The 112,821-nt window shown below is 74.2% G+C and carries 110 protein-coding genes and 2 tRNA genes (2 of these 112 cut by a window edge); 62 read left to right on the forward strand and 50 right to left on the reverse strand.

From position 1 onward, the window contains the following. Positions 1-701, reverse strand: the 5' portion of a protein-coding gene (locus H505_RS0134350; protein WP_026405559.1) for a LysR family transcriptional regulator. Its footprint begins 154 nt before the window's first position; only the first 701 of its 855 coding nucleotides appear in the window; its start codon is at positions 699-701; its stop codon lies beyond the left edge, outside the window. 69 nt (positions 702-770) lie between these two features. On the opposite strand from H505_RS0134350, the gene H505_RS46290 reads away from it, so the two are divergent. Next, positions 771-1,304, forward strand: a complete 534-nt coding sequence (locus H505_RS46290) for a hypothetical protein (RefSeq protein WP_034521266.1) — start codon at positions 771-773, stop codon at positions 1,302-1,304. On the opposite strand, the gene H505_RS0134360 is transcribed toward H505_RS46290, so the two are convergent. Further along, the gene (locus H505_RS0134360) at positions 1,249-1,803 is read right to left on the reverse strand and encodes an RNA 2'-phosphotransferase (protein WP_026405560.1); all 555 of its coding nucleotides are present in this window, start codon (positions 1,801-1,803) and stop codon (positions 1,249-1,251) included. The genes H505_RS46290 and H505_RS0134360 overlap by 56 nt on opposite strands. Positions 1,804-1,869: 66 nt before the next feature. After that, entirely contained in the window at positions 1,870-2,139 is a 270-nt protein-coding gene (rpsT, locus tag H505_RS0134365) for a 30S ribosomal protein S20 (protein ID WP_026405561.1), read from the reverse strand. Between the two features lie 249 nt (positions 2,140-2,388). Between rpsT and lepA the strand changes: the two genes are divergently transcribed. Further along, positions 2,389-4,236 (forward strand): translation elongation factor 4, encoded by a 1,848-nt coding sequence (lepA, locus tag H505_RS0134370; RefSeq protein ID WP_026405562.1) that lies wholly within the window; start codon positions 2,389-2,391, stop codon positions 4,234-4,236. 67 nt (positions 4,237-4,303) lie between these two features. On the opposite strand, the gene H505_RS46295 is transcribed toward lepA, so the two are convergent. The 3 genes from H505_RS46295 to H505_RS0134385 form a co-directional block, all read right to left on the reverse strand. Then, positions 4,304-4,825 (reverse strand): DUF4870 domain-containing protein, encoded by a 522-nt coding sequence (locus tag H505_RS46295; RefSeq protein ID WP_084551157.1) that lies wholly within the window; start codon positions 4,823-4,825, stop codon positions 4,304-4,306. Between the two features lie 110 nt (positions 4,826-4,935). Then, positions 4,936-6,339 (reverse strand): hypothetical protein, encoded by a 1,404-nt coding sequence (locus H505_RS0134380; RefSeq protein WP_026405563.1) that lies wholly within the window; start codon positions 6,337-6,339, stop codon positions 4,936-4,938. 120 nt (positions 6,340-6,459) lie between these two features. After that, positions 6,460-7,338 (reverse strand): hypothetical protein, encoded by an 879-nt coding sequence (locus tag H505_RS0134385; protein ID WP_026405564.1) that lies wholly within the window; start codon positions 7,336-7,338, stop codon positions 6,460-6,462. Positions 7,339-7,519: 181 nt separating this feature from the next. Here H505_RS0134385 and H505_RS0134390 point away from each other — a divergent pair, with 181 nt between their 5' ends. Both H505_RS0134390 and hemW read left to right on the forward strand, forming a co-directional pair. Beyond that, positions 7,520-7,960, forward strand: a complete 441-nt coding sequence (locus H505_RS0134390) for an antitoxin YezG family protein (RefSeq protein ID WP_026405565.1) — start codon at positions 7,520-7,522, stop codon at positions 7,958-7,960. A gap of 30 nt (positions 7,961-7,990) precedes the next feature. Next, positions 7,991-9,199, forward strand: coding sequence for a radical SAM family heme chaperone HemW (gene hemW / locus H505_RS0134395; RefSeq protein WP_026405566.1), 1,209 nt, complete (start codon positions 7,991-7,993; stop codon positions 9,197-9,199). A 15-nt stretch (positions 9,200-9,214) separates the two neighbouring features. Here hemW and H505_RS0134400 read toward each other — a convergent pair whose 3' ends face one another. Then, positions 9,215-10,030 carry a DUF3097 domain-containing protein gene (locus H505_RS0134400; protein ID WP_026405567.1) on the reverse strand — a complete coding sequence of 272 codons (816 nt, stop codon included), beginning with the start codon at positions 10,028-10,030 and terminating at the stop codon, positions 9,215-9,217. Positions 10,031-10,255: 225 nt separating this feature from the next. On the opposite strand from H505_RS0134400, the gene hrcA reads away from it, so the two are divergent. The 3 genes from hrcA to H505_RS0134415 all read left to right on the forward strand — a co-directional run bounded on the left by hrcA (position 10,256) and on the right by H505_RS0134415 (position 13,240). Beyond that, positions 10,256-11,269 (forward strand): heat-inducible transcriptional repressor HrcA, encoded by a 1,014-nt coding sequence (gene hrcA / locus H505_RS0134405; protein WP_026405568.1) that lies wholly within the window; start codon positions 10,256-10,258, stop codon positions 11,267-11,269. 1 nt (position 11,270) lies between these two features. Further along, the gene (gene dnaJ, locus H505_RS0134410) at positions 11,271-12,407 is read left to right on the forward strand and encodes a molecular chaperone DnaJ (RefSeq protein WP_026405569.1); all 1,137 of its coding nucleotides are present in this window, start codon (positions 11,271-11,273) and stop codon (positions 12,405-12,407) included. Positions 12,408-12,508: 101 nt separating this feature from the next. Continuing rightward, positions 12,509-13,240: a 16S rRNA (uracil(1498)-N(3))-methyltransferase gene (locus tag H505_RS0134415; RefSeq protein WP_026405570.1), complete on the forward strand. Its 732-nt coding sequence runs from the start codon at positions 12,509-12,511 to the stop codon at positions 13,238-13,240. A 24-nt stretch (positions 13,241-13,264) separates the two neighbouring features. Here H505_RS0134415 and H505_RS48350 read toward each other — a convergent pair whose 3' ends face one another. Together H505_RS48350 and H505_RS0134425 are read right to left on the reverse strand one after the other, a co-directional pair. Further along, positions 13,265-13,981: a hypothetical protein gene (locus H505_RS48350; protein WP_051301493.1), complete on the reverse strand. Its 717-nt coding sequence runs from the start codon at positions 13,979-13,981 to the stop codon at positions 13,265-13,267. Next, on the reverse strand, positions 13,978-14,520 hold the full coding sequence (locus tag H505_RS0134425) for a SigE family RNA polymerase sigma factor (protein WP_051301494.1): 543 nt from the start codon (positions 14,518-14,520) through the stop codon (positions 13,978-13,980). Before H505_RS0134425 ends, H505_RS48350 begins: the two co-directional genes overlap by 4 nt. A gap of 343 nt (positions 14,521-14,863) precedes the next feature. On the opposite strand from H505_RS0134425, the gene H505_RS0134430 reads away from it, so the two are divergent. The 4 genes from H505_RS0134430 to H505_RS46310 all read left to right on the forward strand — a co-directional run bounded on the left by H505_RS0134430 (position 14,864) and on the right by H505_RS46310 (position 18,291). Beyond that, the gene (locus tag H505_RS0134430) at positions 14,864-15,208 is read left to right on the forward strand and encodes a histidine triad nucleotide-binding protein (RefSeq protein ID WP_026405572.1); all 345 of its coding nucleotides are present in this window, start codon (positions 14,864-14,866) and stop codon (positions 15,206-15,208) included. A gap of 217 nt (positions 15,209-15,425) precedes the next feature. Continuing rightward, positions 15,426-16,481, forward strand: a complete 1,056-nt coding sequence (locus H505_RS46305; protein ID WP_034521270.1) for a PhoH family protein — start codon at positions 15,426-15,428, stop codon at positions 16,479-16,481. Then, positions 16,478-16,957: an rRNA maturation RNase YbeY gene (ybeY, locus tag H505_RS0134440; RefSeq protein ID WP_026405573.1), complete on the forward strand. Its 480-nt coding sequence runs from the start codon at positions 16,478-16,480 to the stop codon at positions 16,955-16,957. Before H505_RS46305 ends, ybeY begins: the two co-directional genes overlap by 4 nt. Further along, on the forward strand, positions 16,954-18,291 hold the full coding sequence (locus tag H505_RS46310; protein ID WP_084551158.1) for a hemolysin family protein: 1,338 nt from the start codon (positions 16,954-16,956) through the stop codon (positions 18,289-18,291). The genes ybeY and H505_RS46310 overlap by 4 nt, the downstream gene beginning before the upstream one ends. 63 nt (positions 18,292-18,354) lie before the next feature. Here the strand turns inward: H505_RS46310 and H505_RS0134450 are convergent, their stop codons facing one another. Continuing rightward, positions 18,355-18,687, reverse strand: coding sequence for a cytidine/deoxycytidylate deaminase family protein (locus H505_RS0134450; protein ID WP_026405574.1), 333 nt, complete (start codon positions 18,685-18,687; stop codon positions 18,355-18,357). A gap of 152 nt (positions 18,688-18,839) precedes the next feature. Here H505_RS0134450 and H505_RS0134455 point away from each other — a divergent pair, with 152 nt between their 5' ends. From H505_RS0134455 to era, 3 genes are all read left to right on the forward strand, one after another. Next, entirely contained in the window at positions 18,840-20,978 is a 2,139-nt protein-coding gene (locus H505_RS0134455) for an MMPL family transporter (RefSeq protein ID WP_026405575.1), read from the forward strand. A gap of 47 nt (positions 20,979-21,025) precedes the next feature. Further along, the gene (locus H505_RS0134460) at positions 21,026-24,415 is read left to right on the forward strand and encodes an ATP-binding protein (RefSeq protein WP_026405576.1); all 3,390 of its coding nucleotides are present in this window, start codon (positions 21,026-21,028) and stop codon (positions 24,413-24,415) included. Between the two features lie 68 nt (positions 24,416-24,483). Further along, a complete protein-coding gene (gene era, locus H505_RS0134465; RefSeq protein ID WP_084551159.1) occupies positions 24,484-25,419 on the forward strand; it encodes a GTPase Era in 936 nt (311 codons plus the stop codon). Positions 25,420-25,425: 6 nt separating this feature from the next. Here the strand turns inward: era and H505_RS0134470 are convergent, their stop codons facing one another. After that, complete coding sequence (locus tag H505_RS0134470) at positions 25,426-26,247, reverse strand: hypothetical protein (protein WP_026405578.1); 822 nt, start codon at positions 26,245-26,247, stop codon at positions 25,426-25,428. A gap of 275 nt (positions 26,248-26,522) precedes the next feature. Between H505_RS0134470 and leuA the strand changes: the two genes are divergently transcribed. Next, complete coding sequence (gene leuA / locus H505_RS0134475) at positions 26,523-28,226, forward strand: 2-isopropylmalate synthase (protein WP_026405579.1); 1,704 nt, start codon at positions 26,523-26,525, stop codon at positions 28,224-28,226. Positions 28,227-28,352: 126 nt separating this feature from the next. Here the strand turns inward: leuA and H505_RS0134480 are convergent, their stop codons facing one another. Further along, positions 28,353-28,607: a protealysin inhibitor emfourin gene (locus H505_RS0134480; RefSeq protein WP_026405580.1), complete on the reverse strand. Its 255-nt coding sequence runs from the start codon at positions 28,605-28,607 to the stop codon at positions 28,353-28,355. 3 nt (positions 28,608-28,610) lie between these two features. Continuing rightward, complete coding sequence (locus H505_RS46315; RefSeq protein ID WP_034521274.1) at positions 28,611-29,663, reverse strand: M4 family metallopeptidase; 1,053 nt, start codon at positions 29,661-29,663, stop codon at positions 28,611-28,613. Positions 29,664-29,845: 182 nt separating this feature from the next. On the opposite strand from H505_RS46315, the gene recO reads away from it, so the two are divergent. Next, the gene (recO, locus tag H505_RS46320) at positions 29,846-30,634 is read left to right on the forward strand and encodes a DNA repair protein RecO (protein WP_051301496.1); all 789 of its coding nucleotides are present in this window, start codon (positions 29,846-29,848) and stop codon (positions 30,632-30,634) included. Next, positions 30,631-31,428, forward strand: coding sequence for an isoprenyl transferase (locus H505_RS0134495; protein ID WP_026405581.1), 798 nt, complete (start codon positions 30,631-30,633; stop codon positions 31,426-31,428). Before recO ends, H505_RS0134495 begins: the two co-directional genes overlap by 4 nt. A 97-nt stretch (positions 31,429-31,525) precedes the next feature. Here H505_RS0134495 and H505_RS0134500 read toward each other — a convergent pair whose 3' ends face one another. Next, the gene (locus H505_RS0134500; protein WP_026405582.1) at positions 31,526-31,951 is read right to left on the reverse strand and encodes an OsmC family protein; all 426 of its coding nucleotides are present in this window, start codon (positions 31,949-31,951) and stop codon (positions 31,526-31,528) included. A 147-nt stretch (positions 31,952-32,098) separates the two neighbouring features. On the opposite strand from H505_RS0134500, the gene H505_RS46325 reads away from it, so the two are divergent. After that, positions 32,099-33,082 (forward strand): NHL repeat-containing protein, encoded by a 984-nt coding sequence (locus tag H505_RS46325; RefSeq protein WP_125611651.1) that lies wholly within the window; start codon positions 32,099-32,101, stop codon positions 33,080-33,082. An 80-nt stretch (positions 33,083-33,162) separates the two neighbouring features. Here H505_RS46325 and H505_RS0134510 read toward each other — a convergent pair whose 3' ends face one another. From H505_RS0134510 to H505_RS46335, 5 genes are read right to left on the reverse strand one after another with little or no spacing between them, the layout of a single operon-like run. Next, a complete protein-coding gene (locus tag H505_RS0134510) occupies positions 33,163-33,543 on the reverse strand; it encodes a Fur family transcriptional regulator (RefSeq protein ID WP_026405583.1) in 381 nt (126 codons plus the stop codon). Further along, positions 33,540-34,430, reverse strand: coding sequence for a metal ABC transporter permease (locus H505_RS0134515; protein WP_026405584.1), 891 nt, complete (start codon positions 34,428-34,430; stop codon positions 33,540-33,542). The genes H505_RS0134510 and H505_RS0134515 overlap by 4 nt, the downstream gene beginning before the upstream one ends. After that, positions 34,427-35,137: a metal ABC transporter ATP-binding protein gene (locus H505_RS46330; RefSeq protein WP_425248279.1), complete on the reverse strand. Its 711-nt coding sequence runs from the start codon at positions 35,135-35,137 to the stop codon at positions 34,427-34,429. The genes H505_RS0134515 and H505_RS46330 overlap by 4 nt, the downstream gene beginning before the upstream one ends. After that, entirely contained in the window at positions 35,134-36,114 is a 981-nt protein-coding gene (locus tag H505_RS0134525; protein WP_034521280.1) for a metal ABC transporter substrate-binding protein, read from the reverse strand. The genes H505_RS46330 and H505_RS0134525 overlap by 4 nt, the downstream gene beginning before the upstream one ends. A 32-nt stretch (positions 36,115-36,146) precedes the next feature. Next, positions 36,147-36,458 (reverse strand): DUF6703 family protein, encoded by a 312-nt coding sequence (locus H505_RS46335; RefSeq protein ID WP_051301498.1) that lies wholly within the window; start codon positions 36,456-36,458, stop codon positions 36,147-36,149. A 46-nt stretch (positions 36,459-36,504) separates the two neighbouring features. Between H505_RS46335 and H505_RS0134535 the strand changes: the two genes are divergently transcribed. From H505_RS0134535 to H505_RS0134545, 3 genes are all read left to right on the forward strand, one after another. Continuing rightward, positions 36,505-36,789, forward strand: a complete 285-nt coding sequence (locus H505_RS0134535) for an antibiotic biosynthesis monooxygenase family protein (RefSeq protein ID WP_026405586.1) — start codon at positions 36,505-36,507, stop codon at positions 36,787-36,789. Positions 36,790-37,005: 216 nt separating this feature from the next. Beyond that, a complete protein-coding gene (locus H505_RS46340; RefSeq protein ID WP_051301499.1) occupies positions 37,006-38,337 on the forward strand; it encodes a DUF1906 domain-containing protein in 1,332 nt (443 codons plus the stop codon). A gap of 237 nt (positions 38,338-38,574) precedes the next feature. Further along, entirely contained in the window at positions 38,575-39,942 is a 1,368-nt protein-coding gene (locus tag H505_RS0134545) for a glycine--tRNA ligase (RefSeq protein WP_026405587.1), read from the forward strand. Between the two features lie 135 nt (positions 39,943-40,077). On the opposite strand, the gene H505_RS0134550 is transcribed toward H505_RS0134545, so the two are convergent. Next, positions 40,078-40,752, reverse strand: coding sequence for a hypothetical protein (locus tag H505_RS0134550; RefSeq protein ID WP_157433245.1), 675 nt, complete (start codon positions 40,750-40,752; stop codon positions 40,078-40,080). A gap of 289 nt (positions 40,753-41,041) precedes the next feature. Here H505_RS0134550 and H505_RS0134555 point away from each other — a divergent pair, with 289 nt between their 5' ends. Both H505_RS0134555 and secD read left to right on the forward strand, forming a co-directional pair. After that, on the forward strand, positions 41,042-41,539 hold the full coding sequence (locus H505_RS0134555) for a hypothetical protein (RefSeq protein ID WP_026405589.1): 498 nt from the start codon (positions 41,042-41,044) through the stop codon (positions 41,537-41,539). A gap of 61 nt (positions 41,540-41,600) precedes the next feature. After that, positions 41,601-43,877 carry a protein translocase subunit SecD gene (gene secD / locus H505_RS0134560; RefSeq protein ID WP_026405590.1) on the forward strand — a complete coding sequence of 759 codons (2,277 nt, stop codon included), beginning with the start codon at positions 41,601-41,603 and terminating at the stop codon, positions 43,875-43,877. Between the two features lie 67 nt (positions 43,878-43,944). Here secD and H505_RS0134565 read toward each other — a convergent pair whose 3' ends face one another. From H505_RS0134565 to H505_RS0134585, 5 genes are all read right to left on the reverse strand, one after another. Further along, positions 43,945-45,030, reverse strand: a complete 1,086-nt coding sequence (locus tag H505_RS0134565; protein WP_026405591.1) for a DUF4190 domain-containing protein — start codon at positions 45,028-45,030, stop codon at positions 43,945-43,947. A gap of 81 nt (positions 45,031-45,111) precedes the next feature. After that, positions 45,112-46,353, reverse strand: a complete 1,242-nt coding sequence (locus tag H505_RS0134570; protein WP_157433246.1) for a DUF4190 domain-containing protein — start codon at positions 46,351-46,353, stop codon at positions 45,112-45,114. An 80-nt stretch (positions 46,354-46,433) separates the two neighbouring features. Then, on the reverse strand, positions 46,434-47,561 hold the full coding sequence (locus H505_RS0134575) for a hypothetical protein (protein ID WP_026405593.1): 1,128 nt from the start codon (positions 47,559-47,561) through the stop codon (positions 46,434-46,436). Between the two features lie 340 nt (positions 47,562-47,901). After that, positions 47,902-48,939 carry a septum formation family protein gene (locus H505_RS0134580; RefSeq protein WP_026405594.1) on the reverse strand — a complete coding sequence of 346 codons (1,038 nt, stop codon included), beginning with the start codon at positions 48,937-48,939 and terminating at the stop codon, positions 47,902-47,904. A 129-nt stretch (positions 48,940-49,068) separates the two neighbouring features. Further along, positions 49,069-50,955: a glycoside hydrolase family 15 protein gene (locus H505_RS0134585; protein ID WP_026405595.1), complete on the reverse strand. Its 1,887-nt coding sequence runs from the start codon at positions 50,953-50,955 to the stop codon at positions 49,069-49,071. A 330-nt stretch (positions 50,956-51,285) separates the two neighbouring features. Between H505_RS0134585 and ppdK the strand changes: the two genes are divergently transcribed. From ppdK to H505_RS0134625, 8 genes are all read left to right on the forward strand, one after another. Next, complete coding sequence (gene ppdK, locus H505_RS0134590; protein ID WP_026405596.1) at positions 51,286-53,976, forward strand: pyruvate, phosphate dikinase; 2,691 nt, start codon at positions 51,286-51,288, stop codon at positions 53,974-53,976. A 219-nt stretch (positions 53,977-54,195) separates the two neighbouring features. After that, positions 54,196-54,891 (forward strand): YdcF family protein, encoded by a 696-nt coding sequence (locus H505_RS46345; protein WP_064743771.1) that lies wholly within the window; start codon positions 54,196-54,198, stop codon positions 54,889-54,891. Between the two features lie 61 nt (positions 54,892-54,952). Next, positions 54,953-56,215, forward strand: a complete 1,263-nt coding sequence (locus tag H505_RS0134600; RefSeq protein WP_026405597.1) for a deoxyguanosinetriphosphate triphosphohydrolase — start codon at positions 54,953-54,955, stop codon at positions 56,213-56,215. A 100-nt stretch (positions 56,216-56,315) separates the two neighbouring features. Next, entirely contained in the window at positions 56,316-57,542 is a 1,227-nt protein-coding gene (locus H505_RS0134605) for an NAD(P)/FAD-dependent oxidoreductase (RefSeq protein ID WP_026405598.1), read from the forward strand. 60 nt (positions 57,543-57,602) lie between these two features. Continuing rightward, positions 57,603-58,793 carry an MFS transporter gene (locus H505_RS0134610; protein ID WP_026405599.1) on the forward strand — a complete coding sequence of 397 codons (1,191 nt, stop codon included), beginning with the start codon at positions 57,603-57,605 and terminating at the stop codon, positions 58,791-58,793. Between the two features lie 60 nt (positions 58,794-58,853). After that, a complete protein-coding gene (locus tag H505_RS0134615; RefSeq protein WP_026405600.1) occupies positions 58,854-59,315 on the forward strand; it encodes a GtrA family protein in 462 nt (153 codons plus the stop codon). Position 59,316: 1 nt separating this feature from the next. Next, positions 59,317-60,180, forward strand: a complete 864-nt coding sequence (sigJ, locus tag H505_RS46350; protein ID WP_034521284.1) for an RNA polymerase sigma factor SigJ — start codon at positions 59,317-59,319, stop codon at positions 60,178-60,180. Positions 60,181-60,249: 69 nt separating this feature from the next. Then, positions 60,250-60,690 carry a carboxymuconolactone decarboxylase family protein gene (locus tag H505_RS0134625; protein ID WP_034521287.1) on the forward strand — a complete coding sequence of 147 codons (441 nt, stop codon included), beginning with the start codon at positions 60,250-60,252 and terminating at the stop codon, positions 60,688-60,690. Positions 60,691-60,778: 88 nt separating this feature from the next. On the opposite strand, the gene H505_RS0134630 is transcribed toward H505_RS0134625, so the two are convergent. The 3 genes from H505_RS0134630 to H505_RS0134640 all read right to left on the reverse strand — a co-directional run bounded on the left by H505_RS0134630 (position 60,779) and on the right by H505_RS0134640 (position 62,844). Continuing rightward, the gene (locus H505_RS0134630) at positions 60,779-61,648 is read right to left on the reverse strand and encodes an LLM class F420-dependent oxidoreductase (protein WP_026405602.1); all 870 of its coding nucleotides are present in this window, start codon (positions 61,646-61,648) and stop codon (positions 60,779-60,781) included. 189 nt (positions 61,649-61,837) lie between these two features. Beyond that, positions 61,838-62,248, reverse strand: coding sequence for a hypothetical protein (locus tag H505_RS46355; RefSeq protein ID WP_051301501.1), 411 nt, complete (start codon positions 62,246-62,248; stop codon positions 61,838-61,840). Further along, positions 62,239-62,844, reverse strand: coding sequence for a TIGR03086 family metal-binding protein (locus H505_RS0134640; protein ID WP_026405603.1), 606 nt, complete (start codon positions 62,842-62,844; stop codon positions 62,239-62,241). The genes H505_RS46355 and H505_RS0134640 overlap by 10 nt, the downstream gene beginning before the upstream one ends. An 80-nt stretch (positions 62,845-62,924) precedes the next feature. On the opposite strand from H505_RS0134640, the gene pdxR reads away from it, so the two are divergent. After that, complete coding sequence (pdxR, locus tag H505_RS0134645) at positions 62,925-64,331, forward strand: MocR-like pyridoxine biosynthesis transcription factor PdxR (RefSeq protein ID WP_026405604.1); 1,407 nt, start codon at positions 62,925-62,927, stop codon at positions 64,329-64,331. Positions 64,332-64,571: 240 nt separating this feature from the next. Next, positions 64,572-66,086, forward strand: coding sequence for a flavin monoamine oxidase family protein (locus tag H505_RS0134650; protein WP_245592709.1), 1,515 nt, complete (start codon positions 64,572-64,574; stop codon positions 66,084-66,086). Between the two features lie 128 nt (positions 66,087-66,214). On the opposite strand, the gene H505_RS0134655 is transcribed toward H505_RS0134650, so the two are convergent. Further along, complete coding sequence (locus tag H505_RS0134655; RefSeq protein ID WP_026405606.1) at positions 66,215-67,492, reverse strand: ABC transporter ATP-binding protein; 1,278 nt, start codon at positions 67,490-67,492, stop codon at positions 66,215-66,217. Between the two features lie 203 nt (positions 67,493-67,695). On the opposite strand from H505_RS0134655, the gene dnaG reads away from it, so the two are divergent. From dnaG to H505_RS0134670, 3 genes are all read left to right on the forward strand, one after another. After that, positions 67,696-69,675: a DNA primase gene (gene dnaG / locus H505_RS0134660; protein ID WP_026405607.1), complete on the forward strand. Its 1,980-nt coding sequence runs from the start codon at positions 67,696-67,698 to the stop codon at positions 69,673-69,675. Positions 69,676-69,746: 71 nt separating this feature from the next. After that, positions 69,747-70,892 (forward strand): RNA polymerase sigma factor RpoD, encoded by a 1,146-nt coding sequence (rpoD, locus tag H505_RS0134665; RefSeq protein WP_026405608.1) that lies wholly within the window; start codon positions 69,747-69,749, stop codon positions 70,890-70,892. A gap of 150 nt (positions 70,893-71,042) precedes the next feature. Next, on the forward strand, positions 71,043-71,510 hold the full coding sequence (locus tag H505_RS0134670) for a YbjQ family protein (RefSeq protein ID WP_026405609.1): 468 nt from the start codon (positions 71,043-71,045) through the stop codon (positions 71,508-71,510). A 15-nt stretch (positions 71,511-71,525) separates the two neighbouring features. Here the strand turns inward: H505_RS0134670 and H505_RS0134675 are convergent, their stop codons facing one another. Next, the gene (locus H505_RS0134675; RefSeq protein ID WP_026405610.1) at positions 71,526-72,767 is read right to left on the reverse strand and encodes a hypothetical protein; all 1,242 of its coding nucleotides are present in this window, start codon (positions 72,765-72,767) and stop codon (positions 71,526-71,528) included. Positions 72,768-72,930: 163 nt separating this feature from the next. On the opposite strand from H505_RS0134675, the gene H505_RS0134680 reads away from it, so the two are divergent. The 11 genes from H505_RS0134680 to H505_RS0134725 all read left to right on the forward strand — a co-directional run bounded on the left by H505_RS0134680 (position 72,931) and on the right by H505_RS0134725 (position 82,513). Further along, on the forward strand, positions 72,931-73,506 hold the full coding sequence (locus tag H505_RS0134680) for a TerD family protein (protein ID WP_026405611.1): 576 nt from the start codon (positions 72,931-72,933) through the stop codon (positions 73,504-73,506). Between the two features lie 57 nt (positions 73,507-73,563). Continuing rightward, positions 73,564-74,142 carry a TerD family protein gene (locus H505_RS0134685; protein WP_026405612.1) on the forward strand — a complete coding sequence of 193 codons (579 nt, stop codon included), beginning with the start codon at positions 73,564-73,566 and terminating at the stop codon, positions 74,140-74,142. A 96-nt stretch (positions 74,143-74,238) separates the two neighbouring features. Further along, positions 74,239-75,354, forward strand: a complete 1,116-nt coding sequence (locus H505_RS0134690) for a DUF475 domain-containing protein (RefSeq protein WP_026405613.1) — start codon at positions 74,239-74,241, stop codon at positions 75,352-75,354. Positions 75,355-75,470: 116 nt separating this feature from the next. Then, positions 75,471-76,049 (forward strand): TerD family protein, encoded by a 579-nt coding sequence (locus H505_RS0134695; RefSeq protein WP_026405614.1) that lies wholly within the window; start codon positions 75,471-75,473, stop codon positions 76,047-76,049. Positions 76,050-76,137: 88 nt separating this feature from the next. Further along, positions 76,138-77,295, forward strand: a complete 1,158-nt coding sequence (locus H505_RS0134700; RefSeq protein ID WP_026405615.1) for an HpcH/HpaI aldolase/citrate lyase family protein — start codon at positions 76,138-76,140, stop codon at positions 77,293-77,295. 26 nt (positions 77,296-77,321) lie between these two features. Continuing rightward, complete coding sequence (locus H505_RS50825) at positions 77,322-78,344, forward strand: phosphoribosyltransferase domain-containing protein (protein WP_169528904.1); 1,023 nt, start codon at positions 77,322-77,324, stop codon at positions 78,342-78,344. After that, on the forward strand, positions 78,251-78,676 hold the full coding sequence (locus H505_RS52200; protein ID WP_245592726.1) for a TRSP domain-containing protein: 426 nt from the start codon (positions 78,251-78,253) through the stop codon (positions 78,674-78,676). The genes H505_RS50825 and H505_RS52200 overlap by 94 nt, the downstream gene beginning before the upstream one ends. After that, positions 78,673-79,785 (forward strand): cysteine protease StiP family protein, encoded by a 1,113-nt coding sequence (locus H505_RS50835; protein WP_026405616.1) that lies wholly within the window; start codon positions 78,673-78,675, stop codon positions 79,783-79,785. Before H505_RS52200 ends, H505_RS50835 begins: the two co-directional genes overlap by 4 nt. Then, a complete protein-coding gene (locus H505_RS0134715) occupies positions 79,782-80,588 on the forward strand; it encodes an HAD family hydrolase (RefSeq protein ID WP_026405617.1) in 807 nt (268 codons plus the stop codon). The genes H505_RS50835 and H505_RS0134715 overlap by 4 nt, the downstream gene beginning before the upstream one ends. Before the next feature lie 108 nt (positions 80,589-80,696). Beyond that, positions 80,697-82,004: an MGH1-like glycoside hydrolase domain-containing protein gene (locus H505_RS0134720; protein ID WP_026405618.1), complete on the forward strand. Its 1,308-nt coding sequence runs from the start codon at positions 80,697-80,699 to the stop codon at positions 82,002-82,004. A 17-nt stretch (positions 82,005-82,021) separates the two neighbouring features. After that, positions 82,022-82,513 (forward strand): hypothetical protein, encoded by a 492-nt coding sequence (locus tag H505_RS0134725; RefSeq protein WP_026405619.1) that lies wholly within the window; start codon positions 82,022-82,024, stop codon positions 82,511-82,513. 9 nt (positions 82,514-82,522) lie between these two features. Here H505_RS0134725 and H505_RS46365 read toward each other — a convergent pair whose 3' ends face one another. Continuing rightward, positions 82,523-82,792, reverse strand: coding sequence for a YtxH domain-containing protein (locus H505_RS46365; RefSeq protein ID WP_034521293.1), 270 nt, complete (start codon positions 82,790-82,792; stop codon positions 82,523-82,525). A gap of 148 nt (positions 82,793-82,940) precedes the next feature. On the opposite strand from H505_RS46365, the gene H505_RS0134735 reads away from it, so the two are divergent. Beyond that, positions 82,941-83,013 (forward strand) — tRNA-Asn (locus H505_RS0134735). A gap of 179 nt (positions 83,014-83,192) precedes the next feature. Here H505_RS0134735 and H505_RS0134740 read toward each other — a convergent pair. Beyond that, positions 83,193-84,026 carry a class I SAM-dependent methyltransferase gene (locus tag H505_RS0134740; protein WP_034521296.1) on the reverse strand — a complete coding sequence of 278 codons (834 nt, stop codon included), beginning with the start codon at positions 84,024-84,026 and terminating at the stop codon, positions 83,193-83,195. Positions 84,027-84,065: 39 nt separating this feature from the next. Between H505_RS0134740 and H505_RS0134745 the strand changes: the two genes are divergently transcribed. Beyond that, entirely contained in the window at positions 84,066-84,485 is a 420-nt protein-coding gene (locus tag H505_RS0134745) for a helix-turn-helix domain-containing protein (RefSeq protein WP_026405621.1), read from the forward strand. 137 nt (positions 84,486-84,622) lie between these two features. Here the strand turns inward: H505_RS0134745 and H505_RS48355 are convergent, their stop codons facing one another. Continuing rightward, positions 84,623-85,018, reverse strand: coding sequence for an ATP-binding protein (locus H505_RS48355; RefSeq protein ID WP_051301502.1), 396 nt, complete (start codon positions 85,016-85,018; stop codon positions 84,623-84,625). Positions 85,019-85,135: 117 nt separating this feature from the next. Here H505_RS48355 and H505_RS48360 point away from each other — a divergent pair, with 117 nt between their 5' ends. The 3 genes from H505_RS48360 (at position 85,136) to H505_RS0134765 (ending at position 87,631) form a co-directional block, all read left to right on the forward strand. Then, positions 85,136-85,993, forward strand: coding sequence for a Scr1 family TA system antitoxin-like transcriptional regulator (locus H505_RS48360; protein ID WP_051301503.1), 858 nt, complete (start codon positions 85,136-85,138; stop codon positions 85,991-85,993). Positions 85,994-86,003: 10 nt separating this feature from the next. Beyond that, positions 86,004-86,117, forward strand: coding sequence for a DUF397 domain-containing protein (locus H505_RS52660; protein ID WP_341849583.1), 114 nt, complete (start codon positions 86,004-86,006; stop codon positions 86,115-86,117). Between the two features lie 275 nt (positions 86,118-86,392). Then, the gene (locus tag H505_RS0134765; protein ID WP_026405622.1) at positions 86,393-87,631 is read left to right on the forward strand and encodes an outer membrane protein assembly factor BamB family protein; all 1,239 of its coding nucleotides are present in this window, start codon (positions 86,393-86,395) and stop codon (positions 87,629-87,631) included. Positions 87,632-87,661: 30 nt separating this feature from the next. Here H505_RS0134765 and H505_RS0134770 read toward each other — a convergent pair whose 3' ends face one another. Then, entirely contained in the window at positions 87,662-88,486 is an 825-nt protein-coding gene (locus tag H505_RS0134770; protein ID WP_026405623.1) for a siderophore-interacting protein, read from the reverse strand. A gap of 11 nt (positions 88,487-88,497) precedes the next feature. Further along, positions 88,498-89,517 (reverse strand): ABC transporter substrate-binding protein, encoded by a 1,020-nt coding sequence (locus tag H505_RS0134775; RefSeq protein WP_026405624.1) that lies wholly within the window; start codon positions 89,515-89,517, stop codon positions 88,498-88,500. Positions 89,518-89,649: 132 nt separating this feature from the next. On the opposite strand from H505_RS0134775, the gene H505_RS0134780 reads away from it, so the two are divergent. The 5 genes from H505_RS0134780 (at position 89,650) to H505_RS0134800 (ending at position 94,702) form a co-directional block, all read left to right on the forward strand. Next, positions 89,650-90,708 (forward strand): FecCD family ABC transporter permease, encoded by a 1,059-nt coding sequence (locus tag H505_RS0134780; RefSeq protein WP_026405625.1) that lies wholly within the window; start codon positions 89,650-89,652, stop codon positions 90,706-90,708. A 64-nt stretch (positions 90,709-90,772) separates the two neighbouring features. Further along, a complete protein-coding gene (locus H505_RS0134785) occupies positions 90,773-91,825 on the forward strand; it encodes a FecCD family ABC transporter permease (protein WP_026405626.1) in 1,053 nt (350 codons plus the stop codon). Positions 91,826-91,827: 2 nt separating this feature from the next. Beyond that, positions 91,828-92,664 (forward strand): ABC transporter ATP-binding protein, encoded by an 837-nt coding sequence (locus tag H505_RS0134790; RefSeq protein ID WP_034521298.1) that lies wholly within the window; start codon positions 91,828-91,830, stop codon positions 92,662-92,664. A gap of 98 nt (positions 92,665-92,762) precedes the next feature. Beyond that, entirely contained in the window at positions 92,763-94,226 is a 1,464-nt protein-coding gene (locus tag H505_RS0134795; RefSeq protein ID WP_026405628.1) for an MFS transporter, read from the forward strand. Next, a complete protein-coding gene (locus H505_RS0134800) occupies positions 94,223-94,702 on the forward strand; it encodes a MarR family winged helix-turn-helix transcriptional regulator (protein WP_026405629.1) in 480 nt (159 codons plus the stop codon). The genes H505_RS0134795 and H505_RS0134800 overlap by 4 nt, the downstream gene beginning before the upstream one ends. A 139-nt stretch (positions 94,703-94,841) precedes the next feature. Here H505_RS0134800 and H505_RS0134805 read toward each other — a convergent pair whose 3' ends face one another. The 5 genes from H505_RS0134805 to H505_RS0134825 are packed head-to-tail and all read right to left on the reverse strand — an operon-like array spanning position 94,842 to position 99,792. Next, positions 94,842-96,107 (reverse strand): ABC transporter substrate-binding protein, encoded by a 1,266-nt coding sequence (locus H505_RS0134805; RefSeq protein WP_026405630.1) that lies wholly within the window; start codon positions 96,105-96,107, stop codon positions 94,842-94,844. Next, a complete protein-coding gene (locus H505_RS0134810; RefSeq protein ID WP_026405631.1) occupies positions 96,104-97,228 on the reverse strand; it encodes a branched-chain amino acid ABC transporter permease in 1,125 nt (374 codons plus the stop codon). Before H505_RS0134810 ends, H505_RS0134805 begins: the two co-directional genes overlap by 4 nt. Further along, positions 97,221-98,111 (reverse strand): branched-chain amino acid ABC transporter permease, encoded by an 891-nt coding sequence (locus H505_RS0134815; protein ID WP_026405632.1) that lies wholly within the window; start codon positions 98,109-98,111, stop codon positions 97,221-97,223. Before H505_RS0134815 ends, H505_RS0134810 begins: the two co-directional genes overlap by 8 nt. Beyond that, on the reverse strand, positions 98,108-98,980 hold the full coding sequence (locus tag H505_RS46380; protein ID WP_084551222.1) for an ABC transporter ATP-binding protein: 873 nt from the start codon (positions 98,978-98,980) through the stop codon (positions 98,108-98,110). The genes H505_RS0134815 and H505_RS46380 overlap by 4 nt, the downstream gene beginning before the upstream one ends. After that, positions 98,977-99,792 carry an ABC transporter ATP-binding protein gene (locus H505_RS0134825; protein WP_026405633.1) on the reverse strand — a complete coding sequence of 272 codons (816 nt, stop codon included), beginning with the start codon at positions 99,790-99,792 and terminating at the stop codon, positions 98,977-98,979. The genes H505_RS46380 and H505_RS0134825 overlap by 4 nt, the downstream gene beginning before the upstream one ends. 180 nt (positions 99,793-99,972) lie before the next feature. Here H505_RS0134825 and H505_RS46385 point away from each other — a divergent pair, with 180 nt between their 5' ends. Continuing rightward, positions 99,973-101,283 carry a PucR family transcriptional regulator gene (locus tag H505_RS46385; RefSeq protein WP_245592710.1) on the forward strand — a complete coding sequence of 437 codons (1,311 nt, stop codon included), beginning with the start codon at positions 99,973-99,975 and terminating at the stop codon, positions 101,281-101,283. Positions 101,284-101,286: 3 nt separating this feature from the next. Here H505_RS46385 and H505_RS48365 read toward each other — a convergent pair whose 3' ends face one another. The 3 genes from H505_RS48365 to H505_RS0134845 form a co-directional block, all read right to left on the reverse strand. Next, on the reverse strand, positions 101,287-101,949 hold the full coding sequence (locus H505_RS48365) for an Rv1733c family protein (RefSeq protein ID WP_157433247.1): 663 nt from the start codon (positions 101,947-101,949) through the stop codon (positions 101,287-101,289). A 166-nt stretch (positions 101,950-102,115) separates the two neighbouring features. Next, complete coding sequence (locus H505_RS0134840; RefSeq protein ID WP_051301505.1) at positions 102,116-103,681, reverse strand: MFS transporter; 1,566 nt, start codon at positions 103,679-103,681, stop codon at positions 102,116-102,118. Beyond that, the gene (locus tag H505_RS0134845) at positions 103,678-104,364 is read right to left on the reverse strand and encodes an LppX_LprAFG lipoprotein (protein WP_026405635.1); all 687 of its coding nucleotides are present in this window, start codon (positions 104,362-104,364) and stop codon (positions 103,678-103,680) included. The genes H505_RS0134840 and H505_RS0134845 overlap by 4 nt, the downstream gene beginning before the upstream one ends. Before the next feature lie 144 nt (positions 104,365-104,508). Between H505_RS0134845 and H505_RS0134850 the strand changes: the two genes are divergently transcribed. Together H505_RS0134850 and H505_RS0134855 are read left to right on the forward strand one after the other, a co-directional pair. Beyond that, positions 104,509-104,582, forward strand: a tRNA-Ile gene (locus H505_RS0134850). Positions 104,583-104,741: 159 nt separating this feature from the next. Continuing rightward, the gene (locus tag H505_RS0134855; RefSeq protein ID WP_199747588.1) at positions 104,742-105,125 is read left to right on the forward strand and encodes a DUF7715 family protein; all 384 of its coding nucleotides are present in this window, start codon (positions 104,742-104,744) and stop codon (positions 105,123-105,125) included. Positions 105,126-105,143: 18 nt separating this feature from the next. On the opposite strand, the gene H505_RS0134860 is transcribed toward H505_RS0134855, so the two are convergent. Genes H505_RS0134860 through H505_RS0134875 form a run of 4 tightly spaced genes read right to left on the reverse strand, consistent with a single transcriptional unit; the run spans position 105,144 to position 109,270 of the window. Then, entirely contained in the window at positions 105,144-106,403 is a 1,260-nt protein-coding gene (locus tag H505_RS0134860) for an adenylosuccinate synthetase (protein ID WP_026405637.1), read from the reverse strand. Between the two features lie 31 nt (positions 106,404-106,434). Further along, positions 106,435-107,403, reverse strand: a complete 969-nt coding sequence (locus tag H505_RS0134865; protein ID WP_026405638.1) for a hypothetical protein — start codon at positions 107,401-107,403, stop codon at positions 106,435-106,437. Between the two features lie 41 nt (positions 107,404-107,444). Beyond that, complete coding sequence (locus H505_RS46395) at positions 107,445-108,446, reverse strand: serine/threonine-protein kinase (protein WP_034521301.1); 1,002 nt, start codon at positions 108,444-108,446, stop codon at positions 107,445-107,447. Next, entirely contained in the window at positions 108,443-109,270 is an 828-nt protein-coding gene (locus tag H505_RS0134875; protein WP_026405639.1) for an NUDIX hydrolase, read from the reverse strand. Before H505_RS0134875 ends, H505_RS46395 begins: the two co-directional genes overlap by 4 nt. A gap of 146 nt (positions 109,271-109,416) precedes the next feature. On the opposite strand from H505_RS0134875, the gene H505_RS0134880 reads away from it, so the two are divergent. Continuing rightward, positions 109,417-109,722: an MTH1187 family thiamine-binding protein gene (locus tag H505_RS0134880; protein WP_026405640.1), complete on the forward strand. Its 306-nt coding sequence runs from the start codon at positions 109,417-109,419 to the stop codon at positions 109,720-109,722. Here the strand turns inward: H505_RS0134880 and H505_RS46400 are convergent. Both H505_RS46400 and H505_RS0134890 read right to left on the reverse strand, forming a co-directional pair. After that, positions 109,700-110,080 (reverse strand): STAS domain-containing protein, encoded by a 381-nt coding sequence (locus tag H505_RS46400; RefSeq protein WP_084551160.1) that lies wholly within the window; start codon positions 110,078-110,080, stop codon positions 109,700-109,702. The genes H505_RS0134880 and H505_RS46400 overlap by 23 nt on opposite strands. A 128-nt stretch (positions 110,081-110,208) precedes the next feature. Beyond that, complete coding sequence (locus H505_RS0134890) at positions 110,209-110,772, reverse strand: TetR/AcrR family transcriptional regulator (RefSeq protein WP_026405641.1); 564 nt, start codon at positions 110,770-110,772, stop codon at positions 110,209-110,211. 50 nt (positions 110,773-110,822) lie between these two features. On the opposite strand from H505_RS0134890, the gene H505_RS0134895 reads away from it, so the two are divergent. Further along, positions 110,823-111,551, forward strand: a complete 729-nt coding sequence (locus H505_RS0134895) for an alpha/beta fold hydrolase (RefSeq protein WP_034521305.1) — start codon at positions 110,823-110,825, stop codon at positions 111,549-111,551. On the opposite strand, the gene H505_RS0134900 is transcribed toward H505_RS0134895, so the two are convergent. Further along, a protein-coding gene (locus H505_RS0134900) for a hypothetical protein (RefSeq protein ID WP_084551224.1) crosses the window boundary here: on the reverse strand, positions 111,541-112,821 show its 3' portion. 684 nt of this gene lie beyond the right edge of the window; the window shows 1,281 of its 1,965 coding nt (coding positions 685-1,965); its start codon lies off the right edge, out of view; it ends in the stop codon at positions 111,541-111,543. The two genes, H505_RS0134895 and H505_RS0134900, sit on opposite strands and share 11 nt — an antisense overlap.

Raw genomic sequence — 112,821 nt, forward strand, 5'->3', positions numbered from 1 at the left:
TTCACGACGGCGAGGCCGACGCCTAGGGCGACGAAGTGCAGCATCAGCGGCCACCCCTCGGCCTCGACGGCGACCGACCAGGGGACGTCCGCGGCGCGCAGGGCGCGTTCGAGGGCGACCCGGTGCGGGCCGGTGGGCGGCGGGACGATCAGGGCCGTGCCGGCGAGGTCGGCGAGGGAGAGGGCGGGGGAGGCGGCGAGCGGATGGTCCGCGGGCATGACGAGGACCTGCGGGTACGTGGCGAGCACGGTGGCGGTGAGGTCGGCGGGCAGGACGTCGAGGACGGCGACGCCCACGTCGGCGCGGCCGGTGCGGACGGCGGCGAGGGTGCGGGGCCGGTCCCCGTTGATCAGCCGGACTCCGGGCCGGACGACGCCGCCCAGCAGGTACAGGTAGGCGCCCTCCCCGGCGGCCAGCGTGGGCGCGCGGGCGGTGCCGTGCAGGTCGGCGAGGAAGGACGCGACGCGGGCGTCGAGGTCGCGGGCGAACCGGGCGGCGGCCTCGCCCGCCGGGGTCAGCGCGAGGCGCCGCCCGTGCCGCGTGTAGAGCGGGCGGCCGAGCGTCTCGGCGAGTTTCCGCACCTTGACGTGCAGGGCGGGCTGCGAGATGTGCAGCTCCTCGGCGGCGCGGGTGAAGTTGAGGTGGTCGGCGAACACCGCGAACGAGGCGAGCGCGTCGGTGGACACCCGGTCCAGGTCCATAACCGTGGACTATAGCCGGGCGCGAGATCCATAGTTCTGTTCGAGCGCCGGATGCCGGATGGTCGTGGCATGACCATCGAACCTCGGCTCGGCATCGACTTCGGCAGGGTGATCCAGGGCGGCGCGCGGGCGCCGGGGCGCGCGGACACGGCGTTCCTCGGCGGCTCGCTGGAGGAGGCGCTGGCGTCCCCGGCGACGGACGGCGCGTTCGACGTCCTGCCGGAGCTGGTCGCGCTCGTCGGCGGGCGCGCCTGGATCATCTCCAAGGCGGGCGACCGGGTGCGGGCGCGGACGCTCGCCTGGCTCGACCACCACGACTTCTACCGCCGGACGGGCCTCCCGCGGGAGAACGTGCGCTTCTGCAGGAAACGCGCGGAGAAGGCCGTGCACTGCGCGGAACTCGGGATCACCCACATGATCGACGATCGGCTCGACGTGCACCGGGCCCTGCGCGGGACCGTCCCGCACCTGTACCTGTTCGGCCCGCAGGAGACCGCGCCGGACTGGGTGCGGCACGTCCCCGCCTGGACGGACGTCGCGCGGCGGCTCAGCAGAGATATCGGGGCGGAACGGACGCGGTCAGCCACACCCCGTTCGAGGTGACGCGGAACTCGTGCCCGTCGGCGGCCATCCGGCCGGCCCGCACGACGAGGACGACCGGGACGCCGCGGCGCGCGCCCACCCGCAGCGCCGTCTCGCGGTCGGGGGACAGGTGGACGGCGTGGCGCCCCATCGGCCGCAGGCCCTCGCGCCTGATCGCGGCGACGGACCGTCCGACGGTGCCGTGGTACAGCAGGTCCGGCGGGGGAGTGACGGGAAGGTTCAGCTCGACGGGCACCGAGTGGCCCTGCACGGCGCGGATCCGGTCGCCGTCGAGGGCGTAGCGGCCCTTGCCGTCGGACGCCACGACCCGTTCGAGTTCGCCGCGCCCGATGGGGAAGCCGTGCCGCGCGGCGGCCGCGAGGAGTTCGCCGACGTCGGCCCAGCCCTCCCGGTCGAGCACGAGGCCGATGTCGCCGGGGCGGTGCCGCAGGTGGCGGGCGAGGTACTTCGAGACCCGCACGGCGCGGCGCTCGTCCTCGCCCGGCTCCCGCTCGTCCATCGTCCCGTCTCCGGACACGCTTCGGGGCCGGTCCGTTCGGACCGGCCCCGGACGCGTGGTGCGGCCTTACTTGGCCTGCAGCTCGGCGGTGCGCTTGGCGATCGCCGACTTGCGGTTCGCGGCCTGGTTCTTGTGGATGACGCCCTTGCTGGCGGCCTTGTCGAGCTTGCGGGCGGCGCTGCGCTGCGCGGCGACGGCGCCCTCGACGTTGCCGGCGTCGGCGGCCTCGCGGAACTTGCGGATCGCCGTCTTCAGCTCGGACTTGACGGCCTTGTTGCGCAGGCGGGCCTTCTCGTTCTGCTTGTTGCGCTTGATCTGGGACTTGATGTTAGCCACGTCGTAGTGCCTCAGCTTGGGTCGCGATCCTCGCCTGCGCGCCGGCAGGCTCTGACGAAATGTCTGACGGGGGCGGTCGGTGTCGGTGCCCCCGGGGCACGACGGTACGCCACACGCAGTCGCACAGCTTAGCAATCACCGGGGCCCGCCCCAAACCGGGCCGTGCACGGAGCATCGCGCGGGGCATGGGACCATGGGAGGTACAGAACCCATGTCCACACCCCGAGTGAGTTTGCGAAACGGACCCCGGTGGCAGCGCCTGAGCCCAACAAGACCGATCCCGCGATCATCCGCAACTTCTGCATCATCGCGCACATCGACCATGGAAAGTCGACGCTGGCGGACCGGATGCTGCAGTTGACCGGCGTCGTCGAGGAGCGCCAGATGCGCGCCCAGTACCTCGACCGCATGGACATCGAGCGCGAGCGCGGCATCACGATCAAGAGCCAGGCGGTCCGGCTGCCGTGGACGCGCGACGGCGTCGAGCACGTCCTGAACCTGATCGACACCCCCGGCCACGTCGACTTCTCCTACGAGGTGTCGCGGTCGCTGGCGGCGTGCGAGGGCGCGGTCCTGCTGGTGGACGCGGCGCAGGGCATCGAGGCGCAGACGCTCGCGAACCTGTACCTGGCGATCGAGGCCGACCTGCACCTGATCCCGGTCCTCAACAAGATCGACCTGCCCGCGGCGCAGCCCGACAAGTACGCCGAGGAGATCGCGGGCATCATCGGCTGCGACCCGTCCGACGTCCTGCGGGTGTCCGGCAAGACGGGCGAGGGCGTCGCCGAGCTGCTGGACCGGATCGTCGAGACGGTCCCGGCGCCGGTCGGCGACCCGGACGGCCCGGCCCGCGCGCTGATCTTCGACTCGGTGTACGACACCTACCGGGGCGTCGTCACGTACGTCCGGATCATCGACGGGCACCTGTCGCGCCGCGAGAAGAGCCTGATGATGTCGACGGGCGCCGCGCACGAGACCCTCGAGGTCGGCGTGATCGCGCCGGAGCCCAAGCCGGTCGGCGGGCTCGGCGTCGGCGAGGTCGGCTACCTGATCACCGGGGTGAAGGACGTCCGGCAGGCGCGCGTCGGCGACACCGTGACGACCGCGTCCAAGGCGGCGCCCGAGCCGCTCGGCGGCTACCAGGACCCGAAGCCGATGGTGTTCTCCGGCCTGTACCCGGTGGACGGCGACCAGTACCCCGACCTGCGCGAGGCGCTGGAGAAGCTGCGGCTGAACGACGCCGCGCTGGTGTACGAGCCGGAGACGTCGGCGGCGCTCGGGTTCGGGTTCCGCTGCGGGTTCCTCGGGCTCCTGCACATGGAGATCGTCCGGGAGCGGCTGGAGCGCGAGTTCAACCTGTCGCTGATCTCCACCGCGCCGAACGTCGTGTACCGCGCGGTGATGGAGGACGGCACCGAGCACGTCGTCACGAACCCCAGCGAGTTCCCCGAGGGCAAGGTCGGCGCGGTGTACGAGCCGATCGTGAAGGCGACGCTGCTGTCGCCGTCCGAGCACATCGGCGCGATCATGGAGCTGTGCCAGGGGCGGCGCGGCGAGCTGCTCGGCATGGACTACCTGTCGCCCGAACGGGTCGAGATCCGCTACACGCTGCCGCTCGCCGAGATCATCTTCGACTTCTACGACCAGCTCAAGACGCGGACCCGCGGGTACGCCTCGCTGGACTACGAGCCCAGCGGGGAGAAGGAGTCCGACCTGGTGAAGGTCGACATCCTGCTGCAGGGCGAGTCCGTCGACGCGTTCAGCCAGATCGTCCACCGGGAGAAGTCCCGCGAGTACGGGCTGATGATGACGGCGAAGCTCAAGGAGCTGATCCCGCGGCAGCAGTACGAGGTGCCGATCCAGGCGGCCGTGGGCGCCCGCATCATCGCCCGGGAGAACATCCGCGCCATCCGCAAGGACGTCCTCGCCAAGTGCTACGGCGGCGACATCTCCCGCAAGCGGAAGCTGCTGGAGAAGCAGAAGGAGGGCAAGAAGCGGATGAAGACCATCGGGCGGGTGGACGTCCCGCAGGAAGCCTTCGTCGCGGCGCTGTCCACCGGCGGCGGGAGCGAGACCGGAGACAAGGGCAAGAAGTAGGCGTGCGCGCCGGGGGCCCCGGCCCGGCGGGAGCGCTCGGCTCCCCGGGACCGGGGCCCGCCCGTCGCTACTTCTTGATCAGCGGCCAGGCCACCGGGACCGGCACGCGCCGGAACTCGCCGCGGTTGGCGGCCCGTCCCGCGTACACCAGGAAGAACATCACGACCGCGGTGAAGACCAGCGGCACCCAGATGAGCACTTCCACGGCCAGCGACAGCAGCCCGCCGACGATCCAGACGGCGAGGGCCGCCAGCCCCATGTTGAGGCCCTGCGCGGCGTGCCGCCGGGCGAACGCCGAGCGCGGCTTGCCGAGGTAGACGATCGCCGGCGCGATCGCGCCGACGAGGAACTGCCCGACGTAGGCCATCAGCGACCAGGTCCGCTCGTCGTCGGCGACCGGGCCGTAGTGGCCGGGCATCGGCCGCGTCCGCGGCGGCCGCCCGGGCGGCTGCTGCGGGCCGGGACCGGGTGCGGGCCCGGGCGGCGGTGCGCCGGGCGGCTGCTGCTGCTGCCACAGGTTGCCGGGCTGCTGCCAGGGTGCCTGCCCGGGCTGTCCCTGGCCCTGCGAGGGGGGAGGCCCGTAGGCCATGGCGGGCTCCTCTCCGACGTCGCGCCTTCGCCGTCCGTGGTTCGGTGGTGAACTCTACGACTCCTTGGACGCGCCCGAAGTTCGCGCCGGTTCCCGAATTGCGGCGGGGATCACCCGCGCCACAGGACGGCCGACGGCTCCGCGGGCGTGAGCGCGACGGCCCCGTCCCAGGTGAGCGCGGACGGGCCCGGCAGGAACGCGTCGTCCAGCATGAAGGCCCGGTGGATCGCGGTGACGGTGATCGGGGCGCGGTCGTCGCCGAGCCCGGTCGGCCGCCGCACGGCCTTCACGCTCGCGATGTCGGACGTCCGGGTGCCCGGCGGCAGCTCGACGGCGGTGGCGACGGCCCCGTCGCGCCCGATCGTCCGGTCGGCCCGCCCGTGGTCGGACCGGTACAGGACGGACGGGTCGCCCTTCAGCCGCACGCCGAGCGCGAGGCCCGGCGCGGACCCGATCGCCGTCCCGGCCCCGACGTCCATGGCGAACTCGACGAACAGGTAGGCGCGGGGGTCGCCGGCCTCGGGCGTCGCGGGGTCGGACGGCGCTTCGACCTTGCCCTCCCGCACGAGTTCCTGCGCCATCACCCGGTACGTCCACGGCTCGCGGTCCATGACGGCCTCGCGGGCGCGGCCGTCCGGGCGGGTGCGGGACGCGTCCGGCAGGAACCGCAGCGGCGCGCCCGGGGAGACCACGTCGCACAGGTTGTTGTTCTGCGTGCACGTCTGCAGCACCGGATGGTCCCGCTCGTACCGGCCCGCGAAGTTCAGCGTGACGTGGAACGGCCCGTGGTAGACGGCGGTCCCCGGCACCCGGGCGCCCGACGCGTCCACCTCGACCCGGTACGTCCACTCGATGTCGCTCGTCCGGCCCCACCGCGCGAGCAGGCCGGGCGTGTCGGTGCCGCCGTCCTCGTTGCTCCACACCAGCGAGTACTCGATGACGCGGTGCCCGGCGGTCGCCGCGGGCCGCGTCTCGTGCCACGCGACGAGCGGCGCGTCGGTCCGCGCGTTCTGCCGCGGGTCGCCGAACGGCCAGCCCGTCCGCCCGACGATCACCGGCGCGTGCCGCAGCGCGAGCTGCCCGGCCTCCGGCACGGCGACGCGCGGGGCCGCGAGCGCCACGCTCCGGGCCGCGGCGGCGCTCGCGTCGGCGAACCGCAGCGTCACCTCGTGCGGGCCCTCCTCGACGTGCCCGAGCCCGAAGCCGCGCGGCACCGGATCGGACGACGGGACGACGACGTCGGTGACGTGCCGCCCGTCCACCGCGACCGCCACCACGGCGGACTCGGCGCCCGCCCGGCCCCAGGAGACGCCCGGCGCCGCCGCGGTGAAGCCGAGCACCGCCTCCCCGGCCCGGTCCGCGGTGAACGCGATCGTCCGGGCGCCGCCGTCCCGCTCCAGGACGATCGTGCCCGGCGCGGCGGCGCGCGCGGCCGTCCCGGGGACGAGCGCGAGGGGCGCGGCCGCGAGGGCGGCGGTCAGAAACGAGGCGGCGTGGCGCGCGCGGCTTCCCATGATCGGGAACGTAGGGCCGCCGGGTCGCGGCACGGTGACGGATCGGTTCCTCGCGGGTGACGGATCCGTTGCGCCGCGCCGTCCGCGGGCCGCGGCGGCCGGGGCCGGACGCCCGGGCCGTCAGCGGCCGCGGTGCCCGGGAGCGGACGGGAAGTGCAGGGAGACCGTCGTGAAACGGCCGGCCCGCGGCGCCGGCGGGTCCGGCTCGTGCAGGCCGAGGCCCATCGCGGGGATCCGCGCCGTCCGGCCGCGCTCGACGACCTCGTGGCCGAGGTCCCGGAAGAGGGTGACGACGTCGGCGGCGGGGTCGTCGAGCAGGTCGACGCCGTCCAGGCGCAGGCGCAGCTCCGGGTTGCCGCCCCAGCCGGGCCCGCGGGTGCCGACGATCTCGGCGAGCCGCTCGACGCCGTCCGCGCCCTCCTCGGTCGACAGCGCCAGGGACCCGCGGCCGACCCGCACGCTGCGGTGCGCGGCGAAGCCGCACACGAACGCGTCCCGCGGCGCGGGCGTCCCGCAGTGCTCGGCGACGGCGTCGAGCGTGGTCCACGCGTCCGCGGCGCGGGTGGAGAACAGCAGGTGCGCGTCCGGGAGCACCGCGCCGCGCCCCGGTTCGAGCGTGACGACGAACGGCGGCACCTTCCCGGGGAACCGCGCCGGATCCGGCTCGGCGAGGGTGACGAGGCCCTCCCACGCGACGGGCTCGTCGACGGCGAACCAGCTGATCGCGGCCTCGGCGCCGAACGCGCCGAACGTCGCGTCCGTCAGCCCCTCGTCGACGAGCCGGCGCAGGCCGTCCGCCGTGTCGGCGAGGCGCCCGCGCCACCACGGCGGCTCCGGGTCGTTCCGCCGTCCGCCCGGGTTCCAGCGCGTCCCGGACGCCGGCAGGTCGGTGCGGCCCTCGCCGCCCGCGTCGTCCACGACCGTGCAGTGCCAGCCGTCCGGGCCGCCGCGCAGCAGCACCCGCGCCGGCGGCCGCCCGGTCCCCGCCTCGATACGCATCGGACGAGCCTATCCGGGGCGCGCCCCGCCCGGCGCCCGCCCGGCTCGCGCCCGGCTCGTCCAAGATCGTCCGCGCGGCTCGCGGACGTTCCCGCGCGACACGCGGCAGGCCGTTCGCCCCGGGCGCCGATGTCGGTACGGTCGGAGGGCAGTGGCCGCGACGGGTAGCGGAGGTTCGAGGGTGGCCCACTCCGAGCAGGTTCTGCGTTCCCCCAAGGAGCGGGACACGGTGAACGGCGCGGTCCGCGCGCTGCGGTCGGCGGCCCCCGCCGGCTGGGAGCGCCTCGGGCTGGACTTCCGCGCCATCGTCGGCATCGACTGCGCGTCCTTCGAGATCGTCGACGCCGACGGGGAGCGCCGCACCGCCATGCCGCCCGGCCACGCCGTCGGCAAGATGGACGAACTGCGCCGCGTCATGTACCGGCGGGGGAAGGGCGCGTGGTTCACCGCCCGGCTGCGCGTCGAACGGTCCGGACGGTTCAGCGCCGAGTTCGACTACGACGGCGAACCCGACTTCGTCCCCCCGCTGCCGCCGTCCGCCTACGCGCAGGACCTGGACCGGTTCCCGCGCGCCGACGAGTACATCCCCGGCTGGCTGCGGGAGAAGCTCCGCCTGGCCTGACCACGCCCCCGCGCGCGGCAGACTGGGAGCATGCCCGCGACCCTGCCCGACGGCGACCCCGTACCGGCCGACGGCGCCCTGCCGTCCGGCGCCCTCGACGGCCTGGGCACGCGGCCCTTCGCGTTCTACGTGCACGTCCCGTTCTGCGTGACCCGCTGCGGCTACTGCGACTTCAACACCTACACGGCCGCCGAGCTGGGGCCGGGCGCGAGCCGCGACTCCTACGCCGACACCGCCGTCGCGGAGGTCCGGATGGCGCGGCGCGTCCTCGGCGACGCCGACCTGCCCGTCCGGACGGTCTTCGTCGGCGGCGGCACCCCCACCCTCCTCGCCCCGGACGACCTGGGCCGCGTCCTCGCCGCGATCGACGCCGAGTTCGGCCTGGCGCCCGACGCGGAGATCACCACCGAGGCGAACCCCGAGTCGGTGGACGAGGCGTACCTCGGCGCGCTCCGCGAGGCCGGCTTCACCCGCGTCTCGTACGGCATGCAGAGCGCGCGCGAGCACGTCCTGGCCGTCCTGGACCGGACCCACACGCCCGGACGCGTCCCCCAGGTGGTCGACTGGACGCGCAAGGCGGGGTTCGAGCACATCAACCTGGACCTCATCTACGGCACCCCGGGGGAGACCGACGACGACTGGCGCGCGTCCCTGGAGGCGGCCCTGGAGTCCGACCCCGACCACGTGTCCGCCTACGCGCTGATCGTCGAGGAGGGCACCCGGCTGGCCGCGCAGGTCCGCCGCGGCGAGCTGGCGGCGCCCGACGACGACGCCATGGCCGACCGGTACCTGCTGGCCGACGACCTGCTCTCCGCGCACGGCCTGCACTGGTACGAGATCTCCAACTGGGCGACGGGCCCCGACGCCGCCTGCCGCCACAACCTCCTGTACTGGACGGGCGCCGACTGGTGGGGCGTCGGCCCGGGCGCGCACAGCCACGTCGGCGGCACCCGCTGGTGGAACGTCAAGCACCCCGCCGCCTACGCGTCCCGCCTCGCCGAGGGCGTCACCCCCGCCCACGCCCGCGAGATCCTCGACGCCGACGACCGCCGCTTCGAGCGCATCATGCTCGAGATCCGGCTCGCCGACGGCTGCCCCACCGCCCTCCTCGACGACGCCGCGGTCCGCCGCCTCGTCGCCGACGGCCTCCTCGAACGGGCCCCGTACGCCGCGGGCCGCGCCGTCCTCACCCGCCGCGGCCGCCTCCTGGCGGACGCGGTCGTCCGGGACCTGTGCTGACGGTCGGGCGGGGGATCAGGGGGCGGTCACGAAGTCGATCAGTTCTTCGACGCGGCCCAGGAGGGCGGGTTCGAGGTCGGTGTAGGCGGTGACGGAGCCGAGGATGCGCTTCCAGGCGGCGCCCGTGTCGGGCGCCCAGCCGAGGGCGTCCAGGACGCCCTCCTTCCACGGGACGCCGCGGGGGACGCGGGGCCAGGCGGGGATGCCGACGGCGGCGGGCTTGACGGCCTCCCACACGTCGACGAACGGGTGGCCGGTGACCAGGACGTGCGGGGACGAGACCCGCGCGGCGATGCGGCTCTCCTTGGAGCCCTCGACGAGGTGGTCGACGAGGACGCCGAGGCGGCGGCTCTCCGCGGGGCCGAACTCGTCGACGATCGCGGGGAGGTCGTCCACGCCCTCCAGGTACTCGACGACGACGCCCTCGACGCGGAGGTCGTGGCCCCAGATCTTCTCGACCAGTTCCGCGTCGTGCACGCCCTCGACGTAGATGCGGCTCTCCTTGGCGACCTGCGCGCGCAGGCCCCGGACGGCGACGGAGCCGGACGCCGAGCGCGCCGGGCGGCGCGGGGCCGCCTCGGGGCGGACGAGCGTGACCGGGGCGCCGTCGATCAGGAAGCCCGCCTTGGTGAGCGGGAACACGCGCCGCTTGCCGAAGCGGTCCTCCAGGGTGACGCCGAACTTGTCGCAGGCCACGACGGCGCCGCAGAATCCGCTGTCCGGATCCTCGGCGACCAGCCCCGGCTCGGCCGGGATCTCGGGCACGAGGCCCTTGCGGGGCCTGCGCCAGTCGCCGGACAGCACGTCGTTGCCGTAGTCCTTACTCCGCACAGGTCCGCACATTAACCGGAGGGCGGCCGCGGGCGGCGTCGTCCCCGGTCGCTCGGCGTGGCGCCGATCCGGATAGGATCGCGCCGCCGCCGGGGCCGGGACCCTCCAGAAGAGCCCCCGCGGGTCGTACACTTGGCACTCAGGAGTAAGGAGTGCCAGCGGCACGGGGCCGGACGGCGCCGGTTGATCGGGGGGCCAGTGGCAGCGCACGAGGGAGGTGACAACGTGCTGGACGACCGGAAGCTCGCGGTCCTGCGCGCCATCGTCGAGGACTTCGTGTCCACGAACGAACCCGTGGGCTCCAAGTCCTTGGCGGACCGGCACAACCTCGGCGTGTCCCCCGCCACGATCCGGAACGACATGGCGGTTCTGGAGGAGCAGGGGTACATCGCGCAGCCGCACACGAGTGCGGGCCGCGTCCCCACCGACAAGGGGTACCGGCTGTTCGTCGACCGGCTGTCGACGATCAAGCCGCTGTCGGCGCCGGAGCGGCGCGCGATCGAGACGTTCCTGTCCGGCGCGTACGACCTCGACGACGTCGTCGGCCGGACGGTGAAGCTGCTCGCGCAGCTGACCCGGCAGGTCGCGGTGGTGCAGTACCCGTCGCTGACGCGGTCGACGGTGCGGCACGTCGAACTGGTGCGGGTGGCCGAGAGCCGGCTGCTGCTCGTCCTGATCACCGACACCGGACGGGTGGAGCAGCGGGTCATCGAGACGCCCGGCGAGATCTCCGAGGAATCGATCGGGCACCTGCGGGCGTTGCTCAACACGTGCCTGGACGGGCTCGGGCTCGGCGAGGTGCCGACCGCCGTCGCGGACCTGCCGGACAAGGTCGGGCCGGACGAGCGGCCGGTGGCGGCCGCGGTGCTGTCGGTGCTGCTGGAGACGCTCGTCGAACGGCACGAGGAGAAGATCGTCTTCGCCGGCGCGGCGAACCTCGCGGCGGTGGACTTCTCGCAGAGCCTGCGGGAGGTGCTGGTCGCGCTGGAGGAGCAGGTGGTGCTGATGCGGCTGCTCGGCGAGTCCGGCGACTCCTCTACTGTTACGGTGCGGATCGGCACCGAGAACCCCGAATTGGGGCTCCGATCGACCTCGGTCGTCGCCGCCGACTACGGCGTCGGCGACCTCACGCTGGCCCGGCTGGGAGTGCTCGGGCCTACACGCATGGATTACCCCAGCACGATGGGAGCGGTACGGGCAGTGGCACGCTACGTGGGACAGATCCTGGCGGGGTCGTAAGGTGGCCAACGACTACTACGCGACCCTGGGGGTCGGGCGGAACGCGACCGCCGACGAGGTCAAGAAGGCCTATCGCCGGCTCGCGCGGGAACTCCACCCGGACGTCAACCCCGACCCGGATACCCAGGAGAAGTTCAAGGAGATCACCCAGGCGTACGAGGTGCTCTCCGACCCGAAGAAGCGGGAGATGTACGACCTGGGCGCGGACCCGTTCGCGCCCGGCGGCGGCGGGGGCGGCGCCGGCGGGTTCGGCGGCGCCGGGTTCCCCTTCAGCGACATCATGGACGCGTTCTTCGGGACGTCGGCGTCGCGCGGCCCCCGGTCGCGGGCGCGGCGCGGGCGCAACGCGACGCTGCGGGTCGAGCTCGACCTGTCGGAGACCGCGTTCGGCACCACCCGGGAGCTGACCGTGGACACCGCGGTCGCGTGCTCGGCGTGCGAGGCGACGGGCTGCGCGCCCGGCACCCACCCGGACACCTGCGACACCTGCCACGGGCGCGGCGAGGTGCAGCAGGTGCAGCGCTCGTTCCTGGGCCAGGTCATGACGGCCCGGCCCTGCCCGGCGTGCGGCGGCTTCGGCTCGGTGATCCGCACGCCGTGCACCGAGTGCTCCGGGGACGGCCGCGTCCGCACCCGGCGCACCGTCAAGGTCAAGATCCCGGCGGGCGTGGAGAACGGCATCCACATCCAGCTCGCCGGCGAGGGCGAGGTCGGCCCCGGCGGCGGCCCGCCCGGCGACCTGTTCCTGGAGATCGTGGAGCGCGCGCACCCGATCTTCGAGCGGGAGGGCGACGACCTGCACTGCACGGTCGAGATCCCGATGACGGCGGCGGCGCTCGGCACCAGCGTCACGATCGAGACGCTCGACGCGGCGGAGGAGATCGACATCAAGCCGGGCACGCAGTCCGGCCAGGTGATCACCCTCTACAACCGGGGCGTGCGGCACCTCAACGAGAGCGGACGCGGCGACCTGATGATCCACGTGAACGTGGAGACGCCCGGCAAGCTCGACGAGGAGCAGGAGGAGCTGCTGCGGCGGCTCGCCGCGCTGCGCGGCGAGGAGCGCCCGCCCGGCAAGTTCGCGCCGGGGCAGCGCGGGATGTTCTCCCGCCTGCGGGACGTGTTCAACCAGCACTGAAGAGAGACGGTGACGGCCTACCGGGAAGGCCGTGACGGTGCCGATGAGGACCCCGGGGACGCGCCCGCGCCCCCGGGGTCCGGTGACGTTGGGGGAGTGCGATGAGTCCGCCGGTGTTCCTCGCCGGGACGGCCGCGCTGGAACGCGACCGCGTCGTCCTGGACGGCCCCGAGGGGCGGCACGCCGCGACCGTGCGGCGGCTGCGGCCGGGGGAGCGCGTCGACCTCACCGACGGGGCGGGGCTGCTCGCGGAGTGCGTCGTCACGGCGGCCGACCGGGCGTCCCTCACGCTGGAGGTCGCGGCCCGGCACCGCGAGCCGCCGCCGGAGCCCCGCCTGGTCGTCGTGCAGGCGCTGCCGAAGGGCGACCGGGGCGAGCTGGCGGTGGAGACGATGACCGAGGCGGGCGTGGACGAGATCGTCCCGTGGGCCGCCGCCCGGTGCGTCACCCAGTGGCGTCCCGAGCGCCGCGAGAAGGCCCTGGCCCGCTGGCGGAACGCCGCCCGGGAGGCCGGCAAGCAGGCCCGGCGGAGCCGCCTGCCGCACGTGCCCGGGCTCGCGTCGACCGCCGACGTCGCGCGGCGGCTCGCGGACGCGTCCGCCGCGCTCGTCCTGCACGAGGGGGCCGCCGAGCCGCTCAGCGGCGTCCGTCCGCCCGCGTCGGGGGAGGTCGTCCTGGTGGTCGGGCCCGAGGGCGGGATCTCCGAGGACGAGCTGGCCGCGTTCGGCGCGGCCGGGGGACGCCCGGTGCGGCTCGGCCCGACGGGGCCGCGCACCCCGGCGGCCGGGGTCGCGGCGGCCGCCGTCCTGCAGGCCGCGACCGGCCGCTGGTGACGCGCCGCCGGGGCGGCCGCCCGGTCAGGGACCGGCCTGCCCGGCGTCCTGCTGCTTCGTGGTCGACGGGGTGTCGCTGGGCGTCGGCGTCTGCTCGTCGCTCGGCTCCGGCGAGGGGTCGGGCGGGGTGGGCGTCGACGGCGGCGGGTCGGTGGGCGACGTGGTGGGCGTATGGCCGCCCGGGCACTGCGTCCCGCCGGACGGGGCGGACGTCGGCGTCGTGTCCGGCGACGGTGTGCCGGACGGGGCCGTGCCGCCGCGCGGGATGACGCACGAGGACAGCCCGGGCGACGACGACGGCTCCCCGGCCTCCTCGGACGTGCTCGGCGCGGTGGACGTCGTCGGCGCGGGCGACGACGGGTCCCCGGGGACGACGGGCGGCGGGTTCGCGCCGGTGCGGTCGCCGTCGGTGTCGTCGCCGCCGCCGCGGGACGGGCCGTCGCCGTTGACGGTGTGCTGGATCAGGTCGATCGTCTGCGGGCCCGCCGTGACGCCGAACCCGGCGATCGCGACGGCCGCGGCGACGGCGAGCACGGGGCGCGCCCAGCCCACGGTGAGGCCCGCCGGCCCGAACCTGGCGGGCCCGAACCGGCCGGGAAACCTGCGGCGGCGCCCGCCTTCGGCCGCGATCCGGGCCCGGATGCGCTCCAGGCCGTCGTCGGAGGGGGTGACCGAATCCGCCTCCGCGTTCAGAACCCGGCGAAGGATCTCGCCGTGGTCGTCGTGGGGGTCGGTGGTCATGAGAACTGCTCCAGGACGTTGCGTAGGGCGGTCATGCCGCGTGCGGTATGACTCTTGACCGCGCCGCGGGAGATCCCCATGGCGTTCGCGATCTCGGCTTCCGAGAGGTCACCGTAGTAGCGCAGGACGAGCGCCTCCCGCTGGCGCGGTGGGAGCCGGGAGAGCGCGTCGATCACCGCCGAACGCTCCAGCTCCCCGATGGCCCCGGCCTCCGCGCTCGGCATGTCCGGGAGCCCCTTGGGAGCGTACTTCTCGACGACGGCGCGGTGGCGCAGCACCGACCGGGACCGGTTCACCACCGACTGCCGCAGGTACGACAGGGCCTTGTCGGGGTCCCGGAGGCGCCGCCAGCCGCCGTGCATCGCGACGAACGCGTCCTGGACGACTTCCTCGGCCGTTCCCGCGTCCCGCACGAGCATCGCGGCGAGCCGCACCAGCGAGCGGTAGTTGGCGCTGTAGAGGGCGGTCACCGCCTGGTCGGCGTCCCAGGCGACGGCGACGGCGCCGGCCGCGCCCCTGGCCACGAGGGTCTCGGTCACGTCTGTGGGACGCCCGCCCTCCTCGTCCGGTTTACGAAAGGGCATCTTCTGGTCTGCCTCGGTCACCTATCCGCCGCCTTTGCCGTCCCCCGGCCGTCCTTTCGGTCGGCCACCCCGAGAGCGGCATGAATCGGGCGTTCCCGACCGAACCGAGGCGCGCCGCATGCCTGCGATCCGGGGGGTACGCCTTGAATTGACAACCCTAACCAGTGGCCGGTCGGAAACGGCTCGACAACCGGAGATCGATTCCGGAAAACCTTAGCGGCGGGGGGCGCCGCGGAGCACGGCGGCGCGGGTCTCGATAGGATTCCGATCGCGGTCGCCGCCGCGGGAGGGGAGACAGATGACCGACTGCCTGTTCTGCAAGATCGTGTCCGGGGACGTGCCGGCGAAGACGGTGCGCTCGTCCGACCGGGCCGTCGCGTTCCGCGACATCAACCCGCAGGCGCCCACGCACGTCCTGGTCATCCCCAAGGACCACCACCCGACGGTGGGCGAACTCGCCGCGGCCGACGCCGAGCTGCTCGCCGAGGTGCTCCGCGAGGCCCACCAGGTCGCCGTCGACGAGGGCATCGCCGACACCGGCTACCGGATCGTCTTCAACACCGGCGCGCAGGCCGGGCAGACCGTCTTCCACGTGCACGCGCACGTGCTGGGCGGCCGCGGCCTGAACTGGCCGCCCGGCTGAGCCCGGCCGACCCGGGCCGGGCGCGGCCGGACCCGGCCCCGCCCGACCCGGGCCGGCGGGACGGGGCGGGGCGCGCCGTTTCGCGGGCCGCGGCCGGGCCGCGGCGAGCGGAAATACGGCGGCGCGCCGACGAGGGCGGTCGGTACCATGGAACCGACACACCTTGCACACCCGGAGCAGACAGAAGGCAGGTCTGAGAGGCCGCAAGGCCCGGCTGATGGTCGAATCAACTCACACGGGGCGCGACGGCCGCGCCCAGATCAAGATCGTGGTGCCGGACGACCATTCGATGGTGAGCCTGCTGGGCTCCCGGGACGAGTTGCTCCACGCGGTCGAGCGCGCGTTCGGCGACGGCATCGACATCCACGTCCGCGGCAACGAGATCACCGTGACCGGGTCCGAGACGGACACCGGCCTGGTCTCGCGCCTCTTCACCGAGATGCTCGAGCTGCTCAAGGGCGGCACCCAGCTGACGCCCGACGCGGTCGAGCGGAGCCTGGCGATGCTGCGCGGCGAGAGCGACGCCCGCCCGGCCGAGGTGCTCAACCTGAACGTGCTGTCCGGCCGCGGCCGGACGATCCGCCCGAAGACGCTCAACCAGAAGCGGTACGTCGACGCGATCGACAAGCACACGATCGTGTTCGGCATCGGGCCGGCGGGCACCGGCAAGACGTACCTGGCGATGGCCAAGGCCGTCCGCGCGCTGCAGGAGAAGCAGGTCAACCGCATCATCCTGACGCGCCCGGCGGTGGAGGCGGGGGAGCGGCTCGGGTTCCTGCCCGGCACGCTCTACGAGAAGATCGACCCGTACCTGCGGCCGCTGTACGACGCGCTGCACGACATGGTCGACCCCGACTCGATCCCGCGGCTGATGGCCGCCGGCACCATCGAGGTCGCGCCCCTGGCCTACATGCGCGGCCGCAGTTTGAACGACTCCTTCATCATCCTGGACGAGGCGCAGAACACCTCGCCCGAGCAGATGAAGATGTTCCTCACCCGGCTCGGGTTCGGCTCCAAGGTCGTGGTGACCGGCGACGTGACGCAGGTCGACCTCCCGAACGGGACGCAGAGCGGGCTGCGCGTCGTCCAGGACATCCTGCAGGACGTCGAGGACATCTACTTCTCCCGGCTGTCCAGCCAGGACGTCGTCCGGCACAAGCTGGTCACCGACATCGTGGACGCCTACAACCGGTACGACGAGGCGCGGGTGCCCGAGTTCAAGAAGGACGCGGCGCGCGGCGGCGGGCCCGGTCGCAAGCGGGGTTCCCGGTGAGCATCGAGGTGCTGAACGAGTCGGGCGCGGCGGTCGACGAGAACGGCCTGGCGGAGCTGTCCCGGCACGTGCTGGACGGGCTCCGCGTGCATCCGCTCGCGGAGCTGTCGGTCCTGCTGGTCGACGAGGACGCGATGACCGAGCTGCACGTCAAGTGGATGGACGAGCCGGGCCCGACCGACGTGCTGTCGTTCCCGATGGACGAGCTGCGCCCCGGGCACCTGTCGGGCGGCGCCGACGAGGACGACGAGGTCGACCCGGGCCTGCTCGGCGACGTCGTCCTGTGCCCGTCGGTCGCCGAGCGGCAGGCCCGCACCGCCGGGCACAGCACCGGGGACGAGCTGGAGCTGCTGTGCACGCACGGCATCCTGCACCTCCTCGGGTACGACCACGCCGAGCCGGAGGAGCACAAGGAGATGTTCGGCCTGCAGGCCGAGCTGCTCACCTCCTGGCGGGAGAAACGCGGCCGGCGGTGACCACGGCGCAGGCGTGGCTGGCGGGGCTGGCGGCCCTGCTGGTGGTGCTCGCGGGCCTGCTGGCCAGCACCGAGACGGCGCTCGCGCGCGTCTCGCGGGTGACCGTCGAGGAGTTCGCCAAGGAGCGGCGGCGCGGCTCGAAGAAGCTCGCGGAGGTCGTCGCCGACCCGGCCCGCTACGTGAACATGGTGCTGCTGCTGCGGATCGGCTGCGAGCTGGTCGCCACCGTGATCGTCGCGGACCTGTGCATCTCGTGGCTGGACGAGACGTGGCCCGCCTACGTCGTCGCCGCCACGTTGATGATCGTGGTGAGCTACGTGGCGGTCGGGGTCGCGCCCCGCACTCTCGGCATCCAGCACGCCGACCGGATCGCGCTCGCGGGCGCGGCCGTCCTGCACCCGGTGACCCGGGTGTTCGGGCCGCTGCCGCGGCTGCTGATCCTGCTCGGCAACGCGCTCACGCCCGGCAAGGGCTTCCGCGAGGGGCCGTTCGCGTCGGAGGCGGAGCTGCGCGACCTGGTCGACCTGGCCGAGCAGCGCAGCCTCATCGAGCCGGACGAGCGCGAGATGATCCACTCGGTGTTCGAGCTCGGCGACACGCTCGTCCGCGAGGTGATGGTGCCGCGCACCGACATCGTGTTCATCGAGCGGGACAAGACGCTGCGGCAGGCGATGTCGCTGGGGCTGCGCAGCGGCTTTTCCCGCATCCCGGTCGTCGGGGAGAACGAGGACGACGTCGTCGGCATCGCCTACCTCAAGGACGTCGTGCGCCGCAGCCACGAGCACCACGAGGCCGAGTCGGTCGAGACGGTCGACTCGGTGATGCGCTCGGCGACGTTCGTGCCCGACAGCAAGCCGATCGACGAGCTGCTGCGGGAGATGCAGGCCCGCCGGATCCACGTCGCGATCGTCATCGACGAGTACGGCGGCACCGCGGGCCTCGTCACCATCGAGGACATCCTGGAGGAGATCGTCGGGGAGATCACCGACGAGTACGACCGGGAGATCCCGCCGGTGACGTGGCTGGACGGCGGCGCCGCCCGCGTCACGGCCCGGCTGCCGGTGGACGACCTCGCCGAGCTGTTCGGCGTCGAGATCGACGCCGAGGACGTCGACACGGTCGGCGGGCTGCTGGCGCACGCCCTCGGCCGGGTCCCGATCGAGGGCTCGACGGCGGAGGTGGGCTCCGCGCCGCGCGGCCCGGACGACGATGACGACGACGTCCCGGGCGGGGCCGTCCTGTCGCTGAAGGCGGAGACGATCGCGGGCCGCCGCAACCGGATCGGCACCGTCGTCGTGCGCCGCCTCGACACCCGCCCGGGCGGGGCGGGCTGACGGGCGCCGGACGGACGGCCCCGGGCGCGGGACGCCGGCCGGAGGGGGCCGGTCGGAGGGCGGTCAGAGGGTGTCGCGGAGGGCCCCGTCGGGTCCGGCGACCAGGACGGGCGCCTTGGGGCCGAGGTCGCGGACCGCGGTGACGTCGGACGGGTCGGGCGCGTCGGCGGCGGTGACGACGGCGGCGGCCTCGAGGTCCTCGGCGCCGCTGGACACCGCCATCGCGACCGCGACCTTGAGCGCCGAGAGCCGCAGCGACGGCAGGTCCACGCTCGTCGCCGCGTAGGTGCGGCCGGTCTCGTCGCGCACGGCGGCGCCCTCGGCGGCCCCGGTGCGGGCCCGGGACGACCGCGCCAGGGTGATGATCTTCGCGTCCTCGGCGTTCAGCTCGCTCACGTCCCCGATCGTACGGGGCGGCCGCGGGGCGTGCGCGACCGGTCCCGGCGGGCGGCGGGCGCGCGGAGCGGGGCGGCAAGTCGGCGCCAAGTGGACGCCAAGCGGGGCGCGGCACCCTCGGAGTCTCGAATCCGGATCTCTGGGGGAACGTGATGTCCCGTCTGCTGTACCGCCTGGGCAGGGCCGCCGCCCTGCGCCCGTGGCGGTTCGTCGTCGTGTGGCTGGCGCTCGTCGCCGCGGTGGGAGGAGCCGCGGCGGCCGGGGGAGGCTCGCTGCAGGACGACTACACCCTCGAGGGGACCGGGTCGCAGCAGGCCACCGAGCTGCTGCGGGACCGGTTCCCGGCGCTGGCGGGCGCCGACGCCCGCGTCGTCGTGCACGCCCGGGACGGCCGCGTCGACCCGGCCGCGCTCGCCGCCGCGGGCGGCGAGCTGCGCGCGCTGCCGCACGTCGGCGCCGTCGACCCGCCGCTGCCCAGTCCGGACGGCCGCACGGCGCTGATCACCGTTCGGTACGCGGTGCCGGTGACCGACCTGGAGCCCGGACCGACGCTCGACGCCCTCCGCGACGCGACCGGCGGCCTCGAGGACGCCGGCCACCGGGTGGAGTTCGGCGGCCAGGTGCCCGAGAACATCACCGCGCCCGGCGGGGTCGCGGAGGCGGTCGGCGTGGTGGCCGCCCTGGTGATCCTCCTGCTGGCGTTCGGGTCGGTGGTCGCGGCGGGGCTGCCGCTGGTGGTCGCGCTGGCCGGCCTGGGCGCGGGCGTGTCGGGGATCACGCTGCTGGCGGCCGTGACGAACGTGGCGACGACCGCGCCGACGCTCGCGGTGATGGTGGGCCTCGGCGTCGGCATCGACTACGCGCTGTTCATCCTCACCCGGCACCGCGAGGGACTCGCCGCCGGGCTGGACGTGCCCGAGTCGGTGGGCCGCGCCATCGCCACCGCCGGGCAGTCGGTGCTCTTCGCCGGGTTCACGGTGCTGCTGGCGCTGTGCGGGCTGGTGGTCTCGCGGATCCCGGTGTTCATGACGATGGGGTTCGCGACCGGGCTGGTGGTGGCGGCGACGGTGGCGAGCGCGCTCACGCTGCTGCCCGCGGTGCTCGGGCTGGCCGGGCACCGGGTGCTGCGCCGCCGCGACCGCGCGTCCGGCGCGGCGCCCGCCGCCGACTCGCCGCGCATCCGCCGCTGGGCGCTGCACGTGGGGCGCCGCCCGTGGCCGTGGCTGCTGGCCGGGCTGGTGCTGATGCTCACGCTGGCCGCCCCGGCGCTCGGCATGCGGACGTGGCCGAGCGACGCGGGCAGCGAACCGTCGTCCAACACGGTCCGGCAGGCGTACGACCTGGTCGCCGAGGCGTACGGCCCGGGCGCGAACGGCCCGCTGCTGGTGGCCGTGGACCTGGCGGAGGCGGACCCGGCGGCGCTGCCGGGCCTGCGCGACCGGCTCGCCGCCGTCGAGGGCGTCGCGTCCGTCGCGCCGCCCCGGCTGTCGGACGCCCGCGACGCGGCGGTGCTCGTGGTGACGCCCGAGTACGGGCCGCAGGACGAGCGCGTCACGCCGCTCGTCGACGGGATCCGCGCGGACGTCCTGCCGCCGGGCGCGGAGGTCACCGGCATGACGGCCGCCTACGTGGACCTGTCGCGGCTGCTGTCCGAGCGGCTGTGGCCGGTGATCGGCGTGGTCGTGGCGACCTCGTTCGTCATGCTGGTGATCGTTTTCCGGTCGGTCCTGGCGCCGCTGAAGGCCGCCGCCATGAACCTGCTGTCGATCGGCGCCGCGTACGGGGTGCTCACCGCCGTGTTCCAGTGGGGGTGGGGCGCGGAACTGCTCGGCCTGCCGCACAGCGTCCCGGTGTCCAGCTTCATCCTGCTGCTGATGTTCGCGGTGCTGTTCGGGGTGTCGATGGACTACGAGGTGTTCCTGCTGTCGCGCGTCCGGGAGGAGTGGCTGCGGACCGGGGACGCGCGCGGCTCGGTGTCGGCGGGCCTCGCGGCGACCGGCCGGGTGATCACCAGCGCGGCGCTGATCATGGTGGCGGTGTTCCTCGGGTTCGCCGCCGACCCCGGCCTGGTGATCAAGCAGATGGGCGTGGGTCTCGCGGTCGCCGTCGCGCTGGACGCGACGGTCGTCCGGCTCGTGCTGGTCCCGGCGGCGATGGCGCTGCTCGGCCGCGGCAACTGGTGGCTGCCCGGGCCGCTCGGCCGGATCCTGCCGGACGTCGACCTGCACGGGGGCTCGGTGCCCGCCGCGGCGGGCACCGAGCCCCCGGCCAGGGAGCCCAGCCGCGCCTAGGGAGGCGATCACGGCGGTCGGTGCGCCCCGGTTAGTCTGATCGGGACATGTCGACTGTTGTGGACGCGCCCGTCGTCAGCGTGCTCGGCGCCTTCGGCGCGACGGTGGACGGCGCGCCCGCCGACCTCGGCGGGCGCCGCCGCCGGTCGGTGCTGGCCCGGCTCGCCGCCGCGCACGGCCGGATGGTCCCGGCCGACACCCTCGTCGAGGACCTGTGGGCCGGGACGGCCCCGCCCCGCGCGGGCGCGGGGCTCCAGTCGTTCGTGTCGCACCTGCGGCGCGCCCTGGAGCCGCGCCGCCCGCCCCGCACGCCCGCCCGCGTCCTGGTCACGGCGCCGCCCGGCTACGCGCTGCGGCTCCCGGACGGCAATGTGGACGCGTGGCGGTTCGACGCGCTCGTCGACGAGGCGGGCGCGCTGCTCGCCGCGGGCGACCCGGCCGCCGCCCGCGGCCGCGCCGCGGACGCCCTCGCCCGCTGGGGCGGCCCCGCCTACGCCGAGTTCGCCGACCTGCCGTGGGCGGCCGCCGAGGCCGCCCGGCTGGACGAGCGCCGCCGGCTCGCCGTCGAGCGCCGCGCCGAGGCCCTGCTCGGGCTCGGGGGCGCCGCCGAGGCCGTCCCCGACCTGGAGGAGCACGCCGCCGCGAACCCGCTGCGCGAGGACGCGTGGCGGCTGCTGGCCCTCGCCCTGTACCGGGCGGGACGGCAGGGGGACGCGCTCGCCGCGCTCCGCCGGGTCCGCGCCGCGCTCGGCGCGGAACTCGGCGTCGACCCGGGGCCCGCGCTGCGCGGCCTGGAGGCCGACATCCTCGCCCAGGCCCCCGAGCTGGGCGAACCGCCGGCCGCGGTCCGTCCCGTGCCCCTGCGGCCGCCCCCGCCCCCGCCCCCGGCGGCGCGGCCGGAGCCGCCGGGGGCGTTCGTCGGACGGGAGGGCGAGCTGGCGCTGCTGGACGGCGCGGCCGGCCGGGGCGGCGTGGTCCTCGTCGGCGGCGACGCGGGCATGGGCAAGACGGCGCTCGCCGAACGGTTCGCGCGGCGGCTCGGCGACCGCGGCTGGACGTGCGCGTGGGGCCGCGCGCAGGAGACCGGCGGGGCGCCCGCCGCGTGGCCGTGGGCGGAGCTGCTGCGCGACCTCGCCGCCGCCCTCCCGCCGGACGCCGCCCTGGCCGCCCGGCTCGCCGCCCTCCTCGACGACGCCGCCCCCGGCCCCGCTCCCGCCGCCGGGCGCGGCGGCGCCGACGTCGCCACCGGGCGGTTCCGGCTGCACCTCGCCGTCGGCGACTACCTCGCCGGGATCGCCGCGCGCTCCCCGCTGCTGCTCGTCCTGGAGGACCTGCACTGGGCCGACGACGAGACCCTCGCGCTGCTGGTCCGGCTCGCCGAGCGGCTCCGCGGCCGCCGCGTCCTGCTCGCCGCGACGTTCCGCCGCACCGAGGCGCCCGAGCGGCTCGCCGCCGCGCTCGCCGCCCTCGCCCGCCGCGAGCCGCTGCGCCTCGACCTCGGCGGGCTCGCGCCCGCCGAGGTCGCCGAACTCGTGCGCGCGACCTGCGCGACCGGCGTCGCCGACGCCGAGCTGGCCGACATCGCCGAACGGACCGGCGGCAACCCCTTCTTCGTCCGCGAGACGGCCCGGCTGCTGGACGCCGAGGGCCTGCCCGCCGCCGTCCGCCGCGTGCCCGCCGGGGTGGGGGACGTCCTCCGCCGCCGCATCGCGCGGCTCCCCGAGCCCGCCCGGAACGTGCTGCGCGACGCCGCCGTCGTCGGCGGCGACGCCGACCTCGCCGTCCTCGCGGAGCTGGCCGCGGGCGCGCACGGCGAGGAGACCGTCATCGACGCCGTCGACGCCGCCCTCGCCGCCGGACTGGTCACCGAGCCCGCGCCCGGACGGCTGCGGTTCGTGCACGCGCTCGTCCGCGACACCCTCTACGACGGGCTGTCGCGGGCCCGCCGCACCCGGCTGCACGGCCGGGTCGCCGCCGCGCTGGAACGGCACCGCCCCGCCGAGGTCGCCGCCATCGCGCACCACTACCTGGAGTCGGGCGCCGAACCGGACCGGGCCGTCCGCTACGCGCGGCTCGCCGCCGCGGCCGCCGAGGCCCGGTTCGCGCACGGCCCGGCCGCCGACCTGTGGGTCCGCGCCGCCGAGACGCTGCGCACGGGGCGCCCGGACGCCGTCCGCGACCGGCTCGAGGCGGAGGTCGCCGCCATCCGGGCCTGCGGCCTGTCCGGCGACGTCATGCAGGCCCGCGACCGGCGGCTGCACGCCGTCGCCGACGCCCGCGCGCACGGCGACGTCCGGCTGCTGGCCCGCGTCATCACCGCCTTCGACGTGCCCACGCTGTGGACGAGCCGCGAGTACGGCACCCGCGACCAGGGGATCATCGACGCCGCCGAGGAGGCCCTGCGCGCGCTGCCGGACGGCGAGGACGAGCTGCGCGTCCGGCTGCTGACCAGCCTGGCGATCGAGCTGGAGGGCGACTTCGACGACCGCGGCGTCACCGCGGCCGAGGAGGCGGTCGCGCTGGCCCGCGCCCTCGGCCGTCCCGACCTGCTCGCCGTCGCGCTCAACGGCCGCTACATCAACGGCCACCGGAGCGCCGGCGACCTCGCGCTGCGGTACCGCCTCGCCCGCGAGCTGCTCGACCTCGCCGAGCGGCACGACCTCGCCGCCTACCGCGTCCTCGCGCACCTGCAGCTGCAGCAGACGTCCGTCGCCGCGCTCGACCGGGCCGCGGCCTCCGCGCACCTGGAGGAGGGGCGGCGCCTCGCGGACCAGTACGGGCTGCCGCTGCTCGCGCAGATCGCGAGCTGGTACGCCGGGCTCGTGCACGTCCTCGCCTCCCGCTTCGACGCCGCCGAGCGGGCGTACGCGCAGGTCGGCGAGGACATCGGCCGCACCGGGATCTGGAGCAGCGAGGACGGCACCGTCGGGTTCGGCGCGTTCTGCCTGCGGCTCGTCCAGGGGCGGCCGGGCGAGCTGCTGGAGCGGGCCGCCTGGCTGTCGCGGCGGTGGCCGCACGTCGCCGCCACCGCCGACATCCACGCGCTCGCGCTGGCCGACGTCGGCCGCGTCGCGGAGGCCCGCGCGGCCGTCGCCGCGGCGGGTCCCATCCGCCCCGACTACTTCTTCGACCTCGCCACGGGCATCCGCGCCCACCGCGCGATCGTCCTGGACCAGCGCGACGTCGCCGAGCGGGCGTACGCCGACCTGCTGCCGTACGAGGGGCACTTCGCCGGCGGCTGCACCACGTTCGCGACGATCGGGCCGGTCGCGCAGATCCTCGGCGACCTCGCCGGGTACCTGGGGCGTCCCGCCCGCGTCGCCGCCGACCACTACCGCCGGGCCGCCCGCGCCGCCGACACCTTCGGCGCGCCGCTGTTCTCCCGGCGGGCCCGCGAGGCCCTGGCCGCGCTCGGCGACGCCGCAGCCTCCGCCTGACCGCCGCCCGGCGGTCCGCCGGACGGGCGCCGGGACGGGCCCGTCGCCGGGTGGGGGACAATCGAGGGGTGACATCGACGGGAGATCTGACGACCGCGCCGCCGCCCGAGGGCTTCCGGGCGGGCTTCGCCTGCTTCATCGGACGTCCGAACGTGGGCAAGTCGACGCTGATGAACGCGCTCGTCGGCACCAAGGTGGCGATCACCAGCAGCCGCCCGCAGACGACGCGGCGGGCGATCCGGGGCATCGTGCACCGGCCGGACGGGCAACTCGTCGTGGTCGACACGCCGGGCCTGCACAAGCCGCGGACGCTGCTCGGCGAGCGGCTCGACAGCCTCGTCCGGTCCACGCTCACCGAGGTCGACGTCATCGGGTTCTGCGTGCCCGCCGACCAGCCCGTGGGGCCGGGCGACAAGTACATCGCCCGCGAACTCGCCGGGGTGAAGAAGACCCCCGTCGTGGCGATCGTCACGAAGACCGACCTCGCCGCGCCCGAGCAGGTCGCGGAGCAGCTCCTCGCCGTGGGGCGGCTGGGGGAGTTCGCCGACATCGTGCCCTGCTCGGCGGAGAACGGCTTCCAGGTCGACCTGGTCGGCGAGCTGCTGATCTCCCGGCTGCCGGAGGGCATGCCGCTGTACCCGGAGGGCGACCTCACCGACGAGCCCGAGCAGGTGATGATCGGCGAACTGATCCGGGAGGCCGCGCTCGAAGGCGTCCGGGACGAGCTGCCGCACTCGATCGCCGTCGTGGTCGACGAGATGGCGCCGCGCGAGGGACGGGACGACCTCGTCGACGTCTACGCGCACCTGTTCGTCGAGCGCCCCAGCCAGAAGGGCATCATCATCGGGCACCGCGGCGCCCGGCTGCGGGAGGTCGGCGCGGCCGCCCGGCGGCAGATCGAGGCGCTGCTCGGCACGAAGATCTACCTCGACCTGCGGGTCAGCGTGCTCAAGGACTGGCAGCGCGACCCCAAGCAGCTCCGCCGCCTCGGCTTCTACGACTGACGGGGCCTACGGCCGGTCGTCGCGGCGTTCCGCCGCCTCGCCGCCCGGCGCGGACTCGTCCGCCCGCTCCCACCCGCTCTGCCGCGGCCAGACCGCGTTCGGGTCCCCGGCGTCCGGGCCGTTCCCGTACTGCGCGTAGTACTGCTCCTGGGCGTACTGCTCTTGGGTGTAAGGGTCCTGCGGGTACTGGTCCTGCGGGTACGCCTGCGGCGGGTAGGGGGCGGGGCGGCCGCGCCCGCCCAGCCGCGCGGTGATCGGGCGCGCCAGGCTGAACCCGGTGACCAGCAGCCCCGCGGCGACCGCCACGTACCAGCCGTACAGCACGCTGATCTCGTAGCCGACGTCCAGGCCGCCCGTGGGCAGGTCCTCGCGGGCGTCGTCGAGCCGGAGCAGGAACAGCAGGCACGCCAGCAGCGACAGGACGCCCGGGACGGCCGCGAGACCGGTGATGCGGGTGTCGCGGGCGAGCAGGTCCCAGCAGGCCATGACGATCGCGACCACCGCGAACACCGGGACCGACAGCACCACGTCGTCGGCGTCGATGCCCGCCGCCGTGGCGACGTCCCGGGAGATCGCGCTGCCGAACAGGTCGACGACGACGGAGGCGCGCGCCCAAGGCAGGAACGCCGACACCAGCAGCGTCGCCGCCGCGGCGATCAGCGCGATGCTCCAGCCGAGGCCGCCCCGCCGCGGCTCGGCCGGCGGGGGCCCGGGCTGCGGCTCCGGGACGGCGTCCCCGGGACCGGGCGGGGGGAGACCGTCGTCGGGCGGCAGGAACTGCGGGCGCGACCGTGCGCCGCCCGCGTCGGAACCCAGGTCACCGGTCATGGATTCAGCGTAAGGGGAGGAACCGCCGGGTCGCGGACGGGCGGGAATGTCCCGGACGGCAGATGACGTTCCCGTGACGGAAGAGGCCCCGGACGTCTCAACATGCGGACGTCGGTTTCCGGAACACGGATGTCATCTGTTACTTTGGCGGGCGTGTCTGGTGCGCTGCTCCTCCTTAGCGGCCGCAGCGGGGGCCTGTAACCAGGTCGGCTCCCTCGCTGCGGGACTCTGACGTGGACGTCGGCCGCACGGTTCGAGCAGGGAGATCCCACCGCATGTACCCGGCACAGCAGCCCTCCGGTATGCCCTTCGAGCGCTACCGCCCCTTCGCCCCCGTCAAGCTGGCGGACCGCACCTGGCCCGACGCCGCCATCACCCGGGCCCCGCGCTGGTGCGCGGTCGACCTGCGGGACGGCAACCAGGCGCTGATCGACCCGATGGACGCCCACCGCAAGCTGCGGATGTTCGAGCTGCTCGTCCAGATGGGCTACAAGGAGATCGAGGTCGGGTTCCCGGCGGCGAGCCAGACCGACTACGACTTCGTCCGGCAGATCATCGACGAGGGCCGCATCCCCGACGACGTCGTGATCCAGGTGCTGACGCAGGCCCGCCCCGAACTGATCGAGCGGACGTTCGAGTCGGTGCGGGGCGCGAAGCAGGCGATCGTCCACCTGTACAACTCGACCAGCACGCTGCAGCGCCGCGTGGTGTTCGGGCAGGACCGCGACGGCATCACCGCCATCGCCGTCGAGGGCGCGAAGCTGTGCGCCAAGCTCGCCGAGGACATGGGCGACACCGAGATCTTCTTCCAGTACTCGCCCGAGTCGTTCACCGGCACCGAGCTGGAGTACGCCGTCGAGGTCTGCAACGCCGTCAACGACGTGTGGAAGCCGACCCCGGACCGGAAGGTCATCGTCAACCTGCCGGCGACCGTCGAGATGGCCACGCCGAACGTGTACGCCGACCAGATCGAGTGGATGAGCCGGAACCTGGCGTACCGCGACTCGGTCGTCCTGTCGCTGCACCCGCACAACGACCGCGGCACCGCGGTCGCCGCCGCCGAGCTCGGCTACATGGCGGGCGCCGACCGCATCGAGGGCTGCCTGTTCGGCAACGGCGAGCGCACCGGCAACGTCTGCCTGGTCACCCTGGGGCTGAACATGTTCACCCAGGGCATCGACCCGCAGATCGACTTCTCCGACATCGACGAGATCCGCCGCACCGTCGAGTACTGCAACCAGCTGCCCGTCCACGAGCGGCACCCCTACGGCGGCGACCTCGTCTACACCGCGTTCTCCGGCTCCCACCAGGACGCGATCAACAAGGGCTTCGAGCACCTGCGGCGCGACGCGGAGGCCGCCGGGACGCCCGTCGAGGAGTACCGGTGGGAGGTCCCGTACCTGCCGATCGACCCGCACGACGTCGGCCGCACCTACGAGGCCGTCATCCGGGTCAACAGCCAGTCCGGCAAGGGCGGCGTCGCCTACATCATGAAGACCGAGCACGCCCTGGAGCTGCCGCGGCGCCTCCAGATCGAGTTCTCCCGGGTCGTGCAGGAGCACACCGACAGCGAGGGCGGCGAGGTCGACCCCGCCCGCATGTGGGAGATCTTCGAGTCCGAGTTCCTGTCCAACGGCCCCCGCGTCGGGCTGCTGGCGCACCGCACGACGTCCCGCGTCGACGAGAAGGACGCCCTCAGCTGCGACGTCCGCGTCGACGGCGAGATCCGCGAGATCGAGGGCCTCGGCAACGGCCCGGTGTCGGCGTTCGAGGACGCGCTGTCGTCCGTGGGGATCAACGTCCGCGTCCTGGACTACGCCGAGCACGCGATGAGCGCGGGCGGCGACGCGCGCGCCGCCGCCTACGTCGAGTGCGACGTGGACGGCGCCACGGTGTGGGGCGTGGGCATCGACGGGAACATCGTCACCGCCTCCCTCAAGGCGATCCTGTCGGCCGTCAACCGCGTCGCCCGCCGGTGAGCGGAGCACCGGTCGCGGCGGGGCGCCCGGTCCGCCGGGCGTCCACGTCCGCGACCGGCGGGGTCCTCTGAGCGGGCCGCGGGGCCGAGGCCCCGCGGCCCCCGGCCCGCCGCGCCGTCCCGCGGGTCAGCGCGCCCGGCCGAGGACGTGGTGGACGAGTTCGCGCAGCGGGCCGCTCAGCTGCGCCTCGCCCACGGTCGTCCGCCGGCCGTCGATGTCGATCTCGTACAGGAACTGGTCGGGGATCCGCCCCGGCGGCGGCACCGAGTCGAGGTCGACGCGCCGGACGAGCCCGGCCAGCACCGGGTCACTCGTGCTGTCGGACTCGGCCCGCCGCTCGATCCCGGCGAACCCCCCGCTGCGGACGACTGTCACCTTCACCGCTCACCTCAACGCCTCCGCGGCCGCCGCGTCGATGGACACGCCCACCCCCGTCCATCCGCGCCGGACCGCCTCCGTCTCCGCCGCGTCCGCGCCGAAGCGGCGGGCGGCGCCGCGGACCGTCTCGGCGGCGAAGCCGGCGAAGTCGACGTCCACCGCCAGCGCACCGCCGGTGAGGACGTCATACCAGACGCGGCCCGCTTTGTCCCAGGCGTTGCCGCCGATCTCGACGGCCGCCAGGTGGAACGCGCGGTTCGGGATGCCGGAGTTGATGTGGACGCCGCCGTTGTCGCGGTACGTCTCGACGTAGTCGTCCATGTGGCCGGGCTGCGGGTCCTTGCCGAGCCGCGGGTCGTCGTAGGCGGTGCCGGGCTCCTTCATCGAGCGCAGCGCGACGCCCTGGACGCCGTCGGCGAGCAGGCCCACGCCGATCAGCCAGTCGGCCTGGTCGGCGGTCTGCCCGAGATGCCACTGCTTGACCAGCGACCCGAACACGTCGGACACCGACTCGTTCAGCGCGCCCGCCTGGCCGTAGTACTCCAGGTTCGCGGTGTGCTGGGTGATGCCGTGGACGAGTTCGTGGCCGGTGACGTCGAGCGGCCCGGTGAAGTCGCTGAACACCACCCCGTCGCCGTCCCCGTACACCATCTGCTCGCCGTTCCAGAAGGCGTTGGCGTACCCGTCGCCGTAGTGGACGGTCGAGACCAGCGGCAGCCCGGCGCCGTCGATGGAGTCGCGCCGGTAGATCTCCTCGAAGAAGTCGAAGGTGGCGCCGAGCCAGTCGTAGGAGCGGTCGACGGTGGCGTCGCCGGTCGCCGCGTCGCCCTCCTTCCGGACGGCCCGGCCGGGCAGCGTCTCGCGGCCCGCGGCGTCATGGATCGTCCGTTTCGGGACGAAGTCCTCTTCGGGGGAGCGGGCGGGCGCGGGCACCAGCCGCTCGACGTACCGGGCGGAGGTGAGGGCCATGGTGCGGCGGGCGCGGGCGCTCACGACCGGGTCGGCGGTGTCGCGGGCGAGGCGTTCCAGCATGTGCGGCGGCACGATGTGGCATCTCATGCCGCCACGCTGACAGGTTCCCGCCGGTCCGGCCACGGGTTTCGCCGCGCGGCGGCGGCCGGTTCCGGTCACGGTACGTGATTGTCACCCTGCGCAGCGGCACGATCGGGGGACTTGTGGAGATCCTGGGGAGATGCCCGTCCGGCAACGGAGCACCCGGCCGGGTGCGCCAGAATGAACGGGTGACCCTCTACCGCGACGAAGGCGTCGTCCTGCGCACCCAGAAGCTGGGCGAGGCCGACCGCATCGTGACGGTGCTGACCCGGCGGTCCGGCCGGATCCGCGCCGCCGCGAAGGGCGTCCGCAAGACGAAGTCCCGGTTCGGCGCCCGGCTGGAGCCGTTCACCCACGTGGACCTCCAGCTGTACGAGCGGCGGTCGCTCGACCTCATCACGCAGGCCGAGACGCTGCGCCCCTACGGCGAGCGCCTCGTCTCCGACTACCCCCGCTACACGGCGGGCATCGCGATGCTGGAGACCGCCGAGAAGCTCACCGCGGAGGAGGGCGAGCCCGCGCTCCGCCAGTTCCTCCTCCTGGTCGGCGGGCTGCGCACGCTCGCCGACCGCAGCCACGACGCCCGCCTGGTCCTGGACGCCTACCTGCTGCGGTCCCTGTCGGTCGCCGGGTGGGCGCCCGCGCTGGACGAGTGCTGCCGGTGCGGCGCCCGCGGCGGGCTGCGCGGCTTCGCGATCGCCGCGGGCGGCGCCGTCTGCGCGAACTGCCGCCGTCCGGGCGCCGCCACCCCGGCGCCGCCCACGTTCCGGCTCATGCTGGCGCTGCTGCGCGGCGACTGGGAGTACGCCGACGCCAGCGAGCCGCGCCACCGCGCGGAGACCAGCGGCCTCGTCGCCGCCTACCTGCAGTGGCATCTCGAGCACGGGATCCGCTCGCTGCGGCACGTGGAGCGCGACGGCTTCGACGAGACCGCCGGCGACCCCGCCGGCGGAGACGACATCAGGGAGAGAGTGTGAGCAGGGCTGTTCTGCCGCCGGAACCGCACCGGGACGGGGCGAGGCCCCCCGCGATCCCGGCGGATCTGGTGCCGCGGCACGTCGCCATCGTGATGGACGGCAACGGCCGCTGGGCCAAGGAGCGCGGGCTCCCGCGCACCGAGGGGCACAAGCGCGGCGAGGACTCGCTCTTCGACGTCATCATGGGCGCGATCGAGCTGGGCGTCCCGTACCTGTCGGCGTACGCGTTCTCCACCGAGAACTGGAAGCGCTCGCCGGACGAGGTGCGGTTCCTGATGGGCTTCAACCGGGACGTGATCCGCCGCCGCCGCGACCAGCTCCACTCGATGGGCGTCCGGGTCCGGTGGGCGGGCCGCCGCCCCCGCCTCTGGCGCAGCGTCATCAAGGAGCTCGAGACGGCCGAGGAGATGACGCGCGACAACGACGTCCTCACCCTGCAGTTCTGCGTGAACTACGGGGGCCGCGCCGAGATCATCGACGCCGCCGCGGCGATCGCCCGCGACGTCCGCGACGGCCGCCTCAACCCCGACAAGCTCGACGAGAAGGTGTTCGCCCGCTACCTGGACGAGCCGTCGATCCCGGACGTCGACCTGTTCCTGCGGTCCTCCGGCGAGCAGCGCACGTCCAACTTCCTGCTGTGGCAGTCGGCGTACGCGGAGATGGTGTTCCTCGACACCCTGTGGCCCGATTTCGACCGCCGCCACCTGTGGCACGCGTGCGAGCTGTACGCCTCCCGCGACCGCCGCTACGGCGGCGCCGTCCCCAACCCGGTGGAGCCCGCCGCCACCACCTGACCCTCCGCGGCACGCCTGCGCCGCGGCACGCCGGACGGGACGGGACGGGACGGGCCCGCACGCGTCCGCGTGCGGGCCCGTCCGCCGGTGCGGCGCCCTACACCAGCGCCGCGTCCAGCGTGATCTTCGTGCCCGCGAGGGCCTTGCTGACCGGGCAGCCGGCCTTGGCGTCCTGCGCGGCCTTCTCGAAGTCGCCCGCCGACAGTCCCGGCACGCTGGCCCGGACGGTCAGGTGGATCCCGGTGATGCCCTCGCCCGGCTGGAACGTGACCTCGGCTTTCGTGTCGACCTTCTCCGGCGGCGTCCCGGCCCCGGCGAGGGCGTGCGAGAGGGCCATGGAGTAGCAGGTGGAGTGCGCCGCGGCGATGAGCTCCTCCGGGCTGGTCTTCCCGCCCGGCTCCTCGGCGCGCGACGGCCACGTCACGTCGAACGTGCCCGTCTTGGAGGAGTCCAGCGAGACCGTGCCCTGGCCGCCCATCAGCGGCCCTTCCCAGTGCGCGTTGGCGGTGCGAGTCGTAGCCATGCGGGCATTCTCTCGTGATCGTGACGCGTACGTCACATCGGGTCCGCCCGCGCCCGGTCGGCTTTAGGTCGTCTTTCGGGGCCGGTTGATCAACTTGGCGCGTCGCCGGCCTTGCGGAGAGGCCGATCAATCCCGGAAAGGGAGCAGATGAGAAGAATCGCCTGCGCCGTGCTGGCCACGGTGCTGCTGGCGCTGATCCCCACGCCCGCGAAGGCCGACGCCGGCGCGGACCGCCTGCCCGACGCCCACGTCGTCCCCGGGGACCGCGCGTTCCCGACGGGCATGGCGTACGACCGCCGCACCGGCCACTTCTACGTCGGCAGCGCCGAGGACGGCACCATCTACCGGGGGCACGTGACGCGGCGCGACCTGGAGGTCTGGTCGCCCGACGGGACGGACGGCCGCAGCGTCACCTCCGGCCTGGCCCTGGACGGCGCCGGGCGCCTCTACGTGGGCGGCGCCGACACCGCCACCCTGCGCGTGTACGACGTGCGCTCGCGGCGGCTCCTCGCCACGCTGCACGGGACGGGCGGCGGGTTCGTCAACGAGATCGCCGTCGCCGGCGACGGGACCGTCTACGCCACCGACTCGTTCCGGCCGGTCGTCTACCGGATCACCCACCGGAACGGCGACTGGCGGATCGAGAACTGGCTGGACGTCGCCGCGACGCCGGTCGACTGGGTCGAGGGCCGGCACAACCTCAACGGCATCGTCGCCGTCGGCCGCCACCTGCTCACCGTCAACAGCGCCACGGGATCCCTGTGGCGGATCGACCCGCGCGACGGCGCGACCACCGAGGTCGACCTGGGCGGGCACCGGCTGCACAACGGCGACGGGCTCGCCTGGCGCGACGGCCGGCTGTACGTCGTCCAGGGCAACCTGAACCAGGTGCCGGGACTGGTGCCGCAGGTCGCGGTGGTCGCGATGCCGTCCGAGGTCGACCGGGGCCGGTACGTCGCCCGGTACGTGCCGCCGGGCGGGTTCCGCCACCCGAGCAGCATCGTGCTCACCCCGACGCGCGTCATGGTCGTCAACAGCCAGTACGACCGGTGGCTGGAGGGCCTCCCGCCGGTGACCCCGTTCACCGTCTCCAGCCTGCGGCTGGGCACCGCCGAGCCGGTCGCCGGCTGACGGCGCGCCCGGCGGCCGCGGCCGGACGGGCGCCCGCGAGGGCGCTCCCGACGCGGCCGCCGGGCGGTTCCGGGCGCGGGTCAGGAGGAAGCGCAGTCGGCGCAGGTACCGAAGACCTCGACGGTGTGCGTGATGTTCGTGAAGCCGTGCTCGGCGCCGATCGCGTCGGCCCAGCGCTCCACGGCGGGGCCCTCCACCTCGACCGTCCTGCCGCAGCCCCGGCAGACCAGGTGGTGGTGGTGCTCCTCGGTCCGGCAGGCGCGGTAGACGGCCTCGCCCTCGTCGGTGCGGAGCACGTCGACCTCGCCCGAGTCGCTGAGCGCCTGCAGCGCCCGGTAGACCGTCGTCAGGCCGATCTTGGAGCCGTCGGCGCGCAGGTCGGCGTAGATGTCCTGGGCGCTGCGGAATCCCTCGCAGCCGGCCAGCGCCTGCCGCACCGCGTCCCGGCGGGCCGTCGTCATCCTCTGAGCACCTCCGCCTCGGCTTCCCTGCCGGGACCGGCCGGGTCCGGGATCACCTCCCGGGCCTCGCCCGTCCGGGCACGTCCGCGTCGAACCACGGTCCCCCCGGCGACCGCGACCGCGAACACCGCCAGGGCGAGCAGCACGATCGAGGGACCCGGGGGCAGATCGTACTCGAAAGAGCCCGCCAGCCCCGTCACGGCCGACAGTACCCCGACGCCCATCGCCAGCAGCATCGTCCCCCGGAACCCGCGGGTGACCTGCTGCGCGGCCGCGACCGGAACGATCATCAGCGCGCTGACCAGCAGCAGGCCGATCGCGCGCATGGCGATCACGACGGTCGCCGCGGCCGTCACCGCGATGAGGATGCTGAGGAACCGGACGGGCAGGCCCGCGGCCCGCGCGACCTCCTCGTCCTGGCACAGCAGGAACAGCTCCCGGCCGAACACGGCGATGACGCCGAGCACGACGACGGCGAGCCCCGCGACCACGTACAGGTCGGACGCCGTCACGCTGGTGATCGAGCCGAACAGGTAGGACTGGAGGCTCGCGCCGCCGCCCTCCCGGTTCGTGAGGATCACGCCCCCCGCGAGGCCGCCGTAGAAGATCAGCGCGAGGGCGACGTCGCCGCCGCTGCGGCTGCGCGCCCGCAGCACCTCGATCGCGATCGCGCCGAGCACCGACACGGCCAGCGCGGCGAGCACCGGGGAGGTGCCGGTCAGCAGGCCGAGCCCGATGCCGGTCAGCGCGATGTGGCCGACGCCGTCGCCGAGCAGCGACAGCCGCCGCTGCACCAGGAACGTGCCGACGGCGGGGGCGGTCAGCCCGATCAGCAGCGCCATCGCGAAAGCGACGCGCATGAAGTCGTACTGCAGCATCTCGATCACGCGGGCCTCCCCAGCGGCTCGGTGTCGCGGACGACGCGGCCGTGCGCCAGCTTGACCGTCCGGGTGACGAGCGGAGCCATCGGGCCCAGCTCGTGCGCGACCAGGACGACCGTGCGGCCGGCCCCGGTCAGCGTGCCGAGCGTCGCGGCGAGCGCCTCCTGGCTGCCCGCGTCGACGCCGGCGGTGGGCTCGTCCAGCACGAAGGCGTCCGGCTCCCCGGCGAGCGCGCGGGCGATCAGCACCCGCTGCTGCTGGCCGCCGGACAGCAGGTGCGCGGTGTCGCGGGCCCGGTCGGCGAGCCCGACCGCGGCGAGGGCGCCGTCCACGGCGGCGCGGTCGGCGGCGGACGCGGGACGCCACCGGGACCGCCGGGCGACGCGGCCGGACGCCACGACCTCGCGGACGGTCGCGGGGACGCCGCCGCCCATCGGCAGCCGCTGCGGCACGTACCCGACGCGCTTCCAGTCGCGGAACCGCGCGGGCGCCTCCCCGTAGATCTCGGTGCGGCCCGCCGCGAGCGGGACCAGCCCGAGCAGCGCCTTCACCAGCGTCGACTTGCCCGCGCCGTTCGGGCCGAGGACCGCGACGACGTCGCCGGCGGCGACCCGCAGGTCCACGCCGGCCAGCACCTCGCGGCCGTCCCGCCGGACGTGCCCGCCGGTCATGGCGAACGGCGGTGCGAGCGGTGCCGCGTCGTCTCGTTTCATGAGCATCCCAGGGCGGGTCGCAAGGTCTCCAGGTTCCTGTTCATGATCGTCAGGTAGTCGTCCGACGATCCCTCCTCGACGCCCTCGACGGGGTCGAGCACGGCGGTCTTCACACCGGCCTCCCGGGCGAGCGTCTCGGCGACCTTCGGGCTGACGAGCGTCTCGGTGAAGACGGTCGTCGCGCCCGCCTCCTTGACGTGCTCGGTCAGCTCGGCCAGCCGGGCGGGGGAGGGCTCGCTGGACGGGTCGACGCCGGCGATCGAGATCTGCGTGAGCCCGTACCGGTGCGCCATGTAGCCGAACGCCGCGTGCGCGGTGACGATTCCCTTGCGCTCGCAGGAGGCGAGACCGTCCTTGAACTTCGCGTCGAGGTCGGTGAGCCGCTTCGCGACCTCCTGCGCGCGGCTCTCGTACTCCGCGGCGTTCTCCGCGTCGACCTTCGCGAGCCGGTCGCCGAGCGCGGTGGCCACGGTGGCCATGCGGCTCGGGTCCAGCCAGATGTGCGGGTCGTACCCGGCGTCGCCGTGGTCGTGGCCGTGCTCGCCCTCGAGGCCGTGCTCGTGGGCGTGCTCGTGGGCGTGCTCCTCCTCCTCGGCGGGCGGGGGCAGCGTCTTCACCGCGCTCGCGGCGTCGAGCGCCGACTTCTCCGCGTGCTCGCGGACGGCGTCGTCCACGGCCGGCTGCATGCCCTTCACGTAGAGGGCGAGGTCGGCCCGCTGGACGCTCGCGACCTGCTTGGCGGTGAGCTCCAGGTCGTGGGGCTCGGCTCCCGGCGCGGTGAGGGTGCGCACGTGGACGTCGTCGCCGCCGACCCGGCCGGCCAGCCACGCCATCGGGTAGAAGGAGGCGACGACTTCGGCGGTGCCCGCGGGGGCGTCGCCGTCCGCGTCGCCGCAGGCGGTGAGGCCGGCCGCCAGCCCGGTCAGGGCGAGCGCGGCCGCGGGGAGGTTTCGCAGGGTTTTGCGGGATCTGAGCACGTCATCAGTATGCTCAAACCTGAAAATGATTGTCAAAACCGACCTATGATGCGCGCCACGGCGAACCCGGCCAGAACGGTCACCGCGACCACCCGCAGCAGCCGGCCCGGCGCGTCCAGCGCGGGCCAGTTGAGGTAGGCGAACCAGGCCAGGAACAGCGCCAGCACGAACAGGCCCGCCGCCGCGGCCCAGCCCGTCCCGGCCATGCCGAGCACCAGCAGCGCGAACACCGCGGCCAGGAGCGTCCAGCGCGGCAGCCGGTGCAGCAGCACCACCGGCGCGGCGCTCCACCGCTCCACCGCCGCCCGCAGGCCCGTCGATCCCGTCGCGCGCTCGCCCGGCATCCCGCCTCCCCTCTCCGTCCGCCCAACGTACTGCCAGGATGGGCGGATGATCGCGATAACCCGGTACCGGGTGCCCGGCGAGGACGCCGACGGCTTCGCCGCCCGCATGAGCGCGGTGCTCACCGCCTTGTCCGCCAGCCCCGGCTTCCGCACCGGCCGGCTCGCCCGCACCGTGGACGACCCCGTCCTGTGGGCCCTCGTCACCGAATGGGACGGGGCAGGATTTTACCGGCGGGCCCTCGGTGCGCCCGCCGTCCGGATGGAATTCATCCCGCTGGCCGCGTACGCCGTGGACGAGCCGGGCGCCTACGAGATCGTGACCACCGCGTGATCGTGACCACCGCGTAGCCCCCGACGCGTAGCCCCCGCCGCGACGTCTCCGCCGGGTGAACGGCGGCCCGCGACACGCGGAGGCCCGTCCCAAAACCGGGCAACCGGCGGGCAAGATCCTTCCGGGCGCCGTTTCGGCACCGCGTCCAAGGTGATCTTTGCCGCGTCACGATCATGTCGCGGGCCGCCGGGCCCGGCGATCCTCGGGGGAGACGCGATGCGCCATGCCGTCCTGCTCAGCGCCCTGACCGGGGCCGCGGTCCTCGCGCCCGTCGGCGCGGTCCTGTGGGAGGCGCCCGCGCGGCCGGCGGCCGGGGCGCCCGCCGCGCCGGCCGCCGCGACCGCCGAAGCGGGCACCGGGGGCGCGGAGCGCGTCGTCCGCTACCGGGGGCTGCGCATCCGGGTGCCGGACGGGTGGGAGGTGCACCGGCTCGACCGCGACCCCGCCCGCTGCGTCCGCTTCGACCGGCGGGCCGTCTACCTCGGACGGCCGGGGGAGCGGCCCGACTGCCCCGCCCGCGTCGTGGGCCGCGCCTCGGCCGTCCACGTCGCGCCGCTCGGCGACGGCCGGTCGTCCCGGACGGCCGTGCGCGCCGACCGGCTCGCCTCGTACACCGTCGAGCCGTCCGTCGACCGCGAGACCCGGGTCGCGCTGCCCGAGGCGGGCGTGGCGATCACCGGCGTGTACGGGGACGATCCCGCGGCGCTCCAGCGCGTGCTGCGCGGCGTCCGGCTCAGCGCGTCGTGGCCGGGGGAGGACGCCCCGGCGACCGGGCGCCGCGCCGACCCCGAGCCGCCCACGCCGCGGGCGTCCGGCAGCGGCGGCTCCGCGGCCGCGCCGCAGGCCCCCGGCGCCGCGCCGCGGCGGCCCTGGACGCGCGGGCGCGGGTTCGACACCTGCACCGCCCCGTCCCTCGACACGATGGCGCGCTGGCGGGACGCCTTCGAGGTCACCAACATCTACATCGGCGGCGCGGCGCGCGGCTGCGCCCAGCCGAACCTCACCGAGGCGTGGGTGCGGGAGGTCCGCGGCATGGGCTACCGGATCACCCCGACCTACGTGGGGCTCCAGGCGCCTTGCGGGCCCCGCCCGCAGCGCTTCACCAAGCGCAACGCCGCGGAGCAGGGCCGCGAGAACGCCGTGGACGCCGCCCGCAAGGCGCGCGACCTCGGGATCCCGCCGGGCGAGCCGGTCTACCTGGACATGGAGGCGTACGACACCTCCAAGAAGGGGTGCCGCAAGGCCGTGCTCGACTTCGTCGACGCCTGGGTGGGCGAGCTGGAGAAGCAGGGCTACCGGCCCTGCATGTACAGCAGCGCGGCGTCCGGCGTCCGCGACGTGGCCCGCGCGTCCGGGATCAGGAAGCCCGACGGCATCTGGTTCGCCAACTGGGACGGCCGCGCCGACGTGTACGGCGACCGGTACTTCCCGGACGACCTGTGGTCGCCGCACCGCCGCATCAAGCAGTACCGCGGCCCCCACAAGGAGCGGCACGGCGGCGTCACGCTCAACATCGACAGCAACATCGTCGACGGCTACGCCTACTGACGCCCGAAAAGCGGTCGCGGATGTGCGGAGGCGTGTGCGAGCCTCACGGCAGGGGACCCGCTCCGGTGCCCTAAGCTGGGGAATGCTCGGAGGCGCCGGGGAGGACCGCGCCTCGGACGCAATCACCGGGGATCACACTCGCCGCCGTCCGCCGTTCCCGCGGACCGGGGGCGCACTCACTGTCCCGCCGACCGCCAGCCGGATGGAGAAGGATTCATGGCACGCCGTTCCGACGTGATGGAGACGATCGTCAATCTCGCCAAGCGGCGGGGTCTGGTCTACCCGTCGAGTGAGATCTACGGCGGGCTTCGCGCCTCCTGGGACTACGGCCCCCTCGGCGTCGAACTGAAGAACAACGTCAAGCGCCAGTGGTGGAAGTCCATGGTGCAGGGCCGCGACGACATCGTCGGCCTCGACTCGTCGGTGATCCTGGCCCGCGAGGTCTGGGAGGCCAGCGGCCACGTGCAGGCGTTCGTGGACCCGCTGACCGAGTGCCAGTCGTGCCACAAGCGCTTCCGGGCCGACCACCTGGAGGAGGCGTACGAGGAGAAGCACGGCCGCCCGCCCGCGAACGGCCTGCACGACCTCGCCTGCCCGAACTGCGGCGTGAAGGGCTCCTTCACCGAGCCGCGGATGTTCAACGGCCTGCTCAAGACCTACCTCGGCCCCGTCGAGGACGAGTCCGGCCTGGCCTACCTGCGGCCGGAGACCGCGCAGGGCATCTTCATCAACTACAAGAACGTGGAGCAGTCCGCGCGGCGCAAGGTGCCGTTCGGCATCGGCCAGATCGGCAAGTCGTTCCGCAACGAGATCACGCCCGGCAACTTCATCTTCCGGACCCGCGAGTTCGAGCAGATGGAGATGGAGTTCTTCGTCAAGCCCGGCACCGACGAGGAGTGGCACCAGTACTGGATCGACGAGCGGTTCCAGTGGTACGTCGACCTCGGCATCCGCAAGGAGAACCTGCGGCTCTACGAGCACCCCGCCGAGAAGCTGTCCCACTACTCCAAGCGGACCGTGGACGTCGAGTACCGGTTCAACTTCGTCGGCGGCGAGTGGGGCGAGCTCGAGGGCGTCGCGAACCGCACCGACTACGACCTGTCGACGCACTCCAAGGCGTCCGGCGCCGACCTGTCGTTCTTCGACCAGGAGTCCGGCGAGCGGTACACCCCGTACGTCATCGAGCCCGCGGCCGGCGTCGACCGCTGCACGCTGACGTTCATGATGGACGCCTACGCCGAGGACGAGGCCCCGAACGCCAAGGGCAAGATGGAGAAGCGCACGGTGATGCGCCTCGACCGCCGGCTCGCCCCGGTGAAGGTCGCGGTGCTGCCGCTGTCGCGCAACGCCGACCTGTCGCCGAAGGCCCGCGACCTCGCGGCGCGGCTGCGCCGGCACTGGAACGTCGACTTCGACGACGCGGGCGCCATCGGCCGCCGCTACCGCCGGCAGGACGAGATCGGCACCCCGTTCTGCGTCACGGTCGACTTCGACACGCTCGAGGACGACGCGGTGACCGTGCGGGAGCGCGACACGATGAGCCAGGAGCGCATCGCGATCTCGCAGGTCGAGTCGTTCCTCGCGGCGCAGCTCGTCGGCTGCTGACCGCGGGGCGTCCGCGCGGCGTCCGGACACGATGAGGACGGGCCGCCCCCGGGAAGGGGGCGGCCCGCCGTCATGGGAGTCGGGGTTCGGTGGGAGCGGTTCGGCCGGCGACGTGCGCCGGCCGGGCGGCGTGCGTCAGCCGGTGACGTACAGCGACTGGTCGTAGGTGCCGGAGCCGGGCGTCGACTCGCCGAGCAGCTCGTAGGTGGCGGTGACGGTGGCCTTGGACGGGCAGAGGAAGCTGCCGCCCTGCTTGGAGACGGTCGCGCCCGCGACGCCCACCTGGGCCTGCCCGTTGCCCGTGTCGGGACGGTTCGGGTTGTCGCCGTTGAAGCCGTCGGCGGTCAGGGTGCCGCCGAAGACGCAGGTGATGCCGCCGAACAGGTCGACGACGGCCTGCACCCGGAAGTTGGCGATCGTGACGCTCGCGTCGCGGCCGCGGGTGCCGTTCGGGTCGTGGGCGACGGCGCCGCCCGTCCACGGCAGGTTCTGCGCGGTGATGGTGGACGACGTGGTCCCGGAGCACGGGCCGCCGTTCGCGCCGCTGAAGCTCGCCGACGCGATGGCGAGGTCGGTGCCGTCGGAGTCCACCGACCCGGTCATCGTCGACTCGTCGCAGGAGCCGCTGCCGATCGAGGTGGAGACCGTCGCGACGCCGAGCAGGGACGCCTGGACGTTGCCCGCGTAGGGGGCGGCGCCCGCCGAGCCCGCGCGGATCGTGGTGGTCGCCGCGGAGGCGGGGGCGGCGCCCGCGGCGAGGACGGCCACCGCGGCCGTCCCGATGACTGCAGCTTGCCTGATTCGTGCCACCGGATGCTCCTTTGTCCGGTTGGGGTGGGCATCGTGAAAGTAATTCGCTTTCAGATCCCCGGCAATACCGACCGGTAAGTACAGTGCCGACCGGATCCGGACACGCGGCCGTCCCCGCAGGTCGGGCGGACCTGGCCGGAATGGGAAGGCCGATGTGGCGGCGGACGCCCTTGACAGGAAAGTTTGTCGGTTGGTCAAACCCTCGGCGAACCCGGAGCGTCCGGCCGCCGGTGTGGGCTAGGTTTGCCAGAGCATCGCGGCGAGCCGAGGACCAACGACGGGAGGGACCATGCAGCGCCCTCCCAGCACGCCCGGCCGGGCGGGCCTGCGGGCGCGGGCCTCGCGGTACGCCGGGCGGCGCGCCGCCCCCGCGGGACTCCTCGCCCGGATGCTCGTCGTCGCGCTCGGCCTGCTCGGCCTCGTCGGCGGGCAGGGCCCGCACACCGCCGCGTCCGGCGGGTCCGGCGCGTCCGCCTCCGTCTCCGGGACCGGGCTGCGCACCGGCGCGGTCCAGGGCGTCCCGTCACGCGGACGGCCCGCGCCCGCGGGCCTCGCCGACCGCGGCAACGCCCGGCACGCGGAGGCCGCCGCGGCGGCGCTGGCCCGGCAGACCGACGCGCTCGCCGCCCCCGACTGGCAGGCCGAGGCCGCGCTGCCGCCTCCGGACATCGACGTCCCGCCGCCGCACGCGCCGGCCGTCCGTCCGGCGGCCGCCCCCGACCGCCCGGCGGCGGTGCCCCGCGCCGCCCCGCGCGGGCGCGCCCCGCCCGTTTCCGCACGGATCTGACGACCGTTCGCGGCGCCGCGCCCCCGCGGCACCGACAACCCCGTGTGGAGAGGTTTCCCCTTTGACTCGCGCCACCCTGGTGCGGGCGGTACTGGCGTTCGCCGTGCTCGCCGCATCGCTGTACTTCGCGCTGAAAGAACCCGCCCGGCTCGGCCTCGACCTGCGCGGCGGCACGCAGATCGTCCTCGAGGCGCAGGACACCCCGCAGGTCGAGGCGAACCGGGAGTCGACCGACCGGGCGCGCGAGGTCCTGCAGCGCCGGATCGACGCCCTCGGCGTCGCCGAGTCGTCGCTCACCCGGTCCGGTGAGCGGCGGCTGATCGTCGAACTGCCCGACGTGCAGGACCCGTCCCGCGCCGCCGAGGTGATCGGCCGCACCGCCCAGCTCACCGTGCACCCCGTCCTGCCGCCCACCGCCGAGGAGCCGAAGCAGGGGCAGCAGCGGATCAACGACGAGAGCGGCCAGCCGATCCTCATCGGCCCGGCCAAGCTCACCGGCGACCAGATCGGCGGTGCCGAGGCCGTCTACGACCCGCAGAACCTCAGCGGGTGGGCCGTCACCATCGACTTCCGCGGCAACGGCGACGACATCTGGCAGCAGATGACCGCCGAGGCCGCCTGCAAGGCCGGCGACGAGCGGCGCGCCGCGATCGTCCTGGACGGACGGGTGATCTCCTCGCCCGGGGTCGTGCAGAGCGTCCCCTGCGGCGTCGGCATCAGCGGCGGCTCCACCCAGATCACCGGCGACTTCACCCCCGACGAGGCCAAGGACCTCGCCGCGCTGATCCAGGGCGGCTCGCTGCCCGTGCCCGTCAAGATCATCGAGCAGCGGGTGGTCGGTCCGACGCTGGGCGACGAGGCCATCGACGCCAGCGCCCGCGCGGCGGTCATCGGCATCGCGCTGACCGCCCTGTTCATCACGGCCGTCTACCGCCTCGCCGGCTTCCTGTCGATCATCGCGCTGTGCACGTACGCGCTGATCTCCTACGCCGCGCTCGTCGCCATCGGCGCGACCCTCACCCTGCCCGGCCTCGCCGGGTTCGTCCTCGCCATCGGCATGGCGATCGACGCGAACGTCCTGGCCTTCGAACGGGCCAGAGAGGAACGCGGCTTCGCCCCCGGACGGCATCCGCGCCTGGCGCTGGACACCGGCTTCAACAAGGCGTGGTCGGCGATCGCCGACTCGCAGGTCACGACCCTGCTCGCCGCCGCCCTGCTGTTCTTCCTCGCGTCCGGCCCGGTCAAGGGCTTCGGCGTCACCCTCACCATCGGCGTCATCGCCTCGCTGATCTCGGCGATGCTGATCAGCCGGGTGCTGCTCGACGCCGCCGCGACGTGGATGCCGCGCGTGATGAAGTCCCGGGCCGGCGGCCTCAGCGGTCCCGGCCGCATCCGCCGGTGGCTGGAGAACAGCGGGCCCGACCTGATGAAGCGGCGCCGGCTGTGGCTCACGATCTCCGGGCTCGCGGTCGTCCTCGCCGTCACCGGCATCGCCACCCGCGGCCTGAACTTCGGCGTCGAGTTCACCGGCGGCCGCATCGTCGAGTACTCCACGGCCCGGACGGTCGACATCGACGTCGCCCGCTCCGCCGTCTCCGACGCCGGGTTCCCCCGCGCGATCGTCCAGACGTCCGGCGAGAAGGACATCTCCGTCCGCACCAGCGACCTGTCCAACCAGGAGGTCGAGAACATCCGCAAGGCGCTCGCGGAGGAGGGCGGCGAGGCCACCAAGCAGCGCGACGAGCTGATCGGGCCGAGCCTCGGCAGCGAGCTGCGGCAGAAGGCGCTGATCGCGCTCGGCGTCGCGCTGCTCGCCCAGCTCGCCTACCTGACCATCCGGTTCCGCTGGACGTTCGGGGCGGGCGCCGTCCTCGCGATGTTCCACGACGTGCTGATCGTCGTCGGCGTCTTCGCGTGGCTCGGCAAACCCATCGACGGCGTCTTCCTCGCGGCCCTGCTCACCGTCATCGGCTACTCGGTCAACGACTCGGTCGTCGTGTTCGACCGGGTGCGCGAGCTGTGGGGCGCCAACCCGAAGAAGCCGTTCGCGGAGATCGCGAACATGGGCGTCCTGCAGACGATCCCGCGGACGATCAACACCGGCATGGGCGCCCTGTTCATCCTCGCGGCCCTCGCCGTCCTCGGCGGCGACTCGCTCACCGACTTCGCGATCGCGCTGCTGATCGGCATCGTCGTCGGCACGTACTCCAGCGTGTTCACCGGGACGCCGCTCGCGATCGTGTTCGAGCGGTACGCCAAGTCGCCGCCGCCGCACGAGAAGAAGAAGTCCCGCCCGTCCCGTCCCCGCTCGGCGGACGACTCGGGCGCCGTCGTCTGACCGGCCCCGTGCGACCGGCCGCGCCGCCGGCGCCCACCAGGGCGCCGGCGGCGCGGACCGTCCGGCCTCACTTCGACACGATCGACTCCTTCAGATCGGCGCGGTCGAGCCTGCCGACAAAGCACAGGACGGGCGCGTTCCGTATCCCCTGCTCGGGCTTGCCGACGTACCGGGTGATCTCCAGTTCGACGGCGGGTGCGCCGGGGAGCTTCCGCTGCGCCTTCGCGACGCACTCGCGGTCGGCCTCCTCGTCGATCTCCTGCTGCGGGCGCGGGTACCACGTCGCGCCCTCGAAGGCCGGGACGCCGAAGTTCGCGAAGAGCTGGTAGCGGTGCGGCCGCGTGCACGGGACCGGCCGGGCGATCTCGACGGGCCACGTCTCGTAGTCGACGTCGTCGAGGTCCTCGATGCACTTGCCGACCTTCAGCGTCGCGTAGGTCGTCAGGTCCGGATCGAGAGTCTCGGCCAGCCGGGTGTCGAGCACGTCCGATCCGGTGTAGTGCATGGCGCAGGTGATCGTGGGCTCTGCGCCCGGAGCGCCTGAGCCGACGTGCACGTACGGCTTGAGATCCGGGAGGAAGCGGCTCTTTTCCAGGAACGCCGCCCGTTCGACGCACAGCGGGGCGGCCAGGTCGACCTGTGTCGAGTCTTCCCGCCGTACCCCTTCTGCTCGCGGCGCCGCGCTGAGCGGGGCGATCGCGATCACCTCGCCCTGGTGGGGCCCGTCGCAGGGCGCGGTCTTCACCGACGCGAGCCGGGTCGCGTTCGGTGCGACCCCCGTGTAGCAGTCGCCTTCGCCGAGCGTTGAGAGTGGAACCATGCCGTTCGCGGACGTCCCGCCGGAGCGGCCGTCCCCGGTGGAGGGCGACGGCGCGACGAGGACGACGAAGACCGTCCACGCCGCGACCCAGGCGAGGGCCGCGCCCAGCCCGCCGATGGCGAGCCCCCGGCCCCCGGACGTCCCGCGCCGGGACCGGACGAGCGCGGCGACGCCGAACGCGACCGCGAGCGGGACGATCCCGAGGAGTCCGGTGACGAGGGCGGTGATCGCGAGCGGGCTCGCGCGGGGCGGCGGGGGCGCGTCGTCCGGGGCGGCGTCCGGGGGCCGTGCAGGGGATTCTTCGACGCTGTCAGCGTTCGGTGGCGTGGTCACGGAGCAGGAATCTAACGATCGCCGATAACGAACCGTGCACCGGCCATGTGTGACGCCGAAATGTGATCAAACAGGGACGAATCACTTCGTCACGATCGACTTCGTCAACGGCCGCTCGCCGGAGAGGCTGACGAAGCAGAGGGCTTCCCGGCTCGCGTGCCACGTCTCCGGCGTCGGCGTGATGAACGTGAACTCGTACTCGACGCCCTCCTGCTCGTCGATCCCCTTCCAGAACCGGTCGTCGCAGCCCTTCTCGGCCTTCTTGTCGATGTACTCCTGGTCGGGGGCGCCGGCCGGGTCACCGCGGTACGGGACCTCGAAGGCCGCGTACACCTGGTACTGGTGGGGCCGCGTGCAGGGCAGCGACCTCATGTACGTGTACATCCGCATGCCGGACACATCCTTGAGGCACTCGCCGACCTGCAGATGTTCGAACTTCTTCAGGGAGTCGTCCAGGGTGTCTCCCAGCTTGGTCGTGATCGGCTCGTCGCCGATGTAGTGCATCGCGCAGATGACGGCTTCGTCGCCGTCCATGGTCCGCGGCGCGTGGATGTACGGCTCGAGTTCGTCGTAGTGGCGGCTCGTCTCGAGGTGGGAGGTCCGGTCCGGGCAGACCTCGGACCCGTCCAGCAGCGGTGTGGCGGCCGGCACCCGCGCGATCACCTCGCCCCGGTGCGGTTCGGTGCAGGGCACCGCTTCGACGAGCGCGATCTGGACGTCGTCCGGCCCGAAGCCGGTGTAGCAGTCGCCCTCGCGGAGCGCCGAGACGTGGACCTTGCCGCCCTCCGTGATCCGCCCGGCCGCGTCCCGGTCGACGGAGAACTCGGCCACGACCGCGGCCGCCGCGACGGCCGCCGCGGCCACCGTCCACACGAGCGAGGCGGCCAGCCCGCCGAACGCGAGGCCCTTCCCCTTGCGCGTCCGGCGCCGCAGGACGACCAGCGCCGCGACGCCGAACGCGATCGCGAGCGGCACGAGGCCGAGCAGCCCGGTGACGAGCGAGACGATCGCCAGCCGGCTCGTCCGCCGCGGCCCGTCCGGCGCCGTCGACGCCTCAGGCCCGGGCGGCGGTACCGGCCCGGGCGGCGGCCCCGGCGGCACGGCCCCGGCCGGAGGAGGCGGCTGCGCGGGTCCGGGCGGCGGCCCCGTCGGCACCGCCGCGGGCGGCGGGACGGGGGCGGCCGGTGGGGCGCTCCCGGCGTCCGGCGGCGCCCAGACGATCGGGGGCGAGGAATCCGGGGACTCGGCGGTTCCCCGGCTCTCGAGGCCGTTCTCGTGGGGAGGTTCGCCGGAAGCCGCGCCGGAGGTGGGTGGCGTGCTCACGGTGCAGCACGTTAACGATCTTGAATCACGAACCGTGCACCGTCGGCGCTCCGCGCCGCGGATGACCGGTACCGGACACCTCAGCCGGGCATGATCGAGCCCCGCATGCCCTCGCCGTCGGCGCGCACGGTGCACAGCACGGTCAGGATCCCGCGCTCGCGGTCCGCCGGAAGCGGCGGCAGGGCCTCGATCTCCAGGCCGGGCTTCGGCGGCACTTTCCGGAAGAGTTTCCTGGCTTCGGCAGTGCAACGCGCGAGCGCGTCCCGGTAGACGAGTTCGCTGGGGAGCTCCGGAAGGGTCCCCGGAGCGTAGGTGCCGCCCACGGAGATCTCGTAGGTCGCGAACACCTCGTTCCAGTGCGGCTCGCTGCACGGGACGGCGGACGTCACGATCGGCCTCTCGACCGTCCGGCTCTTGATGCACGTCCCGGGAGTGAGCTGGTAGTACGCCTTGAGCGAGTTGTCCACCGTCGCGGCGAGGGGCGTCCGGAGTCCTGTGCCCTTGTAGTGCTGGGCGCAGACGATCCATCGTTCGCCCGCCTTGCCCCGGCCGGTTTCTAGGACGCCGAAAAGGGGAGCGAGCTGCTTCTGCGCACGGCTTTTCTGCAAGTACATGTACTTGTCCGTGCACACGATATTGGGCGTGCTGGGGGCCGCGTCGTCGGGGAGGGGGACGCGCGCGATGATCTCGCCGGTGTGGGGCGCCGTGCAGGGAACCGCCGTGACGGTTCCCAGGCTCTCGATCGGCGTCGGGAAGTCGTAGCCCCTGAAGCAGTCGCCGTCCCGCAGCTCCGCGAACGGGACCTCGGCGTTCGTCGTCACCGCGCCCGCCGCGTCGCGGTCGAGGGCCGGGTCGGACGACGCCAGGACCGCCGCCAGGGCCGCGGCCGCCGTCCAGGCGAGGGACGCCGCCAGGGCGCCGGCGGCCAGGGCCCGGCCCTTCCGTGTCCCCCGCCGGAGCCGGACGAGCGCCGCGACGGCGAACGGGACCGCGAGGGGGACCAGGCCGATCAGCCCGGTGATCAGCGCGACGACGGCGGTCCGGTCCGTTTCCCGGGCGGCCCGGTTCTCCGGAGGCGTCGGGGTCGCCGCTGCGGCGGCCCCGGCGGCCTCCGTGGCTTCGGTGGAGGCGGGAGGGAGGGCGTCCGGCGGGGTCCAGGAGCCGGCCGGGGCGGGGTCCGCCTCGCCGGCGTCGGGTGGCGTGGTCACGGGGCGGCAATGTAATGATCTTCCATCACGAACCGTGCGGCTTTCGGCGCTCGATGCCGAAACGTGACCGCCCTGGAGGGGGCGTCCGTCAGCGGGGGGCGAGGCTGCCGCGCAGCGGCTCGCCCGGGGAGGCGAGCAGGCACACGACCTTCCGGATCCCGCCCTCCCAGTCGTACGGGCCGGGCGGTACCGCGACGAGCTGCAGGCCGGCGGCCGGGGGCCGGGGCCAGGTGTCGGCCGCGATGGACTCGCATCGGTTCAGCGCCTGCGCCTCCAGGATCTCCTCGCCCGGATGCGGCGGGTACGTGAGCGGGGCGTGCTCCGCGTCGGGTTCGACCTCTTAGGTGGCGAAGACCTGGGCGGCGTGCGGTTTCGCGCAGGACACCGGCGCCACGAGGGGGAGCTTCTCCGGGGCCAGGTTCCTGACGCAGCGCCAGCGGGCCAGTTCGTCGAAGGTCCGCCGCCCGGGTTTCACCGTGTCGGCCAGCCGCCCCCGGTAGGCGCCGTCCGGGTGGTGCACGGCGCAGGCGGCCTCCCGGTCGCCCGTCTTCCAGTTCACGACGTTCGGCACCTCGAAGTAGGGCAGGAGGGACGGGTATGCGGTGCTCTTGCGCAGCCGGACGAGTTCGCGCCCGCACGCGACGCGGGTCGCCAGCTCGGCGCGCTCGCCGCCCGGCCACGGGCCGTCGGGCAGCGCCGCGCGCATGAGGACCTCGCCGGTGTGGGGTTCGGTGCACGGCACCGCCTCGACCAGGCGCAGCCGTTCGGGAAGGTCGTCGCCGGTGAAGCAGTCGCCTTTCCGCAGTACCGAGAACAGCGTGGTGCCGGGTTTCGAGATGGCGCCCGACCGGTCGCGCTCCACCGCGAACAGGGCCTCCAGGGCGACGGGCCCCAGCAGGTACACGATGGCGGACCAGGCGAGGGAGGCGGCGATGCCCGCGATGGCGAAGCTTCTGCCCCGCCGGTTCCCGCGCCGCAGGAGCAGTGCCGCGATGCCGAACCCGAGCGCGACCGGCACGAGGCCGAAGAGGCCGGTGACCAGGGCGATGACGGCGAACCGGGCCGTCCGCCGCTTGGCGGCCGGCGGGGGAGTCCCGGCGGCGCCGAGCCCGGCGGCGCCGAGCCCGGCGACGGGCAGGGGCGGCCCCTGGGACGGGGCGGCGTACGTCCCGGCGGGCGGCGGCGGTGACGCGTCCGTCTCGGGGAGGCCGGCGAAGGGCGGCGCTTCCGTTCCGGGCGCGTCCGCGAAGGGGAGGGCGCCCGAGAACGAGGCCGGGGCGGGGCTCGGGGCGTCCGGGAACGGGACGGCGCCCGTCGGCCGCCGCGTGGATCCGCTGGGGCTGTCGTCGGCGCCGGGGGCGTCCGGAGGCGTGGTCACACCGCGAACTTAATGATCTTGGACGGCGGACCGCGTTCGTTTTCGGAGGCGGCGGCGAATATGACCATTATCGGCCGTTGTGGTGAAACGTGCCGTGGCCGGGGCGGGGGCCCGGCCACGGCGGCGCGGTCAGGCGAGCGGCGGCTGGTCCTCGTCGTTCTCCGCCCGGATCACCTGCATGACCGCGTTGATCAGCGCCAGGTGCGTGAACGCCTGCGGGAAGTTGCCGAGGTGGCGGCCCGTGTGCGGGTCGATCTCCTCGGCGTACAGCTGCAGCGGGCTCGCGTACGACAGCAGCTTCTCGCACAGCGCCCGGGCACGGTCCAGCTCGCCGATCAGGACGAGCGTCGACACCAGCCAGAACGAGCAGATCGTGAACGTGCCCTCGTCGGACTCGAACCCGTCGTCGGTCTCGGACGCGCGGTAGCGCAGGACGAGATCGTCCTCGGAGAGCTCGTCGGCGATCGCCAGGACGGTCTCGCGGACCCGCTTGTCGTCGGCGGGCAGGAACCCGAGCAGCGGGATGAGCAGCGCGGACGCGTCCAGGGCCGTCGCGCCGTAGTGGGCGGTGAAGACCCCGCGGTCGTCGAGGGCGTTGGCGAGCACGTCGGCGTGGATCTCGTCGGCCGCGGCCTGCCAGCGGCGCGCGCGCTCGGCGTCGCCGCGGATGCGGGCCAGCCGGGCGCCGCGCTCGGCCGCCACCCAGCAGAACACCTTGGACGAGGTGAAGTGCTGGGGTTCGCCGCGCACCTCCCACATCCCGCAGTCGGGGGTGCGCCAGTTGGCGAGCGCGTCCTCCACCTGCTTCACGATGATCTTCCACAGCCGGTCGTCGAGCCGGTCGCGCTTGCGCACGAACAGGTACACCGACCCGATGATCGCGCCCCAGACGTCGTGCTGGGCCTGCATGTACGCCTCGTTGCCGATCCGGACGGGACGGGCGTTGTCGTAGCCCGACAGGTGGTCGAGCGTCGACTCGGGCAGCTCCTCCCGGCCGTCCAGCCCGTACATGATCTGCAGCTTGCCCTCGGCCGCCTCGGCGACGTCGGTGATGAAGTAGAAGAAGTCGTTGGCCTCCCAGTCGTAGCCGAGGGTGTAGAACGCCCACAGCGCCATGGTGGAGTCGCGGATCCAGGTGTAGCGGTAGTCCCAGTTCCGGTCGCCGCCGGGAGCCTCGGGCAGCGAGGTCGTCGCCGCCGCCGCGACCGCGCCGGACGGCGCGAACGTCAGGCCCTTGAGGGTGAGGGCGCTGCGCTGCAGGTGGGCCCGCCACGGGTGGTCGGGGAACCGGCCCCGGTCCAGCCAGTGCTGCCAGTGGTGGACCGTCCAGACGAGCCGTTCCTGCGCCTCCTTGTAGGTGGCGGGGGCGGCGTGCTCGCTCCAGGACAGGGCGACGAACCGGGCCTCGCCCTGCTTGAGCAGGGTGCGGGCGGTCGCCAGGGACCCCTCGAAGCCGACGTTCATGTCGGTCGTGAGCCGCAGCCCGACGCCGTTCCCGCGCGCGACGGCCTCGTGGTAGCCGGCGCCGGTGTGCTCCCAGCGGGCGGGCGTCTGCCCGTAGTCGAACACCGGCATGCAGTCGAGCCGGACCTGCACCTGGCCGTTCACGCAGCGCACCATGCGGAGCAGGACGTGGTCGGCGTCGTAGTCCGTGGGGGCGCGGCGGTGCGTGTGGGACCGTTCCGTCTCGTGGTGCCAGGGCCCCATCAGCAGGGCGTCCGTCACCACCAGCCAGCCCCCGTGCACCCACCAGGTCGTCTCCATGACCATGGTGCCGGGGATGTAGCGCTGCGCCGCCGGGACCTCCACCCCGGCCGGGCCGACGCGGAAGTAGCCGGCGTCGCGGTCGAGGATGGACCCGAACACGCTCGGCGAGTCCATCTTGGGCAGGCACATCCACTCGATGTTCCCGCTGGGGGCGACCAGCGCGGTCGTCTCGCAGTCGGACAGGAACCCGTAATCGGCGATGGGGGCGAACGGATCTCCCGCCCGGCCGCCGGCGACCTTCGGCCTCACAGCCTCACCTCCTTGATCCTCCATCATTCCCTCTCGCGTCCGGTGGCTACGCCATCGACGGGCGCGAATGTCGCCCCGGGCGTGCTCCGCCCGGGGAATCTGTGACGCATGTCCGGAGTGTCCTAGTGGAATAGACCACTATCCAGGATCTGACCTGCGAGAACGCCCCTCCGGTGACCGGGCGCCGAACAAACCATCACAGCGCGGGTACAGTCCCGGCAAACAGGGCAGCGGACACGCAACTGCCTGGGGGAACGCGATGACGCGCGCCTCCGGGGGAGCGGGACCGGCACTGTCCCTGGCAGAAACCGGAGCGAGAAGGAGCTCCCCGTGGCGAAGTTCGTGTACGACTTCACTGAGGGCAACAAGGACCTCAAAGATCTGCTGGGCGGCAAGGGCGCCAACCTGGCCGAGATGACCAACCTCGGACTGCCCGTGCCTCCCGGGTTCACGATCACCACGGAGGCGTGCCGGCACTACCTCGAGCACGGGGGCCTCCCCGACGGGCTCCAGGACGAGGTGGACCGGCACCTGGCCGAGCTCGAGCGCGCGATGGGCAAGCGCCTCGGGCAGAGCGACGACCCGCTGCTGGTCAGCGTCCGGTCCGGCGCGAAGTTCAGCATGCCGGGCATGATGGAGACCGTCCTGAACGTCGGCCTCAACGACGAGTCCGTGCTGGGCCTCGCCGCGCAGGCGGGCGACGAGCGGTTCGCGTGGGACTCCTACCGGCGCCTCATCCAGATGTTCGGCGGCACGGTCCTCGGCATCGACGGCGAGCTGTTCGAGGACGCCGTGGACGCCGCGAAGAAGGCGCGCGGGACGGCCGACGACGTCGACCTCACCGCCGAGGACTTCAAGGGCCTCGTCGAGAAGTTCAAGGCCATCGTCCGCGAGCAGGCCGGGCGCGACTTCCCGACCGACCCCCGCGAGCAGATGGACCTCGCCGTCCGCGCCGTGTTCGACTCCTGGAACGCCCCCCGCGCGATCCTGTACCGCCGCCAGGAGCGCATCCCCGTCGACCTCGGCACCGCCGTGAATATCTGCTCGATGGTGTTCGGCAACCTCGGCATGGACTCCGGGACGGGCGTCGCGTTCACCCGCGACCCCGCGTCCGGGCAGCAGGGCATCTACGGCGACTACCTGCAGAACGCGCAGGGCGAGGACGTCGTCGCCGGCATCCGCAACACGGTCCCGCTGACCGAGCTGGAGCGCCTCGACAAGGCGTCCTACGACCGGCTCCTCCAGATCATGGAGAAGCTGGAGAACCACTACCTCGACATGTGCGACATCGAGTTCACGATCGAGCGCGGGAAGCTGTGGATGCTGCAGACCCGGGTCGGCAAGCGGACCGCCGCCGCGGCGTTCCGCATCGCCTGCCAGCTGCTCGACCAGGGGCTCATCGACGCCGACGAGGCCGCCCGCCGCGTCAAGGGCGACCAGCTCGCGCAGCTGATGTTCCCCCGCTTCACCTCCACCACCGACGGCATCGCCAAGCTGACGCGCGGCATGAACGCCTCGCCGGGCGCCGCCGTCGGCAAGGTCGTGTTCACCTCCGAGCGGGCCGTCGAGCTGGCCGAGCGCGGCGAGGACGTCATCCTCGTCCGCCGCGAGACCAACCCCGACGACCTCGCCGGGATGATGGCCGCCCAGGGCGTCCTGACGTCCCGCGGCGGCAAGACCTCGCACGCCGCGGTCGTCGCGCGCGGCATGGGCAAGACGTGCGTGTGCGGCGCCGAGGAACTCGACGTCGACGTCAAGGCGGGCCGGTTCACCGCCCCGGACGGGACGACCGTGGCCGAGGGCGACGTGATCTCGATCGACGGGTCGTCCGGCGACGTCTACCTCGGCGAGGTCCCGGCCGAGGACTCCCCGGTCGTCCGGTACTTCGAGGGCGGGCTCGCGGCCGCCGACGGCGACGACCTCGTCAAGGCCGTCGACCGCCTGATGCGGCACGCCGACGAGCGCGCCGCGCTCGCCGTCCGCGCGAACGCCGACAACCCCGAGGACTCGGCGCGCGCCCGCCGGTTCGGGGCGCGCGGCATCGGCCTGTGCCGCACCGAGCACATGTTCCTCGGCGACCGGCGGCGGCTCGTCGAGACGCTGATCCTGGCCGAGGACGACGCGGAGCGGCAGGCCGCCCTGGACGCCCTGGAGCCGCTGCAGCGCAGCGACTTCGAGGGCATCTTCGAAGCCATGGACGGGCTGCCGGTCACGATCCGGCTGATCGACCCGCCGCTGCACGAATTCCTCCCCGACCTCACCGAGCTGTCGGTGAAGGTCGCGCTCGCCGGCGACGGCGCGGACCCACGGGACCGCAGGCTCCTGGAGGCGGTCAACCGACTGCACGAGCAGAACCCTATGTTGGGATTGCGGGGCGTGCGGCTGGGTTTGGTGATTCCCGGCCTGTTCTCCATGCAGGTGCGCGCGATCGCCGAGGCCGCGGCGGCGCGGCGGGCCGCGGGCGGCGACCCGCGCCCCGAGATCATGATCCCGCTCGTCGGCGCGGTCCAGGAACTGGAGGCCGTCCGCGACGAGGCCCGCGAGGTCCTCGCGGACGTGGCCCGGGAGACCGGCGTGGACGTCCCCGCGCTGATCGGCACCATGATCGAGCTGCCGCGGGCGGCGCTGACCGCCGGTCAGATCGCCGAGGCCGCCGAGTTCTTCTCCTTCGGCACGAACGACCTCACCCAGACGACGTGGGGCTTCTCCCGCGACGACGTCGAGGCCGCGTTCTTCTCCCGCTACCTCGAACTCGGCATCTTCGGCGCGTCGCCGTTCGAGACGCTCGACCGCGACGGCGTCGGGCGGCTCGTCCGGATCGCCGCCGAGGAGGGGCGCCGCGCCCGCCCGGGCCTCAAGCTCGGGATCTGCGGGGAGCACGGCGGCGACCCCGACTCGGTCCACTTCTGCCACGAGACCGGCCTCGACTACGTGTCGTGCTCGCCGTTCCGGGTACCCGTGGCGCGGCTCGAGGCGGGCCGCGCCGCGATCATGGCGGCGGACGCGGCCGGCGGCCGCTGAGCGCGCCCTCCGCGCGGCGGCCGGGCGCGCCGGCCGCCGCGCGGAGGGCGGGGGACGGACGTGTGGTGCGGGCGACACGTCCGATCCGGGAACTTCGCACATCCGCCGGGCCATCTAACTAGCGTGGCCGACACGATGACGTTGGAACTGGAGCACCCGGAATCCGCAGGGGGGAGCCGGGGCGGACGGCACGGTCGGCGAGGCGGACCGTCCCGGGCGGTGATCCCGGTCGGTCTCGTCCTCGGCCTGCTGATCGTCGCCCTGCTCACCCCCCTCACCATCGCCGCGCGCATCTGGTACGAGGCGCGCCAGGACGAGCGTCCGCGCTCGGACGCGATCATCGTCCTCGGCGCCGCGCAGTACAACGGGAAACCGTCGCCGACGCTGCAGTGGCGCTTGCAGCACGCGCTGAACCTGTACCGGGACGGGGTCGCGCCCGCGATCGTCACCGTCGGCGGGAAGCAGCCCGGCGACACCTACACCGAGGCGGGATCGGGCCGCCGCTGGCTGGTCGAGAAGGGCGGGGTGCCCGCCGGGGACGTCGTGGCGGTGCCCACCGGCCGCGACACCCTGGAGAGCTTCGCGGCCGTCGGGCGGCTGTACGGCGAGCGCGGCTGGTCGTCCGGCGTGGTCGTCTCCGACCCGTGGCACTCGTTCCGGTCCGAGCGGCTGGCCGCCGACCACGGCATCGAGGCCGCGGCGTCCCCGACGCGCAGCGGCCCGAGCGTCCAGACCCGCGAGACGCAGGCGTACTACATCGTCCGGGAGACGGGCGCCTACCTGTCGTACGCGTTCCTCGGCGGCGACGGCGAGCCCGCCCCGCCCTCCGGCGGCGACCGGCCCGCCGGGGGCGGGGGCGACGGCGCGGCCGGGGACGGCGCCGGGGACGGCGGCACCGGGACGTCCGCGCGGTGACGCGGAGCCGTCGCCCGCGGTCCGCCGCGGCGTCACGGCCGCCGCTTACCCTGGACGGGAGATGACCACCTACACCGAGCACGACCGGCGCCGCTGGGCGCCCGAGCCGTCCAAGCGGCGCGACCGCACCGCCTTCGAGCGCGACCGGGCGCGCGTCCTGCACAGCGCCGCGCTGCGCCGCCTGGCCGCCAAGACGCAGGTCGCGTCGCCGGGGTCGGACGCCGGCGACGACACCGTGCAGAGCCTGCGCACCCGCCTCACCCACTCGCTGGAGTGCGCCCAGGTGGGCCGCGAGCTCGGCAAGGCGCTGGGCTGCGACCCCGACCTGGTGGAGACGGCCTGCCTGTCGCACGACATCGGGCACCCGCCGTTCGGGCACAACGGGGAGGCCGCCCTAGACGTCGTCGCGCGCGACTGCGGCGGGTTCGAAGGCAACGCGCAGAGCCTGCGTGTCCTGACCAGGCTGGAGCCGAAGTCGTTCGCCCCCGACGGCCCGCCCCTGCACGGCCGCAGCGTGGGCCTCAACCTGACGCGGGCCGCGCTGGACGCCGCGATGAAGTACCCCTGGACGGCGGGCACGCCGCAGGCCGCCGCCGGCCACGGGAAGTTCGGCGTGTACGAGGACGACCTGGACGTCGCGGGCTGGGTGCGGGAGGGCGCCGAGCCCGGCCGCACCTGCTTCGAGGCCCAGGTCATGGACTGGAGCGACGACGTCGCCTACTCCGTCCACGACCTGGAGGACGCCCTGGTCGCCGGGCACATCGACTTCGCGCGGCTCGCCGACCCCGCCGAGCGACGCCTCGTCGCCGCGACCGCCCGCAAGCTGTACTGCGCCGACGCCGACATGGCCGAGCTCGAGGAGCGCTTCGCGATGCTGCTCGCCGAGCCGTACTGGCCGTCCCGCTACGACGGGACGCCGCGCAGCCTCGCCGCCCTGAAGAACCTCACGAGCACGCTGATCGGCCGGTTCTGCCTGGCCGCGGAGGACGCGACGCGCGCCGCGCACGGCGACCGCCCGCTGACCCGCTACGCCGCGGACCTGATCGTCCCGCGCGCGGCCCGGCTGGAGAACGCGCTGCTCAAGGGCATCACCGCGCACTACGTGTGGATCAGCCACGAGGAGGTCCGGGCCCGGCAGCGCACGCTGATCACCGAGCTGGCCGAGCTGATGCTCGCGGGCGCCCCGGGCACCCTCGAGCCGGGCTTCCGCGCCGCGTTCGAGGAGGCGGACGACGACGCCGGCCGGCTCCGCGCGGTCGTCGACCAGATCGCCTCGCTCACCGACATCTCCGCGATCGCCCGCCACCGGCTGCTCACCGGCTGACCTCGGGACGGGACGTCCCGTCCGACTCGCCTTCCTCTGGACCCTTGTCTCATCACGGATGTCACTGTGAGGATGACTCAAGGTGACCATAGGAGGCATCATGCCCGAGGGGACGTTCGTCATCGTGGGCGCCGGCCTGGCCGGCGCCAAGGCCGCCGAGACGCTCCGGGAGGAGGGCTTCGCGGGCCGGATCCTGCTGATCGGCGAGGAGATCGAGCGCCCGTACGAGCGGCCGCCGCTGTCGAAGGGGTTCCTGCTGGGCGCGGAGCCGCGGGAGAAGGCCCACGTGCACGATCCCGAGTGGTACGGCGAGCACGGCGTCGAGCTGCGGCTCGGGGTGGCGGTGGACGCGCTCGACGCCGCGGCGCACGTCGTCCGGCTGGCGACGGGCGAGCGGATCGGCTACGACCGGGCGCTGCTCGCGACCGGCGCGACCCCGCGGCGCCTCGACGTCCCGGGCGCGCGGCTCCAGGGCATCCACTACCTGCGGACGATGGCGGACGCGGCGGCGCTGAAGCAGGCGCTCGTGCACGGCGGCCGCCGGGTGGTGGTGGCCGGGGCGGGCTGGATCGGGCTGGAGACGGCCGCGGCGGCGCGCGCGCACGGCAACGACGTGACGGTCATCGAGCCGGAGCCGGTCCCGCTGCATCAGGCCGTCGGGCCCGAGATCGGCAGGATGTTCGCCGACCTGCACCGCGACAACGGCGTCGACCTGCGGCTGGAGCAGGGCGTCGCGGGGTTCTGGGGCGCCGGGCAGGTGTCGGCGGCGGTCACGTCCGGCGGCGCGGAGGTGCCCGCGGACGTCGTGGTCGTCGGGATCGGGGTGCGGCCGAACACCCGGCTGGCGGAGGCCGCGGGGCTGGAGGTGTCGGACGGCGTCCTCGTGGATCCGTCGCTGCGCACGTCCGACCCGGACGTGTTCGCGGCGGGCGACGTCGCGAACGCCTACAACCCGCTGCTGGGGCGCCGCGTCCGCGTCGAGCACTGGGCGAACGCGCTGAACGGCGGCCCGGCCGCGGCGCGCGCGATGCTGGACCGCGAGGTCGTCTACGACCGGATCCCGTACTTCTTCAGCGACCAGTTCGACCTCGGCATGGAGATGTCGGGGGTCGCCGCGCCGGGCGAGTACGACGAGGTGGTGTACCGGGGCGACCGCGCGTCCGGCGAGTTCGTCGCGTTCTGGCTGGCCGGCGGGCGGGTCGTCGCGGGCATGAACGTGAACGTGTGGGACGTCACGGCGGACGTCCAGGCGCTCATCCGGTCGGGACGGCCGGTGGACGCGGCGCGGCTCGCCGATCCGGGCGTCCCGCTGGCCGACCTGCGCTGACGGAAACGTGGCCGGAACGGTCTCTGTCGGCCGTGCGGTAAGGGACGTACAGTCGGCCGGGTGATTACCGAGAAGATCGCGCCGCCGTCGCCGCGGGCGCGCCTCGCGGTCACGACCGCCTTCGCCGTGCACGGGCTGTTCACCGCCGCGTGGGTGGCCCGCATCCCGCAGATCAAGGACGATCTCGGGCTGAGCGAGGGGACGATGGGCCTCGCGCTGCTCGGCGCCCCGGTCGGGCTGGTGCTGGCGGTCCGGTCGGCGGGCGCGCTCATCGGGCGGTGGGGGAGCCGGTCGGTGACGCTCGCCACGGGCGTCGCCTGCGCGGTGTCGCTGATCCCGCTGGGCCTGGCGGGGAACCTCGGCGCGCTGGTCTGCTCGCTGGCGCTGATGGGCGCGTCGCTGGGGCTGATGGACGTGGCGATGAACGCGCAGGGCGTCGCGGTGGAGCGGTCGTACGGGCGCCCGCTGATGTCGGGGCTGCACGCCTGGTACAGCATCGGGACGCTGCTGGCCGCGCTGATCGGCTCGGCCGCCGCGCACGCGGCCGTCCCGGTCCCGCTGCACTTCGCGGCGGTCGCGGGCGTGCTGGTGCTCGTGCTGCTGCTCGGCTGCCGCGACCTCCTCGACCGGTCGGCGGACGCGACGCCCGCACCGGAGCCGGTCGCCCCGGGAGCGCCCGGCCCGGACGGGACGGCCCGGACGGCGCGGTGGTCGCTGGCGCTGCTCGGGGTCATCGGGCTGTGCTCGTTCGTCGGCGAGGGCGCCGTCGCCGACTGGAGCGCGATCTACCTGCGGGACGACCTCGGGACCGGGCCGGGCACGGCCGGGCTCGGCTACGCGGGCTGCGCGATCGCGATGACGCTCGGCCGCTTCACCGGCGACCGGGTCGTCGCGCGCTTCGGGCCGGTCCGGGTGCTGCGCGCCGGGTCCCTCGTCGCCGCCGCGGGGCTCGGACTCGGGCTGGCGGTGCAGCACCCGGCCGCCGCCGTCGCCGGGTTCACGCTGTTCGGCCTCGGCGTCGCGGCGGTGGCGCCGGTGACGTTCAGCGCGGCCGGGAACCTGCCGGGGGTCCCCGCCGCGACCGGCATCTCCCGCGTCACCGCCGTCGGCTACCTGGGGGTGCTCGGCGGGCCCCCGGTCATCGGGTTCGTCGCGCAGGGCACCGGGCTCGGCTGGGCGCTCGCGGTCCCCGTCGCGCTCGTCGGGCTGATCGTCCTGCTCGCCCCGGCGACCGCGACGGCGGGCCGCTGACCACGTGTTTCTCGAGGGTCCTCCCAAGGTATGAGGATCCCTCGGGTAAGGTCTGGGCGAGTGAGCACCATACAACGGTCGAGACCGCCCGAAACGGTCGCGACCGTCCGGCCGAAACGCGCATTCCTGCGCGAACTGCTCACCTTCGGTTTCGTCGGGTGCGTCGGCACCCTGATCATGATCCTGGGCGCCAACCTGATGCGCGCCTGGCTCGGCGGCAGCCCCATCACGAGCGTCGTCGTGCCCGGGATCGCCTCCACGCTGACGTCCTACCTCGCCAACCGCTTCTGGACGTTCCGGCACCGCGACAGCGACGGGTCCGGCCGCGAGGTCGCCGTCTTCTTCACGCTGAACGGCATCGGGATGCTCATCCAGGTGGCGTGCACCGGCTTCACCCACTACACGCTCGGCCTGCAGAGCGGCGTCGCCTACAACGGGGCGCTGCTGGCGGGCGTCGGCCTCGGCGCCGCCTGGCGCTACTGGTCGTACAAGAGGTGGGTCTTCACCCCCGCCGCCGGCTGACATGGGCCGGCTGGACGACGAGTGGGCGCTGCACCGCCCGGCGGTGTTCGGCGCGGCGTACCGCATCACCGGCTCGGTCGCCGACGCCGAGGACATCGTCCAGGACACGTGGCTGCGCGCCGCGAAGGCGTCCCTCGGCGACGTCCGCGATCTGCGCGCCTGGCTGATCACGGTCGCCGCGCGCCGCGCCTACGACGTCCTCGGCTCGGCGCGCGCCCGCCGCGTCGACTACGTGGGCCCGTGGCTGCCCGAACCGCTGCTCACCGGCCCGGACGCCGCCGAGCCGGTGCTCGTCGACGACACGCTCGGCACCGCGATGCTGCTGGTGATGGAGGAGCTGTCGCCGCCCGAGCGGGTCGCGTTCGTCCTGTACCGGGCGTTCGGCGTCCCGTACGACCGGATCGCGGAGGTGCTCGGGAAGACGCCCGCCGCGTGCCGGCAGCTCGTGTCCCGGGCGCGCCGCAAGGTCGCCGCGGCCCCGCCGCCGTCCGGCGGGCCCGAGGGCGCCCGCGTGCTGGCCGCGTTCCGCGCCGCCTACGAGCGCCGCGACGAGGCCGCGCTGCTCGCACTGCTCGACCCGGACGCCGCCTACACCACCGACGGCGGCGGCCGCGTCTTCGCCGCCCGCAAGATCATCCGCGGTGCCGCCCGGGTCGCCACCGCGCTGCTGCGGACGGCCGCCCGGCACGAATTCCGGGCGGTCCCCGCCGAGGTCAACGGCGGACCCGGCCTGCTGATCCTGCGCGACGGGCGGCTCGCCGCCGTCGACGCGCTCGAGATCGCGGACGGCCGCGTCGTCGCCTACCGCCGCGTCCTGAACCCCGCCAAGTTCCGCGCCCCCGGGCTGCGGGACGGGACCGGCTGAACCGGTCGGCCCGGGCGCGTCACAACCGGCGGGGGTGCGCCGTCTCCCTGGTGACGAAAGGAGACGATCATGCCGCGCATGCTGCTGAAGGACGCGAGCCCCGAGGTCTACCAGGGGATCATCAAGACCGCCGCGGTGATCCACGGCGGGCCGCTCGACCGCGCCGTCCAGGAGTTGATCAAGTTGCGTGCGTCCCAGCTCAACGGGTGCGCGTTCTGCGTCGACATCCACTCCCGGGACGCGCGCCGGAACGGCGAGCGCGAGGAGCGCCTGCACCACCTCCCCGTCTGGCGGGAGTCGCCGCTCTACACCGGCGCCGAGCGGGCGGCGCTCGCCTACACCGAGGCGGTCACGCGGCGGGAGCCGGTGACCGACGCGATGTGGGCGACGCTGCGCGAGCACTACCCGGACGACCGGGAGGCCGGCGACCTCGTGGGGCTGGTGGCGCTCATCAACGCGCTGAACCTGTTCGGCGTCCCGCTGCACTACCACGAGATGATCGAGGGCTGACGAGATGATCGAAGGCTGACGAGATGATCGAAGGGTGACCGCCGGGGACGTCCCCGCGCCCGGCGCGCGGGGGCGTCCCCGGCCCGCCTCACCGGCCCGCGGGGACGATCTTCTCCGTCTGCGCCCGCGCCTCGGCGAGCGGGCCGACCAGGTCCCGGCCGGTGCCCCGGGAGAACATCACGTGGTCGACGCCCGCCTCGGCGAGCCGACCGATCGTGTCGACGGCCGCGTCCACCGACGGCGCGTCCCGGAACTGCGTCAGCGCCGTCTTCTCGATCTCGGCGTAGTCGCGGCCCTGCCGCTCGCAGTGCTCCCGCAGGACGTCCAGTTTGTGCGGCAGTTCGTCGCCGTCGAAGACGTTGCAGGCGTCGGCGTACTCGGCGACGAGCCGCAAGGTCTTCTTCTCGCCGGCGCCGCCGACGAGGATGGGCGGGTGCGGGCGGCGCAGCGCGGGCGGCGAGTTGAGCGGACGCTCCAGCCGGTAGTGGCGGCCCTCGAACGGCGATTCGTCGCCCTTCCACATCCGGTGCGCGATCCGCAGCGTCTCCTCCAGCCGCTCGTACCGCTCCGGCCTCGGCGGGAACGCGACGCCGAGCCCCCGCGACTCCTCCTCGTGCCACGCGGCGCCGATGCCGAGCCACGCCCGTCCGCCCGACAGGACGTCCAGGGTGGTGACCGTCTTGACGAGGATCCCGGGGTGCCGGTAGGTGACGCCGGTGACCAGGGTCCCGAGGGTGATGTTCTCCGTGAGCGCCGCCGCGTACGCGAGCGCCGAGTAGCCCTCGAGCATCGGCTCCTCGGCGGCGCCGACCATGCCGATCTGGAAGAAGTGGTCCATCACCCACAGCGAGTGCAGCCCGGCCTGGTCGGCGTCGCGGGCGACGCCCCCGAACTCCGGGCCGATCCGCTCGGGCCCGCCGGGGAAGGTGTAGCTGGGAACCTGAAGTCCGATGCGCATGGGTGCCCCTCGTCGTGCCGGTCGTCGTCGTGCCGGTCTCGTCGGTGCCGGCCGCCGTCGTCATCGCCGCCGCGATCCGGAGCGCGCTCCAGGCCAGGCGCGCTCCGGGCCCCCTACCCGCCGCCGGGGCGCGCGAACGCCCGTCCTGGAGCGGACGCGGAGTCCGGGCGGCTCCGGGAGGACCGGCCTCTACCGGGGCCCGCGCCGCGGCGCGGCCTCCGGCAGATCGAGGAAGCGCGCGGCGCGCTCCCACGTCGCGGCCCGGTCGAAGGCGTCGGCCTCCCAGGTCACGGCACGGATCTCGCCGCGGCCGCGGTACCGCCGCATGATCGCGACGTGCTCCGGCAGCCGCACGAACCCGCGCAGCGCGGCCTCGTCCGTCCAGACCGACACCGAGCCGCTCCGGCGTTCCAGCGGCAGCGACCAGAGCCAGAGCCCGACGGCGCCCGGCAGTTCCGGCCAGGAGCGGCGCAGGGCCATGCCGGCCCGGGCGACGCCCGGCAGGTCGCGCGCGCGGGCGCAGGTGAAGTCGGTGACGCTGACCAGGACCGGTCCCGGGGCCGCCGCGGGACCGGCGAGCCAGTGCGTCCTCACCGCCATGCGGGGGAGCGGCCGAGGAGGGCGAGCAGCCGGTCGCGCGGTGCGGCGCCGCCGGCGACCGGGACGGGCGGGGCGAACGCCTCGCCCGGCACCCGCCCGTCCTCCGGGACGATCGCGGCGATCCGCAGCGACGCCTCGACGAGGTCGGCGTCCGGTTCCCACGGGACGCCGATCGCGACGGCCGCGTCCCACGCGTGGACGACGGCGTCCACGAGGTGGAACCCGATCGCGAGCGCGGCGGGGACGGTGGTGCCGTCGCCGATCTCGGGCAGGTGGAGCGTGTCGCGCGGGCCGGTCGCGGCGAACGCGGCGGTCACCAGGTCGGCGGACGCCGCCGCGGACGCGAGGGGATCGTCGCCGAGGTCGGCGCCGCGCCAGACGGACGGCCGCGCGCCCTCGCCCCGGGCGGCGGCGGCGAAGCCCGCGTCCTGGTTCAGCTGGTGCCGGATCAGGCCGTGCAGGGTCCAGTCCGGGCAGGGCGTGGGGAGGGCCAGCATGTCCGGCTTCACCTGCGCGACGGTGTCGAGCCAGAGGTCGAGGGCCCTCCGGTCGAGGGGGCGGAAATCGCTGGCGAGCAGCGTCTTCAGCAGACTCATGCGGCAACCGTAGGGTCGCGATCGGCCCAATGACAGGGCCAAATTTGCGGTGTTCGACTGAGCCGATCTACGGTCGTGCGGTGGACCTCCACGTGAGCCTGGTCGGCCGGAAGGACCTGTCCGGGCAGATCTACCGGCAGCTCCGGGACGCGATCCTGGACGGGCGGCTGCGGGCGGCCGAGCCGGTGCCGCCGACGCGGGAGCTGGCGCGGCGGCTCGCCGTCTCCCGCAACACCGTCGCCGTCGCCTACGACCGCCTCGCCGCCGAGGGGTTCCTGTACAGCCGGGTGGGCGCGGGCACGTTCGTCCAGGAGGCGGGCGCGGCGCCGCGCGGGGCCCCGGCCGCGTCGCCGCCGCGGCCGCGCCGCATCTGGGACGGCCTGGAGATCTGGCCGCGCCCCATGCCCGGGATCCGCTGGGACCTGCGCGCCGGGCTCCCGGACGTGCGGCTGTTCCCGTTCGAGGCGTGGCGGCGCATCACCGCCGGGGTGCTGCGCCCGTCCGGGCTGCGGGACGCCGCGTCGGCCGGCGACCCGGCGGGGCTCGCGGACCTGCGGGAGGCGATCGCGCGGCACGTCGGCGTGTCCCGCTCGGTGCGGGCGGGACCGGCGGACGTCCTGGTCACCTCGGGCACGCAGCAGGCGATCGACCTGATCGTCCGGGTGCTGCTGGAGCCGGGCGACGTCGTGGCCGTCGAGGACCCCGGCTACCCGCCGGTCGTGATGCTGCTGCGCGCCGCCGGGCTCCGGGTCGTCGGCGTGCCCGTCGACGCGGAGGGGCTGCGGGTGGACGGGCTGCCCGGTGCGGCCCGCGCCGTCTACGTCACGCCGTCCCACCAGTTCCCGCTGGGCATGCCCATGTCGCTGCCCCGCCGCCGCGCGCTGCTGGGCTGGGCGCGGCGCCGCGACGCCGTGGTCATCGAGGACGACTACGACACCGAGTTCCGGTACGGCGGGCGCCCGATCGAGCCGCTGCAGAGCCTCGACGAGGACGGCCGCGTGCTCTACACCGGGACGTTCTCCAAGGTCATGCGGCCGGTGCTGCGCCTCGGGTTCCTCGTCGCGCCGCCGACGCTGCACCGCGCGCTCCGGCTCGCCAGGTACGCGTCGAGCTGGCACGCCGAGCTGCCCGCGCAGGCCGCGCTCGCCCGGTTCATCGACGAGGGCCTGCTGGCCCGGCACGTCCGCCGGTCGCGCCGCGCCTACCAGGCCCGGCACGAGCGGGTGGCCGAGCTCGCGGGCCGCTGGTCGCGGCCCGTCCCGGCCGAGGCGGGGCTGCACCTGAGCGCGCCGCTGCCCGCCGGGACCGACGACGCCGCCGTCGCCCGGCGCGCCCTCGACGCCGGCATCGGACTGTTCGCGCTGTCGGAGTTCGCCGTGACGGGGCCCGCCGCGCCCGGCCTCGTGCTCGGCTACGGCGCCGCCGACGAGGCCGCGATCGGCGCGGCCCTCGCGCGGCTGGAGCGGATCATCACCGGACGGGCGTGACGCGCGCCCGACCTGGGCGAACGGGACGGTGATCCACGAATCACCCTCAGTTAGTGATCATCTGGCAACACGGTACTTACGGAACCGACCCGCGACGATAACGGAACGCTCCAAGACTCCTCGCTGTCGAAATCTTGGAGGTGTTCCTTGGCGACAAGGGAACAGTCACAGGGAGTCAACCGCCGGTCGTTCCTTACCGGGGTGGGAAGGGCGGGCGGGGCGGGCGCGATGTTCGCCACCATGGGGGCACTGGGCCTGGCCCCCTCCGCCGAGGCCGCGACCAAGGCGCCCTTCCAGCCCCCGCGGCCCTCCGACTTCCGGCTGCGAGGGCGCGCAGCCGCCAGGGTGCTGATCCTCGGCGGGGGCGTGGCGGGCCTGGCGGCGGCCTACGAACTGGGTAAGGCCGGGTACCACTGCACGGTCCTGGAGGCCCGGGACCGGGTGGGCGGCCGCAACCTGACCCTGCGCGGCGGCGACCGGCTCACCGAGATGGGCGGCGCCGCGCAGCGGGCGGAATTCGGCCGCGGCCAGTACATGAACGCCGGTCCGGCGCGCATCGCGCAGTGGATGACCACCATGGACTACTGCCGCGAACTCGGTGTCCCCCTGGAGGTGTTCACCAACACCAATGCCGAAGCGCTGATCTACAACGAGTCCGCCGGAATGGACGCGCCGGTCAAATGGCGCACCGCCAAGGCCGACGTGTACGGCTACATCTCCGAGCTTCTCGCCAAGGCCACCGACCAGGGCGCACTGAACGGACGGCTCACCGCGGACGACAAGGAGCGGCTGCTGTCGTTCCTGGCGGACTTCGGCGCCATCGGGCCCAAGTCCGGCGGATACGCCTACACCGGCACCGGACGGCGCGGCTACGCCGTGGACCCGGGCGCGGGAGCGCAGGCCGGCACGGTGCTGGGCCCGCCGCCGTCCCTGTCGGACGTCCTCGCCAGCGGGGTCGGCCGCTCCCTCTCCTTCGAGTTCGGCTACAGCCAGGCGATGCTGATGTTCCAGCCGGTCGGCGGCATGGACGCCATCCCGCGGGCGCTGGCCGAAGCGGTCGGCAAGGGCCGGATCAGGACCGGTGCGAAGGTCACCGGGATCACCGACCGGACGGGCGGGACCCGGGTCGAGTACGTCCAGAACGGCCGGACCCGCGCGGCCGAAGCCGACTACGTCATCGCCGCGCTCCCGCCGCACATCCTCGCCAGGATCCCGCACAACCTCGGCGCGAACGTCCAGGCGGCGCTGGGCACCCCGGTCCCGGCCTCCACCGGCAAGATCGGCATCGAGTACGACGGCCGCTGGTGGGAGCGGGACGAGAACATCTACGGGGGCATCACCAACACCGACCTGGACCTCGCCACCATCTGGTACCCCTCGTACGGCTACCACGGCCGGAGCGGGCTGCTCATCGGCTACTACAACTTCGGCTCCGCCGCCGACGCGTACGCCCGCATGACCCATGCGCAGCGGCTCCGGCGCGCCCTCGACCAGGGCGCGAAGATCCACGGCCCCCGGTACCGGCGGGGCGTCACGGCGTCGGTGTCGATCGCCTGGTCCCGGCAGGAGCACATCGAGGGCGGCTGGATCGGGTGGCCCGACCGCGGCGCCGAGTACCGGCTGCTCAACGAGCCGCAGGGCAACGTCTACTTCTGCGGCGACTGGCTCAGCCACGAGATCGCCTGGCAGCACGGGTCGTTCGAGTCGGCGCGCAAGGTCGTGACCGAACTCCACCAGCGCGTCCTGAAGTCCTGAGGAGGCCGGCCGGCACCAACACCGCGGCGCCCGCCGGGACGCCGGGACGCTACATCGGTTTCCCGGACGGCGCGCGGCGCCCCGCCGGGCCGGACCGCCCCGGCGGGGCTCCGCCCCGGTCCGCCGGGTCAGCGCCGGACGGGCGTGACGCGCTTCCCGTCCGCGTCGAAGATCAGCATCCGGTCGAACGCGACGGTCAGCGCCACGCGGTCGCCCGGGTTCGGCCGCCGGCCGGAACCGATCCGGAAGACGAGGTCGGAGCGCCGGTGGTGGCCCGCGTGCTCCTCCTCCGGCGGCGCGGCGTCCGCGGCGGGGCGGCCCAGCATCGTCCGCACCCGGCCGCGGATCCCCGGCCGCTCCGGCTCGGCGTACCCGGCGCGGACGGGACGCCCCACCTGGTTCGCGTCCACGACCGGGATCCCCGCCCCGGCGTAGGCGAGCCACTCGTGCCCGTGGAACTCCAGCGAGCGGACCTGCCCCGACAGGACGGTGCCCGGCGCGGCGGGCGCGCCCGGCGCGATCGGCGTCAGCGTGTCCGGGCGGATCCCCACGATGACCGGGCGGCCGTGCTGGCTGATCAGCCAGGACGCCCGCGGGTCGTCCCACGGGAGCAGCAGCCGCTGCGCGCCGAAGTCGAGCCGCAGGCCCTCGCCCTCGACCGCCCACAGCGTCGCCCGCAGCAGGTTGATCGGCGGCGAGCTGAGGAACGCCGCGACGAACACGGTCGCCGGGTCCTCGTAGATCTGCTCGGGCGTGCCGACGTCCTCGAGCACCCCGTCGCGCAGGACGGCCATGCGGTCGGCCATCGTCATCGCCTCGACCTGGTCGTGCGTGACGTAGACCGTGGTGGTGCGGCTGGAGCGCACCAGCGCGGAGATCTCCACCCGCAGCTCCGTGCGCAGCCCCGCGTCGAGGCTGGACAGCGGCTCGTCCATCAGGAACAGCGACGGCTCGCGGACCAGCGCCCGGCCGATCGCGGCGCGCTGCCGCTGCCCGCCCGACAGCGTGCGCGGCAGCCGGTCGATCATCGTGTTCAGGCCCAGCGCGCGCGCCAGCTCCACCACCCGCGCGGACGCCTCGGCGCGGTCGTCCCCCGACACCTCCAGCGGGAACATCATGTTCCCCTTGACGGTGCGGTGCGGGTACAGCGCGCCTTCCTGGAACACCATGGCGACGTTCCGCTCGCGGGGCGTCAGCTCGTTCGCCACCGAGCCGTTCAGCCGCAGGTCGCCGGAGGTGATCTCCTCCAGGCCCGCGATCATCCGCAGGATCGTCGACTTGCCGCATCCGGACGGGCCCAGCAGGACGAACAGCTCGCCGTCGTTGATCCGGAGCCGCACGTTCCGGACGGCGGCGTGCCCGCCGGGATAGATTTTCTCGACGCCGTCCAGCACAACATCCGTCATCGGGTCCGCCTGGGGGTGGGCAAAATCTCGGTCCGCCATCTCACCGCGCACCGGTCCCGGTTGTCCAGAGCCGCCACCGGGTTACCGACGGTTAACCGGGCCGGGTCCGGCCACCGGCGCGGCGCCGCCCCGCGGGGGCGGCCCGCCGCCCGTTCCCGGCGGGATGCCTCGGATGTCGTCGCCCGGCCGTAGACTCCATCGACGTGGCAGGCCGTATTCGCAATGAGGACATCGCGCTCGTCCGCGAGCGCTCGTCCATCGACGCCGTGATCGGCGAGTACCTGCAGCTTCGCAGTGCGGGCGGCGGCAACCTGAAGGGCCTGTGCCCCTTCCACGACGAGAAGTCCCCGTCGTTCAACGTGACCCCCTCGCGCGGCCTGTACTACTGCTTCGGCTGCGAGGCGGGCGGCGACGTCATCAAGTTCGTCCAGGAGATCGACCACCTGTCGTTCTCCGAGGCGGTGGAGCGGCTCGCGTCGCAGGCCGGCATCCAGCTCCGCTACGAGGACGACGGGCGGCGCGGCCCCCGCCAGGACGGCGGGCAGCGCGCCCGGCTGCTGGAGGCGCACAAGGCCGCCGCCGAGTTCTACGCGGAGCGGCTCGCCGCGCCCGAGGGCGAGATCGCCCGCCGGTTCCTGTCCGAGCGCGGCTTCGAGCCCGCCGACGCCGCCCGGTTCGGCGTCGGGTTCGCGCCGCGCGAGTGGGAGGGCCTCGTCCGGCACCTGCGCGGCCGCGGCTTCGCCGACCGGGACGTCGTCGCGGGCGGCCTCGCCAAGGAGGGGCGGCGCGGGCCGATGGACCGGTTCCGCGGCCGGCTGATGTGGCCGATCCGCGACCTCGGCGGCGACGTCATCGGGTTCGGCGCGCGGCGCCTGTACGACGACGATGACGGCCCCAAGTACCTCAACACCCCCGAGACGCCGCTCTTCCACAAGGGCTCGGTCCTGTACGGGGCCGACCTCGCCAAGAAGGCGATCGCGCGGCGGCGGCAGGCCGTGGTGGTCGAGGGCTACACCGACGTGATGGCCTGCCACCTGGCGGGCGTCGAGACGGCCATCGCCACGTCCGGCACCGCGTTCGGCGACGACCACATCAAGGTACTGCGCCGCCTCCTGATGGACCAGGACGAGTTCCGCGGCGAGGTGATCTTCACGTTCGACGGCGACGCGGCGGGGCAGAAGGCGGCGCTGCGGGCGTTCGACGACGAGCAGAAGTTCGTCAGCCAGACGTTCGTGGCCGTCCAGCCGGACGGCCTCGACCCGTGCGACCTGCGCATCCGGCACGGCGACGCGGCCGTCCGCGACCTGGTGGCGTCCCGGGTGCCGCTGTTCGAGTTCGCGGTGCGCAGCGCGATCGAGCGGCACGACCTCGACACGGTCGAGGGGCGGCTCGCCGCGCTGGACGCCGCGGCCCCGGTCGTCGCCGCGATCAAGGACCGGTCCCGCCGCCACATGTACGCGATCAACCTGGACCGGTGGCTCGGCATCATGGACGAGCAGTTCGTGCTGCGCCGCGTCCGCGAGCTGGCGGCCCGGCGGCACGGCGGCGGCGCGAACGGGCGCGGCGGCCGGCCCGGCGACCCCCGGCGGAACGGTCCGGGCGGCGCCCCGAACGGCCGGAACGGCGGCGGCCGCGACGGCGGTCCCGGCGGTCCCGGCGGCGGCCCGGCGGGCCCGGCGGCGCCCGCCCGTCCGGCCGTCGACCCGAACGACCCCGAGGTGCAGCGGGAGCGCGAGCTGCTGAAACTGGCGGTGCAGCGACCGGCGCTGCTCGGGCCGGGGTTCGACGAGGAGGTCCTGCCCGAGGCGTTCATCGCGCCCCAGCACGCCGCCGTCCGCACGGTGATCGGCTCGGCGGGCGGGGTGACGGCGGCCGGCGCGGTCACCGAATGGGTCGGGGCGCTCCTGGAGCTGTCCCCGAACGACCAGGTCAGGGACCTGATCACCATGCTCGGAGTCGAGCCGGTACGGTCCGCATCCGAAGCGGACGACCGTTATGCCGCGGAACTGCTGGCCCGAATCCAGGAACGCCAGCTCACCCGCATGATCGCCGACGCGAAATCTAAACTCGGGCGGCTGAATCCGGCCGAGAACCCGGAAGTGTACAACCGGCTCTTCGGCGATCTTGTGGCGCTTGAGCAGCAGCGACGGGTGTTGCGTGAGCGCGGTCTTGGAGCGCAGTGAGTCAAGCACCGGCAAAATGGGTCCTGTGATCTAGGCCGCATTTATCGCAAACTGTCTGCGTGAGCCCTTCGGTGCTGCCTAGCGAGGCGCCATCGGTTGATCAGGTGGCGGACCTCGTCGCACGTGGTAGAGAGCGCGGCGGTGTGACCGTCGCGGACGTCGCTGCCGCGCTCGACCGCTCGGACTTGCCGGACGACTCGCTGGAGCGGGTGGTCCGGATGCTCGCGGAGCAGGGGGTGGACGTCCTCGAACCCCAGCAGGAGAACGAGGACGTCGCGCGGGTTGATGAGGGAGACCTCGGCAAGCGGGCGCCGACGAGCGACCTGGTCCGGATCTATCTGAGAGAAATCGGTCGCGTACCGCTGCTCACGGCAGAAGATGAAGTAGAACTCGCGAAGTCGATCGAGGCGGGACTGTTCGCGGAGGAGAAGGCGGCGCGCGCCGCCGTCCTCGACCGCGGCGAACGGATCGACCTCGACCTGCTCGCCCGCGAGGGCAGACGGGCGAAGCAACGCCTGATCGAGGCCAACCTGCGGCTGGTGGTCTCGATCGCCAAACGCTACGTCGGCCGGGGAATGCTGTTCCTCGACCTGATCCAGGAGGGAAATCTCGGACTCATCCGGGCGGTCGAGAAATTCGACTACACGAAGGGGTTCAAGTTCTCCACCTACGCCACGTGGTGGATCCGCCAGGCGATCACCCGGGCCATCGCCGACCAGGCCCGGACGATCCGGATCCCGGTGCACATGGTGGAGACGATCAACAAGCTCGTCCGCGTGCAGCGCCAGCTCCACCAGGACCTCGGGCGGGAGCCGACGCCCGAGGAGATCGGCCTGGAGATGGGGCTGTCCCCGGTCCGGGTCGTGGAGATCCAGCGGATCTCCCAGGAGCCGGTGTCGCTGCAGTCGCCGATCGGCGAGGAGGACTCCGACCTCGGCGACTTCATCGAGGACGCGGACGCCGTCGTCCCGATCGAGGCCGCGGCGTTCATCCTGCTGCAGGACCAGCTCGAGGACATCCTCGGCACGCTGTCGGAACGGGAGCAGCGCATCATCCAGCTGCGCTTCGGCCTGACCGACGGCCACCCCCGCACGCTGGAGGAGGTCGGCCGGGAGTTCGGCGTCACCCGCGAGCGGATCCGCCAGATCGAGTCGAAGACGCTGGCGAAGCTGCGGCACCCGTCCCGCGCGCAGATGCTGCGGGAGTACCTCGAGTGAATCCCGGCCCCGGGCGGGCGGGCACCGGGCCGGCGCGCGCCCGGCGCGCCCGCCCGCGCCGGGGACGCGGCGGGATCCGGCCACCGGAAACGGCGGCCGGGCGGGGACGAACGTCGCGTTTCGTCCGTCCCGTCGATTACCGTTGAGGCCATGCTGATCGTGACCACTGACGGCCTGGCGGGCTTCGAGATCCGCAGCGTGCTCGGCGACGTCCTGGGCACGGCCGTCCAAGCCGACCGGGGCGCGGCGCCGCAGCCCGGGCCCGCCGGCAGCAGCTCCACCTTCCGGGTGACCGGGGAGCGGCCGGCCGCCGGGCTGGCCGCGGCCCGCCGCGAGGCGGTGGACCGGCTCGGCGAGGAGGCCCGCCGCAGGGGCGCCAACTCGGTCGTCGGCATGCGCTTCGACACCGCCCCGATCGGCGGCGGCGCGTACGAGGTCTGCGCCTACGGCACCGCCGTGTGGGCCGAGCCCGCCGCGCAGCCCCGCGACCAGGCGCCGCCCCCGCCGCAGCACGCGCAGCAGCACGGGCAGGTCCCGCCGTACAAGGACGCCGGCCCCGGCGGCCCGCCGATGGCCGCGCGGAACCTGACGATGGGCCTGCACGACCGTCCGCGCTGACCCCGGCCCGCCCGGTCACCCCCGGGCGGCGCGCTCCTCGCGGATTCGGGTGACGACGTCGCCCGCCGCCGTCTTGATCGACTCGAGTTCCCGCAGGTACGCCCAGTAGTCGGGGTGCGTCCCGGTGAGCCGCTCGGGCGCCCGCTCCAGGCGCTCCACGAGCCCGTCCAGGACGCGCGCGTGGTGCGGCGCCGCGCCGCCCGGCTGCGCGACGGCGAGGCGCTGCGCGTCCCGCACGGCGAACCGGACGCCCTCGACGGGCGCGCCCGGGTCGGCGGCGACCTCCGCGAGGCTCTCGACCCGCCCGGTCACCTGGCCCGCGCGGCGGTCGGCGGCGTTCAGCTCGGTGCGGGCGGCGGTCAGCGCCCGCTGCGCCTGCTTCCACTCGCCGCGGGCGGCGTGCTCGGCGGCCTCGTCCAGCCGCTCCCGGGCGCGCTCCACCCCCGCCTCGATCGCCTCGGGCGCGCCGCGCAGGTCCTGCCAGCACGCCTGCGAGTAGCGGCGCAGCATCGTCCGCATCGCCCCCCGGACCGTCTCGACCCGGTTCGCGACGACGTCCACCCGCGTCTTGACCGAGTTCAGCGAGTTGCGGACCTTCTCGCCCTGCTTCGGCAGCTCGGCCGCGGCCTCCCGCGCCCGCTCGGCGGCCTCCCGGACCTCCTCGGCCCGGCGCAGCGCGCCGTCCAGCCCGAGCCCGCCGAGGCCGCGGGACGACAGGACGCCGAGGGACTCGCGGGCCCGGTCGAGCTCGGCCGCCGGGTCGGAGGCGTCCATCCCGGCCTCCCGCGCCGCCGCCACCGCGGCCTCGGCGGCGGCCACCGCGTCCCGCGCGGCCGCCAGCTTCGGCGGGAGCAGGTCGAGGGCCGACTCCAGCCGCGCCATCTGGGGGGAGAGCCGCTCGGCGAACCCGTTCAGGTCGCGGGCGGCCTTCCGCAGCCGCTCCTCGCAGCCGGCGAACGCGCGCCGCGCGGCGTCGTACTGCGCCGGCGACCGGTCCTGGTCGCCCACGTCGTGCGCGTCGACGACGGAGATGTAGGCGTGGGCGGCGGAGTCCGCGGCCTCCGACAGGCGCGCGAACTCGCGGCGCGCCGGCTCGGCCGCGCGGGCGTCCAGATCCTCGAAGACGGTGACGCGGCCGTCGATGAACTTCTGCGCCTGGTCCATATCGTAGAAGGCGGTCGCCGCCGCCTCCTTCGCCTCGATCGCCGCCGCCGCCTCCTGCGCCCCCCGGCCTCGCCTGCGCTGGTCGCCCCGCAACGCCGCCTCCCTTCGTCCACTGCCCAGTGTCGCGCAGCGGACCGCCTCTCCGGTAATGCCGGCGGCCGGATGGGAACGGATAGCATCGCTGCTACGTCGATATACCTGGACGCCCGTACGAACAGTGGTGCGTCCGGTGACGACAGCGATCTTGGAGGAACCTGTGGGCGTCAGTCTCAGCAAGGGCGGCAACGTCTCGCTCACCAAGCAGGCGCCGGGGCTGACGGCGGTGACCGTCGGCCTGGGCTGGGACCTGCGCACCACCACCGGGACCGACTTCGACCTCGACGCGTCCGCGCTCGTGCTGGACGCGTCCGGCAAGATCATCACCGACCGGCACTTCGTGTTCTTCAACAACCTCCGAACGCCGGACGGCGCGGTGGAGCACAGCGGCGACAACACGACCGGCGCCGGGGAGGGCGACGACGAGCGGCTGAACGTCAACTTCGGCGCGATGCCGGGCACCGCCGAGCGGGTCGCGTTCGCCGTGTCGATCTACGACGGGGACTCCCGCGGCCAGAACTTCGGGCAGGTCCGCAACGCCTACATCCGCGTGCTGAACCAGGCCGACGGCACCGAGCTGGCCCGCTACGACCTCTCGGAGGACGCGTCCATGGAGACGGCGATGGTCTTCGGCGAGCTGTACCGCGCGGGGACCGACTGGAAGTTCCGCGCCGTGGGCCAGGGCTACGCGTCCGGCCTCGCCGGGATCGCGTCGGACTTCGGGGTCAACATCTGACCGCTCGCTCGAGCGTCGCAGGAACCGATCAGTCTGCACGGAAGGGGTGGCCCGAACATGGGTGTCTCACTCGCCAAGGGCGGCAACGTCTCGCTGACGAAGGCCGCGCCCAATCTCACGGCGGTCGCCGTCGGCCTCGGCTGGGACGTCCGGGCCACCACCGGCGCCGACTTCGACCTGGACGCGTCCGCGCTGATGCTCGGCGCGTCCGGGAAGGTGCTGTCCGACCAGCACTTCGTGTTCTTCAACAACCTGACGAGCCCGGACGGCTCGGTCGAGCACACCGGCGACAACCTGACCGGTGAGGGCGAGGGCGACGACGAGGTCGTCAACGTCGACCTCACCGGGGTGCCCGCCGAGTGCGAGCGGATCGTGTTCCCCGTGTCGATCTACGACGGGAACTCCCGCGGCCAGAACTTCGGGCAGGTCCGCAACGCTTTCATCCGGATCGTCAACCGGGCCGACGACGCCGAGCTGGCGCGCTTCGACCTGACCGAGGACGCCTCGACCGAGACCGCGATGGTGTTCGGAGAGCTGTACCGTCACAACGGTGAGTGGAAGTTCAGGGCCGTCGGCCAGGGGTACGCCTCGGGCCTGGCGGGCATCGCCATGGACTTCGGCGTCAACGTCGGCTGACCGGAACCGGCCGACCGCGACGCGGGCCGGCCGCCGGCCGCCCCCGCGAGCCGGGCGAGACCCCGTCCGGACCAACTGACTAGCAGAAATACGCGCATGATTCTTCGCACCTTCGGGTGGTCCTTCGGCGTCACGGCCGCGGGCCTCGTGGCCGCCTTCTTCTACGGCGGGCCCACGGGGCTCGCGCTCGTCGCGGTCCTGGCCGTCCTCGAGATCTCCCTGTCGTTCGACAACGCCGTCGTTAACGCCAAGGTGCTCGACCGGATGAGCCCCTTCTGGCAGAAGATCTTCCTGACGATCGGCATCGCCATCGCGGTGTTCGGCATGCGGCTGGTGTTCCCGCTCGTCATCGTGGGGATCACCGCCCGGCTCGGGCCGATCGAGGCGTTCGACCTGGCGTTGAACGACTCCGACCGGTACCACCACCTGATGGAGCAGGCGTACCCGACCATCGCGGCGTTCGGCGGCATGTTCCTGATGATGCTGTTCCTGAACTTCGTGTTCGAGGAGCGCGACATCCACTGGCTGGTGTGGCTGGAGAAGCCGCTCGGCGTCATGGGCCGGCTGGACCAGCTCCCCGTCGTCATCGCCGGCGGCGCCCTCGTGCTGGTCGCCTCGATCTGGGCCGGCGATCCCGGCGAGGTCATGATCGCCGGGGTGCTCGGCATGGTGACCTACATCCTCGTCAACGGGCTCGGCGAGCTGTTCTCCGAGGCGAGCGACCTGGACCTCGACGAGGACGACGAAGGCCCCGAGGACGAGGTCACCATCCGGCGCGGGCCGAGCGACCTCGCCAAGGCCACCGGCAAGGCCGGCTTCTTCCTGTTCCTCTACCTGGAGGTGCTGGACGCCTCGTTCAGCTTCGACGGCGTCATCGGCGCGTTCGCGATCAGCACCGACCCGATCGTCATCGCGCTCGGCCTCGGCATCGGCGCCATGTACATCCGGTCGCTCACGGTGTTCCTCGTCCGCAAGGGCACCCTGCACACCTACGTGTACCTGGAGCACGGCGCCCACTGGGCGATCGGCGCGCTCGCCGTCTGCATGCTCATCGGCATCGGCGGCCACGTCCCCGAGTGGATCACCGGCGGGCTCGGCGCGGGCCTGATCATCGCCGCGTTCGTCAGCTCGGTGCTGCGCAACCGGGGGTCCGACGACGGCGCGGCCGGCGCCTCCGGCGAGGACAAGGAACTCCACGCCGGAAAGGTCTGACCCCGGGCTCCCGGCCCCGCCGCGCGCCCCCGACCCCTCGACCCTCCCCGCCACCCACCCCGCCCCCCGTCCGACGACCCACGCGAATCCCGCATCGATCACCGAAGGAGCCGACGATGTCGATCTCGCTGCAGAAGGGGCAGAAGGTCTCGCTGGCCAAGCCCGGGGGCGGCAGCCTCACCCGAGTCCGGATGGGCCTGGGCTGGGACGCCGTCGCGAAGAAGGGCCTGTTCGGCAAGAGCCGCGCCCAGTCCATCGACCTGGACGCGTCGTGCCTGCTGTTCGACGCCGCCGGGAACCTCGCCGACCAGGTGTGGTTCCGCCAGTTGCGGAGCAAGGACGGGGCCGTGCAGCACACCGGCGACAACCTGACCGGGGAGGGCGAGGGCGACGACGAGGTCATCAACGTCGACCTGCAGCGCGTCCCCGACAACGTCCAGCAGCTCGTCTTCACCGTGAACTCGTTCACCGGCCAGGACTTCTCGCAGATCGCGAACGCGTTCTGCCGGCTGGTGGACGAGAGCACCGGGCAGGAGATCGCCCGGTACGAGCTGAGCGAGGGCGGCCGGCACAACGCGCAGATCATGGCGAAGGTGTCCCGGGACGGGAGCGGCTGGTCGATGACGGCGATCGGCGCGACCGCGACCGGGCGGACCTTCCAGCACCTGCTGCCCGCCGTGTCGGCGCACCTGTGAACGACCCGAACCGGCGGCCGTGACGGGCATGCACCACCCCGGCACGGAACGCCCCGCCCCACCGGACGCGTGCGCGCGGCGGCCGGCGATGCGGCATTTCGACCATGTCGACGCCGCCCGCCGCAAGCACCTGTTCTACCGGCACCCGCGGCCGTTCACCCGGCACGACGACCCCGCGGTGCTGGCCGTCGCGCTCGGCGCGACGCTCTACGCCCCGGCCACCCGCCCGACCCTCGCCGACGACATGGTGAAGGCCGCGCGACGCGGGGTGAAGAGCATGGTCGTGTGCCTGGAGGACGCGATCGCCGACTTCGACGTCGCCCGGGGCGAGGCCAACCTGATCGACGCGTTCGCGGGCCTGCACGCGCGCGGCGCCGCGGCGCCGCTGCTGTTCGTCCGCGTCCGCGACCCCCGGCAGATCGGGGACCTGATCGACCGGCTCGGCGACGCCGCCGAGCTGGTCACCGGGTTCGTGCTGCCGAAGTTCGCCCCGTCCACCGGTGGAGCGTTCCTGGACGCCGTCGCCGACACCGCGGCCCGGACGGGCCTGCGGCTGCTGGCGATGCCGGTCATCGAGAGCCCCGAGACGGTGTACGCCGAGACGCGCGCCGCGATCCTGGACGACATCGCGCGGCTGCTCGCCAAGCACCGCGACCGGGTCCTCGCGGTCCGGATCGGCGCCACCGACATGTCCGCCGCGTACGGGCTGCGCCGCCCCCCGGACCTCACCATCTACGACATCCGGCCCGTCGCGGGCGTGATCAGCGACGTCGTCAACGTCCTCGGCCGCGCCGACGGCACCGGGTTCGTGATCACCGGGCCGGTCTGGGAGTACTTCGCCGCGGGCGAGCGGATGTTCAAGCCGCAGCTGCGCCGCACCCCGTTCGACGAGCAGCGGGCCGCGCCGCTGCGGCAGCGGCTCATCACCTCCGACCTGGACGGGCTGATCCGCGAGGTGCACCTCGACAAGGCGAACGGCCTCACCGGCAAGACGGTGATCCACCCGAGCCACGTCGCGGCCGTCCACGCGCTGTCGGTCGTCACGCACGAGGAGTACTGCGACGCCGCCGACATCCTCGGCGTCGCCGGGGGCGGGGCGATGGCGAGCGCCTACGCCAACAAGATGAACGAGGCCAAGCCGCACCGGGCGTGGGCGGAGCGGCTGATGCTGCGCGCCCGGGTGTTCGGCGTCGCGGCCGAGGACGTCACGTTCGTCGAGCTGCTCGAAGCGGCCGACGTGCCGTGACGCGGAACGCAGGGAGGCGACCCGGGATGACGTGGGCCGGTACGTGGGTCGCGGAACGGCTCGGCGTGCGGCTGTCCGACGGCGCGCGCCCGGTCGGCGTCGGGCTGTCCGACCTCGTCGGGCTCGCGGTCCGCCGGAACCCGCGCCGCGCGCACCTGCTGGTGTCGGCGGTGCTGGGCAAGCACGTCCCCACCGACCCGCGCCTGGTGTACGGGGCGGGCCTGCTGCTGGGCGATCTCGTGCGCGCGCGCCTGCACGATGTGGACGTGCCGTCCCGTGCGGGTGCGTTCCTCCCGGACGCCTTGGGCGGCGCACCGGGAGCGGCGGCCGCGCTACGGGACGTCCTGTGCGAGCCCCGGGAACCGCTGGACGCGATCGTGCTCGGCTACGCGGAGACGGCGACCGCCTTGGGGCACTCCGTGGCGGACGCCCTGGGCGGCGCCTACTACCTGCACTCCACGCGCCGTCCGGTCCCCGGATTCACCGCGTACGGCGGATTCGAGGAGGAGCACAGCCACGCCACGAGCCACCTCCTGCTCCCCGCCGACCCCGCCGACCTCGACCGCGACGTCCCGGTCGTCCTCGTGGACGACGAACTGTCGACCGGACGCACCGTCCTGAACACGATCGAGGCGCTGCACGCCGTCCGCCCCCGCCGCCGCTACGTCGTGGCCGCCCTCGTCGACCTGCGGGACGACGCCGACCGGGCCCGCACGGCCGCGCTCGCCGCCCGCCTGGGCGCCCGCATCGACGCCGTCGCGCTCGCCGGGGGGCGCGTCGAGCTGCCCGACGGCATCCTGGAGGCGGGGCAGGCGCTCGCGGCGGGCCTCGCCGGACCCGCGGCGGCCCCGCCGGCCCCCGCCGCCGCGTTCCCCGTGACGCGGGTGCGGCTCGCCTGCCCGACGGCGGCCGCCACGGTTTCCTGCCCCGGCACCGCGCGCGCCTGGAGAAGGACCTGCCGCGCATGGCCGACGCCATCGCGGACGGGCTCGCGGGCGGGCCCGGCGACGGCTTCTCCCGCGTGCTCGTCCTCGGCTTCGAGGAGCTGATGTACGCGCCGCTGCGCCTCGCCGAGGCGCTCGCGGACGCCCTGCCGGACGCGGACGTCCGGTACTCGACGACGACGCGCTCGCCCGTCCTCGCCGTGGACGACCCCGGGTACGCCATCCGAACCCGCCTCGCGTTCCCCGCGCACGACGACCCCGCCGACGGGCCGGGGGAGCGGTACGCCTACAACGTGTCGCCGAGGTTCGACCGCATCGTGCTGGCGGTGGACGACGCGGGCGACACCGGCGCCCTCGCCGGCGGCCTCCTGCCCCGGCTGCGCGCGCTCGCCCCGGTGACGGTCGCCGCCGTCCCGTCCCGCGGGAGGGAAGCGTGAAGCCGCTGCACGGCCCGGACTTCGGCAGCTACCCCGCCGCGGACGTCGCGTGGCTGCTCAAGGACCTCTCCCACGCGGAGCTGGAGGCGCCCACCGAGGAGCGCGAGGCCGCGATCCAGGCGGGCCGCGCCCACTACGCGGAGTCGCTGCCCGTCGAGTACCAGCCCGGCCCCGAGTACCGGCGGCTGTTCCACGAGGCGCTGGACGCCTCCGCCGAGCGCCTCGCCTACGCGACCGGCCTCGTCACCGAACTGGTCCTCGCCGAGCGCGGCCCGGACGCCGTCCTCGTCTCGCTCGCCCGCGCCGGGACCCCCGTCGGGATCCTGATGCGGCACTGGGCGCGGTTCGCGCACGGCCTCGACCTGCCGCACTACGCGATCAGCATCGTCCGCGCCCGGGGCATCGACACCGTCGCCCTCCGGTACCTCGCCGACCGCCACGACCCGTCCGCGGTGATGTTCGTCGACGGCTGGACGGGCAAGGGCGCGATCACCCGGGAACTCACCGCGGCGCTCCGCGGGACCGGGTTCCGCCCCGACCTCGCCGTCCTGGCCGACCCCGGGCGCTGCACGCCGCTGCACGGCACCCGCGACGACTTCCTCATCCCGTCCGCCTGCCTGAACTCGACGGTGTCCGGCCTGGTCAGCCGGACCGTCCTGAACGCCGACCTGATCGGGCCCGGCGACTTCCACGGCGCCAAGTTCTACGCCGGTCTCGCCGCCGACGACGTCTCCGCGCTGTTCCTCGACACCGTCCGCGCCCGCTTCGACGACGTCGCCGAGCGCGTCGCGAAGGACCTGCCCGGCCTCCGCGCCGCCGACCGGGCGCCCGACTGGTCCGGCTGGGAGGCCGTCCGGCGCTGGGCGCGCGCGCAGGGCACCGACGACCTCAACCTCGTGAAACCGGGGATCGGGGAGACGACGCGCGTGCTGCTGCGGCGCGTCCCCTGGAAGATCATGATCCGGTCCGACGCGGGCCCGGAAGTGCGGCACATCCGGCTCCTCGCCCGCGAACGGGGCGTCCCCGTCGAGGAGGCCGCACCGGACGCGTTCCCGTACGCCTGCATGGGCTTCATCCACCCCAAGTTCGGCAAGGGGGCCGTTCAGTGACCGTCCTGGTGTGCTCCGACCTGGACCGCACGCTCATCTACTCGCAGGCCGCGTTCGCCCTGGACGGCCCGGACGAGGCGATGCCGCGCCTCCTGTGCGTCGAGTTCTACCAGGGGAAGCCGCTCTCCTACATGACGGAGTCCGCGGCCCGCACCGTGGAGGCGCTCGCCGCCGCCGCGGTGTTCGTCCCCGCCACGACGCGCACGCCCGAGCAGTGCCGCCGCGTCCGCCTCCTCGAGAAGCCGCCGGCGTACGCGATCTGCGCGAACGGCGGGCACCTCCTCGTGGACGGCGCCGACGACGCCGACTGGTCCGCGCTCGTCCGGTCGCGGCTGTCCGCCGGGTGCGCGCCGCTCGCCGAGGTGCGGGCGCACCTCGCCGGCGTCTCGGGCGACTTCGTGCTCAAGCGCCGCACCGCCTCCGACCTGTTCGCCTACGCCGTCGTCGACCGCGCCGCGCTCCCCGCCGGCTGGGTGGACGACCTCGCCGGCTGGTGCGCCGACCGCGGCTGGCGCACGTCCCTGCAGGGCCGCAAGGTGTACTGCCTGCCGGCCGGCCTCACCAAGGCCGCCGCCGCCGCGGAGGTGGCCCGCCGCACCGGCGCCGCCACCGTGCTCGCCGCCGGCGACTCCCTCCTCGACGCCGAACTCCTCGACGCCGCCGACGCCGCCGTCCGTCCCGCCCACGGCGAACTGCACGCCGCCGGCCGGACGTCCCCGAACACGAGCGTCACGGCGTCCGCGGGCGTCCTCGCGGGGCAGGAGATCGCGGAATGGCTCCTGTCGCGCGCCGCCGCGCCGTGAAAAATCACGGGCCTTCCCCGTTAACCGTGGAGAACCGACCTTCGCGGGGGTCTCGTCGCGGAACCGATATGGCGTCACAATCGTCAGTGAGGAGGGCCGCACGGACACATGAGCTCCCGGCTGACCGGAGACGAGACGGCGCTGTGGCAGGCCGCGGCGTGCGTGCTGGACGCCAACTGGACCGGCGCCGCGACCGCCGCGTCGCCCGGCCTGTACCCGCACCAGTGGAGCTGGGACTCGGCGTTCGCCGCCCTCGGCCTCGCCCGGCACCGCCCCGACCGCGCCCGCCGCGAGCTGCTGTCGCTGTTCCGCGGCCAGTGGGCCGACGGGATGCTCCCGCACATCGTGTTCAACCCCGACCTCGACCGGCGCGCGTTCTTCCCCGGCCCCGAGCTGTGGTGCAGCGACCGGCAGCCCGCCGCGCCCCGCGGCGTCCGCACGTCCGGCATCACCCAGCCGCCGCTGCACGCCCTCGTCGCCCTGCGCCTGCACCGGGCCGCGCCCGACGCCGCGTTCGCCGCCCGCATCTACCCGATGCTCGCCGCCCAGCACCGCTACCTCGCCCAGGTGCGCGACCTGGAGTCGAGCGGCCTCATCGCGATCTGCCACCCGTGGGAGTCCGGCCTCGACAACAGCCCCGCCTGGGACCGTCCGCTCGGCGCCCTCGAACTGCCGCCGGACGCCTTCGCGCCGGCCCGCGGCCCCCGCGCGCTCCCCACCGGCGAGGACTACGACCGGTACGTCCGGCTCGTCACCCTGCTCCGCGACACCGCCTACAGCCCCGGCCACATCCGGGAGGCGCACCCGTTCGCCGTCGAGGACCCGCTCGTCAACGCCGCCTACCTCGCGTCCACGCACGCGCTCGCCGAACTCGCCGAGATCGCCGGCGCCGACCCCGCACCCCACCGGGAACGCGCCGCGCGCGTCCACCGGGCCCTCATCGACCGCCTCTGGGACCCCGACACCGGCTGCTTCCGCGCCCGCGACCTGCGCGGCGGGCGGCTGCTGCCCACCGTGACGATCACCGCGTTCGGGCCCCTGCTCGACCCCGAACTGCCCGCCCCGATCGTCCGGTCCCTCGTCGACCTGCTGCTGTCCGCCCGCTTCGCCGGGGCCGCCGGGTACCCCGTCCCCACGTGCGACATCCAGTCGCCGGCGTTCGACCGCACCGGCTACTGGCGCGGGCCCACCTGGATCAGCACCAACTGGCTGCTCTGGTACGGCGCGCTCGTCCACGGGCTCCCCGTCGTCGCCGACCTCCTCTACGGCTCCACGCTCCGGCTCGTCCGGCAGTCGGGCTTCCGCGAGTTCTTCGACCCCTTCGACGGCTCCGGCCGCGGCGGCCACGACCACTCGTGGTCGGCCGCGCTCGTCCTCGACCTCCTCGGCGCCCGCCGGGCCCCGCGCGCCGCCTGATCGCCTACATTCGGGGCATGCGCCTTCTCCGGGGCTCCCTGCCCGCCGACCTCCGCGCCGCGCTCGACCTGGAGCGGGGCGAGCGCGTCCTCGCCCACGCCCCCACCCGCGGCGGCTCGCACGTCGCCGCGACGACGACGGCCCTGCACCTGCCGACCCCCGAGGGCGGGTTCGCCCGCATCCCCTACGAGCGCGTCGACACCGCCGCGTGGAAGGACGGCTGGCTGCACGTCACCGAGACCTCCCGCGCCGCGCACCACGTGCGGCTCACCGAGCCCGGGTCCGTCCCGGAGACGATCCGCGAGCGCGTCACCGCGACCGTCGCCGTCAGCCACCGGGCCGAGCTGCCGGGCGGCGGCGGGGTCCGCATCGCCGGGCGGCGCCCGGCCACCGGCGGCGACGTGCGCTGGACGTTCGTGTTCGACGCGGGCCTCGACCCGGACGACCCGGGCCTGCGCGCCCGCGCCGAGCAGATCCTCGAGGACCTGCGGCGCCAGACGGGCCTGTAGCCGGGCCCCTCAGCCGGGATGGACGGTCGGGCGCTCCTGGTGCTCGGCCTGCTCCGGCACCTGCCCCTTCGCGCCGCGCATGTTCCCGGCCTTGCTCTTCGCGGCCCCGGCGAACTCCTCGCCCTTGGCCCGCAGCATGCCGGTGGCCTCCTGCACGTTCGGGTTCTCCTGCAACTGCCGCGTGAACCGCTTGAGCTGCTCGTAGCGCTCCTGACCGGCCTTCGTCCCGAGGACGTAGCCGATCGCGGCGCCCGCGATGAACGTCATGCGGTGCTTCATGGTGGTTCCAACCCCCGGGTAAGAGCGGATGATGCCGGAGCCCATACCCACGATCGCCGCCGCCACCCATGACACGTGCGCGAACCACCCCCGAGATGCGCTAACCTAGACGCGCCGAGGGGGACCGAAACCCCGACGCACGCAACGATCCCGCGTAGCTCAATCGGCAGAGCAGCCGGCTGTTAACCGGCAGGTTATTGGTTCGAGTCCAATCGCGGGAGCCGAGGCGGCCACGCCTGCTCGCCGAACCCTTCGGGTTTCGGCTTCGCCGGGGGCCCGCAGTGCTTGCCCGGGGGGCGACCCCCCGGAACCCCCCGATTCTGTCGGGGGGTTTTTCGTTCGGGGCCTGGGGGCTCGGAAGGGTGCCCCGCCCGGTCTTCTGGACGGGGCCTCACGCTTCTCAGGACGCCCGCGCGCCGATCATCCACAGGGCCGCGGTGAACCGGACCTCGCCGCCGTGCACGTACGGGTCGAACGCAGCCCGCACCGTCCCGACGACCTCCTCGCGCGCCGCCTCGGGCACCTCGTCCATCACCAGACCCAGCGGCCCGAACCGCGTGATGTACGTGACGAGGTCGTTCTCGGGCATGACGCACTCCACGTCGACCGGCCGGATGTCGACGCCGCCCCAGCCGCCGCCCTCCAGGATGCCGCGGACCCTGCCCGCGTCGGCGAACGCGAACTGCCCGGGGGCGTCCGGCTTCCGCTCCGGGATGTCCGGCACCAGCGGCGCCGCCGCGCGCTCGGCCGTCGTCATGAACGGGTTCTCCTCCTCTCCGCGCCACACCACGAGCCGCAGCGCGCCCCCGTCCCGCGTGGCCCGCCGCAGGTTCGCGAACGCCCGCACCGGGTCGCCGAAGAACATGACGCCGAAGCGCGACATCACCGTGTCGAACGACCCCGGCTCGAACGCGTGGTCCTCCGCGTCGGCGCGGACGAACCGCGCCGCGACGCCCGCCCGCTCGGCGCGGGCCCGCGCCGCCTCGACCATCGGCTCCGAGATGTCGATCCCCGTGCAGTCCGACCGCCGCGCCACCGCCACGGTCGTCGCGCCCGTCCCGCACCCGACGTCGAGCACCCGGCCCCCGGCCGGAACCGCCTCGACGAGCAGTTCCTCCATGGGCTTCAAGATCCCGTCCATCAGGTCCTGGGTCTCGACCCACGCCTGCCCCGCGCTCTTGTTCCAGTGCGACGCCTCTTCCGCCACGTCCGCCTCCTTGACTTCGCGATCCATGCCCGACACTCTGCTACTTGAAGTCGACTTGAGGTCAAGATGGATCTGGACATCGCCGAGGTGTCACGGCGCGCCGGCGTCCCCGCCTCGACCCTGCGGTACTACGAAACCAGAGGGCTGATCGCCTCGACCGGACGGCGGGGCCTGCGCCGCCAGTTCGACCCCGGCGTGCTGGAACGGCTCGCCCTCATCGCCCTCGGCCGCGCCGCGGGCTTCTCCCTGGACGAGATCGCCCGCATGTTCGGCCCCGACGGGCGCCCCGACATCGACCGCGAGATGCTCGCCGGAAAGGCGGACGAACTCGACCGGAAGATCGCCGAACTCGCCGTCCTGCGCGACTCCCTGCGCCACGCCGCCGCCTGCCCCGCGCCCCGCCACACCGAGTGCCCCACCTTCCGCGGCATCCTGCACGACGCCCTGCCCGGCGACATCCCCGCGAGACAGGGCCTCGACGCATAGCCACAGGAACCTCGCGGAGGAGTACCGCTCGACCCCGCCCGTCGCATCACCCCGCTCCGCGAGGTCGAACGCCTCGTGCATCCGCCCGATCGCCTCCCGTCGCAGGTAGCGGACGAGGAGGAAACGGACGGGACCGGTCAGCCGTCGCACTTCGCCCAGACCGCCTTCGCACCCCCGTTCAGCTCCCGGACGCCCCACGCCCGCGTCAGCGCGGACACCAGCGGCAGCCCGCGCCCCGACATCGCGGCGTGGTTCTCCGGCCGCACCACCGGACGTCCCGTCCCGGCGTCCCAGACGTCGATGACGACGAGCCCGTCCCGCTCGTCCCGGAACACCCGGACCACGATCGGGCCCGCGCCGTGCCGCAGCGCGTTCGTGACGAGCTCGCAGACGACGAGCCGCCCCGTGAAGTCGTCGGGTATCCCCAACTCCCGGAACACCCCGGACACGAACCGCCGAGCCGCCCCCGGCGCCCGCTCGTCCGCCTCCAGCACCAACGTGGGCACCTCCGGCGCGACCGCCGTGCCTGACATACGCGTGACCTCCGTGTCGGAGAATGTGTGAACCACGACACAGAGTCACGCAACGCGCTTACGCTGGGGTGTGTACCGAGCGCACTCGCAACAACACGAGACGTGTGGAGAACGCCCGTGGCGACCAACCCTCCCCCCGACCCCAAGCGCAGCATGTGGGACTTTATTGCCTTCTACCTGCGCTTCTGCCGTAACAAGCGCGGTCTCTCCGGCGAGGCCGTCGGCCGCGTCATCAAGACGAGCAAGGCGACCGTTTCCCGCATCGAGAACGGCGTGGACCGCCTCGACGGGCAACGAGCCGCCCTCCTGGACAAGGAATGGAACACAGGCGGCGTCTTCTCGCTCCTGGTCTGGTACGCCAGCATCGGCCACGATCCTGAGTGGCTTGCCCAACTGAAGACCTTCGAACAGCGAGCGCGCATGATTCGGATCTTCGAACCGATGCTGATCACTGGCCTGCTCCAAACGGAGGACTACGCGCGCGCCCTCCTCCACGGGGGCGGCGTGGCGGATCCGGAACCGTCCGTCGCGGAGCGGATGGAGCGGCGCGAGGTTCTTGATCGCGCGTTCGTCCTGCTGATCCTCAGTGAAGTCGCCTTGCGGTGGCCTGTCGGCTCCCCCGAGATCATGCGGGCGCAACTCGCCCATCTTCTGGAGATGGCGGACCGGCCCAACATCACCGTGCACGTCATCCCGCAATCCTTCGAGACGGGCGCCTTCCCGGGGCTTGACGGCGGTTTGAAACTCGTCACCGGGAACGACTTCGGCGAAGTTGCCTACACGGAGTCGCTCGGCGGTGGTCGTCTTATATCGTCACCAGTGGATGTGGCCGAGTACGGGATCATATATGCGCGGATAAGTGCAAAGGCATTGCCAGAGCATCGATCCAGAGACTTGATCAAGCAGGCGATGGAGGCATTCGGTGTCGGTGACATGGCGCAAGAGCAGTCACAGCGGGACCCAGGCCGGGAGTGATTGCGTCGAGGTGGCAGGGCTCGTTGACGGCATCGGCGTTCGGGATTCCAAGGCGCCGGAGGCGGGGCATCTGACGTTGGGGCGGGAGACCTTCCGGACGTTGCTGGCCGCGTTGAAGCGTTGACGCTCGAATCTGTGCGCCGGGTTGGGGTGATCGTCGGGTGACGATCGGGGAACTGCCGGATCCGCGTGCGGTGCTCGTGGAGACCGACTGGGACGCGCTGGACAGCGCCTCTTCCGAGCGGGGGCCGGACCATCCGTGGGCTGAAGGTGCGCGGGTGCGCCGTGTTGTCGGAGGCGGGTGGGAGCGTGGGGGGACGGCGATTCGCGGGGGTGGGGACGTCGGCGGCTGAAAGCGCCGAGGATGTGGGGCATCTCGCGGCCAATAAGGTGCTCGGAATGAGCACGCTCTTCGGAAACGCCCGCCGTACCGGTGAATACGCCGGTGCGGGCATCACCGTGACTCCGGGGACGGCCTGGTCGTTCGAGAACGACGCGGAGCTGACCGGTTCCCCCGCGTGGGACAGGGACCTCGTGGTGGTTCTCGACGTGGACGGCGGCGTGCACGGGCTGGACGCCGGGACCGGGGAAAGGCGGTGGTCCCACCGCAACGGTTCGGGGCCCGCGACGGTGTCCGGTTCGGTCGTCATCACGCCCACCGGAGTCCTGCACGTCCATGAGGAAGAGATCATCGAGCTCGATCGCCGTACCGGCGGGGTGACCCGGGTGTGGGCGCAGCGCGGCGAGCACATCAGCGCCCTCGACGGCGTCCTTTTCGTCGACGGCGCGCACGCGGTCGATCTGGTCACCGGTGCTTCCCTCTGGCGGGCCCGGCGGGAGGTCCTTCTCGCGCCTCCGGCGGTCCACGACGGCGTCCTCGTCGTCGCGGACGGCTTCGAGGGCCACCGTTCCCACGGTGGGGTCCACGCCTTCCGGTACGGGACGGGCGAGCCGCTCTGGTCGATCGAGGACCGGCAGAACGCCGAATGCGTCGCGCCCGCCCGGGACACCGGTGACGTCACGGGCGACTGGGACATTCCCGGCCTGACGCATCCCGTGATCGCCGGCGGCCGCGTGTGGTTCACCCGGCTGCGACGCCACGAGGACGGCGCCGACCCTCACCCTCAGCCCTGGGACGCCGCGGAGTTCATCGGCTGCGACCTGCGGACCGGAGCCCTGGACTTGTCCTGGGCCCCCACCCCCGGACGGCACCATCTGGGGCCGCTGAAGGCCCCGGCGTGCACGAACGGCTTGCTCCTGTGCGTCACGGTGTCGGCGACGTTCGGAGCCGACGGCGCGCATCTCGAGGCCCCGCCCGACGAGACGTCGCTGACCGCGCTGGACGCCCGGACGGCCGAGCCGGTCTGGCGCGGTGCGCTTCCGGGCGTCCCGGTCGGATCACCGGTCATCGCGGGCGGAATCGTCCATGTCATCACCGAGGACGGCACGATCGTCGCGCTGGAGGCGGCGACCGGGCAGACCCGATGGACGTTCGCGTGCGGCGAGCCGGCGGGCGTCGCGCTGGACGAAGACACGTTCATGGACGAGGAGGAGCCCGCGCGCCTCATCCCCGGAGACGGTTCCCTGCTGGCGCAGACCGGGGCGGTCGTGCGTCTCCTGCGCCGACCGCCCGGGTGACGGGGGCGCGGGGCGATCCGCGCCCCATGATCACTCCTCGGTGTGCGGGCTGCCGCCGGCGACGACCTCGGCGAGCAGGTCCTCCTCGCTGGCGCCGCGCCGCCAGTAGCCGCAGAACGTCACCGACCGGCGGTCGATGCCGCGCTCGTTCACGAGGTGGCGGCGCAGCGACTTGACGACCGACGACTCCCCGGCGAGCCACGCGTAGGCGCCGTCCGGGACGTCGGCGGCGCGGACGGCCTCCAGCAGGTCGGGCACCCAGGCGATCGTGGCGTCGGCCTTGGTGGGCAGGTCCTGGCGGTCGTCGTCGTGCGGGACGTGGACGAACACCTGCGCGGGGGTGCCGGCGGGCAGCCACGCGAGGTTCCCGGCGACGGCGGGGAGCGCGGTGATGTCGCCGGCGATGACGACGGGCGCGCCCTCGGGCGGGCGGAAGTCGTAGCCGCCGTTGTCGGGGCCGGTCGGGCCGAGGACGGCGATGCGGGCGCCGGGCCCGGCGGCCGCGGCCCAGTTCGCGGCGGGCCCGGAGCCGCCGTCGAGGTGCAGGGCGAAGTCGATGTCGAGTTCGCCGGGGCGCTGGTCCCGCACGGTGTAGGAGCGCATGATGCCGCGCTCGTCCGGGTCCATGGCGCGCCAGTCCTCGAACCAGGTCTCGGCCGTCCAGTTCTCCGGCATGACGGGGGCGTCCTGGTGCGGGTGCGGGAAGAACAGCTTGATGCGCTGGTCGCGCCCGGCGGACACGAAGCCGTCCAGTCCGGAGCCGCCCAGGGTGACGCGGACCATGGACGGGCCGAGCCGCTCGGAGCGCACCACGTGCAGGTCGAACAGGCCGTAGGGGTGCGTGGGAGTGGTCATGGCGGAGCCTTTCAGCCGGTCTTCTTCGCGGACTCGATGGCCTTGGCCAGGTTCTCGAGGATCGGAGCGCACCCGAGGTAGGAGAAGCGGGGCTCGGCCTCCCACGGGTGGACCTGGCCGGCCTTGACGGCGGGCAGGTCCTTCCAGGACGCCTTGTCGCCGAGGTCCTTCGGCTGGAGGGCCTGGGTGCGGCTGTCGAGGAGGATGACGTCGGCGGCGTAGCGGTCGGCGTTCTCCCAGCTCAGCTCTTCGAAGTAGCCGTTGGCGCCGGGCTTTTCGGGGGTGATGAGCTCGACGCCGAGCTCCTTGAAGTAGATGAGGTCGCAGTTCTTGTCGGGGCTGGACGCGTAGAACAGGTCGGGGCTCGCGGACGCGGCGAGCACCCGGACGCCCGGGTTGGCCTTGACCGCGGCGCGCACCGACTCGGCGGCCTTGTCGAACCGGGCCTTCGCCTCGGTGACCTTGGCGGCGCCGAGGTCGGCGCCGAGCGCGGCGGCGAGGTCGGCCATCCGCTGCAGCGGCTTGGTGAGCGAGACGGCACCGGTGGAGATGGCGACGCTCGGGGCCAGCGCGTAGATCTTGTCGGCGCTCTCGACCGGGACGTAGAACAGCTCGCCGTCGACGAACATGTTGTCGACGAGGAGTTCCGGGCGTAGCGCGGCGTACTTCTCGATGTTGAATTCGCCGAACGCGTTGCCGATGATCTCCAGGCGGTCCACCGGGAGCTCGCCGGCCTGCGGGTCGGGGGAGCCGTCCTGGAGCTTCGTAGGGCCGAACACCCCGACGAGCTGCTCGTCGACGCCGAAGTCGTAGAGGGCGGCGGCCGTCCCGACGTAGCCGACGACGCGCTTCGGGCGCGCCTTCAGGTCGACCTTCTCGCCGCGGTCGTCGGTGAAGGACCAGGCGCCCCCGCCGGAGGACACGCTTCCGCCGTCGCCGCCGCAGGCCGCAAGGACGGCGCCGAGCGCGGCGGCGCCGCTCGCGCCGAGGAAACCGCGGCGGGTGAACTGACGAGCAGAAAAATCAGACATTTCGGACGTAACTCTCAATCAAATAAGATGGTTGTATTGCGCCCCCGATGGTCGCTTAGGTTAACCTAACCTAAGCCGTTGTCCATAGTGTGGGGCCCCGCGCGGCGTCCCCGCCGTCCCCGGAGATCGCCCGTGACGTTGACGCAGTCCCCGCCGGCCGTGCCGGTGGACGTCCCGCCGAGGGGGCCGCGCGGACCCGCGCGGGCCGCCGGGCTGGCGGCCGCGGCGGCGCTGCTGCTGGTGATCGCGCTGCTGAGCCTCGCGGTCGGCGCGAAGCCGCTCTCGCTCGGCGAGGCGTGGAACGGTCTCATCGACCCCGCGTCGGACGCCTACACGGTCGTCCACGAGATGCGGCTGCCGCGCACGCTGCTCGGGCTGCTCGCCGGGACGGCCCTCGGGCTCGCCGGCGCGGTCATGCAGGCGCTGACCCGCAACCCGCTCGCCGACCCCGGCATCCTCGGCATCAACGCGGGCGCCGCCGCCGCGGTCGTCTCGGCCATCTCGTTCCTCGGCGTCGTCTCGTTCACCGGCTTCGTGTGGTTCTCGTTCGCGGGCGCCGGCGTCGTCGCCGTCCTGCTGTACGCGGTCGGCGGCGGGCGCGGCGCCACCCCGGCGCGGCTCGCGCTCGCCGGGTCCGCGCTGAACGCGGCCCTGTTCTCCTACGTCAACGCCGTCCAGCTCCTCGACACCGCGTCGCTGGACCGCATGCGCTTCTGGACGGTCGGGTCCCTCGCCGCCGCGCAGGACTACACCGTCGTGCGGGTCGCCCCGTTCGTCGCCATCGGACTCGTTCTGGCGCTGCTCCTGGCCCGTCCGCTGAACGCCTTGGCGATGGGCGAGGACGCGGCGCGCGCGCTGGGCGCACGGCCCGCGCGCGCCCGCGGCGTCGCGATCGTCACGGTGACGGTGCTGTGCGGCGCGGCCACGGCCGCGTGCGGCCCGATCGTCTTCGTGGGGCTGATGGTGCCGCACTTCGTCCGCGCCCTCACCGGCCCCGACCTGCGCTGGCTGCTGCCGTACTGCGCGTTGCTGTCCCCGGCGCTGATGCTCGCCGCGGACGTGCTCGGACGGGTCCTGGTGCGGCCCTCGGAACTGCAGGTGGGCGTCGTCATGGCCGTGGTGGGCGGGCCGGTGTTCCTCTACTTCGTCCGCCGCCCTCGCCTCGGCCGGTCCGGGAAGGCCGCCGCATGAAGGAGCGGAACGACCGCGTGCCGCGGTCCGCGGCGGGGGCCCGCCCCCGCGGAGAGGAGGTCTCGTGACGGCCCGCACCGCGCGCACGGCCGTGCTGCGCACGCCCGCCGGGGTCTCGCTCCGCTACCAGCCGCGCGCGCTCGCCGTCGCGGGCGGCTGCGCGGTCGTCGCGCTCGCCGTCGGGGTGCTGCTCATCGGCACCGGCGACTTCCCGATGACGCCCGCCGAGGTGGTCCGCACGCTGCTCGGGCAGGGCGGCCCGGCGGAGTCGCTGATCGTCAACGAGATCCGGCTGCCGCGGGCGGCGACCGGCCTGGCCGTCGGCGCGGCGCTCGGGCTCGGCGGCGCGATCTTCCAGTCGCTCACCCGCAACCCGCTCGGCAGCCCGGACATCCTCGGCTTCACCTCGGGCGCGTCCACCGGCGTCCTGCTGATGATCGTGCTGGCCGGGGGCGGCGGCGCGGCGGTCGCGTCCGGCGCCGTCGCGGGCGGTGCGGTCACCGGCCTGCTGATCTACGCGGTGGCCGGGCGGAACGGCGCGCACGGGCAGCGGCTCATCCTCGTCGGCATCGGGACGGCGGCGATCCTCACCGGCGTGAACGGCTACCTGCTCACCCAGGCGCACATCACCGAGGCGGCCCGGGCGGTGCTGTGGCTGACCGGCAGCCTGGACGGCCGCGACTGGGCCGACGTCGTGCCGCTCCTGGTCGCGCTGGCCGTGCTCGGGCCGCTGGTCCTGGTCGGCTGCGGCCGCGCGCTGCGGATGCTGGAGATGGGGGACGACGCCGCGCACGGGCTCGGCGTCCCGATCGAGCGCGCCCGGCTGATCATGCTGGGCGCCGCGGTGCTGCTGGTCTCGTTCGCCGCCGCGGCGGCGGGCCCGGTCGCGTTCGTCGCGCTGACCGCGCCGCAGCTCGCCCGCCGGCTGACCCGGGCGACCGGCCCCGGGCTGCTGCCCGCGGCGTGCATGGGCGCGGCGCTGCTGGTGGCCGCCGACTGGATCGCGCAGAACGCCTTCCCGGGGCGGCAGCTCCCGGTCGGCGTCGTGACCGGGCTGCTCGGCGGCGGATATCTGGTCTGGCTCCTGGTGGCCGAACGCAAGAGGGGACGGATTTGACGATGAAGAACGGGCCTCGTCCCGGCGGGGACGCGCGGCTGTCCGGCAGCGGGCTCACGCTCGCCTACGACAAGCGCACCATCACGCGGGAGCTCGACGTCGTCGTTCCGGACGGCTCGTTCACGGTGATCGTCGGGCCGAACGCGTGCGGCAAGTCGACGCTGCTGCGCGCGCTCGCCCGCATCCTCAAGCCGACCGCCGGGTCGGTCGTCCTGGACGGCGAGCCGATCGCGGGCTGGCCGGCCAAGAAGCTCGCGCGGACGCTCGGGCTGCTGCCCCAGTCGTCGATCGCGCCCGAGGGCATCTCGGTCGCCGACCTCGTCGCGCGCGGCCGGTACCCGCACCAGGGCCTGCTGCGGCAGTGGTCGAAGGAGGACGAGCGGGTCGTCGGCGAGTCGATGGCCGCGACGGGCGTCGAGGCGCTGGCGGACCGCAGCGTGGACGAGCTGTCCGGCGGGCAGCGGCAGCGCGTGTGGATCGCGATGGCGCTGGCCCAGCAGACGCCCCTGCTGCTGCTGGACGAGCCGACCACCTACCTCGACATCGCCCACCAGATCGAGATCCTCGACCTGTGCGCGCGCCTGCACGAGGAGGGCCGCACGGTCGTGGCCGTCCTGCACGACCTGAACCACGCCTCGCGGTACGCCACCCACATGATCGCGATGCGGGACGGGCAGATCGTCGCGGAGGGCGGGCCCGCCGAGGTCGTGACCGCCGACCTCGTCGAGAAGGTGTTCGGGCTGCCGTGCCGGGTGATCGACTGCCCCGAGACGGGCACGCCGCTGGTGGTGCCGGCCGCCCGCACCCGCGCCCCCGCCCCCGCCCCCGTCCTGAGCTGACCGTCCCCGGGCCCGCGCCGGGTCCGCGGCGCCGCCGGGACGTCCGCGAGATCGTTGTACGCTCAAAACAATTGTAGGTGTACAACGATCGGAGGGTCGTGACCGAACTCGGTCCGCGCCGGAAACTGCTGGTCCTGGCGATCTGCTCGATGAGCCTCCTGATCGTCAGCCTGGACAACACCATCCTCAACGTCGCGCTCCCCACCCTGCAGCGCGAGTTCGACACCTCGCTGTCCGGGCTCCAGTGGGCGATCGACGCCTACCTGATCGTGCTCGCCTCGCTGCTGATCACGTCCGGCGCGACCGCCGACCGGCTCGGCCGCCGCCGCACGTTCCAGACGGGCCTCGCCGTGTTCGCGCTCGGCTCGGTGCTGTGCAGCCTCGCGCCGTCCCTCGGCTGGCTCGTCGCCGCCCGCGCCGTCCAGGCGGTCGGCGGGTCCATGCTCAACCCCGTCGCGATGTCGATCATCACGAACGTGTTCACCGAACCGCGCGAGCGGGCCCGCGCCATCGGCGTGTGGGGCGCCGTCGTCGGGCTCGGCATGGCGCTCGGGCCGCTCGTCGGCGGGCTGCTGGTCGACTTCGTGGGCTGGCGCGCGATCTTCTGGCTGAACGTGCCGATCGCGCTCGCCGCGCTCGTGCTCACCGCCCTGTTCGTCCCCGAGTCGCGCGCCGAGCGGCCGCGCCGCCCGGACCCGGCCGGGCAGGGCATGATGATCCTGCTGCTCGGCGGGACCGCGTTCGCGATCATCGAGGGGCCGGGGCTCGGCTGGACCCACCCGGCCGTGCTCGGCGCCGCCGCCGCGGCCGCCGCGGCGCTCGCCGCGTTCGTCCGGAACGCGCGCCGCGTCCCCGAACCGCTGATCGACCTGCGGTTCTTCCGCAGCGTGCCGTTCTCCGGCGCGACGCTGATCGCGATCACCGGGTTCGCCGGGTTCGCCGGGTTCCTGTTCATCAACACGATCTACCTGCAGAACGTCCGCGGGCTGTCCGCGCTGCACGCCGGGCTCTACCTGCTGCCGATGGCGGGGACGACGGCGGTGTGCGCCGCGCTGTCCGGGCGGATCGTCGCCGGCCGGGGCCCGCGCCTCCCGCTGCAGATCGCCGGCGCGACGATGCTCGCGAGCGGCCTGCTGTTCGCCGTCGCCGACGCCCAGACGCGGGACGCCGCGCTGTTCACCGCGTACGTCCTGTTCGGCATCGGGTTCGGCATGGTCAACGCGCCGATCACCAACACCGCGGTGTCCGGGATGCCGCGCGCGCAGGCCGGCGTCGCCGCCGCCGTCACCTCCACCAGCCGGCAGATCGGCAGCGCCCTCGGCGTCGCGGTCATCGGTGCCGTGCTCGCCGCCGGGACCGCCGGGACGTCCGCCGCGTCCGCCTTCGCGGCGGCGGCCCGCCCGGCATACTGGGTGGTGGTCGGCTGCTCCGCCGCCGTGCTCCTGCTCGGGACGGCCACCACCGGCCGCCGGGCCGTCCGCAGCGCGGCGCGCGTCGCCGACCTGTTCGACCCCGCCGAACGCCCCGCGACCGGGGCCAGCACCGGAGCGAGCACCCGATGACCCACACCGAGCGCCCGAGCGGCCCCGGCGCCGCCACCGCCCCGGCGTCCGCGCCCGGGACCGATCCCGCCGCCCGCGCCTGGCGGAACCTGCGGCTCGCGATCCTGGAGCGCGGCGACCGCCGCCGCGAGGCCACCGCGGCGCTCGGGATGAGCTTCTTCCGGGTGAAGGCGCTGTGCCGCATCGCCGCCGCGCCCGCCCCGATGACGCTGCGCGACCTCGCCCACGAGCTGGTCACCGACCGCCCCTACGCGACCCTCGTGGTGGACGACCTCGTCGGCCGCGGCCTCGCGGAGCGGACCGTCAACCCCGGCGACCGGCGCTCCAAGCTCGTCACGGCCACCGCCGCCGGGCGCGCGGCGGCGGCGGAGGCCGAGCGCGTCCTCAACACCCCGCCGCCCGCCCTGCGCGACCTGCCGCCCGAGGACCTCGCCGCCCTCGACCGCATCGCGGCCCGCCTCGCCGCCGAACTCTGACCCCCCGGCGAACTCCGAACCCCCGGCGGACGAACGGCCCCGGACGCGCGTGCGCCCGGCGCCCGCCGGGGAGGGCGGGCGCCGGGCGCGCGGGGGAGCGGGCCGGCCGGACCGGCGGGAGGCCCGGCCGGTCAGCGGGTCACTTGCCGACCGGGACCTCGTAGCCGGTCGCGGTCTCGGAGGCCGCGGCCTCCCGCTCGACGACCAGGCCGCCGAGGGCCTCCTTGTCCGTCCGCAGGATGTAGGTCTTGCGGGTGGCGGGCTCGGTCCACGTGGAGAAGTCCATCGGGGTGCCGTAGCCGGTGTCGTAGGACTTGCGGGCCCGGTGGGCGTTGATGACGCCGTCGCGGGTGAGGTCCTTGGCCTCGCACGCCTCCTTCAGCGCGTCCACGAAGATCACCGCGTTGGTGTAGCCGTTGACGACCGCGTTGTCGAGCGGCTGCCCCGGGTACTTCTTGCCGTACGCGTCCGCGAGCTTCTTGACCGCGGGCAGGTCGGAGCCGATCGGCGCGCCGGCGCTGGTCAGGTAGAAGCCCTTGAGCAGCGCGGGCGCGGCCTCGGTCTCCAGGAGCTGCGGGGAGAACCCGGAGTTGCTGGCGACGATCGGGGCGGCCACGCCGCGGCTGCGGACGATCCCGGCGAGCGACGCCGACTGGCGCGGGCCGGCGCTCATCAGGATCGCCTTCACGTCCGCGCTCTCCAGGGCGGACGCCTGCGCCGTCATGTCGGTCGCGGTCGCCTTGATCTTCTGCTCGACCAGCTCCAGGCCGTACTTCTCGGCCGCGGCCTTGGAGCCGTTCAGCGCGCTCTCGCCGTAGTCGCCCTCGAAGTACACGTGGCCGACCTTGTCGCCCTTCTCGACCATCCCCTCCTCCACCAGCCAGGACACGCCGTTGATCATGTCGACGTCGTAGGTGGTGCCGGTGACCTGGATGTACTTGCTGCCGAGCAGCGTCGTCGACCAGGCGTTGGGGAGGATGAACATCTTGTCGGTCTCGATGCGCTGCTTGAGCGCCGTCACCATCGGCGAGCCGATGAACTGCGGCATGCCGATGACCTCGCCCTGCAGCTCGCTGTAGGCGGAGACGGCCTTCTGCACGTCGTAGCCGTGGTCGCGGACGACCAGCTCCAGGTCCCGGCCGCAGACGCCGCCGGCCTTGTTGACCTCCTCGACGTACAGCTGCTGCGCCTGCGTGAGGCTCTTGCCGAGCGGCGCGTAGACGCCGGTCAGGTCGGTCTCGACGCCGATCTTGATGACGTCGTCGGTCACCCCGGTGCCGACCTTGACGCCGTCGGCGTCGGTGCCGCCCGAGCCGCCCGTCGCCTTGCCGCTGCAGGCCGTCACGCCCAGCGGCAGGACGAGGGCCAGGGCGGCCGCCGCCGTGATGCGCACCTTACGCTTCATGCCGGTTGCTCCTCTTTCTGATCGAGTCGGTGCAGTGATCGGGCGGACCGGCGCCGGGCCGCGGCGAGACGCAGCCGCGTCCAGAGCCCGAGCAGTCCGCCGGGCAGGAACAGGACGACGGCGACGACGGCGGCGCCGTACAGGATGCGGGCGGCCTCGGCGGGGGAGACCCCCTCCGAGCCCGGCTCCGCGACCAGGGGGAGATCGTTGCCGAAGCGGGTGAGGAGCTGCGGGAGCACGGAGACGAACACCGCGCCCGCCACCGCCCCGGCCGCGGACCCGAGTCCGCCGATGACGATCATCGCGAGGTAGTCGAGGGACAGGAACATGCCGAAGTACTCGGGGACCGTCCGGCGGAACGCCAGCGCCAGCAGCGCGCCCGCCGCCCCCGCGTACATCGACGACAGGACGAACACGCCGCCGCGGTAGCGGGCCACCGGGACGCCCATGACCGCCGCCGCCACCTCGTGGTCGCGGATCGTGTTCATCGCCCGCCCCGGGCGGCCCCGCAGGATGCCCCGGGCGATCCAGACCGCCGGGATCAGCAGCGCGACCCCGAGGAACCACAGCCGCTCCAGCGCGCCCAGCGGCACGTTGAACAGGACGAACTCGGGGCTGTCGGCGAACGCGAACCCGAAGATCTCCATCGGCGGGACGTCCCGGCCGTTGAACCCGCCGGTGACGCTCTCGGCGTTGAACAGCACGTGCTGCCCGATGAAGATCAGCGCGAGCGACGCGATGCCGAGGTAAGTGCCGCGCAGCCGCCCGGAGATCGGGCTGAACAGGCCGCCCGCGATCCCGGCGAGCAGGATCGCGCCGACGAACGCCAGCGGCGTCGGCAGCCCGAGCCCGCTGAGCCCGTGGTCGGGGTCGGAGTCCGACGCCAGGTACACGTACCCGTACGCGCCCACCGCGAGGAAGAACGCGTGCCCGAGGGACAGCTGCCCGGTCGCGCCGGTCAGCAGGTTCAGGCCGATCGCGCCGATCGCCGCGGACATCGCGAACAGGCCGGTCTGCAGCCAGAACGCGTCCACGTAGAACGGGACGGCGAGCAGGACGGCCGTCGCGGCGGCCGTCGCGAGCAGGGGGCCGCCGACACGGCGGGACGCGCGCTCAGACACGGGTCAGCTCCCTCGTGCCGAACAGCCCGGCGGGCCGGATCAGCAGGATCACGATCATGACCACGAACGGGGCGACCTCGCCGATCCCGCGGCCCAGGAACGTCAGGTCGCCCTGGTAGCCGGTGACGAGCGACTCGGTGAGGCCGATGATCAGGCCGCCCGCCAGCGCCCCGGTCGTGGAGTCCAGGCCGCCGAGGATCGCCGCCGGGAACGCCTTCATCGCCGCGAACGAGGTGCTGCGGTCCAGGCCGGGCGTCGGGAACACGGTGAGGAAGAGCGCGGCGACCGCCGCCAGCGCTCCCGCGACGGCCCACGCGCTCAGCGACACCCGGGTCAGCCGGATGCCCATCAGCGCGGCCGTCTCGCCGTCCTCCGCGGCGGCGCGCATCGCCACGCCCCACGACGTGTAGCGGAACGCCGCGAGGAACGCCGCGATCAGCAGCGCCGCGACGAGCAGCGCCGCGATGCGGGTCTGCGCGATGCTGACGCCGCCGAAGGTGACGACCTGGCTCTTCCACGGGTCGCCCATCGACAGCACCTCGGTGCCGATCTGCCGCGTCAGCTCGGTCGTCAGCACGATGTCGACGCCGATGGTGACGATGGCCAGCACCGCGTGGTTCTCGGCGCGCGCCCGCCGCAGCACCAGCACCTCGACGAGCGCGCCGATCAGCGCGGCGCCCGCGATGCCCGCGGCGAGCGCGGCCCAGAAACCGATGTGCTCGTGCAGCTTCGCCGTGATGAAGCCGCCGACGAGCAGCAGCGACGCGTGCGCGAAGTTCACCACCTCGGTGGCCTTGAAGATGATCACGAAGCCGAGGGCGATCAGCGCGTACACCGCCCCCATCGAGAGCCCGTTGATCACCAGCTCGATGAAGGTGCTCAAGCCTTCTCCTCTTCCGTGCCGGCCCGCGGGCCGGGCTGCGAGTCGGCCCCCGGGCCGGTGCCGGTCCCGGTGCCGGTCTCAGCGTCGGTCTCCGCGTCGGTCTCCGTGTGCGCGCCGCCCAGGTACGCCCGGATCACCGCGGGATCGCGCTGCACCTCGTCCGGCGGGCCGCTCGCGATGCGCTTGCCGAAGTTCAGGACGGTCACCTCGTCGGCGAGCCGCATGACCATCCCCATGTCGTGCTCCACCAGCAGGATCGAGACGCCGAGGTCGGCGCGGGCGCGGCGGATGACCTCCGCCATCCGCACCCGCTCGGCGCCGTTCATCCCGGCGACCGGCTCGTCCAGCAGCAGCAGGCGCGGCTCCAGCGCGAGGGCGCGGGCCAGTTCGAGCCGCTTCTGCACGCCGTACGACAGCCCCGCGACGGGCGCCGCGAGGTACTCCTCGACGCCCACGAACCGGGCGATGTCGCGGACCCGCGCCCGGTGCCGGGCGTCCTCGCGGCGCGCGTGCGGCAGCCGCAGCCCGGCCGCGACGAACCCCGCCCTGGTGAGCCGGTGCCGCCCCAGCATGAGGTTGTCCTCGACCGTGAGGTTCCGCGACAGCGCGATGTTCTGGAACGTCCGCGCCACGCCGAGCGCGGCGATCCTGTCCGGGCGCAGCGAGGTCAGCTCCGTCCCGCCGAACCGGACGCTGCCCTCGGTCGCCTTGTAGACGCCGGACAGGACGTTGAAGCAGGTGGACTTCCCGGCGCCGTTCGGCCCGATGACCGCGTGCACGCTGCCCGGCGCGACCGTGAAGGCGACGCCGTCCAGCGCCGTCAGCCCCGCGAACCGGACCGTGAGGCCGGTGACGGTCAGCTCGCTCATCCCGTCCACCTCTCGAGCGTCGGGGCGGAGCCGGCCGTCCGCTCGGCCTCCGCGGCGTCCGCGGCCGCGTCGTCGTCGGCGACGCCCAGGTAGCGGCGCCGCACCTCGTCGCTCGCCGCCAGTTCCGCGGACGGCCCGTGCAGCGTCACCGCGCCGACCTCGAGCACGTGCGCGGTCGACGACAGCTCCAGCGCGAGGGCGGCGTTCTGCTCGATCAGCAGGATCGCGGTGCCCTGCCGGTTGATCTCGGTGACGGTCTCCGCGATCCGCTCGGCCATCAGCGGCGCGAGGCCGAGGGTCGGCTCGTCCAGCAGCAGGACGGACGGGCGCGCCATCAGCGCCCGGCCGATCGCGAGCATCTGCTGCTCGCCGCCCGACAGCAGGCCCGCCCGCTGCCCGGCCCGCTCGGCCAGGATGGGGAACAGCTCCAGCACGCGCGCCCGGGACTTCGCCGTCCCCGACCGGTCGCGGGCGCCGAGGGCGCCGGCCCGCAGGTTCTCCTCGACCGTGAGCCGCCCGAACACCCGCCGCCCCTCCGGGACCTGCACCACCCCGGCGGCCACCACGGCCGCGGGGCGGAGCCCGGAGAGTGTGCGACCGCCCAACCGGACGGCGCCGGACTCCACCGCGCCGCGGTGGAACGGGAGCGTGCCCGAGATCGCCCGGAGCAGCGTCGTCTTGCCCGCCCCGTTCGCGCCGAGCACGGCCGTGACCGAGCCCGCGGGTACTTCCAGCGACACCCCGCGCAGGGCCCGGACGGCCCGGCCGTAGCTCACCGACAGATCGCGGACCTCGAGGGTCCCGTTCGCCATGCGCGCCTCCTGCAAGTCGTGTGGCAGGCACCCCAGCACGGGCCCCGCGGGGGCGTCTACGGGCGCGCGGCAAGACGGGGCAGGGATCCAATCGAACGGCATTCGGGTTGTGTGCCGAGCACAGCCTGAGAAGCGGGGCATTGCGTTCGTTCGGTGTGATCCATGACACTGTGTCGGCAGATGCCTGACCGGAGGTCGTTCATGCCGCTCACCAGCGCCGATGCCGCTCTGGACACCGGTGCCGCCGTCGACTCGGCGGCCGGCGCCGCGCCCGGGACCGCCGACCCGGACGCCCCGCGGGCCGACGCCGCCCGCGCGGCGCGCGTCCGGCTGCGGGCGATCGCCGGCCGGATGCACGACCGCATCCCCGAGCTCGCCGACCGGCTCGTCGCCGAGGTCCTGGCCGAGGACCCGCTCTACACCGACTTCGTGCCCCGCGAGGAGTTCTGGGAGTCGGTCCGCGCCTGCCTCGAGGCGGGCCTCGTCCGGCGCGGGCCGAAGGCGCGCGGCCGCCGCCCCGACCTGTCGGAGGCCGAGCGGGTCGGGCGGCGCCGCGCCGAGCAGGGCATGCCGCTGGAGTCGCTGCTGCGCAGCTTCCGCATCGGCGGGCGCGTCGTCTGGGAGGCGCTGATCGAGGAGGTGACCGACGACGGCCCCGACGCGATGGCCGACCTGCTGCGCTACGCCAGCACCGTCTGGCACATCGTCGAGCAGCAGTCCACGGTCGCGTCCGAGGTGTACCGGCGCACCGAGTCGGAGATGCTGCGGCGCAGCGACGAGCGCGTCCAGGCCCTGCTGGACGCGCTGCTGGAGGGCCGCGGCGCCGACGGCGGGCTCGCGCAGGCCGCGTCCGCCGCCCTAGACCTGCCCGAACGCGGCCGGTACGCGGTGGTGGTGCTGCGCGCCGCCCGCCGCGACCCCGGCTTCGAGCGCCCCGACGAGCTGGACGGGCTGCGGTTCGTCTGGCGGATGCGCACCGACGGCGAGGTCGGCGTCGTCGCGCTCGGCGACCGCGAGCCGCAGGACGTCGCCGCCGCGCTGCGCGACCTCGTCCCCGGCGAGGCCGGCGTCAGCACCGTCGTCGACGGGCTCGCCGGGCTCGGCCGCGCCCGCTGGCTCGCCGAGACCGCGCTGGCCACCTGCCGGCCGGGGGAGCGGCGGGTCGTCCGGCTCGACGACCGGCTGCCCGGCGCCCTCGTCGCCGCCCAGCCCGAACTGGCCGGGCTGCTGAACGCGCAGGTCCTCGGGCCGCTCGACGCGCTCGACGCCGCCGACCGGGAGATCCTGCTGGAGACGCTGGAGACGTGGCTGGAGTGCGAGGGGTCGGCGATGCGCACCGCGGGCCGCCTCTACTGCCACCGCAACACGGTGTTCAACCGGCTGCGGCGGCTGGAGCAGCTGACGTCCCGCTCGCTGCAGCGCCCGCGCGACGTGGTGGAGCTGTCGCTCGCCCTCGACGCGGCCCGGTTCGCGGGCACCGGGCGGCCCTGACGCTCAGAAGCGGGGGCCGTGCCCGGCGGCGTCCAGCCGCGCCCAGGCGGCGTCCCACAGCGCGTCGCGGCGCCGGTCGCAGTGCCGCCGGACCAGCCCGTACGCCACCGCGGCGGGGAGCGCGGCGCCGAGGACGGCGGCGGTGCCCGCGTACACCGCGTCGGTGACCGTGCGGCTGTGCGGGCGGGGCGCCACGGTCGGCTCGCCCGCCCCGTCGACCCAGATCGCGCGCCGGTCGCCGATGTCGACGCCGCGCCAGCTCGGCAGCGTCCCGGCGCGCGGCTTGCCGTCCGGGCCCGGCCACGTCGCCTGGACGGTCTCGTGGACGAACCGGTCGCCCGACGCGGCCGTCCCGCCGGTCTTGGTGACCGTCGCGGTGACGCGCTGCCGGTCCTGCCGCTCGGCGTCCTCCGCGCGGGCCCCCGCCGCGTACGACACCGACCCCGCCCACACCGCGAGCGGCGGCGCGACGCCGAGGAAGATCAGCAGCAGGGCGAACCCGAGCAGCCGCTGCACGCGGTCGACCGGGCGGCGCAGCTCGTTGTGCTCCAGGCCGAGTCTCCTGCGCAGCGGCGTGTGCGGCCGTGCTGGAGCGGTCGCCCGCGACCGGCGGTTCGGCCCGCCCTCGCCATGGCCGTCGCCGCGACCGGAACCGGACCTGCGCATCTCTCGTCACCTCCCCGGGGAGCGCCTCCCGGCAAGGGGCCTTGCTCGTCGTTTGCCAGGATATTCCCGAGATCACTGAACGGCACGGCGCCCATGGCCGAATCGTTTCCCGGATCGGGCCCGCTATGCCGCATCCGTGACCGAAAACGGCGGGCGCGTCCGGGGATCAGCGCCCCGCCGGGTCGGCCTCCAGTTCGCGCGGGGCGGGCGGGGCCGCGCCGTCCCGCCGGTTCCCGGCGGCGAGCGCCAGCAGCGCGCCGACCGCGCACAGCACCGCCGTGATCAGGAAGATCTCCCGGTACTCGGTGCGGAGCGCCTCCTCCACCGCGGCCAGGTAGACGTCCATCGCCCGGTCGAACTCCGCGTCCGACATCGTGAACGGCAGCGGCGGCCGCAGCTCGGCCGTCAGCGCGTGGAACCGGTGGAAGCCCCACGCCGACAGCGCCGCGATGCCGAGCAGCATCCCCATCATCCGCGCGACGACCACGGCCGCCGACGCCACGCCGTGCCGGGCCGCCGGGACGAACCGCAGCACCGCCGACGACACCGGCGCGATCACCAGGCCGAGGCCGAGCCCGGTGATCACCAGGTCGACGTCCATCCGCGGCAGCGGCCCGTACGACGCGTTCGCCAGGTCGGCGGGCCACGCCGCGATCAGCAGGTACCCGCCGGCCGCGACCGCCATCCCGGCCGCCATCGGCCACCGCTCGCCGAACCGGCGCGCCGCCGCGCCCCCGGCCACGGCCGCGATCGGCAGCGCGACGAGGAACCGCGTCAGCAGCAGGGCGCCCTCGACGTCGTCCTCGTCCAGGACGGTCTGCGCCACCAGCACGACGTCCACCAGCGTGACCATCAGCGCCGCGCCCGACAGCAGGCTCACGCCCAGCGTCGCGAGCAGCGGCCCCCGCCGCACCCCCGACAGGTCGAACAGCCGCGTGCGCGTCCGGACCTCCCACAGGACGAACGCGGCGAGCGCGACGGCCCCGGCGATCAGCAGCGGCGCGCCCCACGGCGGCAGCGCCGACTCCTGCGGTTCGGGGTTGTAGACGCCGCCGACCAGCAGCGCGAGGCCCGCCGCGAGCAGCAGCCCGCCCACCGCGTCCACGCCCGGCCGCGGTCCCGCCGGCCGCCCGCCCGGGACCGCGACGTGCACCGCGGCCATCGCCAGCGCCGTCAGCGGCAGGTTGATCCAGAAGATCGCCCGCCAGTCGTCCAGCAGCGCGACGACGCCGATGCCGTACAGCGGGCCGAGGACGCTGCCGAGCTCCTGCGCGGCGCCCACCGCGCCGAGCACCACCGGCCGCTGCCGCTCCGCCCACAGGTCGCCGGCCAGCGCCATCGTCACCGGCAGCAGCGCCCCGCCCGCGATGCCCTGCACCACCCGGCCCGCCGTCAGCACCGGGACGTCCTGCGCCAGGGCCGTGACCACCGAGCCCGCCGCGAAGAACAGCAGGCACGCCTGCAGCAGCGGCCGCCGCCCGAACCGGTCCGACAGCTGGCCGAGCAGCGGCATCGCCGCGACGTACCCGAGCAGGAACCCCGTCAGGATCGGGGTGACGCGCTCCAGCCGGTTGACCGGCAGCCCCAGGTCGTCGACGATCGTGACCAGGACGGTCGTGACGACGTAGGCGTCGAGCGCGGCGAGCAGCACGACCGCCCCGCCCGCGCCGATCGCGACGCGGCGCCGCGCGCCCGCCGCGCCGGGCCCCGCTCCGGCCGCCCCGTCCGTCACCGGGGCGCGCTGATCTTGTAGGCGGCGTCGAACTCGGTGAACTCGATGACCACCGCGCCCTTCCCCTCGGGGAACGCGCCGCGCACCTTGACCAGCCGCCCGTCGTCCTTGTTCACCCACACCTGCCCGCGCAGGTCCGCGTCGATCCCCGGGATCAGGCCGCCGATCCGGTCCTGCGGCAGCGTCGCCGCCACCCGGTACGCCTCCTTGCCGCCGACCTCCTCGACGGCCTCCGCCTCCGGCGCCTCCAGCGACGACAGCAGGCTCGCGATGCCGCGCTCCGGGTCCAGGACGGCCGACGGGTCGTACATCGTCGCCGCGAGCGCCTTCGGGGCCCGCCGCCAGCCGCCCGTCCCGGCGTCCAGGTAGATGCTGTCGCCGACCGCGACGACCTTCATCTCGACGGCGTGCCCGGACTGCTCGACCGTCAGCGTGCCCTCGGCGTCCCCGTTGCGGAGCAGCTTCAGGTCGCCGCCCTTCACCATGATCGGCGTCTCGTCCTGCGTCGACACGGTGAACGCGACGCTCTTCAGGTCCCCCATGGCCTGCGCCGCCCGCCGGATCACCTGCGCGCCGTCGAAGTCGGCCCGCTCCGTCCCGCCCGACCCGCCGTCCCCGTCGCAGGCGCCGACGGCGCCGAGCAGGAGGAGGAAGGAGACGAGGGCGAGGATGCGTCTGGACATGGACGGGACCCTACCGACGGGTACCGCCGTGCGTCACTCGCTCTGAGGTATGACATCGCCCCGGGGAAATCGCGGTGGCCGCCGTCATCGGGCCGCCGCTAAGATGACTCGCGGCACGCCCCCCGCCGTCATGGGGGAGGCCGAGGGGCGGTAGCTCAGCCGGTCAGAGCAGGAGACTCATAATCTCTGGGTCGCGGGTTCGAGTCCCGCCCGCCCTACCCGTCGGGGGCCGCGTTCCCCCGTGTTCGATGATCCTCCGGTGCCCGTTCGGCGTGCGTCGGCGCCCCTCGCGTGACCTGGTGTTTCGCCGGGTTCGCGGCATAACGTCGGACCCGCGTCGTACCGTGGGCGCGTCCACGGCCGGCCGAGGGGGCATCGTGAAGCTGCTGACCGCCACGAACTCGACCCAGGGATTCCGCGACAACGACTTCGACTGGTGCGTCGAGGGCGAACTCGTCCACATCGGCGTGGTGTGCGCCCGCGACTCCGGCGACCCGGACGGCGGCTGCGGCTGCGGCCGCTCGTTCGCGGGCCTGAACTCCCATCGCGCCACCACGACCGCGATGGTCCGGGACGTCCCCGGCTTCACCGGGGCCGACTACGTGGAGGCGCTCCGGTCGAGCCTGGAGCAGCAGGGCTGCGACGCCTCGCACGCCGAGCACGAGGCGGCGCTGCTGCGCTGCCTCGTGCGCGACTGGCCGGTCGGCGCGATCGTCGAGCGCCGCCTCGACGAGATCGTCGTCCGCCAGGTCGTCCGGTAGGCCGCGCGGGCCCCGGGGTCAGACGGCGGCGGCGACGCGCTTGTCCGCGGCGGTCGGGCCGAACGACCGCAGCACGACCGGCGCCCCCGCGGCCTCCTCGACGGCCTCCTCCGGACGGCCGAGCGGCGCGTACACCGGTCGCGCCGCGAGGAGCCGGCAGGTGAGGTCCTCCTGCAGGTCGAGGCGTCCCGCCGGGTTGGGCGCGAGCCGCCGCACCGTCGCGTCGCCGATCCGGTAGGCGCGGCAGACGCGCAGATCGGGACGCGCCCCCGCGACGTCCAGATGCGTGACCGCCACGCCGTCCATCCCGCCGGTGACCTCCCGCGCGTACCGCAGCGCGACCGCGTCGAGGTGGCCCGCGCGGAACGGGCCCTGCCACGGGCCCGTCCCGTTGTGCGGCTCGGGCAGCCCGCGGGTGAGCGCCGCGTCCTCGGTGACGAACGGGCCCGGCCCGTGCCGGGTCGCGTACGCCCGCACGACCCCGAGGCGCGCGGCGCCGCCGCCCGCCTCCCGCAGCAGCGCCTCCGCGTTGCCGAACGTGGTCGTCGACCACGTCGTGTACGGGTGGAAGCCGTGCCACTCGTCCAGCAGCACGCCCTGCGCGCCCTCGAACACGACCGGCCCCCCGGCGAGGAGCGTCCGCATGTGGCCGCCGCCGACGACGCGGACCCGCTCGCCGAACGCGGTGAACGCGGCGACGCAGTCGTCCACGTCCGGGACGTCCTCGGCGGCCCCGGGGAACGCGTCCCGGTACCGGTCGCGGACCGCGGCGAGCCGCCGCCGCAGCCGCGCGGGCGACCGGCAGTCGCCCGCGCGCGGCGCGTCCTCGTGCGCGAGCGCGTACGCGGCCGTCTCCCCGACCCCCATCCCGCACGACCCGTGCCGGTCCGCGCCGCGCGCCCGTTCCCGCGCCCGTCCCGCCGCCCGGTGGTACGGCGTCGTCAGCAGCGCGTCGCCGTCCACGGTGAGCCGGTCGAGCGCGTCGCCGACGCCGATCCGCCGCAGGTGGTCCGCCTCGGCGGCGAGGGCGAGCGGGTCGACGAGCACGAACCGCGACAGGTGCGTCCGGACCCCGGGCGTGAAGGTCCCGGACCCCAACTGCGCGAACGTGTGGTGCCGCCCGTCCACCGCGACGACGTTGTGCGCCGCCTGCGCGCCGCCGTTGAACCGGACGACCGCGTGCACGGGCGACGCCGCGCACAGGTGGTCGACGACCGTGCCCTTCCCGGCGTCCCCGTACCCGAGATCGACGACGATCACGTTCTCCGCACCGAACACCGCTCCGCGCTCCTCTCCGCCGGACGGACGATCAGAGCCGCGTCGTCCGGGACGCGGCGGGACGGTCGAGGCCGGGCGGGGCCGGCGAGGTGGCCGCGGGAACGCGGCCGTCCAGGCGGGCGAGGGCGCGCGACACCGACGCGCCGGCGGTCGAGCCCGCCTCGGCGAGGTGGCCGAGGCCCTCGGCGAGGTCGATGGCGTCCTCGCCGAGCCCGACGGTGAGGGCGATCGTCTCGCAGACGGCGCCCGGGTCGTCCAGGTAGAGGACGTTCTGGCCGAGCAGGTCGCGCCAGAAGTCGCGGAGCTCCGGCTTCCCGGAGTGGTAGCCGCCCTCGGGGATGATGAAGTAGACGTCCCACTTGCGCTGGAGGTCGCGGACGAGGTCGGCGATCGGGACGTCGGCGGGCGGGTCCGTGCCGATGATCTTCGCGACCTCGCGGCGCTTGACCTTCGGGTAGGCCAGCTCGTCGCCGATCATGAACAGGTAGCCGCGCTTCCCGCGCTTGTCGAAGCAGTCGGCGGCGGTGTGCCGGGCCATGAAGTGCATCGCGAGCTCGTAGGACTCGCGCATCTGGCCGCCGCCCCCGCCCTCGATGAGGATCTTGGCGAGGTCGTCGTCCATCCGGTTGTCGGCCTCGAACTGGCCGATCTGCAGCGGGGCGCGGTCGCAGGTCGCGTCGCCGACGGCGCCGAACAGGATGTGCGGGTCGGTGGCGTAGCCCTTGCGCAGCAGCAGGCCGAGCAGGTCGGGCAGCTTGGTCTGCAGGGTGCGGGGGACGGTGCCCATCGAGCCGGTGACGTCGAACAGGACGGCGATGGCCAGCGACTCCGGGTGGTCGTCGGAGTCGCGGCTCTCCCGCACGGTGACGCCGCGCGGGTCGAGGTCGGGGTGGACGGTGGTGGCGCCGCCGTCGCTGTAGGCGAAGGCGCTGATCCCGTTGGCCGCCTGGTAGCTCTGGCGGGCGGCGTAGACGTCGGTGGACCAGTGTCCGCTTCCCATGGGTTCTCCTCGGGTCGTGCGGGTCGGATGGGTCGGTCGGGTCAGGGGGCCGGCGGCATGCGGAAGGGCCGGAAGCGGCGCGGGCCGTAGAGCCGTTCGAGCAGCTCGTCGAACTCCGCCAGCAGCCGCCAGGCGTCGGACGGGCGGCGGTGCGGCGCCGGGAGCGTGCAGCCCCGCGCGAACGCGCGCATCGCCGGGGGCGTCCGCGGGCCCATGAGCCGGGTCATGCAGCGGGCGGCCATGAACAGGTCGGTGCCGGGCGTCGCGGGCCCGCGGGCCGGCACCTCGGGCGGGTAGAGGTCCGCGTGCCGGTCGACCATCGCGGGGACGTGCTCGCCGGTGTCGGCGACCGCGTGGCACCAGCCGACGAGCACCAGCCCGTGCAGCTCCGGATGGATCATGACGTGCTCGGGCAGGACCGCGCCGTGCAGGACGCCCGCGCGGTGCACGAAACCGAGCGCGACCAGCAGGCGCCGCCACATCCAGGCGGCGTCGCGCGGGTCGACGCCGTCCGGGTGCGCGCGCCGGACGGCCGCGAGGTCGTGGAAGCCGTCGAGCCGGCGCAGGACGTCGACCCGGCGCTGCGCGCCCGTCGCGGCGTCCCGGTGCCGGAACGTCTCCACGAGGTGCGGGACGTACGCGCGGTGCCGGCTCTCGCCGAACGTCGCGAGCCGCCGCAGCGCGGCCGCCTCCCGCTCGATCAGGTCGCCGTCGCGGGGGTCGCGCGGCATCTTGAGCAGGACCCGCTCGCCGCCCGCGTGCGCCGGGTACAGCTTGGCGACGTCCCCGTCGACCGGGTCGCCGTCGACGCGGTAGTCGTGCCGCCCGCCCGCGATCGTCAGCGTGCCGGCGCCGCGGTAGGCGCGCCACAGCGCGTTCAGCCGGGTGAAGGCGTCGTGGGTGCGGCCGCCGGTCATGTCCGGGTGGACGGTGCGGGCCAGCCGGCGGTAGCGGCGGGCGGCCTCGACGGCGTCGTCGCCGAACAGGTCGGCGGGCGTGCGCGCCGCGTCGAGCGTGGTCAGGGCGTCGTGCAGGGGGGTCATCTGATCAGCTCCTCCCGGCCGGGGCGCAGCAGCGCGGGGTGCAGCAGCCGGGCGTCCCCGGCCCGGTAGAGGCGGGGGCGCGGGCCGCCGCGCCGCCCGGCCGTCCGGTCGGAGGTCGCGCCGGTGCTCTCCACGAACCCGGGCACCGACAGGACCTTGCGGTGGAAGTTCCCGGCGTGCAGTTCCTCGCCCCAGACCGCCTCGTAGACGGCGCGCAGCTCGGGGATGGTGAACTCGTCGCCGCAGAAGGCCGTGGCGAGCGGCGTGTACTCGAGCTTGCCGCGCGCCCGCTCCAGGCCGTCCGACAGGATCCGCGCGTGGTCGAACGCCAGCCTGCGGGTGGTGCCGGGCCGCTGGCCGCCGGACGCGGTGAGGCCGAGCGCGGCCACGTCCGTCCACTCGGCGGCGGCCGCGTCGCCGCCCGCGCGCGGGTCGGGCAGCTCGGGGGCGAAGGCGAGGTAGGCGACGGACACGATCCGCATGCGCGGGTCGCGGCCGGGGCTCCCGTAGGTGCCGAGCTGCTCCAGGTGCAGGCGGCCCAGTTCGGCGTCGCCCGCCTCGAGGCCGGTCTCCTCGGCGAGCTCGCGGACGGCCGCGTCCGGCAGGTCCTCGCCCTGGTGGTGCCCGCCCGCCCGGACGAACCCGCCCGGCAGGGCCGACATGCCCGCGTACGGGGCCTCGCCGCGCCGGACGAGCAGGACGTGCAGGGCCCCGTCGCGGATCGTCAGCGCGACGACGTCCACCGTCACGGCGACGGGGTCGTAGGCGCGCGGGTCGTAGTTCGCGAGGAAGTCGCGCTCGTCGTTCCGCGGGTCCGGGCTCATCCGTGCTCCGATGTCGTTCTCAATCTGAGTCAATCTCTGGTTGAGAACAACATAACCCGGACGGCTCCCCCTGTCCACCCCGGTTCCCGGCGATGAGATCGTGGAAGGACGAACCGGACGTACGAACCGGATGTAGGAGGTGCGCTGTGCTGGTCGCGTTCTCGGTGACCCCGCTCGGCACGGGGGAGGAGGTCGGGGAACTCGTCGCGGAGGCGGTGCGGGTGGTGCGCGAGAGCGGGCTGCCCAACCGCACCGACGCGATGTTCACCACGATCGAGGGCGAGTGGGACGAGGTGATGGCCGTGGTCAAGGCCGCCACCGACGCCGTCGCCGCCCGCGCGCCGCGGGTGAGCCTCGTCGTGAAGGCCGACGTGCGGCCGGGCGTGACCGGCGCCCTCGACGCCAAGGTCGAGAGCGTCGAGCGTCACCTCAGCCGGACAGCCACTCCCTGATCTCCTCGTCGGTGCGGGGGAGGACGCACCACAGCGCCTCCTCCATCGACCCGCACAGCGGGACGTCCCGGTCCAGCCCGAGGATCCGGAACACCTTCGCCGCGTAGGGGCGCAGCCCGACCAGCGCGAGCGCGGCGCCCTCCGCCTCGCACACGCGGGCGCACCGGAACACCGTCCGCATGCCCTCGGCGTCGAAGAACGTCACGCCGGAGACGTCCAGCACCAGCGGGCGCCCGGTCAGCGGGCGCAGCCGGGAGCGGACGTGCGGGCACGACGCCCGGTCCATCTCGCCGCTCAGCAGCACGGTGGTGTGCCGCTCGCCCTCCACGACGACCATGTCGACGGCGCCTGGCTCCATGCTCCCCCCTCGCGGTCGCCGGTCACCCGAAGAGCATCGCGCGCTCACCGACGGTTTCCAAGCGGTTCCGCGGAGCGGCGTGCCGGGCGGCGGCCGCCGCGTGCGGGGACGCGCGCCCGGCGGCGCGTTCAGGGGCGCGCCGCGGCGCCGTCCAGGACGGCGGCGACGGCCCGCTCGGCGAAGCCGTCGCCGACCGGGAGGCCGCGGAACGCCACCCGGACCCAGACGGCGCCGGCGAGCAGGTCCATGAGCAGCATCGGGTCGGCGTCCGGCGCCAGCTCGCCGCGCGCGGCGGCGCGGTCGAACACGGGGCGCTCGCGCGCGAGGCGGTCGGCGAAGAACGTCCGGGCGTGCGCGGCCAGTTCGGGGTTGCGGGCGGCGGCGCCGAGCGCGGCGAGCGCGATGCCGGCGGCGGGCGGCTCGGTGAGCAGGCCGACGAGGGACCGGACCAGCGCCTCCAGGTCGCCCCGCAGGGAGCCGGTGTCGGGGACGTCCAGGTCGAGTTCGGCGCCCTCGGTGAGCGCGGCGGCGACGAGCGCCGCCTTGGACGGCCACCAGCGGTAGATCGTCGTCTTGTTGACGCCGCACCGATCGGCGACGCCTTCGATGGTCAGCCCGTCGAACCCGCGGGCGGCGAGCAGGTCGAGGGCCGCGGTGAAGACGTCCTGGGCGCGGCGGGGTCCGGAAGCCATGCCCCGAAGCGTATTGCAACGCAACGTTGCGTTGCAATACGCTCCCCGGCATGGAGACGGAGAACGTGCCCGTGGTGCTGCTGCACGGGATCCGGGTCAGCGGCACGATGTGGGGCCCGCTCGCGGAGCGGCTGCGCGAGCGGCACCGGGTCGTCGCGCCCGACCTGCCCGGACACGGCCGGCGGCGCGGGGAGCGGTTCACGATGGACGGCGCCGTGGACGCCGTCGCGGAGGCGGTCGACGGGCTCGGCGGCCGGGCCCTCGTCGCGGGCCTGTCGCTCGGCGGCTTCGTCGGCATCGCCGCCGCCGCACGCCACCCCGGGCGGGTCGCCGGGCTCGTGGCGATGGGCTGCACGACCCGCCCGGAGGGGTTCGGCCGCGCGGTCTACCGCACCGCCGGCCGGCTCGCCGGGCGGTGGCCCGCGTACGCCGACGCGGTGGGCGCCCTGGCGTTCCGCAGGGCGCTGCCCGGTCCGGCGGCCGGCGCGGTGCTCGCGGGCGGGCTGTCCAGCGCGGCGTTCCCGCAGGCCGTCGAGGCCGTGTGCGGGTTCGACCCGGTCGCCGCGCTCGCCGCCTATCCCGGGCCCGTCTGGCTCGCCAACGGCACCCGCGACCCGTTCCGCTCGCACGAGCGGGCGTTCCTGCGCGCCTGCCGCGACGGGCGGCTCGTCCTGTGGCCGGGCCGCGGCCACCTCGGCGCCCTGCACGACCCGGCGCTCCCCGCGCGCCTCGTCCTGGACGCGGCCGCCCTCGCCCGGGACGCGGACGTCAGGGCGTGATCACGCAGGGGCCGCCGCCGCAGACGTCCACGACCCGGCCGGTTTCGAGGAAGACCGCCTTCTGCCGGCGGGCGTCGGCGTCGTTCCGCGGGTCCGAGTGCGGATCGCTGCCCTCCTCCGGCGGCGTGTTCGAGGTGGGCGGCGCGGGCGTGCCGCTGTCCCAGACGACCATGGCGGAGCCGTCGTGCGACGCGCCGAACGTCGGGATGCCCCAGTAGGGCGCGTCGTCCGGGCTGCGGCCGGGCCGCAGCGCCGGGGCGTGGACGCGCGCGCCGATCGTCCGCGCCTGGACGTCCGACGCGACGTTCGCCACCTGGTGGTCGCCGAACGCCACGTGCATCAGCACCCGGTGCGCGGGCGTGCCCGGGAGCGGGTCGTCCGTCATGTGCTGCGCGTACCCGTTCGCCTCGCCGCGGTCCCACAGCATCTGGATCAGCGCCAGCCCGATCTGCTGGTCCAGCTTGTCGGGGTAGAACAGGTCGAACACGCGGGCGTACTGCGGGAAGTCGGAACTGCGGTTCAGCATGGTGCTGTAGTTCATCGCCGGGACGCCGAGGACGGCGCGGCGCAGGTCGGGGGACACGGCGGTGAGGGCGCCGCCCATGATCCCGCCCTGGCTGTTGCCGTCGTAGGCGAGCGGCGCGCCCCGGTCGATGAGGGACGCGCCCGAGCCGTCCCGGAACGCGTCGTGGCCGGGGAAGCCGCGGGTCATGGCGCGGCCCAGGAAGACGAAGTTCAGCATGCCCTGCTGGAGCCGGTCGGCGACCGTCCGGAAGCGGGTGACGTCGGTGAGCGCCGAGACCACGTTCGGGACGTCCTCGTCGGCCATCCCGATCCACTTCGTCGCGCAGAAGACGAACCCGTGCTCGTCCGCCATCGCCTTGACGTTGCCCGCGCCGACCTCGCCGTGCGACCCGAGCAGCCCGTGCCCGTACAGGGCGGGGCGGGCGGGCTCCTCGAACGCCGACCGGGGGATCTCGCACCGGAACGGGACGGCCTGGTCGTTGCCCGGCAGCCGGGCCGGGAGCCCGTCGGACCCCAAGCGGAACTTCGAGCCGGGCAGCCCGCCGTACTGGTCCAGGTAGCTCGGCGCCCACACGACGCCCTCGACCTCCCGCGCGATCCGCTCGTCCACGTCCTCGCGCACCCGCGTCACCAGGAAGGACGGCGACCGGTCGCCGAGGCGCCCGAGCGCGTCGTCGCGGATGTGCAGCATCCGCCCGGTGAGGCTCTGCCGGCTCGCGACGGTGAAGTCCCACGCGAGGTACAG

This window comes from Actinomadura rifamycini DSM 43936, assembly GCF_000425065.1.
In the GTDB taxonomy this organism is placed as follows: domain Bacteria; phylum Actinomycetota; class Actinomycetes; order Streptosporangiales; family Streptosporangiaceae; genus Spirillospora; species Spirillospora rifamycini.

Coding starts and splice junctions, on each gene's coding strand:
- H505_RS46290 (WP_034521266.1), top strand. CDS start 771: ATGACCATCGAACCTCGGCTCGGCATCGACTTCGGCAGGGTGATCCAG.
- H505_RS0134360 (WP_026405560.1), bottom strand. CDS start 1,803: ATGGACGAGCGGGAGCCGGGCGAGGACGAGCGCCGCGCCGTGCGGGTC.
- H505_RS46295 (WP_084551157.1), bottom strand. CDS start 4,825: ATGGCCTACGGGCCTCCCCCCTCGCAGGGCCAGGGACAGCCCGGGCAG.
- H505_RS0134380 (WP_026405563.1), bottom strand. CDS start 6,339: ATGGGAAGCCGCGCGCGCCACGCCGCCTCGTTTCTGACCGCCGCCCTC.
- H505_RS0134385 (WP_026405564.1), bottom strand. CDS start 7,338: ATGCGTATCGAGGCGGGGACCGGGCGGCCGCCGGCGCGGGTGCTGCTG.
- hemW (WP_026405566.1), top strand. CDS start 7,991: ATGCCCGCGACCCTGCCCGACGGCGACCCCGTACCGGCCGACGGCGCC.
- H505_RS0134415 (WP_026405570.1), top strand. CDS start 12,509: ATGAGTCCGCCGGTGTTCCTCGCCGGGACGGCCGCGCTGGAACGCGAC.
- H505_RS48350 (WP_051301493.1), bottom strand. CDS start 13,981: ATGACCACCGACCCCCACGACGACCACGGCGAGATCCTTCGCCGGGTT.
- H505_RS0134430 (WP_026405572.1), top strand. CDS start 14,864: ATGACCGACTGCCTGTTCTGCAAGATCGTGTCCGGGGACGTGCCGGCG.
- H505_RS46305 (WP_034521270.1), top strand. CDS start 15,426: ATGGTCGAATCAACTCACACGGGGCGCGACGGCCGCGCCCAGATCAAG.
- H505_RS0134455 (WP_026405575.1), top strand. CDS start 18,840: ATGTCCCGTCTGCTGTACCGCCTGGGCAGGGCCGCCGCCCTGCGCCCG.
- H505_RS0134460 (WP_026405576.1), top strand. CDS start 21,026: ATGTCGACTGTTGTGGACGCGCCCGTCGTCAGCGTGCTCGGCGCCTTC.
- H505_RS0134470 (WP_026405578.1), bottom strand. CDS start 26,247: ATGACCGGTGACCTGGGTTCCGACGCGGGCGGCGCACGGTCGCGCCCG.
- leuA (WP_026405579.1), top strand. CDS start 26,523: ATGTACCCGGCACAGCAGCCCTCCGGTATGCCCTTCGAGCGCTACCGC.
- H505_RS46315 (WP_034521274.1), bottom strand. CDS start 29,663: ATGAGATGCCACATCGTGCCGCCGCACATGCTGGAACGCCTCGCCCGC.
- H505_RS0134500 (WP_026405582.1), bottom strand. CDS start 31,951: ATGGCTACGACTCGCACCGCCAACGCGCACTGGGAAGGGCCGCTGATG.
- H505_RS46325 (WP_125611651.1), top strand. CDS start 32,099: ATGAGAAGAATCGCCTGCGCCGTGCTGGCCACGGTGCTGCTGGCGCTG.
- H505_RS0134510 (WP_026405583.1), bottom strand. CDS start 33,543: ATGACGACGGCCCGCCGGGACGCGGTGCGGCAGGCGCTGGCCGGCTGC.
- H505_RS46330 (WP_425248279.1), bottom strand. CDS start 35,137: ATGAAACGAGACGACGCGGCACCGCTCGCACCGCCGTTCGCCATGACC.
- H505_RS46335 (WP_051301498.1), bottom strand. CDS start 36,458: ATGCCGGGCGAGCGCGCGACGGGATCGACGGGCCTGCGGGCGGCGGTG.
- H505_RS0134535 (WP_026405586.1), top strand. CDS start 36,505: ATGATCGCGATAACCCGGTACCGGGTGCCCGGCGAGGACGCCGACGGC.
- H505_RS46340 (WP_051301499.1), top strand. CDS start 37,006: ATGCGCCATGCCGTCCTGCTCAGCGCCCTGACCGGGGCCGCGGTCCTC.
- H505_RS0134545 (WP_026405587.1), top strand. CDS start 38,575: ATGGAGACGATCGTCAATCTCGCCAAGCGGCGGGGTCTGGTCTACCCG.
- H505_RS0134555 (WP_026405589.1), top strand. CDS start 41,042: ATGCAGCGCCCTCCCAGCACGCCCGGCCGGGCGGGCCTGCGGGCGCGG.
- H505_RS0134600 (WP_026405597.1), top strand. CDS start 54,953: ATGACCACCTACACCGAGCACGACCGGCGCCGCTGGGCGCCCGAGCCG.
- H505_RS0134605 (WP_026405598.1), top strand. CDS start 56,316: ATGCCCGAGGGGACGTTCGTCATCGTGGGCGCCGGCCTGGCCGGCGCC.
- sigJ (WP_034521284.1), top strand. CDS start 59,317: ATGGGCCGGCTGGACGACGAGTGGGCGCTGCACCGCCCGGCGGTGTTC.
- H505_RS0134625 (WP_034521287.1), top strand. CDS start 60,250: ATGCCGCGCATGCTGCTGAAGGACGCGAGCCCCGAGGTCTACCAGGGG.
- H505_RS0134630 (WP_026405602.1), bottom strand. CDS start 61,648: ATGCGCATCGGACTTCAGGTTCCCAGCTACACCTTCCCCGGCGGGCCC.
- H505_RS46355 (WP_051301501.1), bottom strand. CDS start 62,248: ATGGCGGTGAGGACGCACTGGCTCGCCGGTCCCGCGGCGGCCCCGGGA.
- H505_RS0134640 (WP_026405603.1), bottom strand. CDS start 62,844: ATGAGTCTGCTGAAGACGCTGCTCGCCAGCGATTTCCGCCCCCTCGAC.
- H505_RS0134650 (WP_245592709.1), top strand. CDS start 64,572: ATGGGGGCACTGGGCCTGGCCCCCTCCGCCGAGGCCGCGACCAAGGCG.
- H505_RS0134655 (WP_026405606.1), bottom strand. CDS start 67,492: ATGACGGATGTTGTGCTGGACGGCGTCGAGAAAATCTATCCCGGCGGG.
- H505_RS0134670 (WP_026405609.1), top strand. CDS start 71,043: ATGCTGATCGTGACCACTGACGGCCTGGCGGGCTTCGAGATCCGCAGC.
- H505_RS0134685 (WP_026405612.1), top strand. CDS start 73,564: ATGGGTGTCTCACTCGCCAAGGGCGGCAACGTCTCGCTGACGAAGGCC.
- H505_RS0134690 (WP_026405613.1), top strand. CDS start 74,239: ATGATTCTTCGCACCTTCGGGTGGTCCTTCGGCGTCACGGCCGCGGGC.
- H505_RS0134695 (WP_026405614.1), top strand. CDS start 75,471: ATGTCGATCTCGCTGCAGAAGGGGCAGAAGGTCTCGCTGGCCAAGCCC.
- H505_RS0134700 (WP_026405615.1), top strand. CDS start 76,138: ATGCGGCATTTCGACCATGTCGACGCCGCCCGCCGCAAGCACCTGTTC.
- H505_RS50825 (WP_169528904.1), top strand. CDS start 77,322: ATGACGTGGGCCGGTACGTGGGTCGCGGAACGGCTCGGCGTGCGGCTG.
- H505_RS0134720 (WP_026405618.1), top strand. CDS start 80,697: ATGAGCTCCCGGCTGACCGGAGACGAGACGGCGCTGTGGCAGGCCGCG.
- H505_RS0134725 (WP_026405619.1), top strand. CDS start 82,022: ATGCGCCTTCTCCGGGGCTCCCTGCCCGCCGACCTCCGCGCCGCGCTC.
- H505_RS46365 (WP_034521293.1), bottom strand. CDS start 82,792: ATGAAGCACCGCATGACGTTCATCGCGGGCGCCGCGATCGGCTACGTC.
- H505_RS0134740 (WP_034521296.1), bottom strand. CDS start 84,026: ATGGATCGCGAAGTCAAGGAGGCGGACGTGGCGGAAGAGGCGTCGCAC.
- H505_RS0134745 (WP_026405621.1), top strand. CDS start 84,066: ATGGATCTGGACATCGCCGAGGTGTCACGGCGCGCCGGCGTCCCCGCC.
- H505_RS48355 (WP_051301502.1), bottom strand. CDS start 85,018: ATGTCAGGCACGGCGGTCGCGCCGGAGGTGCCCACGTTGGTGCTGGAG.
- H505_RS0134765 (WP_026405622.1), top strand. CDS start 86,393: ATGAGCACGCTCTTCGGAAACGCCCGCCGTACCGGTGAATACGCCGGT.
- H505_RS0134770 (WP_026405623.1), bottom strand. CDS start 88,486: ATGACCACTCCCACGCACCCCTACGGCCTGTTCGACCTGCACGTGGTG.
- H505_RS0134775 (WP_026405624.1), bottom strand. CDS start 89,517: ATGTCTGATTTTTCTGCTCGTCAGTTCACCCGCCGCGGTTTCCTCGGC.
- H505_RS0134790 (WP_034521298.1), top strand. CDS start 91,828: ATGAAGAACGGGCCTCGTCCCGGCGGGGACGCGCGGCTGTCCGGCAGC.
- H505_RS0134800 (WP_026405629.1), top strand. CDS start 94,223: ATGACCCACACCGAGCGCCCGAGCGGCCCCGGCGCCGCCACCGCCCCG.
- H505_RS0134805 (WP_026405630.1), bottom strand. CDS start 96,107: ATGAAGCGTAAGGTGCGCATCACGGCGGCGGCCGCCCTGGCCCTCGTC.
- H505_RS46380 (WP_084551222.1), bottom strand. CDS start 98,980: ATGAGCGAGCTGACCGTCACCGGCCTCACGGTCCGGTTCGCGGGGCTG.
- H505_RS0134825 (WP_026405633.1), bottom strand. CDS start 99,792: ATGGCGAACGGGACCCTCGAGGTCCGCGATCTGTCGGTGAGCTACGGC.
- H505_RS46385 (WP_245592710.1), top strand. CDS start 99,973: ATGCCTGACCGGAGGTCGTTCATGCCGCTCACCAGCGCCGATGCCGCT.
- H505_RS48365 (WP_157433247.1), bottom strand. CDS start 101,949: ATGCGCAGGTCCGGTTCCGGTCGCGGCGACGGCCATGGCGAGGGCGGG.
- H505_RS0134845 (WP_026405635.1), bottom strand. CDS start 104,364: ATGTCCAGACGCATCCTCGCCCTCGTCTCCTTCCTCCTCCTGCTCGGC.
- H505_RS0134865 (WP_026405638.1), bottom strand. CDS start 107,403: ATGGGAAGCGGACACTGGTCCACCGACGTCTACGCCGCCCGCCAGAGC.
- H505_RS46395 (WP_034521301.1), bottom strand. CDS start 108,446: ATGACCCCCCTGCACGACGCCCTGACCACGCTCGACGCGGCGCGCACG.
- H505_RS0134875 (WP_026405639.1), bottom strand. CDS start 109,270: ATGAGCCCGGACCCGCGGAACGACGAGCGCGACTTCCTCGCGAACTAC.
- H505_RS46400 (WP_084551160.1), bottom strand. CDS start 110,080: ATGGAGCCAGGCGCCGTCGACATGGTCGTCGTGGAGGGCGAGCGGCAC.
- H505_RS0134890 (WP_026405641.1), bottom strand. CDS start 110,772: ATGGCTTCCGGACCCCGCCGCGCCCAGGACGTCTTCACCGCGGCCCTC.
- H505_RS0134895 (WP_034521305.1), top strand. CDS start 110,823: ATGGAGACGGAGAACGTGCCCGTGGTGCTGCTGCACGGGATCCGGGTC.